Annotated in this window: 111 protein-coding genes and 5 tRNA genes (2 of these 116 cut by a window edge); 68 read left to right on the top strand and 48 right to left on the bottom strand. The window is 68.1% G+C overall.

What is annotated here, in order from left to right:
• Both tal and tkt read right to left on the bottom strand, forming a co-directional pair.
• Positions 1-328, bottom strand: the 5' portion of a protein-coding gene (gene tal / locus VV02_RS14510; protein WP_052592546.1) for a transaldolase. 818 nt of this gene lie to the left of the window's left edge; the window shows 328 of its 1146 coding nt (coding positions 1-328); the start codon lies at positions 326-328; its stop codon lies beyond the left edge, outside the window.
• A gap of 1 nt (position 329) precedes the next feature.
• Positions 330-2489, bottom strand: coding sequence for a transketolase (tkt, locus tag VV02_RS14515; RefSeq protein WP_052592547.1), 2160 nt, complete (start codon positions 2487-2489; stop codon positions 330-332).
• A gap of 175 nt (positions 2490-2664) precedes the next feature.
• On the opposite strand from tkt, the gene VV02_RS14520 reads away from it, so the two are divergent.
• Entirely contained in the window at positions 2665-3636 is a 972-nt protein-coding gene (locus VV02_RS14520) for a heme o synthase (protein ID WP_083450178.1), read from the top strand.
• Between the two features lie 83 nt (positions 3637-3719).
• Here VV02_RS14520 and VV02_RS14525 read toward each other — a convergent pair whose 3' ends face one another.
• The 4 genes from VV02_RS14525 to VV02_RS14540 are packed head-to-tail and all read right to left on the bottom strand — an operon-like array spanning position 3720 to position 6958.
• The gene (locus VV02_RS14525; RefSeq protein ID WP_052592548.1) at positions 3720-4544 is read right to left on the bottom strand and encodes a phosphotransferase family protein; all 825 of its coding nucleotides are present in this window, start codon (positions 4542-4544) and stop codon (positions 3720-3722) included.
• Positions 4545-4547: 3 nt separating this feature from the next.
• Complete coding sequence (locus VV02_RS14530) at positions 4548-5462, bottom strand: COX15/CtaA family protein (RefSeq protein WP_052592549.1); 915 nt, start codon at positions 5460-5462, stop codon at positions 4548-4550.
• Between the two features lie 33 nt (positions 5463-5495).
• Positions 5496-6254, bottom strand: a complete 759-nt coding sequence (locus VV02_RS14535) for an ABC transporter permease (protein ID WP_425412275.1) — start codon at positions 6252-6254, stop codon at positions 5496-5498.
• A complete protein-coding gene (locus tag VV02_RS14540) occupies positions 6251-6958 on the bottom strand; it encodes an ABC transporter ATP-binding protein (RefSeq protein ID WP_052597042.1) in 708 nt (235 codons plus the stop codon). Before VV02_RS14540 ends, VV02_RS14535 begins: the two co-directional genes overlap by 4 nt.
• A gap of 163 nt (positions 6959-7121) precedes the next feature.
• Between VV02_RS14540 and VV02_RS14545 the strand changes: the two genes are divergently transcribed.
• The 10 genes from VV02_RS14545 (at position 7122) to VV02_RS14590 (ending at position 17356) form a co-directional block, all read left to right on the top strand.
• The gene (locus tag VV02_RS14545) at positions 7122-8303 is read left to right on the top strand and encodes a glycoside hydrolase family 3 N-terminal domain-containing protein (RefSeq protein WP_169787693.1); all 1182 of its coding nucleotides are present in this window, start codon (positions 7122-7124) and stop codon (positions 8301-8303) included.
• Positions 8304-8436: 133 nt separating this feature from the next.
• Positions 8437-9210: a helix-turn-helix transcriptional regulator gene (locus tag VV02_RS14550; RefSeq protein ID WP_342667831.1), complete on the top strand. Its 774-nt coding sequence runs from the start codon at positions 8437-8439 to the stop codon at positions 9208-9210.
• Positions 9207-10625: a Fe-S cluster assembly protein SufB gene (gene sufB / locus VV02_RS14555; protein WP_052592552.1), complete on the top strand. Its 1419-nt coding sequence runs from the start codon at positions 9207-9209 to the stop codon at positions 10623-10625. Before VV02_RS14550 ends, sufB begins: the two co-directional genes overlap by 4 nt.
• Complete coding sequence (gene sufD / locus VV02_RS14560) at positions 10625-11824, top strand: Fe-S cluster assembly protein SufD (RefSeq protein ID WP_052592556.1); 1200 nt, start codon at positions 10625-10627, stop codon at positions 11822-11824. Before sufB ends, sufD begins: the two co-directional genes overlap by 1 nt.
• Position 11825: 1 nt before the next feature.
• Complete coding sequence (locus tag VV02_RS14565) at positions 11826-12173, top strand: non-heme iron oxygenase ferredoxin subunit (protein ID WP_052592558.1); 348 nt, start codon at positions 11826-11828, stop codon at positions 12171-12173.
• A 14-nt stretch (positions 12174-12187) separates the two neighbouring features.
• The gene (gene sufC, locus VV02_RS14570; protein WP_052592561.1) at positions 12188-12949 is read left to right on the top strand and encodes a Fe-S cluster assembly ATPase SufC; all 762 of its coding nucleotides are present in this window, start codon (positions 12188-12190) and stop codon (positions 12947-12949) included.
• Positions 12950-12954: 5 nt separating this feature from the next.
• Complete coding sequence (locus VV02_RS14575) at positions 12955-14307, top strand: aminotransferase class V-fold PLP-dependent enzyme (protein ID WP_052592564.1); 1353 nt, start codon at positions 12955-12957, stop codon at positions 14305-14307.
• A 1-nt stretch (position 14308) separates the two neighbouring features.
• Complete coding sequence (gene sufU, locus VV02_RS14580) at positions 14309-14776, top strand: Fe-S cluster assembly sulfur transfer protein SufU (protein WP_052592566.1); 468 nt, start codon at positions 14309-14311, stop codon at positions 14774-14776.
• Positions 14773-15099 carry a metal-sulfur cluster assembly factor gene (locus VV02_RS14585; RefSeq protein ID WP_052592568.1) on the top strand — a complete coding sequence of 109 codons (327 nt, stop codon included), beginning with the start codon at positions 14773-14775 and terminating at the stop codon, positions 15097-15099. The genes sufU and VV02_RS14585 overlap by 4 nt, the downstream gene beginning before the upstream one ends.
• Positions 15100-15292: 193 nt before the next feature.
• Positions 15293-17356, top strand: a complete 2064-nt coding sequence (locus tag VV02_RS14590) for an MMPL family transporter (protein WP_245633085.1) — start codon at positions 15293-15295, stop codon at positions 17354-17356.
• A gap of 73 nt (positions 17357-17429) precedes the next feature.
• On the opposite strand, the gene VV02_RS14595 is transcribed toward VV02_RS14590, so the two are convergent.
• Positions 17430-17822: a hypothetical protein gene (locus VV02_RS14595; RefSeq protein ID WP_052592571.1), complete on the bottom strand. Its 393-nt coding sequence runs from the start codon at positions 17820-17822 to the stop codon at positions 17430-17432.
• A gap of 156 nt (positions 17823-17978) precedes the next feature.
• Positions 17979-18944: a KPN_02809 family neutral zinc metallopeptidase gene (gene ypfJ, locus VV02_RS14600; protein ID WP_052592572.1), complete on the bottom strand. Its 966-nt coding sequence runs from the start codon at positions 18942-18944 to the stop codon at positions 17979-17981.
• A gap of 160 nt (positions 18945-19104) precedes the next feature.
• On the opposite strand from ypfJ, the gene VV02_RS14605 reads away from it, so the two are divergent.
• Positions 19105-20703 carry an ABC-F family ATP-binding cassette domain-containing protein gene (locus VV02_RS14605; protein WP_052592574.1) on the top strand — a complete coding sequence of 533 codons (1599 nt, stop codon included), beginning with the start codon at positions 19105-19107 and terminating at the stop codon, positions 20701-20703.
• 3 nt (positions 20704-20706) lie between these two features.
• Here VV02_RS14605 and VV02_RS14610 read toward each other — a convergent pair whose 3' ends face one another.
• Positions 20707-22206: a hypothetical protein gene (locus VV02_RS14610; RefSeq protein ID WP_052592576.1), complete on the bottom strand. Its 1500-nt coding sequence runs from the start codon at positions 22204-22206 to the stop codon at positions 20707-20709.
• Positions 22207-22357: 151 nt separating this feature from the next.
• Here VV02_RS14610 and VV02_RS14615 point away from each other — a divergent pair, with 151 nt between their 5' ends.
• Positions 22358-23167 carry an enoyl-CoA hydratase/isomerase family protein gene (locus tag VV02_RS14615; RefSeq protein WP_052597047.1) on the top strand — a complete coding sequence of 270 codons (810 nt, stop codon included), beginning with the start codon at positions 22358-22360 and terminating at the stop codon, positions 23165-23167.
• Between the two features lie 121 nt (positions 23168-23288).
• The gene (locus VV02_RS14620) at positions 23289-25172 is read left to right on the top strand and encodes an ABC transporter ATP-binding protein (protein ID WP_052592579.1); all 1884 of its coding nucleotides are present in this window, start codon (positions 23289-23291) and stop codon (positions 25170-25172) included.
• Between the two features lie 6 nt (positions 25173-25178).
• On the opposite strand, the gene VV02_RS14625 is transcribed toward VV02_RS14620, so the two are convergent.
• Together VV02_RS14625 and VV02_RS14630 are read right to left on the bottom strand one after the other, a co-directional pair.
• Positions 25179-26549, bottom strand: a complete 1371-nt coding sequence (locus VV02_RS14625; RefSeq protein WP_052592580.1) for a YibE/F family protein — start codon at positions 26547-26549, stop codon at positions 25179-25181.
• 15 nt (positions 26550-26564) lie between these two features.
• On the bottom strand, positions 26565-27362 hold the full coding sequence (locus VV02_RS14630; protein WP_169787694.1) for an SURF1 family cytochrome oxidase biogenesis protein: 798 nt from the start codon (positions 27360-27362) through the stop codon (positions 26565-26567).
• A gap of 31 nt (positions 27363-27393) precedes the next feature.
• Here VV02_RS14630 and moaA point away from each other — a divergent pair, with 31 nt between their 5' ends.
• On the top strand, positions 27394-28407 hold the full coding sequence (moaA, locus tag VV02_RS14635) for a GTP 3',8-cyclase MoaA (RefSeq protein ID WP_052592584.1): 1014 nt from the start codon (positions 27394-27396) through the stop codon (positions 28405-28407).
• A gap of 9 nt (positions 28408-28416) precedes the next feature.
• Here moaA and VV02_RS14640 read toward each other — a convergent pair whose 3' ends face one another.
• A complete protein-coding gene (locus tag VV02_RS14640; protein ID WP_052592586.1) occupies positions 28417-29109 on the bottom strand; it encodes an alpha/beta fold hydrolase in 693 nt (230 codons plus the stop codon).
• Positions 29110-29227: 118 nt separating this feature from the next.
• On the opposite strand from VV02_RS14640, the gene VV02_RS14645 reads away from it, so the two are divergent.
• The gene (locus tag VV02_RS14645; RefSeq protein WP_052592588.1) at positions 29228-30403 is read left to right on the top strand and encodes a winged helix-turn-helix domain-containing protein; all 1176 of its coding nucleotides are present in this window, start codon (positions 29228-29230) and stop codon (positions 30401-30403) included.
• 18 nt (positions 30404-30421) lie between these two features.
• Here VV02_RS14645 and VV02_RS14650 read toward each other — a convergent pair whose 3' ends face one another.
• The 3 genes from VV02_RS14650 to VV02_RS14660 form a co-directional block, all read right to left on the bottom strand.
• Complete coding sequence (locus VV02_RS14650; RefSeq protein WP_052592590.1) at positions 30422-31141, bottom strand: MBL fold metallo-hydrolase; 720 nt, start codon at positions 31139-31141, stop codon at positions 30422-30424.
• A 117-nt stretch (positions 31142-31258) separates the two neighbouring features.
• Complete coding sequence (locus VV02_RS14655) at positions 31259-31477, bottom strand: hypothetical protein (protein WP_052592592.1); 219 nt, start codon at positions 31475-31477, stop codon at positions 31259-31261.
• Positions 31474-31809 (bottom strand): DUF3099 domain-containing protein, encoded by a 336-nt coding sequence (locus VV02_RS14660; RefSeq protein ID WP_052592594.1) that lies wholly within the window; start codon positions 31807-31809, stop codon positions 31474-31476. The genes VV02_RS14655 and VV02_RS14660 overlap by 4 nt, the downstream gene beginning before the upstream one ends.
• Positions 31810-31923: 114 nt before the next feature.
• Between VV02_RS14660 and VV02_RS14665 the strand changes: the two genes are divergently transcribed.
• From VV02_RS14665 to VV02_RS14675, 3 genes are read left to right on the top strand one after another with little or no spacing between them, the layout of a single operon-like run.
• Entirely contained in the window at positions 31924-32646 is a 723-nt protein-coding gene (locus VV02_RS14665; RefSeq protein ID WP_218917416.1) for a beta-ketoacyl-ACP reductase, read from the top strand.
• A gap of 43 nt (positions 32647-32689) precedes the next feature.
• Positions 32690-33451 (top strand): enoyl-ACP reductase FabI, encoded by a 762-nt coding sequence (fabI, locus tag VV02_RS14670; RefSeq protein ID WP_052592599.1) that lies wholly within the window; start codon positions 32690-32692, stop codon positions 33449-33451.
• Positions 33452-33492: 41 nt separating this feature from the next.
• Positions 33493-35715: a tetratricopeptide repeat protein gene (locus tag VV02_RS14675; RefSeq protein WP_052592600.1), complete on the top strand. Its 2223-nt coding sequence runs from the start codon at positions 33493-33495 to the stop codon at positions 35713-35715.
• 4 nt (positions 35716-35719) lie between these two features.
• On the opposite strand, the gene VV02_RS14680 is transcribed toward VV02_RS14675, so the two are convergent.
• From VV02_RS14680 to glgC, 5 genes are all read right to left on the bottom strand, one after another.
• Positions 35720-36070, bottom strand: a complete 351-nt coding sequence (locus VV02_RS14680) for a proprotein convertase P-domain-containing protein (RefSeq protein ID WP_169787695.1) — start codon at positions 36068-36070, stop codon at positions 35720-35722.
• A gap of 102 nt (positions 36071-36172) precedes the next feature.
• Positions 36173-39049, bottom strand: coding sequence for a cyanophycin synthetase (cphA, locus tag VV02_RS14685; RefSeq protein ID WP_052592604.1), 2877 nt, complete (start codon positions 39047-39049; stop codon positions 36173-36175).
• 55 nt (positions 39050-39104) lie between these two features.
• Complete coding sequence (locus VV02_RS14690; RefSeq protein WP_052592606.1) at positions 39105-39995, bottom strand: cyanophycinase; 891 nt, start codon at positions 39993-39995, stop codon at positions 39105-39107.
• A 9-nt stretch (positions 39996-40004) separates the two neighbouring features.
• Entirely contained in the window at positions 40005-41309 is a 1305-nt protein-coding gene (gene serB / locus VV02_RS14695; protein WP_083450180.1) for a phosphoserine phosphatase SerB, read from the bottom strand.
• 78 nt (positions 41310-41387) lie between these two features.
• On the bottom strand, positions 41388-42659 hold the full coding sequence (glgC, locus tag VV02_RS14700; protein WP_245633086.1) for a glucose-1-phosphate adenylyltransferase: 1272 nt from the start codon (positions 42657-42659) through the stop codon (positions 41388-41390).
• Positions 42660-42698: 39 nt separating this feature from the next.
• Between glgC and glgA the strand changes: the two genes are divergently transcribed.
• From glgA to VV02_RS14715, 3 genes are all read left to right on the top strand, one after another.
• The gene (glgA, locus tag VV02_RS14705) at positions 42699-43922 is read left to right on the top strand and encodes a glycogen synthase (RefSeq protein ID WP_052592607.1); all 1224 of its coding nucleotides are present in this window, start codon (positions 42699-42701) and stop codon (positions 43920-43922) included.
• Between the two features lie 73 nt (positions 43923-43995).
• Positions 43996-44496, top strand: a complete 501-nt coding sequence (locus VV02_RS14710) for a SigE family RNA polymerase sigma factor (RefSeq protein ID WP_052592608.1) — start codon at positions 43996-43998, stop codon at positions 44494-44496.
• Complete coding sequence (locus tag VV02_RS14715; RefSeq protein WP_052592610.1) at positions 44496-45623, top strand: hypothetical protein; 1128 nt, start codon at positions 44496-44498, stop codon at positions 45621-45623. Before VV02_RS14710 ends, VV02_RS14715 begins: the two co-directional genes overlap by 1 nt.
• A gap of 6 nt (positions 45624-45629) precedes the next feature.
• On the opposite strand, the gene VV02_RS14720 is transcribed toward VV02_RS14715, so the two are convergent.
• Complete coding sequence (locus VV02_RS14720) at positions 45630-46391, bottom strand: hypothetical protein (protein ID WP_052592611.1); 762 nt, start codon at positions 46389-46391, stop codon at positions 45630-45632.
• A gap of 138 nt (positions 46392-46529) precedes the next feature.
• On the opposite strand from VV02_RS14720, the gene VV02_RS14725 reads away from it, so the two are divergent.
• From VV02_RS14725 to VV02_RS14740, 4 genes are all read left to right on the top strand, one after another.
• Positions 46530-47312: an ABC transporter ATP-binding protein gene (locus tag VV02_RS14725; RefSeq protein ID WP_052592613.1), complete on the top strand. Its 783-nt coding sequence runs from the start codon at positions 46530-46532 to the stop codon at positions 47310-47312.
• Between the two features lie 65 nt (positions 47313-47377).
• Positions 47378-48244, top strand: a complete 867-nt coding sequence (locus VV02_RS14730) for a GNAT family N-acetyltransferase (protein WP_052592615.1) — start codon at positions 47378-47380, stop codon at positions 48242-48244.
• A 62-nt stretch (positions 48245-48306) separates the two neighbouring features.
• The gene (locus tag VV02_RS14735; RefSeq protein WP_052592617.1) at positions 48307-49080 is read left to right on the top strand and encodes a sulfite exporter TauE/SafE family protein; all 774 of its coding nucleotides are present in this window, start codon (positions 48307-48309) and stop codon (positions 49078-49080) included.
• Entirely contained in the window at positions 49077-49808 is a 732-nt protein-coding gene (locus VV02_RS14740) for a sulfite exporter TauE/SafE family protein (RefSeq protein ID WP_052592619.1), read from the top strand. The genes VV02_RS14735 and VV02_RS14740 overlap by 4 nt, the downstream gene beginning before the upstream one ends.
• A gap of 12 nt (positions 49809-49820) precedes the next feature.
• Here VV02_RS14740 and VV02_RS14745 read toward each other — a convergent pair whose 3' ends face one another.
• Positions 49821-51293, bottom strand: a complete 1473-nt coding sequence (locus VV02_RS14745) for a serine/threonine-protein kinase (RefSeq protein WP_052592622.1) — start codon at positions 51291-51293, stop codon at positions 49821-49823.
• A gap of 42 nt (positions 51294-51335) precedes the next feature.
• On the opposite strand from VV02_RS14745, the gene VV02_RS14750 reads away from it, so the two are divergent.
• The 5 genes from VV02_RS14750 (at position 51336) to VV02_RS14770 (ending at position 57343) form a co-directional block, all read left to right on the top strand.
• Positions 51336-52163 carry a TrmH family RNA methyltransferase gene (locus VV02_RS14750; RefSeq protein ID WP_052592624.1) on the top strand — a complete coding sequence of 276 codons (828 nt, stop codon included), beginning with the start codon at positions 51336-51338 and terminating at the stop codon, positions 52161-52163.
• 98 nt (positions 52164-52261) lie between these two features.
• Complete coding sequence (locus tag VV02_RS14755) at positions 52262-53704, top strand: pyridoxal phosphate-dependent decarboxylase family protein (RefSeq protein WP_245633087.1); 1443 nt, start codon at positions 52262-52264, stop codon at positions 53702-53704.
• Positions 53704-54993: a lysine N(6)-hydroxylase/L-ornithine N(5)-oxygenase family protein gene (locus VV02_RS14760; RefSeq protein WP_052592626.1), complete on the top strand. Its 1290-nt coding sequence runs from the start codon at positions 53704-53706 to the stop codon at positions 54991-54993. Before VV02_RS14755 ends, VV02_RS14760 begins: the two co-directional genes overlap by 1 nt.
• Positions 54990-55544: a GNAT family N-acetyltransferase gene (locus VV02_RS14765; protein ID WP_083450182.1), complete on the top strand. Its 555-nt coding sequence runs from the start codon at positions 54990-54992 to the stop codon at positions 55542-55544. The genes VV02_RS14760 and VV02_RS14765 overlap by 4 nt, the downstream gene beginning before the upstream one ends.
• Complete coding sequence (locus tag VV02_RS14770) at positions 55541-57343, top strand: IucA/IucC family protein (protein WP_052592628.1); 1803 nt, start codon at positions 55541-55543, stop codon at positions 57341-57343. Before VV02_RS14765 ends, VV02_RS14770 begins: the two co-directional genes overlap by 4 nt.
• A gap of 45 nt (positions 57344-57388) precedes the next feature.
• Here the strand turns inward: VV02_RS14770 and VV02_RS14775 are convergent, their stop codons facing one another.
• From VV02_RS14775 to VV02_RS14785, 3 genes are read right to left on the bottom strand one after another with little or no spacing between them, the layout of a single operon-like run.
• Positions 57389-57925, bottom strand: a complete 537-nt coding sequence (locus tag VV02_RS14775; protein ID WP_052592630.1) for a YbhB/YbcL family Raf kinase inhibitor-like protein — start codon at positions 57923-57925, stop codon at positions 57389-57391.
• On the bottom strand, positions 57922-58944 hold the full coding sequence (locus VV02_RS14780; RefSeq protein WP_052592633.1) for an LLM class flavin-dependent oxidoreductase: 1023 nt from the start codon (positions 58942-58944) through the stop codon (positions 57922-57924). The genes VV02_RS14775 and VV02_RS14780 overlap by 4 nt, the downstream gene beginning before the upstream one ends.
• 37 nt (positions 58945-58981) lie before the next feature.
• Positions 58982-59716 carry a dihydrofolate reductase family protein gene (locus tag VV02_RS14785; RefSeq protein ID WP_169787696.1) on the bottom strand — a complete coding sequence of 245 codons (735 nt, stop codon included), beginning with the start codon at positions 59714-59716 and terminating at the stop codon, positions 58982-58984.
• A 45-nt stretch (positions 59717-59761) separates the two neighbouring features.
• Between VV02_RS14785 and VV02_RS14790 the strand changes: the two genes are divergently transcribed.
• The gene (locus tag VV02_RS14790; RefSeq protein WP_083450184.1) at positions 59762-60715 is read left to right on the top strand and encodes a polyphosphate kinase 2 family protein; all 954 of its coding nucleotides are present in this window, start codon (positions 59762-59764) and stop codon (positions 60713-60715) included.
• Positions 60716-60726: 11 nt separating this feature from the next.
• Here the strand turns inward: VV02_RS14790 and glgX are convergent, their stop codons facing one another.
• On the bottom strand, positions 60727-62844 hold the full coding sequence (gene glgX / locus VV02_RS14795; protein ID WP_052592637.1) for a glycogen debranching protein GlgX: 2118 nt from the start codon (positions 62842-62844) through the stop codon (positions 60727-60729).
• A gap of 108 nt (positions 62845-62952) precedes the next feature.
• On the opposite strand from glgX, the gene VV02_RS14800 reads away from it, so the two are divergent.
• The 6 genes from VV02_RS14800 to xdhC all read left to right on the top strand — a co-directional run bounded on the left by VV02_RS14800 (position 62953) and on the right by xdhC (position 68857).
• Positions 62953-63999, top strand: a complete 1047-nt coding sequence (locus VV02_RS14800) for a YihY/virulence factor BrkB family protein (RefSeq protein ID WP_052592639.1) — start codon at positions 62953-62955, stop codon at positions 63997-63999.
• A 44-nt stretch (positions 64000-64043) separates the two neighbouring features.
• Positions 64044-64116 (top strand) — tRNA-Gly (locus VV02_RS14805).
• Between the two features lie 39 nt (positions 64117-64155).
• Positions 64156-64229: transfer RNA gene (locus VV02_RS14810), tRNA-Cys, on the top strand.
• Positions 64230-64252: 23 nt separating this feature from the next.
• Positions 64253-65674 carry a xanthine dehydrogenase small subunit gene (locus VV02_RS14815; RefSeq protein ID WP_052592641.1) on the top strand — a complete coding sequence of 474 codons (1422 nt, stop codon included), beginning with the start codon at positions 64253-64255 and terminating at the stop codon, positions 65672-65674.
• A complete protein-coding gene (gene xdhB, locus VV02_RS14820) occupies positions 65671-68055 on the top strand; it encodes a xanthine dehydrogenase molybdopterin binding subunit (RefSeq protein ID WP_052592643.1) in 2385 nt (794 codons plus the stop codon). Before VV02_RS14815 ends, xdhB begins: the two co-directional genes overlap by 4 nt.
• 1 nt (position 68056) lies before the next feature.
• Positions 68057-68857 carry a xanthine dehydrogenase accessory protein XdhC gene (gene xdhC / locus VV02_RS14825; RefSeq protein WP_052592648.1) on the top strand — a complete coding sequence of 267 codons (801 nt, stop codon included), beginning with the start codon at positions 68057-68059 and terminating at the stop codon, positions 68855-68857.
• Here xdhC and VV02_RS14830 read toward each other — a convergent pair.
• Positions 68851-69363, bottom strand: a complete 513-nt coding sequence (locus VV02_RS14830; protein ID WP_052592649.1) for a nucleoside deaminase — start codon at positions 69361-69363, stop codon at positions 68851-68853. The two genes, xdhC and VV02_RS14830, sit on opposite strands and share 7 nt — an antisense overlap.
• A 102-nt stretch (positions 69364-69465) precedes the next feature.
• On the opposite strand from VV02_RS14830, the gene VV02_RS14835 reads away from it, so the two are divergent.
• Together VV02_RS14835 and VV02_RS14840 are read left to right on the top strand one after the other, a co-directional pair.
• Positions 69466-69538: transfer RNA gene (locus VV02_RS14835), tRNA-Gly, on the top strand.
• A 30-nt stretch (positions 69539-69568) separates the two neighbouring features.
• Positions 69569-69643 (top strand) — tRNA-Val (locus VV02_RS14840).
• Between the two features lie 148 nt (positions 69644-69791).
• Here VV02_RS14840 and VV02_RS14845 read toward each other — a convergent pair.
• From VV02_RS14845 to VV02_RS14855, 3 genes are read right to left on the bottom strand one after another with little or no spacing between them, the layout of a single operon-like run.
• On the bottom strand, positions 69792-70634 hold the full coding sequence (locus VV02_RS14845) for an alpha/beta fold hydrolase (protein ID WP_052592650.1): 843 nt from the start codon (positions 70632-70634) through the stop codon (positions 69792-69794).
• Between the two features lie 58 nt (positions 70635-70692).
• Complete coding sequence (locus VV02_RS14850) at positions 70693-71685, bottom strand: NADP-dependent oxidoreductase (protein ID WP_052592651.1); 993 nt, start codon at positions 71683-71685, stop codon at positions 70693-70695.
• Positions 71682-72296, bottom strand: a complete 615-nt coding sequence (locus VV02_RS14855) for a TetR/AcrR family transcriptional regulator (protein WP_052592652.1) — start codon at positions 72294-72296, stop codon at positions 71682-71684. Before VV02_RS14855 ends, VV02_RS14850 begins: the two co-directional genes overlap by 4 nt.
• Positions 72297-72489: 193 nt before the next feature.
• On the opposite strand from VV02_RS14855, the gene VV02_RS14860 reads away from it, so the two are divergent.
• Positions 72490-73092: a GNAT family N-acetyltransferase gene (locus VV02_RS14860; RefSeq protein ID WP_052592653.1), complete on the top strand. Its 603-nt coding sequence runs from the start codon at positions 72490-72492 to the stop codon at positions 73090-73092.
• On the opposite strand, the gene VV02_RS14865 is transcribed toward VV02_RS14860, so the two are convergent.
• Positions 73065-73922 (bottom strand): glycoside hydrolase family 16 protein, encoded by an 858-nt coding sequence (locus VV02_RS14865; protein ID WP_052592655.1) that lies wholly within the window; start codon positions 73920-73922, stop codon positions 73065-73067. The genes VV02_RS14860 and VV02_RS14865 overlap by 28 nt on opposite strands.
• 219 nt (positions 73923-74141) lie before the next feature.
• Here VV02_RS14865 and VV02_RS26435 point away from each other — a divergent pair, with 219 nt between their 5' ends.
• Positions 74142-74396 carry a hypothetical protein gene (locus tag VV02_RS26435; RefSeq protein WP_157063412.1) on the top strand — a complete coding sequence of 85 codons (255 nt, stop codon included), beginning with the start codon at positions 74142-74144 and terminating at the stop codon, positions 74394-74396.
• Positions 74397-74403: 7 nt separating this feature from the next.
• On the opposite strand, the gene VV02_RS14875 is transcribed toward VV02_RS26435, so the two are convergent.
• From VV02_RS14875 to VV02_RS14890, 4 genes are read right to left on the bottom strand one after another with little or no spacing between them, the layout of a single operon-like run.
• Positions 74404-74622: a hypothetical protein gene (locus VV02_RS14875; RefSeq protein WP_342667863.1), complete on the bottom strand. Its 219-nt coding sequence runs from the start codon at positions 74620-74622 to the stop codon at positions 74404-74406.
• A gap of 15 nt (positions 74623-74637) precedes the next feature.
• The gene (locus VV02_RS14880) at positions 74638-74874 is read right to left on the bottom strand and encodes a hypothetical protein (protein WP_052592660.1); all 237 of its coding nucleotides are present in this window, start codon (positions 74872-74874) and stop codon (positions 74638-74640) included.
• On the bottom strand, positions 74871-76523 hold the full coding sequence (locus tag VV02_RS14885; RefSeq protein ID WP_052592663.1) for an FAD-binding oxidoreductase: 1653 nt from the start codon (positions 76521-76523) through the stop codon (positions 74871-74873). The genes VV02_RS14880 and VV02_RS14885 overlap by 4 nt, the downstream gene beginning before the upstream one ends.
• 3 nt (positions 76524-76526) lie before the next feature.
• The gene (locus VV02_RS14890; protein ID WP_052592665.1) at positions 76527-78083 is read right to left on the bottom strand and encodes a glycerol-3-phosphate dehydrogenase/oxidase; all 1557 of its coding nucleotides are present in this window, start codon (positions 78081-78083) and stop codon (positions 76527-76529) included.
• 66 nt (positions 78084-78149) lie between these two features.
• Here VV02_RS14890 and VV02_RS14895 point away from each other — a divergent pair, with 66 nt between their 5' ends.
• Complete coding sequence (locus tag VV02_RS14895) at positions 78150-78761, top strand: TetR/AcrR family transcriptional regulator (RefSeq protein WP_052592667.1); 612 nt, start codon at positions 78150-78152, stop codon at positions 78759-78761.
• A 6-nt stretch (positions 78762-78767) separates the two neighbouring features.
• On the opposite strand, the gene VV02_RS14900 is transcribed toward VV02_RS14895, so the two are convergent.
• Entirely contained in the window at positions 78768-79088 is a 321-nt protein-coding gene (locus VV02_RS14900) for a putative quinol monooxygenase (RefSeq protein WP_052592669.1), read from the bottom strand.
• Positions 79089-79198: 110 nt separating this feature from the next.
• Between VV02_RS14900 and VV02_RS14905 the strand changes: the two genes are divergently transcribed.
• From VV02_RS14905 to VV02_RS14920, 4 genes are all read left to right on the top strand, one after another.
• Positions 79199-80263 (top strand): chorismate-binding protein, encoded by a 1065-nt coding sequence (locus tag VV02_RS14905; RefSeq protein WP_052592671.1) that lies wholly within the window; start codon positions 79199-79201, stop codon positions 80261-80263.
• Positions 80260-81099: an aminotransferase class IV gene (locus VV02_RS14910; protein ID WP_052592673.1), complete on the top strand. Its 840-nt coding sequence runs from the start codon at positions 80260-80262 to the stop codon at positions 81097-81099. The genes VV02_RS14905 and VV02_RS14910 overlap by 4 nt, the downstream gene beginning before the upstream one ends.
• Positions 81096-81545: a TIGR02611 family protein gene (locus VV02_RS14915; RefSeq protein WP_052592674.1), complete on the top strand. Its 450-nt coding sequence runs from the start codon at positions 81096-81098 to the stop codon at positions 81543-81545. Before VV02_RS14910 ends, VV02_RS14915 begins: the two co-directional genes overlap by 4 nt.
• Before the next feature lie 94 nt (positions 81546-81639).
• Positions 81640-81713, top strand: a tRNA-Val gene (locus VV02_RS14920).
• 64 nt (positions 81714-81777) lie between these two features.
• Here the strand turns inward: VV02_RS14920 and VV02_RS14925 are convergent.
• The gene (locus tag VV02_RS14925; RefSeq protein WP_052592676.1) at positions 81778-82296 is read right to left on the bottom strand and encodes an Lrp/AsnC family transcriptional regulator; all 519 of its coding nucleotides are present in this window, start codon (positions 82294-82296) and stop codon (positions 81778-81780) included.
• An 88-nt stretch (positions 82297-82384) separates the two neighbouring features.
• Here VV02_RS14925 and VV02_RS14930 point away from each other — a divergent pair, with 88 nt between their 5' ends.
• On the top strand, positions 82385-83632 hold the full coding sequence (locus VV02_RS14930; protein ID WP_052592678.1) for a trans-sulfuration enzyme family protein: 1248 nt from the start codon (positions 82385-82387) through the stop codon (positions 83630-83632).
• Between the two features lie 10 nt (positions 83633-83642).
• On the opposite strand, the gene VV02_RS14935 is transcribed toward VV02_RS14930, so the two are convergent.
• Entirely contained in the window at positions 83643-84212 is a 570-nt protein-coding gene (locus VV02_RS14935) for a nucleotidyltransferase family protein (protein ID WP_245633089.1), read from the bottom strand.
• A 49-nt stretch (positions 84213-84261) separates the two neighbouring features.
• Here VV02_RS14935 and VV02_RS14940 point away from each other — a divergent pair, with 49 nt between their 5' ends.
• Positions 84262-84624: an MOSC domain-containing protein gene (locus tag VV02_RS14940; protein WP_052592682.1), complete on the top strand. Its 363-nt coding sequence runs from the start codon at positions 84262-84264 to the stop codon at positions 84622-84624.
• On the opposite strand, the gene VV02_RS14945 is transcribed toward VV02_RS14940, so the two are convergent.
• On the bottom strand, positions 84621-85169 hold the full coding sequence (locus VV02_RS14945) for a hypothetical protein (RefSeq protein WP_052592684.1): 549 nt from the start codon (positions 85167-85169) through the stop codon (positions 84621-84623). The genes VV02_RS14940 and VV02_RS14945 overlap by 4 nt on opposite strands.
• A 110-nt stretch (positions 85170-85279) precedes the next feature.
• On the opposite strand from VV02_RS14945, the gene VV02_RS14950 reads away from it, so the two are divergent.
• On the top strand, positions 85280-86356 hold the full coding sequence (locus VV02_RS14950; RefSeq protein ID WP_157063414.1) for an ArsR/SmtB family transcription factor: 1077 nt from the start codon (positions 85280-85282) through the stop codon (positions 86354-86356).
• Positions 86357-86409: 53 nt separating this feature from the next.
• The gene (thrS, locus tag VV02_RS14955; RefSeq protein WP_157063415.1) at positions 86410-88425 is read left to right on the top strand and encodes a threonine--tRNA ligase; all 2016 of its coding nucleotides are present in this window, start codon (positions 86410-86412) and stop codon (positions 88423-88425) included.
• An 85-nt stretch (positions 88426-88510) separates the two neighbouring features.
• Here thrS and VV02_RS14960 read toward each other — a convergent pair whose 3' ends face one another.
• Positions 88511-88822, bottom strand: coding sequence for a putative quinol monooxygenase (locus VV02_RS14960; protein WP_052592690.1), 312 nt, complete (start codon positions 88820-88822; stop codon positions 88511-88513).
• Positions 88823-88981: 159 nt separating this feature from the next.
• Here VV02_RS14960 and VV02_RS14965 point away from each other — a divergent pair, with 159 nt between their 5' ends.
• Complete coding sequence (locus VV02_RS14965) at positions 88982-90238, top strand: helix-turn-helix domain-containing protein (protein ID WP_052592692.1); 1257 nt, start codon at positions 88982-88984, stop codon at positions 90236-90238.
• On the opposite strand, the gene VV02_RS14970 is transcribed toward VV02_RS14965, so the two are convergent.
• On the bottom strand, positions 90194-91264 hold the full coding sequence (locus VV02_RS14970) for an NUDIX domain-containing protein (protein ID WP_052592694.1): 1071 nt from the start codon (positions 91262-91264) through the stop codon (positions 90194-90196). The two genes, VV02_RS14965 and VV02_RS14970, sit on opposite strands and share 45 nt — an antisense overlap.
• Positions 91261-92094 carry a ceramidase domain-containing protein gene (locus VV02_RS14975; RefSeq protein WP_245633090.1) on the bottom strand — a complete coding sequence of 278 codons (834 nt, stop codon included), beginning with the start codon at positions 92092-92094 and terminating at the stop codon, positions 91261-91263. Before VV02_RS14975 ends, VV02_RS14970 begins: the two co-directional genes overlap by 4 nt.
• 42 nt (positions 92095-92136) lie before the next feature.
• On the opposite strand from VV02_RS14975, the gene VV02_RS26685 reads away from it, so the two are divergent.
• Positions 92137-92598: a GNAT family N-acetyltransferase gene (locus VV02_RS26685; RefSeq protein ID WP_169787697.1), complete on the top strand. Its 462-nt coding sequence runs from the start codon at positions 92137-92139 to the stop codon at positions 92596-92598.
• Here VV02_RS26685 and VV02_RS14985 read toward each other — a convergent pair.
• The gene (locus tag VV02_RS14985; RefSeq protein ID WP_052592702.1) at positions 92595-93032 is read right to left on the bottom strand and encodes a nitroreductase family deazaflavin-dependent oxidoreductase; all 438 of its coding nucleotides are present in this window, start codon (positions 93030-93032) and stop codon (positions 92595-92597) included. The two genes, VV02_RS26685 and VV02_RS14985, sit on opposite strands and share 4 nt — an antisense overlap.
• 52 nt (positions 93033-93084) lie before the next feature.
• Here VV02_RS14985 and VV02_RS14990 point away from each other — a divergent pair, with 52 nt between their 5' ends.
• From VV02_RS14990 to pdxS, 6 genes are all read left to right on the top strand, one after another.
• Positions 93085-93663: an HIT family protein gene (locus VV02_RS14990; RefSeq protein ID WP_052592704.1), complete on the top strand. Its 579-nt coding sequence runs from the start codon at positions 93085-93087 to the stop codon at positions 93661-93663.
• 82 nt (positions 93664-93745) lie between these two features.
• Positions 93746-94363, top strand: coding sequence for a phosphatidylinositol phosphate synthase (pgsA, locus tag VV02_RS14995; protein WP_052592706.1), 618 nt, complete (start codon positions 93746-93748; stop codon positions 94361-94363).
• Positions 94363-95280 carry a phosphatidylinositol mannoside acyltransferase gene (locus VV02_RS15000; protein WP_052592708.1) on the top strand — a complete coding sequence of 306 codons (918 nt, stop codon included), beginning with the start codon at positions 94363-94365 and terminating at the stop codon, positions 95278-95280. The genes pgsA and VV02_RS15000 overlap by 1 nt, the downstream gene beginning before the upstream one ends.
• Positions 95280-96437, top strand: a complete 1158-nt coding sequence (locus tag VV02_RS15005) for a glycosyltransferase family 4 protein (RefSeq protein ID WP_052597057.1) — start codon at positions 95280-95282, stop codon at positions 96435-96437. Before VV02_RS15000 ends, VV02_RS15005 begins: the two co-directional genes overlap by 1 nt.
• Positions 96437-97018: a LemA family protein gene (locus tag VV02_RS15010; protein WP_052592711.1), complete on the top strand. Its 582-nt coding sequence runs from the start codon at positions 96437-96439 to the stop codon at positions 97016-97018. Before VV02_RS15005 ends, VV02_RS15010 begins: the two co-directional genes overlap by 1 nt.
• A 122-nt stretch (positions 97019-97140) precedes the next feature.
• A complete protein-coding gene (gene pdxS, locus VV02_RS15015; protein WP_052592712.1) occupies positions 97141-98058 on the top strand; it encodes a pyridoxal 5'-phosphate synthase lyase subunit PdxS in 918 nt (305 codons plus the stop codon).
• Positions 98059-98081: 23 nt separating this feature from the next.
• Here the strand turns inward: pdxS and VV02_RS15020 are convergent, their stop codons facing one another.
• The 3 genes from VV02_RS15020 to VV02_RS15030 all read right to left on the bottom strand — a co-directional run bounded on the left by VV02_RS15020 (position 98082) and on the right by VV02_RS15030 (position 100707).
• Complete coding sequence (locus tag VV02_RS15020; RefSeq protein WP_157063417.1) at positions 98082-99335, bottom strand: MFS transporter; 1254 nt, start codon at positions 99333-99335, stop codon at positions 98082-98084.
• 62 nt (positions 99336-99397) lie between these two features.
• Entirely contained in the window at positions 99398-99916 is a 519-nt protein-coding gene (locus VV02_RS15025; RefSeq protein ID WP_052592717.1) for a GNAT family N-acetyltransferase, read from the bottom strand.
• Positions 99913-100707 carry a deoxyribonuclease IV gene (locus VV02_RS15030; RefSeq protein WP_052592719.1) on the bottom strand — a complete coding sequence of 265 codons (795 nt, stop codon included), beginning with the start codon at positions 100705-100707 and terminating at the stop codon, positions 99913-99915. The genes VV02_RS15025 and VV02_RS15030 overlap by 4 nt, the downstream gene beginning before the upstream one ends.
• Positions 100708-100843: 136 nt before the next feature.
• Between VV02_RS15030 and VV02_RS15035 the strand changes: the two genes are divergently transcribed.
• Positions 100844-102247, top strand: coding sequence for a sigma 54-interacting transcriptional regulator (locus tag VV02_RS15035; protein WP_052592722.1), 1404 nt, complete (start codon positions 100844-100846; stop codon positions 102245-102247).
• Between the two features lie 13 nt (positions 102248-102260).
• Entirely contained in the window at positions 102261-104252 is a 1992-nt protein-coding gene (locus tag VV02_RS15040; RefSeq protein ID WP_052592724.1) for a vWA domain-containing protein, read from the top strand.
• Between the two features lie 6 nt (positions 104253-104258).
• Here the strand turns inward: VV02_RS15040 and VV02_RS15045 are convergent, their stop codons facing one another.
• On the bottom strand, positions 104259-105359 hold the full coding sequence (locus VV02_RS15045; RefSeq protein ID WP_218917417.1) for an Abi-alpha family protein: 1101 nt from the start codon (positions 105357-105359) through the stop codon (positions 104259-104261).
• A 1-nt stretch (position 105360) separates the two neighbouring features.
• Positions 105361-106665, bottom strand: coding sequence for a DUF445 domain-containing protein (locus VV02_RS15050; RefSeq protein WP_157063418.1), 1305 nt, complete (start codon positions 106663-106665; stop codon positions 105361-105363).
• Between the two features lie 193 nt (positions 106666-106858).
• Here VV02_RS15050 and pdxT point away from each other — a divergent pair, with 193 nt between their 5' ends.
• The 7 genes from pdxT to VV02_RS15085 all read left to right on the top strand — a co-directional run.
• A complete protein-coding gene (gene pdxT / locus VV02_RS15055) occupies positions 106859-107461 on the top strand; it encodes a pyridoxal 5'-phosphate synthase glutaminase subunit PdxT (RefSeq protein ID WP_052592727.1) in 603 nt (200 codons plus the stop codon).
• Between the two features lie 66 nt (positions 107462-107527).
• The gene (locus tag VV02_RS15060; protein WP_245633091.1) at positions 107528-109114 is read left to right on the top strand and encodes an alkaline phosphatase D family protein; all 1587 of its coding nucleotides are present in this window, start codon (positions 107528-107530) and stop codon (positions 109112-109114) included.
• Between the two features lie 97 nt (positions 109115-109211).
• Positions 109212-109985 (top strand): YebC/PmpR family DNA-binding transcriptional regulator, encoded by a 774-nt coding sequence (locus VV02_RS15065; RefSeq protein ID WP_052592732.1) that lies wholly within the window; start codon positions 109212-109214, stop codon positions 109983-109985.
• 107 nt (positions 109986-110092) lie between these two features.
• Positions 110093-110626, top strand: a complete 534-nt coding sequence (gene ruvC, locus VV02_RS15070; RefSeq protein ID WP_052592734.1) for a crossover junction endodeoxyribonuclease RuvC — start codon at positions 110093-110095, stop codon at positions 110624-110626.
• A complete protein-coding gene (gene ruvA / locus VV02_RS15075) occupies positions 110623-111219 on the top strand; it encodes a Holliday junction branch migration protein RuvA (RefSeq protein ID WP_052592736.1) in 597 nt (198 codons plus the stop codon). The genes ruvC and ruvA overlap by 4 nt, the downstream gene beginning before the upstream one ends.
• The gene (gene ruvB, locus VV02_RS15080) at positions 111216-112334 is read left to right on the top strand and encodes a Holliday junction branch migration DNA helicase RuvB (protein ID WP_052592738.1); all 1119 of its coding nucleotides are present in this window, start codon (positions 111216-111218) and stop codon (positions 112332-112334) included. The genes ruvA and ruvB overlap by 4 nt, the downstream gene beginning before the upstream one ends.
• Before the next feature lie 154 nt (positions 112335-112488).
• Positions 112489-112866: the 5' portion of a preprotein translocase subunit YajC gene (locus VV02_RS15085; RefSeq protein WP_083450186.1), read on the top strand. Its footprint extends 33 nt past the window's final position; 378 of the gene's 411 nt are visible here — the first part of the coding sequence; the start codon lies at positions 112489-112491; its stop codon lies beyond the right edge, outside the window.

Raw genomic sequence — 112866 nt, forward strand, 5'->3', positions numbered from 1 at the left:
TGACCCGGCCGTCCTGGCCCTCGGTCGCGTCGTAGACCGGTCGCATGACGTCGCAGGCGTTGCGGACGTCGTCGGTCGTGATCGCGAAGACGGCGTCGTCGACATTGGCGCCACCGTCGGCGAGCTCCTTGACCTGGCCGTTGTAAGCGGTCCCGTCCTTGAGGGCGGTCGCGAAGATCGTCGGGTTGGTCGTGACACCGACGACGTCCTGCTCGTCGATGAGCTTCTGGAGCTCACCCGAGCTGATCATCGGGCGGTTGAGGTCATCCAGCCAGATCGAGACGCCGGTGTCCGAGAGCGCCTTGAGGCGGGGGTTGGTAGTAGCCATGTCAGTTGCCTCCTGCAGCCGTGATGGAGTCCTGCGCGGCCTGGACCACGGCGTCCGTGGTGAAGCCGAACTGGGTGAACAGGGTCTTCGCGTCGGCGCTGGCCCCGAAGTGGTCGATGCCGATGATGCGGCCGGCGTCGCCGACCACCTCGCGCCAGCCGAACGGCGTCGCCGCCTCGACACTGACGCGTGCGCGAACGGTCGGCGGCAGCACCTCGTCCCGGTAGGACTGGTCCTGCTGGTCGAACCACTCGCGACAAGGCATCGACACCACACGAGCGTCAACGCCCTTGTCCTTCAAGGCCTTCCGCGCCTCGACGGCCAGGCTGAGCTCCGAGCCCGTCGCGACCAGGATGACGTCCGGCGTGTCCTTGTCGGAGTCGGCGAGGACGTACGCGCCCTTGGCCACACCGTCGGCCGGCGCGTACTCGGTGCGGTCCAGAGTCGGCAGCGCTTGGCGAGTGAGCGCCAGGGCTGACGGGTGGTCGGTGGTGCCCAAGATCGTGCGCCAGGCGACGGCCGTCTCGTTGGCGTCACCCGGACGTACGACAGCAAGTCCGGGGATCGCCCGCAGCGCTGCCAGGTGCTCGATCGGCTGATGGGTCGGGCCGTCCTCGCCGAGACCGATCGAGTCGTGTGTCCAGACGTAGGTGACCGGCAGCTGCTGGATCGACGCGAGCCGGACTGCGGGACGCATGTAGTCGGAGAACACCAGGAACGTGCCGCCGTAGGGCTTGGTGAGTCCCTCGAGGGCGATGCCGTTGAGGATCATGCCCATGGCGTTCTCGCGGATACCGAAGTGCAGGGTGCGGCCGTAGGGTCCGCCCTCCCACGCCTTGGTCTGCTTGGACGCCGGGATGAAGCTCGGCTCGCCCTCCATGGTCGTGTTGTTGGACTCGGCCAGGTCGGCCGAGCCGCCCCACAGCTCGGGCAGCACCGGCGCCAGCGCGGTGAGGACCTTGCCGGACGCGGCGCGAGTCGCGATGCCCTTGGGGTCGGCCTCGAACACGGGGAACGCATCGGCGAAGCCTTCGGGCAGCTTGTGGGCCAGCACCCGGTCGAGGAGCTCAACGCGCTCCGGGTTGGCAGCCCGCCAGGCGTCGTACGTCTTCTGCCAGTCCGCGTGCGCGGCCTTGCCCCGCTCGGCGGCCTTGCGGGTGTGGTTGATCACGTCGTCGCTGACCTCGAAGGTCTGCTCGGGGTCGAAGCCGAGGAGCTTCTTGGTGCCGGCAACCTCCTCGTCACCGAGGGCTGAGCCGTGGGCCTTGCCCGTGTCGCGCTTGGTCGGCGCCGGCCAGCCGATGATCGTGCGCAGCACGACGATGCTGGGCTTGTCGGCGACCTGCTTGCCCGCCTCGATCGCTTCGTGCAGCGCGTCGACGTCCTCGGTGTAGCCGCCCTTGCCCTCTGTCGAGGCGCGCCAGTCGACGACGCGGACGTCCCAGCCGTAGGACTCGTAGCGCTTGGCCACGTCCTCGGAGAAGGAGATGTCGGTGTTGTCCTCGATCGAGATCGAGTTCTCGTCATAGACCAGGGTCAGGTTGCCCAGCTCCTGGTGGCCCGCGAGCGAAGAGGCCTCGGACGCAACACCTTCCATGATGTCGCCGTCGGAGGCGATGACGTAGATGTGGTGGTCGAACGGGCTCGTGCCCGGTGCGGCGTCCGGGTCGAACAGACCCCGCTGACGGCGCTGCGCCATCGCCATGCCGACGGCCGATGCGAGACCGGAGCCGAGCGGACCGGTCGTGATGTCGACGCCCTTGGTGTGGTGCACCTCGGGGTGACCGGGCGTCAGCGAGCCCCAGGTCCGCAGTGACTTCAGGTCATCGAGCTCGAGGCCGGAGCCGGACAGGTAGAGCTGGATGTACTGGGTCAGGCTGGAGTGGCCGCACGACAGCACGAAGCGGTCGCGACCGAACCACTCGGTGTCAGTGGGGTCGTAGCGCATGACGTTCTGGTAGAGCAGGTAGGCCAACGGAGCCAGGCTCATGGCCGTGCCCGGGTGACCGTTGCCGACCTTCTGGACGGCGTCGGCGGCGAGAACTCGGACGGTGTCGACAGCTCGCACGTCGAGCTCGCTCCAGCCGGTCTTCTCGACGATCGGCGCGGCGAGGCTGGGATCACGCTGACCCACGGTGCTCTGCTGCTGGTCCTGACTCACGGATGCTGGCTCCTCTGCACTGGGGCAACGACGTTCGGGTTTGAGCCTAGACCCGACGGTGGGTCGCGAGAACGCCCCGGGCCGCGTGGCTAGACTGTGCTTCAACGACAGCGTGTCGTAGCCACTTCAGCGGCGACCCGCCTGCGCTCCCAGCCCCCAGCTTCCGAAGGACACCGTGACCGCCATCGAGCCGCGCTCCGCTGCCGACCGCGGGACCTCGCGTACGCCGACTGGCGGGCTCACGCCGACGCGGTCACGACGCGACGTCGTCGCCGACTACGTCTCGCTGACCAAGCCGCGCATCATCGAGCTCCTGCTGGTCACGACGTTCCCGGTGATGTTCCTGGCCGAGCAGGGTGTGCCGGGTCTTTGGCTCATCGTCGCCACGCTTGTGGGTGGCTCGTTGTCAGCCGGCTCGGCCAACACGCTGAACTGCTACCTCGACCGCGACATCGACGCCAAGATGCACCGCACCGAGGGCCGGCCGCTGGCGACCGGCGTCATCGCGCCGCGCAACGCGCTGATCTTCGGCGTCGTGCTCGGCATCATCTCGGTGCTCTGGCTCGGGCTGCTCGTGAACTGGCTGTCGGCAGCGCTCTCGCTTGCGGCCAACGTGCTCTACGTCGGCTTCTACACACTGCTGCTGAAGCGCCGGACGTCCCAGAACATCGTGTGGGGCGGCGTCGCCGGCTGCATGCCGGTCCTGATCGGCTGGTCGGCAGTCACCAACTCCCTCTCGTGGGAAGCCCTGGTGCTCTTCCTGGTCGTGTTCTTCTGGACGCCGCCGCACTACTGGCCGCTGTCCATGCGGTTCCGTGACGACTACGCCGCAGCAGGCGTGCCCATGCTCCCGGTCATCGCCAAGGACGTCGCGGTCGCGCGACAGGTCGTTCTCTACAGCTGGGCGACCGTGCTGACCTCGATCGCTCTGGTGCCGGTCGGCGACATGGGCTGGATCTATCTGCTGACGGCAGTGGCCAGCGGCACGATCTTCCTGCTCGAGGCACACAAGCTGTTGCTGCGCGCGCGCTCGGACGCCCCGTCCTCGAGCCTGCGGCCGATGCGGCTGTTCCACTACTCGATCAGCTACCTGACGCTGCTGTTCATCGGCGTCGCCATCGACCCCCTGCTCCACTTCGCGCTCTGAGCTCTTGATCGCGGCTCCTCCTCCGGCCGCGCTCGCAGGCTCCCGCGGGCCGGCATCGTCGCCGCGATAGACGTCCGATCAGGTCAGGACAGCAGGTGCTCGATCCACGCGGTGAGCCGCTGCCTCAGCACCGTCGCCGTGAGATCGGTTCGGCCGATGCCGTGATAGTTCGGTGCCCAGGTCTCGACCGCGTCTTCGGCGTGAGCGGCAGCGTGGACGTCCCAGTCGTGCATGTCAGGGAGCGATGTCCCAGCCCGTCGCTCGTACTCCTCCAAGAAGACCTGCGCGGCTGCCGGTGACCCGAGCAGGACGAGGTCCTGTCGTGCCCAGGCCACATCGGCCCCGCGCGGTGCCTGACGCGCACCCGACCAGTCGACGAGACCGGTGAGCACGGGCCCCTCCCACAGTGCGTTGCCGCACCAGAAGTCGTGATGGGTCAGCACGGTCTCGTCGCGACTCAGCCGCGGCCAAAAGCCTTGCGCCGCAAGGGCGGCCGGTCCTGACCCGGTCGGGGGCGCGGCGGGAGCGGCGCGCAGGCCGTCACCGCTCAGCTGATGAACGCGCGCGAGTGCGGCCGCCATCTGGGTGGCCAACGTCTCGGCAGGCAGCACGGGCGACGGGTGAGATCCCGCTACCCGGCTGGTGACGATGACCGGCCGGTCTCCGTCGAGTGCGTACGAGACGAGGTGCGGCACAAGATCACCCAAGGGCCCCAGGCGGCCGAGCACCTCGACCTCGCGGGCGACAGCCTGGTCGCCGCGGGGGAACGCCCGGATCACGTAGTGCTCATCCCCGTCGTGAGCAGCCACCGTCATCGCGTGCTCGCCACCGTGCAGGACGGTCGCCCCATGCAGCGGTCGGCCGAGCAGGCCGGCCGCTTCGGCCACCAGGTCCTGTGCTGCCGTCATCGCTCAGCCGCTCTGTGCGGCTGGGCGGTGGCGGAGGCTGAGGATGCCCCAGGTCGTGGCGATCACCAGCAGTGAGGCGCCGAGCATGTGCACCAGCACGATCACCCACGGCAGACCGGTGAAGTACTGCGTGTAGCCGACCAGACCCTGCGCAAGCGTGACGCCGAGCACCACTGCCCAAGCGCGCCGGGCAACCTGATCCTCGCTGGTCAGGCGTACGGCGATGAGCACCGCGACAACGAGGCCGACGAAGAGCATCACCGTGTCGGCGTGCAGCCAGGAGATCGTCCGTGAGTCGATGTCGAGGCGAGCCGGTTGGTCGGCGTCGCCGGAGTGTGGCCCGGACCCGGTGACGAGTGTCCCCAGCACGAGGATGACCGCGGCGAGCGCACCGACGACGTACGACACGAGGCGGACCTCGCGGCGTACGACGGGGACGGCCTGGCCATCGCCCTCTCGTTCGCGCCAGACGAGCCAGGCCGAGGCCATCACCAGCAGCATCGAGGCCAGCAGGTGGGCGGCGACGATGGCCGGGTTGAGATCCATGTGGACCGTGATCCCGCCGACGATCGCTTGAATGCCAACGCCCAGCAGTACCAAGGCGATCGGCAGTCGAAGACCCTTGCGATGAGGAGCCCAGCGCCAGGTGGCGACGAGTAGCGCGATAGCGACACCGCCGACCAGGGACGTCAGAGTCCGGTTGCCGAACTCGATGTAGGTGTGGATGCCCAAGGCGTCGTGCCGGTCCGGCGTCAACGATGCATCGGTGCAGCGCGGCCAGGTCGGGCATCCGAGCCCGCTGCCCGTCAGCCGGACCAGCCCTCCCGTGACGACGATCAGGACCTCGACCGCGAGGTTCAACCAGAACAGCCGCCGCAGCCAGGGGTTCGTCGCACGGTCAGTGGGGGAGGGGAGCACCCCAAGAGGGTAGGTGCGCGGTGTGGCAGCGGGTCAGTCGGCCCAGCGGAATGTCCGGGCGAGCAGAGTCGACCCGGCGAGCGCCCAGACCAGCAGGACCATGAGCGGCAGCCATGCCGATCCGGAGCCGGCGAGTGCGGCACGCAGACCGTCGCCGAGCGCACCGGACGGCAGCAGGCGTACGACCCCGCCGACGCTCGCGGGCAGCTCACCGGTGGGGACGATGAGTCCACCACCGACCAGCAGCAGGACCCAGATCAGGTTGGCGAGAGCGAGGACGCCTTCGGACCGGAGTGCGCCGGCCAGCAGCAGGGCAAGAGCAACGAACGCCCAGGCCGCCAGGGCGATGACGACCAGTGCCAGCAGAACGCCGCCCCAGTGCGGGTGCCAGCCGAGGATCAGCCCCAGCGCACCGAGCAGCACCACCTGGACGGCGATGACGGACAGCACCGCGATGGCCTTGCCTGCCAGCAGACCCTTGGGACCAAGTGGCGTCACGCCGAGAAGTCGGAGCAGGCCGTAGCGGCGGTCGAAGCCGGTGGCGATGGCCTGCCCGGTGAAAGCCGTGGAGACGACAGCCAAGGCGAGGACGCCCGGGACAGCGAGGTCGATGCGGCGCCCAGCGCCCAGGTCGGGGACGTCCGTGGCGGACAGCCCGATGAGGGCGAGCGCCGGGAGCAGGACCGATACGAGCAGCTGCTCACCGTTGGTGAGGACGGTGCGGGTCTCGAACGCCGCCTGCGCGCGCACGCGAGCACTCTGGGGTGCGGCGGTCATGGACTGAGAGCTCACCGGACGTCCTCCGTCAGGGAGAAGTAGCTCTCCTCGAGTCCGCGGCCGCCGGCCACGTCATCGACCGTGCCATCGGCGACGACCCGGCCACGTGCCACGACCACGACACGGTCGGCCACTCGTTCGGCCTCCTCGAACGAGTGGGTCGTGACGACGACAGTGGTGCCGGTCTCACGGGTCTCGCGGATCAGTGACCACACGTCGCGACGCGCGTGGGGATCCAGGCCCGCTGTCGGTTCGTCGAGGAACAGCACCTGCGGCCGACCGACGAGCGCAGCAGCGAGGGCGACCCGCTGGCGCTGGCCGCCGGAGAGCCGGCGCATCGTCGTACGGTCGAAGTCGCCGATACCGAGTCGCTGCACGAGTGTTGGGACGTCTGCCGGGTGGGCGTACATCCGGGAGAGGTGGGTGAGCAGCCGACTCGGTCGGGTGCCGCCGGGCAGCCCGCCGTCCTGCAGCATGACGCCCACGCGGGCGCGATGCTCGGCGCAGGCGTGCCACGGATCCTCGCCGAGCACCCGGACGGTGCCCTCGGCCGGGCGACGCAGACCTTCGGCCATCTCGACCATGGTCGTCTTGCCGGCACCGTTGGGGCCGAGGATCGCGGTGACCTCGCCAGCGCGCGCCGACCACGTCATCCCGGCCAGTGCCTGCGTGCTGCCATACCGGTGGCGCAGGTCGCGCACAACAACGGTCTCAGTCACGACTGGCGATTCTACGTTGCCGTGCACCGGCTGCCGACCGGGCTCGCGGGTCGGTCTCTCATGCGTCTGTTCGGCGACACACCTAGCGTTGTCCTGCCGGTCGTCGCAGAATGGCAGAGGCGGGGTCTCCCGTCCGTGGGGGACGTCAAAGGGGATGGACCAGATGAGCAGCAGGTCGGTCAGTGCTGTCCGTGTCGTACGCCGTTCAGCGGTCGTCGTCGGAACCGCTGGGATGGTGGTCGTTCTGGCTGCGCAGCCTGCGCTCGCCCGTCCGCCGGCCGCCCTGCCGGCCACGACACCGGGGTGCCGAGCCAACGCCGTGCTGCACACCCTGTCCTTGGAGAAGCAGCTCGGCCAGCTCTTCATGGTGGGCACTCCGGCCACCTCAGCGAGCTCGACCCTGCTCGGCCAGATCTCGACCTATCACGTCGGCAACGTGATGCTGACCGGACGGAGCACTGCCGGCGTCACCGCGACCAAGAGCGTCACGTCCGCGTTGCAGACGCGCGCGAGCAGCGCCGGCCTCCCCAAGCTGCTCGTCGCAACAGATCAGGAGGGTGGCAACGTCCAGGTGCTGCGCGGCTCGGGCTTCAGCACCATGCCGACCGCCGTCACTCAAGGGACCTGGTCCACGACGACACTGCGCAGCAATGCGACGACCTGGGCCAACCAGCTGAAGTCCGCGGGGATCAACATGAACCTCGCTCCGGTCATGGACACGGTGCCGAGCAGCTCCTACGACAACCCGCCGATCGGCAACTACGACCGCAACTACGGCTACTCCTCGTCGGTCGTCTCGGCCAAGGGCGGCGCGTTCCTGGCAGGTATGCGCTCGGTCGGAGTCCAGACCGCGGCCAAGCACTTCCCGGGGCTCGGGATGGTGCACCAGAACACCGACACCACGAGCGTCGTACGGGACACCTCCATCGGCAAGGGCAACGCCTACATCAACCCGTTCTCCAGCGCGATCGCCGGCCACACCGATCACGTGATGATGTCGTCGGCGTACTACAACCTGATCGACCGCAACAACCCGGCCGTGTTCTCCAACATCGTGATGACCTACCTGCGCTCCGGGCTGGGCTTCCCGGGCGTGATCATGACCGACGACATCGGCAACGCCAAGGCGGTGCAGGCCTGGTCGCCGGGCACGCGCGCCTACCGATTCATCGGCAACGGCGGTGACCTGATCCTGACGGTCAACCCGTCGGTGCTGCCCGCGATGTACAACGCGATGCTGAGCCAGGCGCACAGCAACACGTTCATCAAGAACCGCATCTGGAGCTCGGCGTACCGGGTCCTGCTGGCCAAGGAAAGGATCGGTCTGCTCGGCCCTGCATGCTGAGCGACGCGGCGACGATGCCGGACCGGGGGAGCCTGCGACCACGGCCGGAGGAGAAGCCTCGTCCAGAAGGTTCAGGGACCGGTTAGGTGAGCCTTCGTAGAGGCCTCCCAGGCAATTAGGTCACACTGATGTTGTGATTTTCGCGCGTGACACCTCGCCGTCGATGGGCCCCCGGCCTACCGGCGATGGGTCGGCGCAACCTCAGGCCCTGGAGACCGGCACCCGCGAGCGCGTCAAGCAGACGGTCTCGGAGCACGGACCCATCACTGCGGCCGAGCTCGCCCAGCGCCTCGGACTGACTCCGGCCGCCGTCCGCCGCCACCTGGACTGCCTGGCTGACGCCGGTCTGCTGGAGGAGCACGAGAAGGCCCCGACCGAGGCTCGCCGCCGCGGTCGTCCGGCCCGGGCGTACGTCCTGACGGAGGCCGGTCACGCCGACCTGCGTGAGGACTACGACACGTTGGCTGCCGACGTGCTGCGCTTCCTGGCCGAGCACGCCGGGCCAGGTGCCGTGACGGCCTACGCGCAGCAGCGGGCCCGCGAGGTCGCCGAGCGCCTCGCCCGCGACATGGCCGACGCCGGTGATGACCTGCAGAGCCGCACCGAGGCGCTGGCCGCCGGGCTGCGTCGCGAGGGCTACGCCGCGTCGATGCGTCCGGTCGCGGCAGGCACACCTCTCGCGGGGCTGCAGCTGTGCCAGGGTCACTGCCCGGTCCGCGACGTGGCGGCGCAGTTCCCGCAGCTGTGCGAGGCCGAGGCGGAAATGTTCTCCGACCTCCTCGGCGTTCACGTCCAGAGACTCGCCTCGCTCGCGCACGGCGACCACGTCTGTACGACTTTCGTGCCCCTCCCTGAGGTGCGCACGACAAAGACCTCTCCCGACACCTCAGAAAGGGATCCCCGATGAGCACCATCGAAGAGCTCAACCCAGGGCTGAAGGACATCGGCACCTACGAGTTCGGCTGGGCCGACAGCGACACTGCTGGAGCCACCGCACAGCGCGGTCTGTCGGACGCGGTCGTCAACAACATCTCCGGTCTCAAGAGCGAGCCCGAGTGGATGTCGAAGATGCGCCTGAAGGCCCTGCGGCTGTTCGACAAGAAGCCCATGCCCAACTGGGGCAGCGACCTCACCGGGATCGACTTCCAGAACATCAAGTACTTCGTGCGCTCGAGCGAGAAGCAGGCCACGAGCTGGGAAGAGCTGCCCGAGGACATCAAGAACACCTACGACAAGCTCGGCATCCCCGAGGCGGAGAAGCAGCGCCTGGTCGCCGGTGTCGCAGCGCAGTACGAGTCCGAGGTCGTCTACCACTCGATCCGCGAGGACCTCGAGCAGAAGGGCGTCATCTTCGTCGACACCGACACGGGTCTGCGCGAGCACGAGGAGCTCTTCAAGGAGTACTTCGGCTCGGTCATCCCGCCCGGTGACAACAAGTTCGCCGCGCTCAACACCGCTGTGTGGTCGGGCGGCTCGTTCATCTACGTCCCGCCGGGTGTCCACGTCGACATCCCGCTGCAGGCCTACTTCCGGATCAACACCGAGAACATGGGCCAGTTCGAGCGGACGCTGATCATCGCCGACGAGGGCTCCTACGTGCACTACGTCGAGGGCTGCACCGCTCCGATCTACAAGTCGGACTCGCTGCACTCGGCCGTCGTCGAGATCATCGTCAAGAAGAACGCCCGCGTCCGCTACACGACCATCCAGAACTGGTCCAACAACGTCTACAACCTGGTGACCAAGCGCGCCACGTGCGACGAGGGCGCGACCATGGAGTGGATCGACGGCAACATCGGGTCCAAGGTCACCATGAAGTACCCCGCCGTCTTCCTGCTGGGCGAGCACGCCCGCGGTGAGACGTTGTCGATCGCCTTCGCGGGCGAGGGTCAGCACCAGGACGCCGGCTCCAAGATGGTGCACGCCGCGCCCAACACCAGCTCGACCATCGTGAGCAAGTCGGTGGCGCGTGGTGGCGGCCGTACGTCCTACCGCGGCCTGGTCCAGATCCTCGAGGGAGCCCACGGCTCCAAGTCCAGCGTCGTGTGCGACGCGCTGCTGGTCGACCAGATCAGCCGCTCGGACACCTATCCCTACGTCGATGTCCGCGAGGACGACGTGCAGATGGGCCACGAAGCAACCGTGTCCAAGGTCAGCGAGGACCAGCTGTTCTACCTGCGCTCCCGCGGGCTGTCGGAGGAGGAGGCCATGGCGATGATCGTGCGCGGCTTCGTCGAGCCGATCGCCCGTGAGCTGCCCATGGAGTACGCCCTCGAGCTGAACCGCCTCATCGAGCTGCAGATGGAAGGAGCCGTCGGCTGATGACCCTGCTGACGCCCGAAGCCAAGACCCACATCGACCCAGCCGCAGCTGCATCCGGGGCTTTCATCCCGGATCAGTCGCGCGCCGAGCGCCCCACGTCATTCGACGTGGGTGCGTTCCCGGTGCCCAGCGGCCGCGAGGAGGAGTGGCGCTTCACCCCGGTGGACCGACTGAGTGGTCTGTTCTCCGACGAACCCACGGACGACCGTGGTGACGATGTTGCTGCTGCGTTCGACGTGTCCGGGGTCGAGGCCCTGATGGGCCCGTCGCTCGCACCCGGTCAGGCACCGCGTGGCACCGTGCTGACGCCCGGTGACCGTGGTGCGGCTGTCGCCTCCGCCAACACCAAGGAGGCGCTGTACGTCCGCCTCGCCGCCGAGCAGGAGTACGCCCAGCCGTTGCGCGTCAACGTGCACGGCAACGGTGCCGGACGGCGCAGCAACGCCCACTACGTGCTCGAGGCCGGCCACCACAGCAAGGGCCTGGTGATCCTGGACCACACGGGTTCGGCCGACCACACCGGCAACCTCGAGGTCATCGTCGGCGATGGCGCCAACCTGACCGTGGTCTCGCTCCAGCGCTGGGACGACGACGCCAACCACCTCGGGCAGCACGACGCTGTCGTGGGCCGCGATGCGGCGTACCGGCACATCGTGGTCACCCTCGGTGGCGGCATCGTGCGCATCAACACCAACGTCAAGTACGCCGGCCCGGGCGGCGAGGCCACCCTGCTCGGCGTCTACTTCGCCGACGCCGGCCAGCACCTCGAGCACCGCTCGTTCGTCGACCACAACGCGCCGCACTGCACCTCGCTGGTGACCTACAAGGGCGCGCTGCAGGGCGAGTCGGCTCACACGGTCTGGGTGGGCGACGTGCTGATCCGCGCCGAGGCCGAGGGGATCGAGACCTACGAGCTCAACCGCAACCTGGTGCTCACCGATGGCGCGCGCGCCGACTCGGTGCCCAACCTGGAGATCGAGACCGGCGAGATCGCCGGTGCTGGCCACGCGTCCTCGACCGGACGGTTCGACGACGAGCAGCTGTTCTACCTGATGGCTCGCGGTATCCCCGAGGAGGATGCGCGCCGCCTCGTCGTGCGCGGGTTCTTCGCCGATGTCGTCAGCAAGATCGGCGTGCCGGAGATCGTGGACACCGTCATGGAGGCGATCGAGCTCGAACTGGCCCAGGCCGGTGAGTGAGATGACCGTCGACACCCAGGGTTTCGTCCGGGTCTGTGCCCGCGCAGAGCTGCCCGCCAAGGAAGGCGCAGCCCTCGCCGACATCGAGGGTCAGCGGGTCGCGATCGTCGTCGACTCCGACGGTGCGGTCCACGCCGTCGACGACACCTGCAGCCACGCCAACGTCTCCCTGTCCGAGGGCGAGATCGACGGCTGCACCATCGAGTGCTGGCTGCACGGCTCGCGCTTCGACCTCCGGACCGGTGAGCCCACCGGTCTCCCCGCGACCCAGCCGGTCGCGGTCTACCCCGTTCGGGTCGAGGGAGACGACGTCTTCGTCTCCACGACCCCTCAGACCCCAACGAACTGAAGGACCGAAAACACATGGCAACTCTGGAGATTCGCGACCTGCACGTCTCTGTCGACGTCGAGGACGGCACCAAGGAGATCCTCAAGGGCGTCAACCTGACCGTGAAGTCGGGTGAGACCCACGCGATCATGGGCCCCAACGGCTCCGGTAAGTCGACCCTGGCGTACTCCATCGCCGGTCACCCCAAGTACACCGTGACCAGCGGCACCGTCACCCTCGATGGTGAGGACGTGCTGGCGATGGCAATCGACGAGCGCGCCCGCGCCGGCCTCTTCCTCGCGATGCAGTACCCCGTCGAGGTCCCCGGCGTCACGGTGTCCAACTTCCTGCGCACCGCCAAGACGGCCGTCGACGGCGAGGCCCCCAAGCTGCGCACCTGGGTCAAGGACGTCAAGGGCGCCATGGAGAACCTCCGCATGGACCCCGCCTTCGCCGAGCGCAACGTCAACGAGGGCTTCTCCGGTGGCGAGAAGAAGCGCCACGAGATCCTGCAGATGGAGCTCCTCAAGCCGCAGATCGCGATCCTCGATGAGACCGACTCCGGCCTCGACGTCGATGCGCTGCGCGTGGTGTCCGAGGGCGTCAACCGCGCCAAGGAGACCAGCGAGGTGGGCGTCCTGCTGATCACCCACTACACGCGGATCCTGCGCTACATCAAGCCCGACTTCGTGCACGTCTTCATCGACGGCAAGGTCGCCGAGGAGGGCGGTTCCGAGCTGGCCGACCGTCTCGAGGCCGAGGGCTACGACCGCTATGTGAGCGCTGCGAAGGCCTGATCTCGATGACGACCACGTACGACACCGCCCAGGTCGCGGGGGAGACCCCGGCCTCGGGGCCACTCACCCCGGCCGAGGTGGCCCGCATCCGGGAGGACTTCCCGGTGCTGCGTCGTACCGTCCGCGAGGACCGGCCGCTCATCTACCTCGACTCCGGCGCTACCTCGCAGAAGCCGACGGTCGTGCTGGACGCCGAGCGGCGGTTCTATGAGCAGCACAACGCGGCTGTGCACCGCGGTGCGCACCAGCTCGCGGAGGAAGCGACCGATGAGTTCGAGCACGCCCGCGAGCGGGTGGCGCGGTTCGTCGGCGCACAGCCGAGCGAGATCGTCTTCACCAAGAACGCCACCGAGGCCATCAACCTGGTCGCATACGCGTTCAGCAACTCCGCGTTCGACGGCGCCCTAGAGGGTGCTGACCCGGCGGTTGCGGCTCGTCTGCGTCTCGGGCCGGGCGATGAGATCGTCGTCACCGAGATGGAGCATCACGCCAATCTCGTTCCGTGGCAGGAGCTTTCGCGCCGCACAGGTGCGACGTTGCGCTGGCTCGGTCTGACCGACGACGGTCAGCTGGACCTCAGCAACCTCGACGAGATCGTCAACGAGCGCACCAAGGTGCTGGCCTTCGCGCACGTGTCCAATGTGCTCGGCACGATCAATCCCGTTGCGACACTTGTGGATCGGGCCAAAGCGGTCGGCGCACTCACCGTGCTCGACGCCTGCCAGTCGGTGCCGCACCTCCCCGTCGACGTGCGTGAGCTCGACGTGGACTTCCTGGCCTTCAGCGGCCACAAGATGTTCGGCCCACTGGGCATCGGTGTGCTGTGGGGCCGGTCCGAGCTGCTCGCCGCGATGCCGCCGTTCATCACGGGCGGGTCGATGATCGAGACCGTGCGGATGGAGAAGACTACCTACGCGCCGCCACCACAACGCTTCGAGGCCGGCACTCCGGTCGTCGCCCAGGCGGTCGCGCTGGGTGTGGCCTGTGACTACCTCGACGCGATCGGCATGGATCGCGTTCGTGCCCACGACGTCGAGCTGCTCGAGGCTCTGCTCACAGGTCTTGCGCAACGGCCCTGGGTCCGGGTGCTCGGTCCTTTGGACGTCGCTCTGCGTTCGGGCGCCGTGGCGTTCGAGGTCGATGGGGTACACCCGCACGACGTCGGCCAGATCCTCGACGACCAGGGCGTCGCCGTCCGCACCGGCCACCACTGCGCCTGGCCACTGCACCGACGCATGAAGGTGACGGCGTCCAGCCGAGCCAGCGTGGCGGCGTACAACACCCCGGACGAAATCCAGACGTTCCTCCGGGCGTTGGACCAGGTGCCAGAGGTCTTCGGCATCGCGAAGGGAGCGTGACATGGACCTGTACCAGGAGCTCATCCTCGAGCACTCGAAGCGGCCCCAGCACGCGGGCCTGCGCGAGCCGTTCGACGCGGAGACCCACCACGTCAACACCACCTGCGGCGACGAGGTGACCCTGCGCGTCCACCTCGACGGGGACAGGGTGACCGACGTGTCGTACGACGCGCTCGGCTGCTCCATCTCCGTCGCCTCGACGTCCGTCCTGGCCGAGGAGGTCATCGGGCACACGGTGGCCGAGGCGCTCGAGACCTACGGCGCGATGCGCACGATGCTGACCAGCAAGGGCCAGGACCGGGGCGACGAGGAGCAGATCGGCGACGGCGTCGCCTTCGCGGGAGTCGCCAAGTATCCCGCCCGCGTGAAGTGTGCTCTGCTGTCATGGAGCGCCTTCACCGACGCGCTGGTGCGAGCCGGCGCCACCATTTCTACGGACCACACTCAACCTGTCGGGAGCACGCGATGAGCACCACCACCACGCCGCCCAATGTCGCGGACGTCGAGGAAGCGCTGCGCGACGTCGTCGACCCCGAGCTCGGCATCAACGTCGTCGACCTTGGCCTGATCTACGGCATCACGGTCGACGCCGAGGCGCACGCCGTCATCGACATGACGCTGACCAGTGCGGCCTGTCCGCTGACCGACGTCATCGAGGACCAGACAGCTGCCGCGCTCGAGGGCTTGATCGCCTCGCACCGCATCAACTGGGTCTGGATGCCGCCGTGGGGCCCGGACAAGATCACCGACGACGGCCGCGAGCAGCTGCGCGCCCTCGGCTTTAACGTCTGAGTTCGACGCCGAGGACAGGATCCGTCCTCCGACAGAGAGATCAGTTCAGCAGAATTGGAGTAGTGCGGCACCACCCGCCGCTGACAGACTCGTTCGCCTGAGCGCAGGGGCCACGCCTGCCACAAAGGGGAGCTTGAGGTCGATGAGTCGTCCATATGCACATTTCGTCTGCGGTAGACGCACCAAATGGATCGTGCTGGCCATCTGGATCGTTGCGCTAGCCGTACTCGGTCCGCTCGCAGGCAAGCTGGCCGATGCCCAGGACAACCAGGCCTCGTCCTGGTTGCCCGCGAGCGCGGAGTCCACCAAGGCCTTCAACCAGCTCGGCGGGTTCATCGACCGCGACAGCTTCCAGGGCATCGTGGTGTACGAGCGCCCGGGCGGCATCACCGCAGCGGACACTGCCAAGGCGCAGGCCGACGCAGCCGCGTTCGCGAAGGTCAAGAACGTCAGTGGCAAGGTGCTCGGGCCGGTGCCGTCACCGGACAAGAAGGCTCTGCAGACACTGGTCCCGGTCCACATCGATCCCAAGACCGGGTGGAACGACCTCCCGGACGTGGCTGATGACATCAGAGGTCAAGCCACCAAGGGCGCCGGGGGACTCAACGTCCATCTGGGCGGGCCAGTCGGACTGGGCGCTGACCAGGCCGAGGCGTTCTCCGGACTCGACACCAACCTGCTATTCGCCACCCTGCTCGTGGTCATCGTCATCCTGCTGCTGACCTATCGCAGCCCGACGTTGTGGATCCTGCCGATCCTGTGTGCCGCGTTCGCGCTGACGACCGCTCAGGCGTTCATCTATCTGCTCGCCGAGCACGCCGGGCTGACGGTCAACGGGCAGTCGTACGGCATCCTGACGGTCCTGGTCATCGGAGCGGGCACCGACTACGCCCTGCTCCTGGTCGCTCGATATCGAGAAGAGCTGCGCAAGCACGAAGACCGGCACGAAGCCATGGAGCTGGCGATGCACCGGTCCGGGCCGGCGATCTTTGCCAGTGGCTCGACCGTCGTGCTCGGCATGCTCTGCCTGATGGCCGCGGAGATGAACTCCACCAAGAGCCTGGGACCGGTGCTGGCCATCGGCGTGGTGTTCTCCCTGCTGGCCATGCTGACGCTGCTGCCTGCGCTGCTGGTCATCGTCGGTCGGTGGATCTTCTGGCCCCGTCGGCCCAGCTTCGGCAGCGTCGAGCCGACCGAGTCGGGCTTCTGGGCCAAGGTCGGTCACTGGATCAAGCCGAACCCCCGGCGGGTCTGGGTCGGCACCGCGGTCATCCTGGGCATCTGCGCGATCGGCCTGGTCAAGCTGGATGCCAACGGTCTGACCACCGAGGAGACGTTCATCAAGCAGCAGGACTCGGTCTCGGCAGCCAAGGTGCTGGACGCTCACTACGCCACGAATGCCGGCGACCCGGTCTACGTCGTGGTCAACAGCGACAAGGCTGCAGAGGTCACCAACGCGCTGAAGTCCAAGGCCAGTCTCGACCCGGCGGGACCTCCGGTCGTCAAGGGCGCACGCACGCTCCTTCAGACAGCAGTCCCCGGCGACCCGTACAGCCCGCAGGCCTTCGACAAGGTCGAACAGATCAGGCAGGTGGTCCATGGCGTCAGCGGCGCCGACGCGCTCGTCGGAGGGAGCTCAGCGACCACGCTCGACATCCACCACGCCAACAGCCGGGACAACAAGGTGATCATCCCGCTGACGCTGATCGTCGTGATGATCATCCTGGGGCTGCTGCTGCGGGCGATCGTCGCACCGGTCCTTCTGATTGCGACCGTGGTGCTGTCGTTCGCAGCGGCGATGGGTCTGTCCGCCCTGGTCTTCCACTACATCTTCGGATTCGGTGGCACGGATCAGTCGCTGCCACTGTTCGTGTTCGTGTTCCTGGTGGCGTTGGGCATCGACTACAACATCTTCTTGATGAGTCGTGTCCGAGAAGAGTCCAGGCAGCACGGCACCAGACGTGGATCGATCATCGGTCTGTCTGCGACGGGCGCCGTCATCACCTCGGCGGGTCTGGTGCTGGCTGCCACGTTCGCCGTGCTGGGCACGCTGCCAATGGTGGCGTTCGCCGAGATCGGCTTCGCGGTCGCGCTGGGCGTGCTGCTCGACACGATCGTCGTGCGGGCGATTCTGGTCACTGCTCTCAACCTCGACATCGGCAACCGGATCTGGTGGCCCGGCTCACTGAGCAAGGTCCCGGACGAGGCGCCGGTTGCCGAGCACCTTGACGTGGAGCCGGCCCCGGCCGCCGGCTGATAACCGCCCGTACGACGAAGGCTCACCTCCTGCGCGGAGGTGAGCCTTCGTCGTACGACTGGGAGAGCCTTGGTCATCCCGCCAGACGGGCGCGCAGCCTGGTGCCGAGGACGCCGAACAGCGCACCGACGCCGCAGTTGAGCACGTAGAGCAGGATCCGCGGGGACGGTAGCTGGTCCTCATGGGCGCCGTTGATCAGCAGGTGGGTCACGAGGATGCCGGTAGTGAACAAGGCGCCTCCGACGAGACCGCGGCGCAGTCCGCCCATGGTGCTGTCGTGCTCGATGCCAGCGCCGACTCCGCCAACCCCTGCGACGGCGAGGAGCACGAGGTAGACCACCGGTGATCGATCGAGCGCGAGTCCGGTGACCGCACCGAAGGTGACGGGAACAACGCCGGCGAGGACTGCCGCGACGGGCGTCGAGCGATCACGGAGGAGCGGCGGGAGAAGACGGTCAGCAGACATGAGATCGGAAGCGTATGTCGTGCACGGGTCCTCGATGGCAGTCTTCGCACCTACCGGTGCCGACCAGCCGTTCGATGACCTGTGGTGCCGGGTACGGCGAAGGCTCACCTCCTGCGCGGAGGTGAGCCTTCGTCGTACGACCGGGAGGGCTGTTGGTCAGCCGAGGTCCTGGGTGTTGAACGTGTCACAGGCGTTGATGTCGCCCTTGCTGTTGTAACCGGCCATGAACCACTTCTGCCGCTGAGCGGACGAGCCGTGGGTCCAGGACTCGGGAGTGACGCGGCCCTGTGACTTCTCCTGGATCCGGTCGTCACCGACGGCCGAGGCGGCCGACAGCGCGGACTTGATGTCCTGCTCGGTGATCTCTTTCAGGAGGGGCTTGCCGCCTGAATCGGTGGTCTGAGAGGCGAAGGCAACCCAGATGCCGGCGTAGCAGTCGGCCTGCAGCTCGGTGCGGACGGAGGCACTCTCCGCGCCCTGCGGGTCCTGCTGAGCCTTGCCGAGAACTCCGAAGATGTCCTGGATGTGGTGGCCGTACTCGTGCGCCACGACGTACTCCTGCGCGAGGGCGCCGTCGTCGGCGCCGTACTTGGAGGAGAGCTCCTGGAAGAACGACGCGTCGATGTAGACCTTCTTGTCGAGCGGGCAGTAGAACGGGCCCATCGCGGCGCTACCGGTGCCGCAGGCGGTCGGGGTCGAGCCGCTGTAGATCACGGTCTTGGCCGGTGTGTACGTCTGTCCGTACTTCGGCATCGCGCCGTTCCAGAAGTTCTGCACGCTGTTGACCGTGCCGATGACGCGGCAGGTGTCGTTAGCGTTGGCATCCGCGCCGGTCTTGCACTGGGCAATCGCGTCGTCGACCGAGGTGTTGGAGCCGGCAACCTGTGAGGTGTCCTGGCCGATGCTGCCCGGGTCGATACCGGTACCGGTGCCGTTGGCGCCGCCGCCAGTGAGGCCGCCGCCGAAGAGCACCATCAAGACCATCAGGATCAGTCCGCCGATACCGCCGACGGCGATGCCGCCGGGAGCCATGCCGCCGCCCCCACCGCCGAAGCCACCTCCGCCGCTGCCTCCGGACTCGACCTGTGAGGTGTCGAGGCTTGCATCGTCGTTGAACGTCACGTTCGACCTCCGGGTCGGCGTGGGCCGCGAAACTCGTTCGGGCCCCTTGGGTACCGATGCGTAGACTAGCGCGACACACCCCGGACGCCCGGGTCCGCAGCGCGCGGGTCTGGCGTCCGTTTTGCTGCCAGATCTTCCCGTCCTCAGAAGGAGCACTCCCGTGATCACCGCCACCGGCATCGAGCTGCGCGCCGGGTCGAGGATCCTGCTCGACGACGCGACATTTCGCGTCGCTCCGGGCGATCGGGTCGGCCTGGTCGGCCGCAACGGAGCCGGCAAGACGACGCTGACGAAGGTGCTGGCCGGCGAGGGCGTACCGGCCGCGGGCCAGGTCACTCGCAGCGGTGACGTCGGCTACCTCCCGCAGGACCCCCGCACTGGCGATCTGGAGATCTTGGCCCGCGACCGGATCCTGTCGGCGCGTGGACTCGACGTCATCGTGCGTGATCTTCGTCTCGCCGAGGAGGGTATGGCGGCCGAGGACGAGGAGCGTCGCGAGAAGGCCATGCGGCGCTACACCCGCCTCGATGCCGAATTCACGACTCAGGGTGGCTACGCCGCGGAGTCGGAGGCCGCCTCGATCGCCTCGAGCCTCGGTCTGGACGAGCGCATCCTCAGCCAGCCGCTGCGCACCCTGTCCGGTGGACAGCGTCGACGTGTCGAGCTGACCCGGATCCTCTTCTCGGGCGCCGAGACGCTGCTGCTCGACGAGCCGACCAACCACCTCGACGCCGACTCCATCGTCTGGCTGCGCGACTACCTCAGGGCCTACCGCGGCGGCCTGATCATCATCAGTCACGACGTGCAGATGCTGGACACCGTCGTCACCCGGGTCTTCCACCTGGACGCCAACCGCGGCGAGCTCGACCAGTACAACGTCGGCTGGAAGACCTACCTGCAGACCCGTGAGCAGGACGAGCGTCGACGCAAGCGGGAGCGAGCCAACACCGAGAAGAAGGCCTCGACGCTGTTGGCGCAGGCCGACAAGATGCGGGCCAAGGCCACCAAGGCCGTGGCCGCGCAGAACATGGCTCGCCGCGCAGAGAAGATGCTCTCGGGGCTGGAGGGCGAGCGGCAGCAGGACAAGGTCGCCAAGCTGCGCTTCCCCAAGCCCTCGCCGTGCGGCAAGACGCCGCTCACTGCTGAGGGGCTGTCGCGGTCGTACGGCTCCCTCGAGATCTTCACCGACGTCGACCTGGCGATCGATCGCGGATCACGCGTGGTCGTGCTGGGACTCAACGGCGCCGGCAAGACCACACTGCTGCGGATCCTGTCCGGGGTCGACGCCCCGGACACCGGCGAGGTGCAGGCCGGACACGGCCTCAAGCTCGGCTACTACGCCCAGGAGCACGAGAACCTCGACACCGATCGCTCAGTGCTGGCCAATATGAAGTCGGCCGCACCCGATCTCGGCGAGACCGAGGTCCGCAAGGTGCTGGGCTCGTTCCTGTTCAGCGGAGACGACGTCAACAAGCCGGCCGGCGTGCTCTCCGGTGGCGAGAAGACCCGCCTGTCGTTGGCGCTCCTGGTCGTGTCGTCGGCTAACGTGCTGCTGCTCGACGAGCCGACCAACAACCTCGACCCGGCCTCACGCGAGGAGATCCTCGGCGCCCTGCAGACCTACGAGGGCGCCGTTGTCCTGGTGACGCACGATGAGGGCGCGGTCGAGGCGCTGCAGCCTGAGCGTGTCCTGCTGCTGCCGGACGGTGTCGAGGACCACTGGAACAAGGGTTACGCGGACCTCATCACCCTGGCCTGACCGCTACCCGGCCGGGATGCTGATCGGGATCTGCTGGCTGGTCTTGGCCTTGAACGGCTTCGTCGGTCCGCCGTAGCTCGCCGTGCCGTGCGCTTGATAGACGAGCGTCCCGGTCGTGAAGGTGTCGGGAACGAGGTAGGCGTACGTGCCGACCTGCTCGGCGTCAGCATCGGGGGCCACGGTGCCCGTTGCGGTCTTCAAGGTGATGACGTCGGGGTCGAGCTTCCACAGCCCACTGTCCGGATGCAGCCCGCCCTCGTTGAGCGGAACCTCGAGCCAGGCCTTGCCCGACGGAGCCCAGCCCTTTGCGGAGTCGAAGGCGGTGAGGAACACCGTCGAGATCGTGGCTGGATCGACCTTGGTGTCGATCACACCGTAGGACGATCCGAAGTCGACAGGCACCGGCTGCGTGGCCAGTGAGGCCCTGACCTGCTGCTGCATGTTCTTGCGGGCGCTGCCCACCGTCGAGACTGCCGAGCTGACGGCTCCGCCGGCGAGCGGCATGGACAGCGACTGCCCGTCGACCGTGGCGGTGAGGCTCGGTGCCTTTCCTTTGGCGATCGATGTCACCAGGACGTAGGTCCGGCGGTCAGCCTTGTCTGAGCACGGCAGCGACGCACAGGTCACCGTGAAGGTCTTCGCCTCAAAGGATCCCGAGGTGTGGCTGTCGTCGGGTGAGCCGTGCACGACCAGCCGCTGCCCGCCGACCGAGACCGACAACGTGGTCGACGCATCCTTCGCCGAGCCGGCGGCCGCGCTCCTGCCCGACCCGTTCGGGTCCGGGTAGGGGCTGCCGGGCTCGATGGTCACGCGGTACGCGCGGATCTCCTGACCATCGGCCGGCCGGTACGCCGCGGCACCCGTGCCACCTTCCACCCAGCCCGGCAGCACGTCGGAGGTCGCCTGAGCCAGCACCGAGATCGTCGCGGACGGCGTGACGAGCCGCGCCGGTATCGCCAGGTTGGTGAGCTCGAAGCCGCTCTGCTGCTCGCTCTCGGGGCGCATGACGGCGTAGTCCTTGAGTGTGCTCTGCGGCACCAGGGGAGCGGCCACCGTGCTCGCGTCCGCCGGGCTCTTGCCGTCCGGCCGCACGAGCAACGAGATGTCGACCGCAGAGGCGGGCTGCTCCAGGCTGCCGAGCGTGACCTCTGAGCTCGAGTCGGTGCCGTACGCGTCCCAGCTGTGGTCCTCGTCTGCACCTGGACGTCGGATGGGTCCGCAGAACACCTTGGGCACGACCGCGGTGCTTCGTGCGCTCTCACGGCGGAAGAAGCATGACGTGTCCGAGGCGACAGTCGCCGACCGGGCGTCGATGGCGCCTTGATTGGCGGAGATGAACTGGGTGTGAGCCTCGTTCAGCAGGGCCACAGGGTCGGTGACCTGCGAGCCGCCGATGATCACACTCTCCACCTGATGCTTGCCGTCCTCACCGCCGCAACCGGCGATCAGCCCGGCCATCACAACGGCGAGCAGGGCAGACGTACGGACACGATCGACAGACATCAAAGACACTCCCCAAGGAACGCGAACGACCAACGCCGGTCATCAAACCTGGCGCCAGAGGGCCAGGACGTTGTCCACAGGCACTTGACTCGTGGTTGGCGTCTCCTTGACCAACGGCAGACCGTCGTACGCCGCCGCTAGAGTCCCGTGGGTGACCTCACCTGCCCTGACCCAGCGTCCTCACCCGCGCCTCGACGTGGTGCAGGACGGCCCGATCCTGACCATCACGCTGGACGACGAACCGACTCGCAACGCTCAGGTCCCGAGCCAGTGGCTGGCCCTCGCTCACCTGGGGCGCACGCTCTCGCCGGAGGTGCGCGTGGTGATCGTGCGGGGTGCCGGACCAACATTCTCCTCCGGCCTCGACCGTCGGTTGCTGACCCCTGATGGACTGCCGGGGGAGCGGAGCCTGCTGGAGCAGGCGAGTGCTGGAGCGGAGTCGCTTGCTGACGAGATTGCTTCGTACCAAAAGGGATTCGCGATCTGGTCCGAAATTCCTGTCGTCACGATCGCGGCCGTCAAGGGCCACGCAGTTGGCGCGGGCTTCCAGCTGGCGCTGGCCTGCGACCTGCGGATCGTCGCAGACGACGCGCAGCTGATCATGCGGGAGACGGCCCTCGGCCTCGTGCCCGACCTGACCGGCACCCACCAGCTCGTGCGACACGTCGGCTACAGCCGAGCGCTCGAGGTGTGCGCCACCGGACGTCCGATCGGAGCGGATGAGGCTGTCGACTGGGGACTGGCTTCCCTCAAGGTGCCGACCGCCGACCTCGACGAGGCGGCTCGTGACCTCGCGGATGCGGTCATCGCCAGCCCGCCTGATGCGATCCGCGAGCTCAAAGGACTGCTGCGCTTCGCCGTCACCTCGACGCCGGAGCAGCAGCACTACGCCGAGCGGTCGGCGCAGGTTCGACTGCTCAGGGCACTCGTGGATCAGCCGTCCAGGAATGCCTCGTCTTGACCTCAAGTTGACTTCAACGAGCACAGTGATCACGACGATGCCGGACGGGCGCTGAGCAAGGCGCCGCCCGGGGAGCGCGCCGCGTGGCTACAGCAACCGGCGTACGACGAGAGGAGGGCACATGTCGATGGGTGCCTGGCAGGCGATGAACTCGATGACGCGAGACGCGTCCGTGAAGGACGCGCGCCTGCGTCCCGGGACGGCGCGTCGGGTGATGACCTACGCCACTCCGTACAAGCGGACGATCATCGCGTTCCTTGCCCTGACGATCCTCGAGTCGCTGCTCGTGGTCGCCACACCGTTGCTGCTGAAGCAGATCGTCGACGAGGGTGTCGGCGGCAAAGACTCGGGCCTGGTGGTCCGTCTGTCCCTGCTGGTCGGTGTCGTGGCTGTCATCGGTGCGCTGCTGTCGGTGGTGGAGCGGCTGATGTCCTCACGGATCGGTGAGGGACTGATCTTCGACCTGCGACGCCAGGTGTTCAGTCACGTGCTGCGCCAGCCGATCGCGTTCTTCACCCGCACCCAGACCGGTGCCCTAGTGACTCGCCTCAACTCAGACGTCATCGGCGCTCAGCAGGCCTTCACATCCACGCTGTCCAACGTCGTCAGCAACGTGGTGATGCTCGTCGTCATCGTGGTCGCCATGGGCACGCTGTCCTGGCAGCTGACGCTGCTGTCGCTGGTCCTCGTGCCGATGTTCCTCATCCCGACCCGGCTCATGGGCCGCCGCCTGGCCGGGCTCACCCGGGAGCAGATGCAGGAGAACGCCGGTCTCGGCGCTCGGATGTCCGAGCGGTTCAACGTGGCGGGTGCCTTGCTCGTCAAGCTCTACGGACGCCCTGACCAGGAGGACACCGAGTACTCCGACCGCGCGGGTCGAGTGCGCGATATCGGCGTGATCATCGCGCTCAACCGCTCGGTCTTCATGGTCGGCCTCACCCTGATGGCGTCGATCGCGACCGCACTGGTCTACGGGTTCGGCGGTGTGATGGCCGTCAACGGCACGTTGACCGTCGGCACCCTGCTGGCCCTGGCCACGCTGCTCGGCCGCCTCTACACACCGCTGACCACGCTGTCCAACGTGCGGGTCGACGTCATGACCGCCCTGGTGTCGTTCGAGCGCGTCTTCGAGATCCTCGACCTGCAGCCACTGGTCAAGGAGCCCGACCAGGCGAAGCCGCTGCCGACCGGACCGCTCGCGGTCGAGTTCGATGACGTCTCGTTCGCCTACCCGTCCGCGGACGAGGTCTCCCTCGAGTCACTCGAGACCGTGGGCGGTGGCGACCGTGGTGCCGGCTCGACCGTGCTCCACGACGTGAGCCTGCGAGCGGAGCCGGGTCAGCTGGTCGCGCTGGTCGGGCCGAGCGGTGCTGGCAAGACGACGATCACGAGCCTGGTCGCTCGGCTGTACGACCCGACCGAGGGCAGTGTCCGCATCGGCGACGTCGATCTGCGTGATGTCGCCTCCACCGACCTGCGCAGCCGTCTGGGCGTCGTCTCCCAGGACGCGCACCTGTTCCACGACACCATCCGCGCCAACCTGCTCTACGCCCGGCCGGAGGCTTCCGACGCAGAGCTCGAGGACGCGCTGCGAGCCGCCCAGGTGTGGGACCTCATCCACGCGTTGCCGGAGGGACTCGACACCGTGGTCGGTGACCGCGGCCACCGCCTGTCCGGCGGAGAGAAGCAGCGGCTGGCCATCGCCCGGCTGCTGCTCAAGGGGCCGTCGGTCGTCGTGCTGGACGAGGCCACGGCGCACCTGGACAGCGAGTCCGAGGTCGCCGTGCAGCGTGCGCTCGACAGCGCCCTCGCCGGTCGCACCTCACTGGTCATCGCACACCGTCTCTCGACCGTGCGCGACGCCGACCAGATCCTGGTCATCGACGGCGGCACGGTTGTCGAACGCGGCGATCACCTGAGCCTGCTGTCCCACGGCGGCCTGTACGCCGACCTCTACCGGACGCAGTTCAGAGACGCCGGCGACGAGCAGCCGGTCGGCGCCTGACCCAGGTCAGTCCGTGGTCGGCGCGGAGGGCGTACGACGTCCGCGCCGACTGGTCTTGGCCTGGGCCTGCCCGACGAGCGCGACGGCGACACCGGTGGTGACCGGCACGCTCAGCACGAGCGCGACGGAGCCCACGAGCGTGCTCAGCACCTCGGCCGCGATGAGCTCGGACTGCAGGATGTCGAGCAGCGGGCGGTCGTAGACCGAGATGAGCAGCAGGGTGCCGAGGGAGGCGCCAGCCCAGGCGAACGCGATGGTGTAGACGGTGGAGGCGATGTGGTCGCGTCCGATCCGCATGGCCCGACGGAACAACGACCGCCGGTCGGTCTCACCCGCCTCGGCGAGCTCCCACACGGCCGACGCCTGGGTGATGGTGACGTCGTTCAGGACGCCCATTCCGGCAATGATCATGCCGCACACGACGACAGCGGTCAGGCGCATGTCGGGAGCAGCCTGACCGAGCAGGTAGTCGTCGTCGGTCGCGGCGCCGGTCAGATGGGTCCAGCTCGTCGCACCCCAGCCGAGGAGGGCCGACAGACCGAGTCCGAAGACCGTCCCGAGCAAGGCTGTCGTGGTCCGCACGCTGAAGCCGTGCGTGCAGTAGAGGACGACGAACATGATGGCCAGACAGCCGACCAGGCCCACCAGCACAGGGTTTTCGCCACCCACCAGACCGGGAAAGACGAACCACGTCAGGATCGCCGCTCCGAAGCCCAGCCCGACCAGAGCGAGCAGCCCACGCCACCGGGCGACACCGATCACTACGACCGCAAACAACGCGGCAATGAGCGCGAGGGGCAGGCCGCGCTCGAAGTCGGCGAACTCGTACGTCACGGGCTGGCCGGGAATCACCGACCGCGCCAGCCGGACCTTCTGGCCCGCCTTGGGTGAGGTGCTGAGGACCACGTTGTCGACGGTCACCTGCTCGGCCTTGCCCTTCTCGGGGCCGCCGCGGATGTCGACGCTCAGCACGGCGCAGCGGTTCTCCGGCGAGGTGTCGCCGGACGCGCCGCTCGATGGCGAGCTGGCATCAGAAGGGGCGGGCGCGCCCTCCGAGTCACCGGCGCCCCCGCCGTCGCCTGCGCCGCCAGGACCGCCGCCGGCTTCCGAGCACGACATCGGCTTGACGAAGGTGATCGTCCCGGCAACCGTGGTGGTGCCGGCCGAGCTGACCTGAGTCACCGACTTCCGGACGTGGGAGGACAAGCTGTCCGGCCACAGCAGCACCAGACCGGCGATCGTGAGCAGCGCGACGGGCACCAGGATCGCGGCGAGCAGCCGCAGCGCCGTACGACGGGTGTCGCGCGCCTCCTGCAGATAGGCGCGGTTCCGGCGCAACGGCGGCTCGATGTCGCCGTGACTGTGGCCGTGCGTCATCGCGGATCCTTCGGGTCAGGCATCTTCCTCGTCCCAGATGCGGATCTTCTTCGGGCGAGCGGGTCGCGCCTCAGGATCCTGCTCTCGCGCCTCACGACGCGCCGAGAACAGCACAAAGATCGGTATGGCCAGCATGCCCACCCACCACTGGATGGCGTAGCTCAGATTGATACCGGCCGCCGATCCCTGGTCGGGCTTCTCCAGCGCCTGCGGGCGGGTCGGGCTGGCGCCGGTCGGCAGCCGTTCGGACCGCATGCGGATGTACGCGTCGTAGAGCTGGGTGCCGGTCTGCCGCTCCACGTCGGCGACATTGATCGAGGACACCTGGCCCGGGATCGGCGCGCGACCGAGCTCGGCCTCACCGGGACGCAGCCAGCCGACGACCGTGACCTGGCCGGCCGGCGTGGCCGGGAGCGGCGGTGGAGTGGCCGCGTTGGGACCGTTGGGTACCCAGCCGCGGTCGATCAGGACGCTGCCGCCGTCGAGGAGTCGAAGCGGCACCAGGACCTCGTAGCCGAAGGTGCCGTTGCTCGGACGGTTGCGCACGAGGAGGCGGTGGGCGGCGTCGTACGTCCCCTCGAGCCGGACCTGCGTCCACTGCCGAGCGGGCGGGAACGGGGAGTGTGTCGTGGGCAGGATCCCGGACAGGGCGACCGGTGGCGCGTCGTAGTTGTCGCCGATCTGCGTCTGCATCGCATGCTTGGACTCCCACCGGTGCCACTGCCACCGACCGAGCAGCAGGCAGGCGAGCGCGGCGATCATCGCGACCGCCAGCCAGGCCAGCCAGCGCCTGGTCAGCAAGACACGAAGCACCCCGTGACCGTACCCGCCGTAGATTGGAGCCATGCAGGACCTTCCGCTGCAACCAGGAGCGCTCCGCGACGGCTACGGCCGGGTGGCGCGAGACCTTCGTGTCTCGGTCACCGATCGCTGCAACCTGCGCTGCACCTACTGCATGCCTGCGGAGGGGCTGCCGTGGATGGCCAAGCCGGAGATGCTGACCGACGACGAGATGGTGCGCCTGATCGGCATCTTCGTGGGGCTTGGCGTCAGTCAAATCCGGTTCACCGGCGGCGAGCCGTTGCTGCGCCGGTCGCTCGTCGATGTCGTACGCCGGGTGGCGGCCCTCGAGCCGCGGCCCAGTCTCGCCATCACCACCAACGGTATCGGGCTTGATCGGTTGGCCGCGCCGCTGGCGCAGGCCGGCCTGGACCGGGTCAATGTCTCGCTCGACACGGTCGATCCGCAGACGTTCAAGCGGCTGACGCTGCGGGACCGGTTCGCCGATGTGGAGGCGGGGCTGAAGGCTGCGGCGGACGCCGGCCTGACACCCGTCAAGGTCAACGCGGTGGCGATGCGAGACGTCAACGACACCGCGGTCGCCGACCTGCTGCAGTGGTGCCTCGACCGGGGCTACGAGCTGAGGTTCATCGAGCAGATGCCGCTGGACGCGCAGCACGCCTGGGAGCGCGAGCAGATGGTCACCGCTGCGGAGATCCGGGAGCGGCTGGGGGAGCGCTTCACTCTCACACCGCTGCCCGATAACGACCGGGGCAGTGCGCCGGCCGAGCGATTCCTGATCGACGGCGGGCCGGCCACAGTGGGCGTGATCGCGAGCGTGTCTGCGCCGTTCTGCGGTGCGTGCGACCGAACGCGGCTGACGGCCGACGGCCAGGTGCGCAACTGCCTGTTCGCACGGGGCGAGTCGGATCTGCGGGGGCTCCTGCGAGGTGGCGCGACAGACGAGCAGATCGCCGCGGCCATCACCGGTGAGATGGCGGCCAAGCTTGCGGGGCACGGCATCGACGACCCGTCGTTCGTGCAGCCGGACCGACCGATGTCGAGCATCGGCGGCTGAGCCCTCCAGCTAGGTCGTGGCGTCCAACAGGATCTTGGCTAGTTCGAGAGGTTCGGAGAGCATCGGCCAGTGGCCGGCATTCAGGTTGACGATCTGCCAGGTATCGCTGGTCGCGAGCCTGGCCACGTCATCTGTCGGCTTCGGCCCATCGATCAGACACTTGACGTATGTCACTGGCAGGTCACTCAGCGGCCCAGACAGCGTCGCCGGCTCGGTCAGTGTGGCGCCAGGGTGTGGGGTGGAGCCGGTGACGATCCGATCGATCTGTGGGGCAGTGAGTCCCTGGCCGGCGTAGTCACCAGCCTTGAGCGGCGGCCACAAGCCGTCGTTGTCGGCAAGCGCGGCCTGGAGCATTTCCTGCCCTCGTGGTGACCAACCTGACGCGAACGACTGTCCGTCAGTCGGAACGTTGGCATCCACGAGTATCACGCGGCGCAACCGGTCGCCGAGACGCCCGGCGGCTTGGCAAACTGGGATACCCGCGTAGCTGTGACCGACCAGGACCACGTCCCGGAGCGGCAGTGCCACGTCAAGGACGTCTTGGACGTGCGCCGGTTGACCAGCCTGCTCACCGCTCCGTTCGGCCAGACCTGACAGAGTCACCGGATGCGCCCCGTGACCGGCAGCTCGCAGCTCGGGAACCACGTCTACCCACGCCCATCCTCCAAGCCATGCTCCGGGCACCAGTACAAACTCAGCCATGCCGGGAGGCTAGCGTCGCGGTCCGACAGACTCCTCGGGCGAGTGCGTACGACGTAGTTCCGTGCGCCACCGAGCCAGGCCCCGGTCGCGCACTGAACCCATCAGAGAAGAGTGACGGTTGCTGACGCAGGATGAGGCGCGCGCCCTGGCCGTGCGGGCCCAGGGATTCGGGCTGGTCTACCACGAGCCAGTCGACGTACTGCGCCGACTGGGCGCGATCCAGCTCGACTCGGTCAATGCCGTGGCGCGCAGCCACGAGCTCACGATCTTCTCCAGGTTCGGCCAGTACGACGTCACGGCACTTCTCGACCGGATCTATGCCGACCGGTGTGGCTTCGAGTACTGGGGGCATTCAGCGAGCTGGATCGACATCGCTGACATCGCCCTGTTCCAGCACCGGATGGCCCGGATGAGGGCCCTGGGCCGTGGGGCGACCACCGTCAACAAGCAGGTACGTGACGAGCATGCCGACCTCTATGCCGAGGTGCTCGACCGGATCGACGCGGAGGGCCCGCTGACCGCGTCCGACTTTGCCGGGGTCCGCCCCGACGGCGGCTGGTTCAACCACAAGCCGGTCAAGCGAGTGCTCGAAGACCTGTACGACCAGGGTGTCCTGATGTGTGCGGGCCGTGGCAAGGGCTTCACCCGACGGTATGACCGCGCCTCTCAGGTGCTCGGCACGGCAGCGCCGGATGACCCTGGCAGCGACGAGGCGGCATACCGGCTCGTGGTGCGGGCAACGGCCCGGCTCGGAGTAGCCACGGCGAAGGAGGTTGCGGACTACTACCGGTTGCAGCGCTGGAAAGCGCCGTGGCGAGACGCGCTCACCGCAGCTGTCACAGACGGTCAGGTCGCAGAGACCCAGGTGGCAGGCTGGTGCGGCACTGCGTACGCGGACCCGGCGGCGCTGGACGGTCCGCTCACTCCACCGGAGCACCGTCCTGCCTTCCTGTCGCCGTTGGACAACCTGCTCTGGGATCGGCCCAGAGTAAAACGAGTGTTCGGTTTCGAACATACTTTTGAGATCTACAAGAAGCCGGAACGGCGACGGTACGGCTACTACGTCCTACCGCTGCTAGCCGCTGGAGAACTGGGCGGCCGGGCCGACCTCAGGTACGACCGGCATGCCAGCGTCCTCCTGGTGCAGGGACTGTGGTTGGAAGGTGCGACCGCCGATGCCGTCGGTAGTGCGCTCCGCTGCATCGCCGACCATCTCGGCGCTGACGACATCTCCCTCACAGCTCCCGCAGGATCTGTCGAAGCCGACGTGATCAGGCGCGCTCGTAGCAACTAGTCGGATGGTCGGCAACGTTCACAGCTCCATGAGGTCGCGACCGACCACGACGTCGCCCGCGAACGTCGCACCGGAGCGGACCTGCTCCAGCCAGTAGCCGTCAGGGAGGTCGGGCTGGCTGGGGACCAGATGGGACAGCACGAGCGTACGGACCCCGGCGGCCGAGGCGATCGCCGCGACGTCGGTGGCGCTGGTGTGTGACGCGATCAGGTGCTCACGCAGCCGGTGTCCGTTGGTGTGCTGCTCCAGCGTGGCGATGGAGGGCACGTCGAGAACCTCGTGAACCAGGATGTCGGCGCCGCGTGCAAGAGCGACGAGGCTGTCGCACGGCGCGGTGTCGCCGGAGATCACGTACGACCGGTCGTCCGCGTCGATGCGGTAGGCATACGCGTCCATCGGCGGATGGTCGACGCGAGCGCAGGTAATGCGAACCCGGTCGTCCTCGAAAACCGTTCCAGCGGAGGCGATCTCGCGTACGTCGAGGAGGTCCTCGAAGGGGGGACGGCCCTCATCGACAACGCGCGTCTCGACGTCGACGCGGGCGACCTCGACGTATGCGTCCATCATCCGACGCAGCGGCGGCGGTCCGATCACTGCAACCGGGGTGCTCAGGTCGGCGCACCACGCGAGGTGCACGACGGCGCCGACATCAATGTTGTGATCGCTGTGGTGGTGCGTCACGCAGACCGCCGTCAGGGATCGTGGCGGCAGACCGGCTCGGGCCAGCTGACGGGCCACGCCGCTTCCCGCATCGATGAGGTACGTCCGGTCGCACCACGACGGCCTGCGCCGGGGCCGCTCGGCCGGCCTTCGGGGTAGGCCCGCCGGCCGTACCCAGCAGAACCAAGCGGCTTCTCATGTCGTGTCGGCGTCGAGCTCGGTCACGGGGACGACGTCGCGCAGGAAGCCACGGATCGACAAGAACTCGCTCAGCGAGTCTCGGTGCTCCTCACACGCGAGCCAGACCTTGCGACGCTCAGGGGTGTGCAGCTTGGGGTTGTTCCAGCGGATGCCGTAGGCGGCCGTGGCCCGGCAGCCCTTGGCACTGCAGACCAGAGATGCGGGTGTGCTCACGACGGAGCGTGCCCGGCCTGCCCGGTCGGTCCGGTCGGTCCGCGGTCGATCTGGTGCGGCGGGTCGTCCGGTGTGACCGAGCCCAGCACATCGATCCGGCGATGCTGGGTGGCGTTGGCGGCGACGACCGCCACGTAAGGGAGCACGACGGCGAGCGCGACACAGATCCAGCGCAGCGGGCCGGTGAAGACGACGGCCAGGATGAAGCACAGCGTGCGGATGCCCATCGAGATCAGGTAGTTGCGCACCCGCTTGCGATGGTCCTCCTGCGGGTTGACCGGCAGCATCGTCGCCGAGGGGACGACGTCCGGCTGCTGGCCACGCTTGCTCATACGTCCCACCGTACGCCGCGGGCCTGGGAGGCCCGGCAGGCTACCCCGGGGTAGTCCTATACCGTCGCTGCGAGCGATCCGCGTCGATGCGGACGACGACCTGGAAGGACCGTCTTGAGCAGTGCAGGCGAAGCCCGGAACGTGCTCGTCACCGGGGGCAACAGGGGGATAGGCCTGGCGGTCGCGCGCGCGTTCGCCGCGGATGGCGATCACGTGATCGTCACGTCGCGCTCGGGCGAGGCACCGGAGGGCCTGGACGCCGTCGCGTGCGACGTCACCGACACGGCTTCGGTCGACGCGGCCTTCACCGAGGCCGAGAAGCGGTTCGGTGGCCCGGTCGAGGTGCTGGTCGCCAACGCGGGCATCACCCAGGACACCTTGCTGATGCGGATGTCGGACGACGACTTCGCCTCCGTGCTGGACACCAACCTCACCGGTGCGTTCCGGTGTGCCCGGCGCGTCAGCAAGGGCATGCTCAAGCTCAAGCGGGGCCGCATGGTGTTCATCTCCAGCGTTGTCGGGCTGTACGGCTCACCCGGCCAGGCCAACTACGCGGCCAGCAAGGCCGGACTCGTCGGGCTGGCTCGTTCCATCACCCGAGAGCTCGGTGGCCGCGCCATCACGGCCAACGTCGTGGCACCGGGCTTCATCGACACGGACATGACGCGAGCCCTGCCGGAGAAGCAGCAGCAGGCGTACATCGGGCAGATCCCCGCCGGCCGCTTTGCCGAGCCGGACGAGGTCGCCCGCGTGGTGCGGTTCATCGCCAGCCCGGATGCCGGGTACATCAGCGGTGCGGTGATCCCGGTCGACGGCGGCCTGGGCATGGGCCACTGACCTCCTGAACCACAGCGACTTCGACGGACAAGGACAGACACACATGGGACTGCTGGACGGCAAGAAGATTCTGGTGACCGGAGTCCTGATGGACTCCTCGATCGCCTTCCACGTGGCGCGGCTGGCGCAGCAGGAGGGCGCCGAGATCGTGCTGACGTCGTTCGGGCGCACCATGAAGATCACCCAGACGATCGCCAAGCGGCTGCCTCAGACGCCGCCCGTGCTTGAGCTCGACGTCACCGACAAGGAGCACCTGGACTCCCTCAGCGAGCGGCTGGGGGAGCACGTCGATCGCCTTGATGGAGTGCTGCACTCGATCGGCAACGCTCCGCAGGGCGCGTTCAACTTCATGGAGGCGAGCTGGGAGGAGGTCGCGCCGGCGATCCACACCTCGGCGTACTCCCTCAAGGCGTTGTCCGTCGCGGCGCTGCCGCTCATGCACAGCGGATCATCGGTCGTGGGCCTGACCTTCGACGCCAAGTTCGCCTGGCCGGTCTACGACTGGATGGGTGTCGCCAAGGCGGCCTTCGAGTCGACCAGCCGCTACCTTGCCCGTGACTTGGGACCGAAGGGCATCCGATGCAACCTGGTCTCGGCCGGCCCCGTTCGGACCACCGCGGCCAAGTCGATCCCGGGCTTCGAGGCCTTCGAGACCATCTGGGGTGAGCGTGCGCCGCTGGGCTGGGACATCCGCGACCCCGAGCCGGCAGCACGGGCCTGCGTGGCGCTCCTGTCCGACTGGTTCCCTGCCACGACCGGCGAGGTCGTGCACGTCGACGGAGGCGTCCACGCCATCGGCCAGTAAGCAGCGGTGATGGGCCGGTTGACCTCGTTAGGCTCCCGTCCATGAACGACGAGCAGGTGGGCGCCGGTGAGCACGGCGTCGAGGCCACGGAGGTTCGCCTCCTCGAGGGCCCGAACCTCTACTTCACCCGGCCGGCCGTCAAGATCACCCTGTCTTTGCCCGGCCTTCTGGAGCTCGCGCCGGAGGAGATCGCGGCGCGTGCGGCCGGTCTCCACCTGCGCCGCGGCATTCCCGGCGAGCCGGGCGGCGAGACGCGCCAGCGTTACGTCATCCGCCTGGTCGAGAAGGTGCTGCGTGGCCTGGCGCGGCACACCGGCACCACTCGGCTCGGTGTCCGTGTCCGTCCGGGTTCGCAGCCCGACGAGATCGTGGTCGCCTTCCCCTGGAACACCCGCGAGCGGGCGACGACGATCGCTGCCCAGCTCGAGACGTTGTTGCGCGCCTGCCTGACTCACGCCATCGGCGACGAAGAGCTCACCAAGGCGGCCGAGGTCGTACGCGCGGTGCCGCCAGGTGAGCGAGTTCGGCTGCCGCGTCCCAAGATTCCCGTCATCGCGATCACCGGCACCAACGGCAAGACGACGACGACGCGGATGATCGCGCACATCGGTATGACCGCTGGGCTGCGCACGGGATGGAGCTCCACCGACGGCGTTCTCGTGCAGGGCGAGACGGTCGAGCCTGGCGACTACTCCGGTCCTGGTGGCGCTCGTACGGTGCTGGCTGCCCCTGGTGTGGAGCTGGCCGTGCTCGAGACCGCCCGTGGCGGGATGTTGTTCAAGGGACTTGGCGTCGCGCAGAACGACGTCAGCGTCGTGACCAACGTCAGCGCCGACCACCTCGGTGTGCAAGGTATCGAGACGGTCGACCAGCTCGCCGAGGTCAAGGCGATCATCACCAAGGTCACCAAGCCGGGCGGCTGGGTCGTGCTCAATGGCGACGACCCACGCGTCTGGGCGATGCGCGCGGGCGCGAGCGGACAGCCGTGGTGCTTCTCGCTGAGCCCGGACTCACCTGCCCTGCGGGAGGCGTTGCAGGAGCACGGTCGGGGCATCACGGTCCTCGACGGCGACATCGTCGTGCTGCGGCCGGGACACGATGCCGAGCACCTCATCAGCGTGCTGGACGTCCCGGTGACACTCTGCGGTCTGTCCGAGCACAACACGGCGAACGCTCTCGCGGCGGCGGCCGGTGCGCTCGGTCTCGGACTCAGCAAGGACGCGGTGGCGCAGGGGCTGCGCACGTTCGCGCCCGACCCGCTCCTCAACCCAGGACGGATGAACGTCTACTCCTCGCCGTTGCCGGGCGGCGGCGCGGCCACCGTGATCCTCGACATGGCGCACAACGAGGGCGGGCTCGACGCCCTGCTGCGGGTCGCCACCGGTCTGCGCCCTCCGGGGTCGCTGGTGCTGCTCGGTCTGGGCACCGGGGGTGACCGGACCGACGAGATCCTGGTCAATCTCGGCGAGATGGCCGGCCTGCGCGCCGACCGGGTGCACGTGGTGCACAAGGAGCACTATCTGCGCGGCCGGTCGATGGCCGAGCTCGAGGCCTTCCTGCGCGAGGGGCTGACCCGCGCGGGCGTGATGCCGGTGACGTCCTGGGAGACCGAGCTCGAGGGCCTGCAGGGCATCTTGGCAACAGCCCGAGATGGTGACGTGGTCACGATCATGTGCCACTCCCACCGGGCGCAGCTGCACGACTGGCTGGTCAGTCACGGCGGGACGGTCGACGATGTCGCCGCCATCCGCCGCAAGGTGGTGGCGGCCCGCGGCGAGCACGAGCTCGAGGCGCAGATCGCCGACCTTTGGCTGGACAGCGACCCCGCCCGCCGTATCGCGGCAGCCGCCACCCTGCTGGAGTCGCAGCCGCAGGACGCGCGGCTGATGTTCGAGTACGCCGGCACCTTCGACAACGCGGGCGAGGAGACCACGGCGATCGACTGGTACGACCGCGCGGTTGCCGCCGGCCTGCGCGAGCCGCACCGTCACCAGGCGCTGCTCCAGAAGGCCTCCAGCCTGCGTCACCTGGGCCGCCACGACGAGGCGCTCCACGTGCTCGAGGAGGTCGCCAAGGACCGGCCGGACAGCCCGGCACTGGCGTCCTTCCGGGCGCTCGTGCTGCATGACCTGGGCCGCGACCCGGAAGCCTTGCGTGATGTCCTGCTCGCGCTGCTCACCCACGCCGGGGATCCCGACATCGAGATCTACCGCGGGGCACTCACCAGGTTCGTCGAGCAGGACTGGCCGACCTCGACCCGTTGAGGGCTCAGAACTTCGCCGACCACCGCTCGAGGCGACCTGACTCGGGGCTGTAGGCGTCGTACACCCACAGCTGCCAGGCGCCGTCGACCTCCTCGTTGGAGATGTCCAAGGTGTAGTTCGCCGGCAGCGGCTGGTCGAGGTCTCGGCCGTCAGAGGTGTGCAGCCGGTAGTAGCTGCCGCCCGGAGCCTGCAGCCACAACGCGAGCCCACCGGCGTGCGGATGCGTCAGCTCGACCGCGACCTCCAGCTCGACCGGGTCGAGCCGGGCTACATCAATAGCCTCCAAGGACGTGGAGACCCACTCCTGGGGCTTGATGAGACCTGTTTGGCTGCAAGCGAACTCAAGCGCCGGCACGTGGTCATGCATGGGCGAGCCCAGCACAGACTGGACGTACGACGGTCCGCTCGCGTCCGTCGTACGAGCGACCCCTCCGACGCTGCACCACGACGGGTGAGCCTAGTGGTTCGACGACGCTGGTTCGGTGCTGTGGGGCTCGATCGCTGCACGGACCTCTGGGTCGTCGGCCGACGCGGCCGCGGTGGCCTGGTCCTTGAGCTCCTGTGCGTCCAGATCCGGATCGCCCGGCTGCTCCTCGTCGGTGCGCGATCCGGCCGTCGCCCGATGGGTGAAGTCCTCGAGCTCGGCGAGCACCCGGGCGTGCTTGTCGACACACAGCACGACCACGTCGCCGGGATTGGCGAGCAGCACGGCGTGGCGTACGGCACTGATCTCGTCCAGCACGATCTCCACGTGGCGGCAGCGGACGCCGTCGGCCATGGCAGCACGGGCACCCTCAGCCACGAGCCGCGCGGCCTCGCCCTCGGGCCGACGTCGCAGGTTGTCGTCCTCGCGCACGACGAGCACGTCGAAGTGCTCGGCAGCGATCGCACCGAGCTCACGGATGTCCTCGTCGCGGCGGTCGCCGGCCGCGCCGATCATGCCGATGCGCGAGATGCGGTGGTCCGCCGAGCCCTGCCGCTGCTCGACGTAGGACTCCACGAAGTCGCCGAGCATCCGCATGCCGGGTGGGTTGTGGCAGTAGTCGACGAAGACCTCGATGTGGTTGACCTCGAGGCGGTTGAGGCGTCCCGGAGACTGGTAGTAGCTCGTGTTGAACGTCCGCAGCCCTTGCCGGATGTCGTGCAGCGGAGCGCCGAGGGCGAACGCCGCGCCTGTTGCGGCCATGGCGTTGGCGATGTTCATACGGGCGGCGCCGCCGAAGGTCGACGGCAGGAGGTGGGTCCAGGCCAGCGGCATCGACCGTCGGCCCTGCCGCAGCACGATCATCTCGCCGCGGTCGGTGGGCTCGAGCACGACAGCGCGACCGCCGCGCCGACACTGCTCGTCGATGAACTGGCGCACGTCCGAGTCGGGTGGCTGCAGGCTGAACCACACGACTGTGCCGCTGCAGCGACGCCGCATCGCGCGGACGAGGTCGTCGTCGGCGTTGAGGATCGCGTAGCCGTCCCGGGGCACCGCCTCGACGACGACGGCCTTGACCTTGGCCAGCTGCTCGAGGGTGTTGATGCCGCGCATGCCCAGGTGGTCGGGCTGCACGTTGGTGACGATGGCAACATCGTTGCGGTCGTAACCCAGCCCCTCACGCAAGATGCCTCCGCGGGCGACCTCCATCACCGCGAGGTCGACGCGCGGGTTCTGCAGCACCATCCGGGCCGAGCGTGGACCCGAGGCGTCGGCCTTGATGACCAGCCGCTCGTCGATCACGATGCCGTCGGTGGAAGTCATCCCGACCTTGCGGCCGAGGCCCTTCATGATGTGCGCCAGCATGCGTGAGGTCGTGGTCTTGCCGTTGGTGCCGGTGACAGCGACGATCGGCACCCGCGAGGGAGCGCCCGGCGGGAACAGCAGATCGACGACCGGCTTGGCGATGAACTGCGGCTCACCCACGGTCGGGTGGGTGTGCATCCGGAAGCCCGGTGCGGCGTTCACCTCACAGATCGCGCCGCCGGTCTCACGCACCGGTGCGGTGATGTCCGGACAGATGAAGTCGATACCGGCGACGTCCAGCCCGATCAAGCGGGCGGCCTCCTCGGCGATCTCGATGTTGTCGGGGTGCGCGTCGAACGTGCGGTCGACGGAGATGCCACCGGTCGACATGTTGCCCGTGCGGACCAGACGCACCATCTGGTCGGGCTTGGGCACGTCGTCCAGCTCGAGGCCCTGCTCGCGCACGAGCCCGACTGCCGTGTCATCCACCTTGATCCGGGTGAGGACCTTCTCGTGCCCCACGCCGCGGCGCGGGTCGGCGTTGGTCATCTCGACCAGCTCGGCCACCGTGTGCGTGCCGTCGCCGATCACGTGCGCCGGGACCCGCTCGGCGATGGCCGCCATCCGGCCGCCGATGATGAGGCAGCGGTAGTCACGTCCGGTGATGAACGACTCGACCTGGACGACTCCGCGCTTCGACTGGCCTTCAGCGACAGGGAACGCGGCGCGTACGTCGTTCTCGTCGTGCAGGTTGAGGCAGACGCCTCGCCCGTGGTTGCCGTCGAGCGGCTTGACCACGACGGGGTATCCGATCCGTCGCGCCGCGGAGACCGCTGCATCCGCCGTACGCACCGACTCGGCCTTCGGGACCGGCAGGCCGGCCGAGCCGAGGAGGCGCGTCGTGAGGTTCTTGTCGCCGGCGATGTCAACGGCCAGGGCGGACGTACGGGACGTCATGGTGGCGCGGATCCGTTGTGCGTGGACGCCCTGGCCGAGCTGGACGAGGGAGTGCTCGTTGAGCCGGGTCCAGGGGATGTCGCGGCTCGCGGCCTCCTCGATGATCGCCGCGGTCGAGGGGCCGAAGGAGAGCCGCTGCGCGCGGAGCTGGAAGTGCTCCATCGCCTCGACGAAGTCGAACTCCTCCTCCGCGCGCACGAGGTGGTTGACCAGGCGTACGGCCAGCTCGCCGGCGGCCAGTCCGACCCGCTCATCGGTGAAGGAGTAGACGACGTTGTAGACGCCGGTCTCTCCCTTGACCATGCGGGTCTTGCCACGACGCATGTCGTGACCGACCTCCTGCTGCAGCTGCAGGGCAACATGCTCGGTGACGTGCCCGAGCCAGGTGCCTTCGCGCAGCCGCTCGATGAAGCCGCCGCGATGGCCGCGCGAGCAGGTGTGCCCGTCAAGACCGGGCAGCCACTCGATGAGCTGGTCGGTGAAGCCGGGCAGCGTGTCGCTCGGATACCCCTCCAGCACACCGAGGTCGACGACGAGGTGGATCGCCGGCTCGTAGGACCAGATGTTGGGGCCGCGGTAGACCCGCTGCTCCAGCAGTCGTAGCTCGGGGGCGGCAGGTCCGGTGGGCACCGGTCGGTCGGTCGTCATGAGGTGCCTCCGGCAGTGCTCAACTCAGGGTCTCCTCATGCGAGGTGGTGACGGGTCAGTGGTGCAGGGCGGCCGCGGCGGTGGCCGTGTCGTGCCGGTCCTTCGACGAGGTGACCGCCGAATCGGCATAGCGCTCAACGAAATCCGTGAGCTGCGCGGTGTCGAGGTCGAACACTGCGCCGTAGGGGAGCGTGTGGACAATGGCACCGCTCACGAGGAGCGGAGCATCGCGCTTGGCGAGGTGCGCATCAGTCGTGGCTGCCCGTGCGTCGACGACGAACACGGCACCCGAACCGACGACCGACAGCTCGCGCTCGTCGGTGACCTCGGCCGCGGTGTCCTCGTCGATGCCCATGCCGAGCAGGTTGGGCGAGCCGGCAACGAGGGACAGCAGGCGGCCGTAGCGGGCACGCTGGTCGAAGTGCTGGTCCACGATGACGCCGGGCAGCAGCCCGAGTCCGGCTGTGAGCTGACTGGAGCGCTGGCGGGGAGTGACGCCCTCGTCGCCCATCGAGATCATGAACTGGCTCATCATCGAGGCGCCCGCGGAGGTGCCGGCGATCACCGACCCACGCTGGTACGCCGTCTCCAGCGCCTCCCCGAGCGGTGTGCCGACGATCAGCTGGGAGAGCTTCAGCTGGTTGCCACCTGAGATGAAGACACCGGTCGCGGAGTCGATGGCCTCGGCGAGGGCCGGGTCGGAGCTGGCCAGCCGGTTGGACGGATTGATCGAGGTGACTTCGGGCGCGCCGAGCCGGGTGAAGATCGTGCGGTAGACATCGATGACCTCGTCGGGCACAGAGGACGCCGTCGGGATGATCACGATGCGCGACTTGCGACCGCCCGCCAGCCGGACGAAGCGCCGCAGCACGGTGACCCGACCGACCTTGTCCTCGGCGCCACCAATGATCAGTAGCGAGCGTCGGGGCCCTGAGATGTCAGCCATGACGTGAGTTTAGGGGGCGGCGTCCCCGGCTGCCGGAGGGTGCGCGTCTGTGGACTCATCACCTGAACCTTCTGGACGAGCCTCCTCCTCCGGCCGAGGTCGCAGGCTCCCTCGGTCCGGCATCGTCGTCTCGTCGAGCAGGTCGGCTTCCTCGACCTCCTCGCGCGAGATCCCGAGCATGAACAGCACCGCGTCCAGGTGCGGGACGTTGACCGTCGTGTCGGCCTGCTGCTGCACGACAGGCTTGGCATTGAAGGCGACTCCGAGTCCGGCGATCGCCAGCATGTCGAGGTCGTTGGCGCCGTCTCCGACCGCCACCGTGCGCGACAACGGCAACCCCGCATCTGCGGCGAAGCGCTGCAGGGCGGTGGCTTTCGCTGCCCGATCCACCACCTCGCCCTCGACCCGGCCGGTCAGCCGACCGTCCTGCACCTCGAGCCGGTTGGCGTGTGCGTGGTCGATCCCGAGCTCCTGTGCGAGGGGGCCGACGATCTCGATGAATCCACCCGACACCACCGCCACGGTGAAGCCGAGCCGCTTGAGGGTGCGGACCAGGGTCCGGGCACCGGGCGTCAGGCGTACGGCTGCGCGCACCTCGTCGAACACCGTCACTGGCAGCCCCTCCAGGGCCGCGACCCGCTGGTGCAGGCTCTCGGTGAAGTCGATCTCGCCGCGCATCGCGGACTCGGTGACCGCCGCGACCTGAGCACCGCGTCCGGCGTGGTCGGCCAGCAGCTCGATCACCTCGTCCTGGATGAGGGTGCTGTCGACATCCATCACGACCAGTCGCCGTCCGCGCCGCGCCAGGCCTCCGGGGGCGACGGCGATATCGACACCGTGCGCCGTGGCGACCAGCGCCAGCTCGCGGCGCAGGCGCGGGACGTCAGCACCGGAGATGTCCAGCTCAAGGGTCGTGACCGGATCGCGCGACAGGCGCCGCACTCGGTCGATGTTGGCGCCGTGCTCGCTGATGCTGTGGGTCACGGCGGCCACCGCACCTGCTCGTACGGGCCTGCCGAGCACGACCACTGACACCCGACCGCTGCGGCGCGCGCGGTTGTCGCCCTGCCCGTGCTCGATGGCCGCGGCGAGACCGAGCTCGTCAGCCTTCGTCCGCAGCGTGGCTTCCACCTCAGCAGTGCTCGAGGACGGGTCCAGCAGCAGGCCCAGGGTGAGCTGGCCGCGTACGAGGTTCTGCTCGACGTCGAGAACCTCGACGTCGTGCGGTGCGAGCGCGGCGAACACCGTGCTCGTCACGCCGGGGCGGTCGGGTCCGGTCAGCGTGACGAGGAGAGTGGCCCGGGTGGAGGACATGCACCAGATCATCGCGTGCCGCCGACCTGATGCGGCTGGACGCCCGGCATACGGGCGACCACCGACGGTTGCCGGGTCCTACTCCGGGACGGTGATGCCTTTGCCGACGACCGTGATGCCCGACTCGGTGACGGTGAAACCACGCTCCCGGTCGTGCTCCGGATCCACGCCGATGCTGACGCCCTCCGGCACGTGCACGTCCTTGTCGAGGATGGCGCGGTGGATCACTGCACTGCGGCCGATCTCGACACCGCTCATGAGCACCGATCCGCTCACCGTCGAGAAGCTGTGTGCTTTGACGGTGGGGGACAGGACCGAGTCCGTGACGACTGAGCCACTCACGATGCACCCCGGCGAGACGATCGAGTTGATGGCGATGCCTCGACGGTTCGACGCGCCGGTGATGAACTTCGCCGGGGGATAGGGCCCGTAGCTGGTCATGATCGGCCAGTCGTAGTTGTAGAGGTTGAAGATCGGGTGGATCGAGACGAGGTCCATGTGGGCGTCGTAGAACGAGTCGATCGTCCCGACGTCACGCCAGTAGCCCCGGTCGCGGTCCTCGGCGCCGGGGATCGTGTTGTCGCGGAAGTCATAGGCGTACGCCTGCTGCTGGCCCACGAACCACGGCACGATGTCGCCGCCCATGTCGTGCGAGGAGTTCTCGTCGTCGGCGTCCCTGGTGACGGCGTCAATGAGGGCGTCAGCGCTGAAGACATAGTTGCCCATCGAGGCGAGGACCTCGTTGGGGTTGTCGGCGAGTCCGACCGGGTCCGAAGGCTTTTCGCGAAATGCGCCGATCAGTCGGTCCTGGCCCTCGGCGACCTCGATCACGCCGAACTGGTCGGCCAGCCCGATCGGCTGGCGGATCGCGGCGACCGTGGCTGCGGCACCCGACTCGATGTGCTGCTGGACCATGTCGCTGAAGTCCATGCGGTAGACGTGGTCGGCGCCCACCACGACGACGATGTCCGGCTTGTCGTCATGAATCAGGTTGAGGCTCTGGAAGATCGCGTCGGCCGATCCGGCGTACCACTGCTTGCTCACGCGTTGCTGCGCGGGCACCGGCGTGACGTAGTTGCCGAGCATCGTCGACATCCGCCAGGTGGTGGTGATGTGCCGGTCGAGGCTGTGCGACTTGTACTGCGTCAGCACCACCATCTTGAGATAGCCACTGTTGGCCAGGTTGGACAGCGCGAAGTCGATCAGTCGGTAGATCCCGCCGAACGGCACCGCAGGTTTGGCCCGGTCAGCGGTGAGCGGCATCAGACGTTTGCCCTCACCTCCGGCCAGGACGATTGCCAGGACTCGTGGACCTCCGGATGCGGCCATGGACAGACGATATGCGCTCATGCCCCGCTCATTGGAGCGGTTGGGCGTAGCGTCATCGGCGTGAGGGTCGACCTGCTGACGAAGGAGTACCCGCCGAACATCTACGGCGGTGCCGGAGTGCACGTGGCCGAGCTGGTCACGGCCCTACGGAGCGATGGTCTCGACGTCCAGGTCAGGGCGTTCGGAGAGCCGGTGACCGAGGCCGGCACGCACGGGTACGCCGACCTGCCGGAGCTCGCGGAGGCCAATCCGGCGCTGCGGACTCTCGGCGTCGACCTGCTGATGGCGCAGGACTGCGCCGGCACCGATCTGGTGCACTCACACACCTGGTACGCCAACATGGCCGGTCATCTCGCATCGCTGCTCCACAGCGTGCCGCACGTCATCACCGCCCACAGCCTCGAGCCGATGCGGCCGTGGAAGGCCGAGCAGCTCGGCGGCGGCTACCGCGTGTCGTCCTTCGTCGAGCGGTCGGCGTACGAGTCCGCGGCCGCGGTCATCGCCGTCTCCGACGGCATGAGGCGGGACGTCCTCGCGAGCTATCCGAACCTCGATCCGGCGCGAGTTCATGTGGTACGCAACGGGATTGACGCCGAGGGCTGGCAACGTGACGAGAGCGCCGGGGCGCGCGAGATCGTACGTCGGCATGGAGTTGACCCTGATCGCCCCAGTGTCGTGTTCGTCGGGCGGATCACCCGGCAGAAGGGCTTGCCCTACCTGCTGCGGGCGGCCCGCGCGCTGCCTCCCGAGGTCCAGCTGGTGCTGTGCGCCGGTGCGCCGGACACCCCGGAGATCAAGGCAGAGGTCGAGTCGCTGATCGCAGACCTCCGGCAAGAGCGGGATGGAGTCGTGTGGATCGCGGACATGCTGCCGCGTGCCGAGGTGATCGCGTTGCTGTCGGTCGCGACGGTGTTCGTGTGTCCCTCGGTCTATGAGCCGCTGGGCATCGTCAACCTTGAGGCCATGGCGTGCGAGGCGGCAGTGGTGGCGACCGCAACCGGCGGAATCCCTGAGGTCGTGGTCGACCCGTCGACGGGCTCAGAGCAGCCGGCGACCGGCTGGCTCGTCCCGATCGAGCAGGTCGAGGACGGCACTGGCACGCCGGTCGATCCGGACACGTTCGTGGCCGATCTCGGCGAGACGTTGGCGCGCGCGGTGAGCGATCCCGACGAGGCGCGTCGTCGTGGCCGAGCTGGTCGAGAGCGCGCCGTACAGGACTTCTCGTGGTCCTCGATCGGCGCTCAGACTCGCGCGGTCTATGACCAGGTCCTGACCACGCGCTGAGCGCGCGCTCAGGGCTCTCAACCTTGCAAGGCCTCTCCCCGTTGTAAGAGTGTGACAACGACAGGGGAGACCGATGACGAGCGAGTCTGACGAAGCGTTCAGCGCCTTTGTCGCGAGCAGCTCGCCACAGCTGCTGCGGACCGGATGGCTGCTGTGCGGGGACGAGCATCTCGCCGAGGAGCTGGTGCAAGAGGCGCTGGCACGGGTGTACCCCCGCTGGGGGCGGCTGGCCGATGGCCAGCCACTGGCGTACGCCCGCCGCATCCTGGTCAACCTGAACACCGACCGATGGCGGCGAGGGCGCCGCGAGACTGTGGCGGCCGACGGTGACATGCCGGAGCGACCCGTGGACGACGGTTCGTCCGCCGCCGTAGATCGCGACCTGCTCATCCGCCTGCTCGGAGCCCTTCCACGGCGCGAGCGACAAGTCGTTGTCCTGAGGCACTACGCAGACCTGTCCGAGCAACAGGTCGCTGACCTGCTCGACGTGAGCGTCGGCACGGTCAAGAGCTCGGCATCGCGCGGCCTGGCCGTCATGCGATCACACCTGACATCGATCGAGGAGGCAGTCTGATGACTCGCGACCCCCTGACCCTGCTTCAGAACACCGAGCCCGACGCGATGGAGGTCGACTCGACCGTCGTGATGCGCCGCGGTCGTCAGCTGCGCCGGCGTCGCCGGGCTGGTGCTGCGACGGTCGGCGCCGGCGCTGCGGCCGTGGTCGGCGCCGTGGCTCTGAGCCTGACCTGGAACGGATCAACGACGAGACCTGGCTTGTCGGGTGCATCGTCTCCGACGTCCTCGAGCGACTGGAGTGGCTCGTGGTCGTTCTTCGAGGACGACCCGACCACGCCTGCAGGCGACGTGGCCATGGACTTGGCCGGGCGACGGACCGTCTACCGAATCGGGCATTCGGACGCCGGTTATACCGCCGCCCGGATGACCGACGTCGGCGCGACCCCGTTACCCCTTTCCGTGCGCGGGCCAGGCGGAACCATGGTCTTCAAGGACGGCAGCCTCACGGTGCTCGTCGCACCGATTCCGGGCGACACCTCCAACGCGCTCGACTTCTTCACGCCGGAGCCGAAGGACATGCCCACGACTGGGGAATCTCGTGGAGTGAAGCTCGGCGACGGAAGCGCGGCGTACGTGTCGGCGACCTCCCACCCGATCGACCAGGTGCGCGCGGTCACATGGCAGACGCGCGCCGGCACGTTGGGCTCCCTGCTGTCCTCCGAGCGAGCCGTGAGCGCGACCGGCGTGCTCGCCTTCGCCAGTTCCAGCGGCTCGACATGGGGTCTCTTCGCGCCGTCCTATGCCGGTGCTGCTGGGGCCATCGCCCCGATGAACGAGTGCCGTTCGGAGAATGTCGAACCACTGAATGGCGGAATGATCATCGAGCCAACCGGAGCGCCGAGCGCACGAGCGACCTACGCCGGGGGCACGCGTGTCTTCCGGGTCGCTTGTGTGGTCCCCCATGGCGCCAGCGGGCTGCGTGTCACGGCCAGTGATGCCGCACGGCCGTATGCCCATCACGAGGTGAAACCCATCGCGGGCACCTCATGGGACCTGGTGATGGTGTCTGGCGAGATTCCGCTGAAGGGTACGGAGCGGAGGTTTGGCCCGGACAAGGACGTCACTGAGGTGTCCTATCTGGACTCCAACGATCAGCGGGTCTATCGCTCGCTCGCCAACGCGTAGTCCCGGTCAGGGCCTCGCCGGTCTCAGGCCGGCGAGGCTCTGTGCTGCCGCGGTGGTCGCCCCTGCGAGGGCCGTCTCGGCGCCCCCGAGCAGATCCAGCAGCAGGCGGTGCCGACGCGTCTCGCTGCTGATGTCGGTGGCGTGCGAGTGCTCCATGCCCAGCTCGCAGGCCGCCGCGACCGTGCCCGCCAGCTGGATGATCCGCAGCGCACGACCCGGAAGTCCTTGAGGCAGACCCCACTCGCGCATCGCCGTACGATCGTCGGCCATCGCGCGCAGCGGCGAGCCGGCCCACGGCTTGGCGTCCAGCGCGTCCAGCTCCTGCGTCGCGTCGATGAGGTGCTCACGCAACGTGCGCTCGATGTCCGACTCGTCCATCGAGGCGAGCAGGTGCGTCGGGACGGGATCGGCGTCGTACGCCGTCAACGTCACCTGAGTGCCTGTGTCGCCCTCGGGACCGAACTCCTCGATAGTCGGAACGAGCGCGCCACCGATGGCTGGCACGAACACGCACTCGCCGGAAGTCGTTGCGGCGCCGACGAGCTCAGGGTTGCCGCGCGGGAGCGTGGCGATCTGACCGGGCCGGGGGAGCGCGACGCACAGCACGCGCTCGCCGAGGTCCTGCCACAGCCGGAGCCGATCGAGGGCGCCGGTGACGTGGTCGACGTCGGGCAGCGCGTGGCTCACGGCATCGTCCAGATCGAGGTGACCGGCGTACGCCGAGGTCACCCAGAGCGACAGTCGTACCGACGCAGGCAGCGTCGACATCGCCGGCTCCTCTCTGCTCGGTCCCTCGTCGTCAAAGAGCAATGCTAGGTGTCCTAGGGTCTGGTCATGCGCAGCGACGATGCCGGCTCGATGGAGCCTGCGACAACGACCGGAGGAGAAGCGGCGTGAGGTGGCGCAGTGAGTGACGTCCTCGCCCTCGCAGGAGTCAGTGTGGTGCGCGGCGCCCAGCGGTTGCTGGATGACGTCACGTGGGAGGTCGAGGAAGGCGAACGCTGGGTCGTCCTGGGGCCGAACGGCGCCGGCAAGACAACCCTCCTGCAGCTCGCAGCGGGCAGGATTCACCCGACGACGGGAGTGGCCGGAGTCCTGTCCGAGGTCCTCGGCGCCGTCGACGTGTTCGAGCTGCGACCGCGAATCGGACTGGCATCAGCCAGCATCGCCGAGCGCATCCCTGGCAGCGAGCGAGTGAGCGATGTCGTCGTCACCGCCTCGTACGGCATGGTCGGCCGCTGGCGCGAGAAGTACGACGACCTGGACCACGCCCGCGCGCGGGAGCTGCTCGGAGCGCTGGGTGCCCTGCACCTGGCCGACCGCACCTTCGGGACGCTGAGCGAGGGGGAGCGCAAGCGCGTCCAGATCGCGCGGGCTCTGATGACCGACCCTGAGCTGATGCTGCTCGATGAGCCGGCGGCCGGGCTCGATCTCGGTGGCCGCGAAGACCTCGTCGCACGCCTCGGCCGCCTTGCGCAGGATGTCACCGCGCCGGCCATGGTGCTGGTCACCCACCACGTCGAGGAGATCCCGCCCGGCTTCACCGACGTACTCATGCTGCGCGCCGGCCGGGTCGTTGCCGCGGGTCCGCTCGAGCTGACCCTCACCGCGGACAACCTCTCCGCGACCTTCGACACACCACTCGTGCTCGACCGCCACGGCGACCGCTGGAGCGCACGCGCCCGCTGAGGGCTCCATGACCCAGCCAAAAACTCGGATGCGAGAGGTCGGCCCCATGAGGTGGGATCGGACCCATGGCGATCGTGTTGAGTAAGCCGACAGTCGACGAGCTGAATGAGGCGGTACTGGCTCTCCGGGAGTGGCAGCACGACGGGGCCCCTGTACAGCTGCATCCGGGAGACCTTGGCTGGTACTGGCGGTTCGGGGCGGAGACGACAGCTGCGGCGGTCCGGATCTGGAGCCGCGACCAACGGATCCTCGCGGTCGGCCTCCTGGATGGTCCTGGGCTGGTTCGACTGGCGATCGCGCCCGAGGCCGAGCACGACGAGGACCTGGCGACTCAGATGGCCGCCGACGTGAGCCGGCCAGAGCGTGGGGTCCTTCCTGAAGGAAGCATCTGTGTCGAGGCACGATTCGGCGCAGCGTTCCAGGCACGACTGGTCGGCGACGGATGGGCGCGGGACGAGCCGTGGACGCCGCTTCGGCGCGACCTCACCGCACCGGTGGAGGACTGCGGTTTGCGGATCGAGGTGGTCGAGCCGGAGCAGGCGCACCTGCAGACCGCCGTCCACCAAGCGTCGTTCGGCAGCCCGACATTCACCGACGAGCGTTGGCACGCGATGGCGTCCGGTGTGCCCTACGCCGACGCGTTGAGTCTGCTCGCGTACGACGGCCACGACACTCCCGTGGCGACTGCGACCGTGTGGTCGGCCGGTCCGGACAAGCCCGGGCTGCTCGAACCTGTAGGTGTGCATCCGGACTATCGAGGCCACGGATACGGCAAGGCGATGAGCATCGCAGCGGCGTCTGCGCTGCGTGACATGAGCTCATCGAGCGCGCTCGTCTGTACCCCGAGCAGCAACGTCGGCGCCGTCGCGACCTATGCGTCGGCCGGGTTCGAACAGCTTCCTGATGTCCGCGACCTGTGCCGGAGCGCCTGAGCGCAAGGAACGCTGCCGAGACGCCACGGCTGGCTCCGGTCAGCCATATGTAGGGTGGCGCAGTGTCCTGGGCTGAAGCGCTGCTGATCCTGATGGCCGGTATGGCCGCGGGGACCATCAACACCATCGTCGGCTCCGGGACGCTGGTCACGTTCCCGACGCTGCTGGCCTTTGGCTACCCGGCGGTGGTCGCCAATGTGTCCAACACCCTGGGCCTCGTCGGGGGCGGCATCACCGGCACGTGGGGCTACCGCAAGGAGCTGCGCGGCTCTGCTGATCTGCTCCGCAGGCTGGCACCGATGTCGTTCGCCGGTGCCGTCGTCGGCGCGCTCCTCCTGATCGTGCTGCCTGCGTCGGCGTTCGACGCGATCGTGCCGGTGCTGATCGGTCTCGGCGTGCTGCTCGTCATCTGTGGGCCCTGGCTGCAGAAGCGGGCCGCTGCCGCCCACCACGACGCTCAGGGCGCCACGCCGACCTGGCAACGAGTCCTGCTGCCTGCTGGCATCTTCGGAGCCGGTGTCTACGGGGGCTACTTCGGTGCCGCTCAGGGCGTGCTGCTGATGGGTCTGATGAGTGTGCTTCTGAGTGATCCGCTGCAGCGGATCAACGGCATCAAGAACGTCCTCGGCACCGTGGTCAACGCCGTGGCGGCAGTGACATTCATGGTGGTCGCGACGGACAAGATCGACTGGGCGGTGGCGGGGCTGATTGCCGTAGGCGCCCTCATCGGGGGTGTCATCGGTGCTCGCATCGGGCGCCGGCTGCCGCCGTGGGCGTTGCGCGGGTTCATCGTCGTGATCGGCATCGTGGCGATCATCAATCTGTTGCGCGGATGATCGGCGAGGTCGCCTGGCCGGTGGTCGTGCTGCTCGGTCTGGTGTGCGCAGGCGGTGCGCTGACCCAGTCGGTGGCCGGGTTCGGCCTCGCCGTCGTGACAGCGCCCGTTGTGGTGATGCTCGCGCCTGACCTGATGCCGGGCGCGCTGCTCGTCCCGAGTCTGGCGCTCCCGTTCGTGGAGCTGACCCGCGGCCAGCGCGACATCGATGGCCGCTCGCTGGGCTGGGCCATGCTCGGAAGACTTCTGCTGCTGCCGGTCGGGATCGCGTTGGTCGCTCTCACCTCTCCGACCGTGATCGCGGTCCTGGTCGGTGTGATGGTGCTCGTCGCCGTGGGCGCCTCTGTCTGGATGGTCGACCTTCGGCCGCGGCCGGCATCAGCGTTCGGCGCCGGCATGCTCACGGGCGTGACCGGCACAGCGGCCGCCATCGGAGGTCCCTTCCTCGGCCTCGTCCTCCAGCACGAGCGACCCAGCCGCGTGCGATCGACGCTCGCCGCCTTCTTCGTCCTCGGAGCATCCGTGTCGCTGATCGGCCTCGCCGCGGTCGGGGAGCTGACGCAGGACCAGGTCCGGGTGGGGCTCGTGTGGGTGCCCTTCGTTGCCGCTGGAGCCGTGCTGTCGATTCCTGTACGCCGTCGTCTGGCCCCCGAGCGGATGCGCAAGTGCGTGCTGGTTGTTGCTGCCGTCGCGGGCGTCAGCGTGCTCGTCCGGGCAGCCCTCGGCTGACCGTGCGTCCGGTCAGGAGCGCGTGCAGCGGCTCTTGGCAGACGCCCGTGGGTAGCAGATGTAGACGCGGTCGGCCGCCTTGTCGCTGAGGTAGCGCCCCACGCACTGGCTCGCCGTCACTCGGCCATGCCCTGCGCAGAACTTCAGGGCGGCGCGACCGGTCGCAAACGGCCCCGGCGCGTAGACGACCCAGTAGCCGGACCGGAGCGCGGCGTACTGATCGCTGCGCAGGACACGTGCGCCGGGCACGGTGCGGCGTACGTCGCGCAGCCTGCGGTCGCGCGCTGCCGTGCCGGCGGAGACCGGCTCAGAGGCGAGCTGAGCGATCCATACGCCTGATGTCTTCGCCGGAGGAGCAGACGACGGCGGAGACGCCGGCGGGGCTACCACCGCGCTTGGCGGAGCACTGCTCTCAGTACGCGGGGCACGCGAGCTGCTAGCAGTCGCAACGGAACTCGTCGATCCAGCTCCGTCGGCCCGGTCGTCCGTGCTCCCAAGATGCAGGCCGGCGTACATGCCGCCCGCCAGGACCAGCGCGCCCGCAAGAGCTCCCGCTACGGCTGCACCTCGCCTGCGCAGAGGCGAGGACCTGAGCCGCCGCGGCACGGTCATCGGCACAGGTGGAGTGTGTGCTGCAGGGGGTACGCCGGCGCCCGCCTCAGTGGTCGCCGTCGCGGAGTCGATAGGCACGCTCAGGAGATGTGCCGCCTCGCTCGCATCGGCTCGCGAGGTCGGCTCCTTGATCAGGAGGGCTTCGAGAGCAGGGCGGAGAGCGACAGCACGTTCGGGTGGCGGAATGCGTTCTGAGAGAACGGCGCTCATCGTCGCGGCAGTGGTCTTGCGACGCATGGGGCTGTGGCCCTCGACAGCGACGAAGAGGGTCATGCCCAGCGACCAGAGGTCGGCGGCCGGACCCTCCGGCAGGCCGCTGAGACGCTCAGGTGCCATGAACTCCGGCGAGCCGACCACCTGACCGATCTGAGTGATGCTGGTCGTGCCCTCGACGGACGCAATCCCGAAGTCCGCCAGCACAGCTCGGCCATCCGCTCGCAGCAGCACGTTGGCCGGCTTGATGTCTCGGTGCAGAATGCCGACCGCGTGAATGGCCTGGAGTCCGGCCACGACCTGACGGCCGATGCGCGCGACCTCCTGCTCGGGGAGCGGGCCGGTACGCAGCCGGTCCTGGAGGTTCGAACCTTCGACCAGCTCCATCACGAGCCAGGGGTGCGGTCGCTCGTCGACGATGTGGTGGACGGTGACGACGTTGGGGTGGCTCACCCGGGCGAGCGCTCGAGCCTCGCGCAGCACCCGCTCCCTGGTCTCGTCAGGGTCGGCGCCGTCGACCGGCCGCACCTCCTTGACGGCGACGTCGCGATGGAGGACGAGGTCTCGGGCGCGCCAGACCGTGCCCATCCCGCCGACACCGAGCTGATCGAGGAGCTCGAACCGTTCCTCGAGCACTCGGCCGACTGATCCCCCGGACATGTGCCTCACTCTAGGGAGCAGGGGCGTCTCTAGGCTGGACCGGTGCCAGTCCGCATCGACGATCCGTCCGACGAGCGAGTACGCGACTACTTCGCGCTGACCGATGTCGCCCTCCGTCGGGTGCTGGAACCCTGCGAGGGCCTCTATCTCGCCGAGAGCGAGAAGGTCATCCGGCGTGCGATCGGCGCCGGCCACCGACCGCGCTCGTTCCTGATGGGGGAGCGCTGGCTGGACGATCTGTCCGATCTCGTCGAGCAGGCTGAGGCCGACGACGTACCCGTCTTCGTGGCGGAGCCCGAGGTCATCGAGGAGATGACCGGATTTCACCTCCATCGCGGAGCCCTTGCTGCGATGCACCGCCCCGTCATGGCAGAGCCGTGCGACCTGCTGGCCGGAGCCCACCGGGTCGTCATCCTGGAGGACCTCGTCGACCACACCAACGTCGGAGCCGTCTTCCGCTCCGCGGCTGCCCTCGAGGTAGACGCCGTTCTCGTCACACCCCGGTGCGCGGACCCGCTCTATCGTCGTTCGGTGCGGGTGTCGATGGGCACGGTGCTGCAGGTGCCGTGGACCCGGATCGACCCGTGGCCGCAGGGCATCGAGCAGCTCCGTGACGATGGTTGGGTCGTCGCTGCTCTAGCACTCGACGATCGCTCAATCTCGTTGGCAGAGCTAGAGACTCAGCCACCAGACCGTCTCGCTCTGGTGCTCGGTGCGGAGGGCGATGGCCTGCGCCCGCGCACGGTCGCGGCCTGTGACCTCGTGGTCCGGATTCCCATGGCCGGCGGGGTCGACTCCCTCAACGTCGCCGCAGCCAGTGCGGTGGCGATGTGGGCCACTCGTCCGAAGGCCCGAGACCACCAGGTGTGACCTGACTCACGTGGATTTCGCGGTCCTCCACTTGACCGATGACCCCCTCGGTGCGATTAAGTAGGCAAGCCTTACCTAACCAGCGAGGAAGGATCGCGGTGCCTACCCGACCCCTGCGTCACCTGTTCCATCCGGCCAACGCCGACGACTACGCGGACATCCTGCACCGCGGTATCGATCATCTCGGAGATCACCTGCGCGAGGTCACCGGCCCCGCCCGTGGCGCCAGCCCCGAGCAGGCGGCCAAGCTGATCGATGACATCGATCTCGACGAGCCGGCGGGTGAGGTCGAGGACGTGCTGAGCGAGTTGTCGCGCGTGTATCTCGACGACACCGTGTGGTTCCACGAGCCGATGTACGCCGCCCACCTCAACTGTCCCGTCGTCATCCCGGCCCTCCTCGGTGAGCTGTTCGTCTCGTCGGTGAACTCCTCTCTCGACACCTTCGATCAGAGCGTCGGCGCCACCTACATCGAGCGCCACCTCATCGACTGGACGGCAGGACGAATCGGTTTCGGGGCGGGCTCGGACGGGGTCTTCACCAGTGGTGGGAGTCAGTCCAACCTGCAGGCCCTGCTGCTGGCCCGCGGCCGCCGACGTGGCGTACCCGCGGACCGTCTGCGCGTCCTGACCTCGCAGGACAGCCACTTCTCCGTGCAGAAGTCGGCGCGGCTGATGGGACTGTCGGACGACGCCGTGGTGACCGTGCCGACGGACGCGGCCCGACGGATGGACGTCGCCGCCCTGAAGCGGGCTCTCGAGACGTGCGACGCAGACGGACTGACCGTCATGGCCGTCGTCGCCACGGCCGGCACGACGGACTTCGGAGCGATCGACCCGATGCGCGCGATCGCCCAGGCCGCGGGGGCGTACGGCGCCTGGATGCATGTCGACGCGGCGTACGGCGGTGGCCTGCTCACCTCGCCGAGACGACGTCACCTGCTCGACGGCATCGAGCTGGCGGACTCGGTCACGATCGACTATCACAAGACGTTCTTCCAGCCGGTGTCCTCGAGCGCCATCGTCGTGCGCGATGGCAGCACGCTGCAGGAGGTGACGCACCACGCTGACTACCTCAACCCACGGTCCGCACAGCAGCCAAACCAGGTCGACAAGAGCCTGCAGACCACCCGCCGGTTCGATGCCCTCAAGCTGTGGATCACGTTGCGGCTCATGGGTGCTGACCAGATCGGTGACTACTTCGACACGGTCATCGACCTCGCGCAGGACGTCGCCGAGGTCGTCCGTGCCGATCGGGGCTTCGAGCTCGCGGCGGATCCGTCGCTCAGCACCGTGGTGTTCCGCTACCGCCCGCTCGGGATGAGTGAGAGCGACGCCGACGACCTCAACCCGCGGCTGCGGCAAGAGCTGTACGCCGGCGGTCGCGCGATGGTGGCCGGCACCAAGGTGGATGGCCGGTCCTGGCTCAAGCTGACGCTGCTCAACCCGATGGCGACGACCGAGCACATGGTCGAGATCCTCGACACGCTCCGGACCCTCGCGCGCGAGATCGATGCGCCGGCTCTCCTGGAGGTCAGCTGATGCACGAGTACGACTTCATCGGTGTCGGCCTGGGGCCGTTCAACCTTGGCCTCGCCGCGCTGACCGAGCCGCTCGACGAGCTGGACGGCCTGTTCCTCGAGGCTCGCGACCGGTTCGACTGGCACCCGGGGATGATGCTGCCGGACGCCACTCTCCAGGTGCCGTTCCTGGCCGACCTGGTCACCATGGCCGACCCGACCTCGCCGTTCTCCTTCCTGGCGTTCCTGAAGGACACCGGGCGGCTCTACTCCTTCTACATCCGCGAGAGCTTCTACCCGCTCCGTGCGGAGTACAACCAGTACTGCCAGTGGGTCAGCGACCGCCTGACATCGGTGCGCTTCGGCGAGGCCGTCGAGCGGGTCGAGCACGACGGCTCGGCGTACGTCGTCCGCACCAACCAGGGCGAGTCGTACCGCACGAAGCGGCTGGTGCTCGGCACGGGCACCCAGCCGAAGGTGCCGGACGCCTGCGCCGGCCTGGGCGGTCCCGCCATCCACACGTCCGACTACCTGACCCGCAAGGCCGACCTTCAGGACACCGGGTCGATCACGGTGGTGGGCAGCGGTCAGAGTGCCGCCGAGGTGTACGCCGACCTGCTGGCCGACATCGAGTCGCACGGCTACACGCTCAGCTGGGTGACGCGGTCACCGCGGTTCTTCCCGATGGAGTACACCAAGCTGACGTTGGAGATGACGTCGCCGGAGTACACCGCCTACTTCCAGGCACTGCCTGGTGAGAAGCGGGATGAGCTGCTCCGCGAGCAGCGCGGCCTCTACAAGGGGATCAGCTCGGACACGATCAACGACATCTTCGACACGCTCTACGCCAAGCAGGTGCACGGCGGTGTGGACACCAATCTGCTCACCTGTGCGGCCCTCACCGGCGCCGAGTGGGACGGCACGGCGTACACCCTCGACCTGCACCACACCGAGCAGCACGAGGACCTGCGCCTGAGGACTGAATCTCTTGTGCTGGCAACCGGATACGCGTCCAGCGTGCCTGCCTTCCTGGACCCGGTGCGCGACCGGATCCGCTGGGACGAGCGGGGAAGGTACGACGCGTCCTCGACCTACGCGGTCGACCGGGCAGGCGAGGAGATCTTCGTCCAGAACGGCGAGGAGCACACGCACGGCTTCGTGGCGCCCGACCTCGGGATGGGCGCCTATCGCAGCTCGGTGATCATCGCGGCGATGGTCGGCCGAGAGGTCTACCCAATCGAGAAGCGGATCGCGTTCCAGCAGTTCGGCGTGCCCGACCACCTCCGCCTGATGGCAGGTGCGGCCCGATGAGCACGCTGATGACGAGCAGCATCACCCTCGCACCATTCGACGGGGATCGCGACAGTGAGGTCCTGCACCAGTGGGTCACGCATCCTCGCTCGGTCTATTGGGGCATGCAGCACTCCTCGGTCAGTGATGTCGAGACGGCCTATCGCGGACTCGCACTGGACCCGTACCACCACGCGTTCGTCGGATTCGTGGACGCCCAGGCGCAGTTCCTCATGGAGGTCTACGACCCGCGACACCGCGAGCTGGCCGACGTGCCCGAGATCGAGCACGGCGACGTCGGGATGCACCTCTTGGTCGCACCTGCCGAACAACCCGTCCATGGCTTCACCAGGTCGGTCATGAGGGCCGTCCTGCAGTACTGCTTCCAACCTGAGGAGGTCCGACGCGTGGTCGTCGAGCCAGACGTACGCAACACCAAGATCGCTGCACTGAACGCGGCGGCAGGATTCCGCGTGGTGCGTGAGGTCCCGTTGCACGACAAGGTCGCTGCGCTGTCGTTCTGCACCCGCGCCCAGTTCGAGGCTTCGGAGCTCGGCGGTGACCTCGCGTGACGGCGACGATCCTGACCACGGCCGATCCCCGTCAGTACGCGACTCATCTCACTCCGACGTCGATGGATCGCGCCCAAAGAGCGTTGGTAGCCAAGGCGATTGGCGAGTTCACCCACGAACGCCTACTGGCGCCTCAGTCGGACCAGGACGGCTACCGGCTGGTGACGGGCGAGGGGCGGAGCACGTACTGGTTCCGCGCCCGGGTGCACGAGCTGGATCACTGGGTGGTCGAGCCCGAGTCGCTCGAGCGAGAGGTGGACGGCGTTCCGACGCGGCTCGATGCGCAGGACCTCATTGCGGAGCTCGCACCGGCACTCGGCATCCCGTCCTCGTTGCTGCCGACCTACCTCGAGGAGATTGCCAGCACGCTGTCCTCCTCCGCGTGGAAGCTGCAACGACCACAGGTCTCGTCAAGCGACCTGGTCGACGCGAGCTATCAAGAGATCGAGTCGGCGATGTCCGAGGGCCACCCGGCATTTGTCGCGAACAACGGCCGAATCGGTTACGGCGCAGACGATTACGCGGCGTACGCACCCGAGACCGGCAGCGCACTGAGGCTCGTGTGGCTGGCCGCCCGTCGCGAGATGTCCCACCTGTCCTGCGGCACGGGTCTGACCGAGCCGGATCTCTATCGCAGCGAGCTGGGGCAAGAGACCGTTGGTCGGTTCGACACCCGGCTGACCGAGCTCGGACTGGACCCGGCGGACTACCTCTATCTGCCAGTTCACCCCTGGCAGTGGGTCAACAAGCTCTCGATCACCTTCGCGCCGGACCTCGGCCGGCAGGACCTGGTGTGTCTTGGCGAGGGCGAGGACGACTACCAGGCGCAGCAGTCGATCCGGACGTTCTTCAACGCTTCTCGGTCGGAGCGCCACTACGTCAAGACCGCGCTGTCCATCCAGAACATGGGCTTCATGCGCGGTCTCTCACCGCGCTACATGGAGGCGACGCCGGCCATCAACGACTGGGTCGCCGACCTCGTCGCCAAGGATCCGACGCTGCAGGACTGTCGTTTCGGGGTGCTGCGCGAACGCGCGTCGATCGGTTACACCGGTGACGCGTTCCACCGGCTCGCGGATGTCTCGCCCTACCAGAAGATGATCGCGGCACTGTGGCGTGAGAGCCCGATGCCGGGCCTCGACGACAACGAGCGTCTCGCGACGATGGCGTCGCTCCTGCACCGTGACACCACGGGAACTGCGTTGGTATCAAAGATGATCGAGGCTTCACCGGTCGAGCCGGTCGAGTGGGTGCGGACCTACCTCCGCGCCCACCTGCGGCCACTGGTGCACTGCCTCTACCGTTATGAGCTGGCGTTCATGCCCCACGGTGAGAACCTCATCATGGTGCTGCGCGACAACGTCCCGGTGCGGATGCTGATGAAGGACATCGGCGAGGAGGTCGCCGTGATGGGCGACCTCGAGCTCCCGGCGGAGGTGGAGCGCATCAAGGCGGATGTCCCGCAGGCCGTACGCGCATTGGCGATCCACACCGACGTGTTCGACGGGTTCTTCCGCTACCTCGCGGCCATCCTCGACGACGACGGCGTGCTTCCGGCGTCGGAGTTCTGGGCCGAGGTGGCGCGCTGCATCGAGGAGCACCGCATCGATCACCCGGAGCTCGCGGAGGTCGCCGCGCGGTACGACCTGTTCCGCCCGACGTTCAAGCACAGCTGCCTCAACCGGCTCCAGCTGCGCAACACCCTGCAGATGGTCGACCTGGCGGACCAGGCCGAGTCGCTGATGTTCGCCGGCGAGCTCACCAACCCGATCGGGCGTCCGTCCACGGACCAGATCTGACCCGTACGCCGTCCGCTCACCTCGGGGGAGCGGACGGCGTGCAGCTCAGCTGCCCGGGACCGCGAAAGTTGCGGTGATGACGCCGCGCCCCAGGAGCTGGCCGCCGACGTTGAAGAGCGCCACGGCCGGGCTGACGTCCTCGTTGATGGGCAGCGGGTCGCCGCCTATGGCCTGCACCGCGAACATGTAGCGGTGCGGCCGGTCTCCGGCGGGTGGCGCCGCGCCGTCGTACTGCTTGTTGCCGAAGTCGTTGCGCACGTGGAACGCGCCCTCCGGCAGGTCCGCACCTGCAGCCAACGACGTGACGTCCGCAGGGATGCCGACTGCGATCCAGTGCCAGAAACCGGACGGCGTGGGCGCATCCGGGTCGAAGCAGGTCACGGCAAAGGACGTGGTGCCGTCCGGTGCGCCGGACCAGGAGAGCTGGGGTGAGGTGTTGCCACCGGTCATGCCCCAGTCGTTGAAGACCTGCGTGTCCGGCAGCGTGTCGCCGTCCGTGAAGGACTCGCTGGTCACCGTTAGGGACGGGACCTCGGGCAAGAGGGAGTAGGGATCAGGGTGCTCAGGTCGCTCGAGCTTCATGAGCCCGACACTAATCCCCACTCTTTCGCGAGGAGTGAGTACGACTCACGGCGCTCGGCCGCGTCGTGCACGTTGGTCGTGATCATGAGCTCGTCGGCGCCGCAGGCCTCGGCCCGCCGACGAATGCCGGCCGCGACCTCCTCCGGAGTGCCCACGGTGGCGAACTGGCCGAACGCCTGACCGATCGACTCATCCAGGTCGGTCCACGAGTACGCGTGGGCTTCCTCAGGACTCGGCAGCGGACCCGGACGGTTCTGCCGCAGGCGCACCATCGACAGGGCAGCCGCGCGGCCGAGCTGTCGAGCCCTCTCCGAGTCGGCTGACGTGATGGCCGCGACGGCGAGCAGAGAGTGCGGCTCCTGCATCGCGCCCTCGCGCTGCTGAGGCCGGAAGGAGGATCGGTAGGCGTCCATCGCCTCGACCGGGTCAGCTGTGCCGAAGTGGCCCGCGAACGCGAACGGGGTCCCGAAGGCTCCCGCTGCCTGTGCGCCGTAGAGGCTCGAACCGAGGATCCAGACGGGCGGGAGCGGGACATCGGTCGGCTGAGCGGAGATCGGACGGAACGGGTGCTCCTCAGGGAATCCGTCGACGTAGGCGATCAGCTCGGCGTACTGCTGTGGGAAGTCGTCAGCGCCGAGCGCCTCCCGGCTGCGACGCAGTGCGAGTGCCGTCAGCTGGTCTGTGCCAGGGGCCCGACCCAGCCCCAGATCGATCCGACCTGGATGGAGCGCCTCGAGCACCCGGAACGTCTCGGCGACCTGCAGGGGAGCGTGGTTCGGCAGCATGATGCCGCCGGCGCCAACCCGGATCGTGGCCGTGGCCGCGGCCACGGACGCGATCATCACCGGTGGCGCAGTGCTCGCGACGCTGGCGATGTTGTGGTGTTCGGCGACCCAGAAGCGTTGGTATTCATCGCGTTCCGTCGACTGGGCGAGCTCGATCGTCTCGCGTACGGCGTCCCCCGAAGTGCGACCGGACGAGACAGGGGACAGGTCCAGGACCGAAAGGGGAAGTGTCACCTCATGGGCAACAGCGCCGGCCAGTGACACATTCCGCTCAGACGATCCGCCACCGCCCGATGAGCGTGTCGTCCTCATGGAGCAGGGACGCGAGGGCGCCCTTGGACTCCAGCTCCTCGCTGTCGAGAATGCGGGGCCCGTGGCCCGCGCGTAGGAGAGGAGACCAGGTCAGGCAGAGCTCATCGACCAGTCCCAGAGTGACGAGCTCGCCAGCCAGTGTCGGGCCCCCTTCGCAGAGCACCCGAGTCAGACCGCGCTCGGCGAGGGCGCCAAGGGAGGCAGCCAGGTCGACACTCGAGTCTCCTTGCTGCACAACATGATCCGTGCCGATGGCTCGGCCCGACTCGGCCACCGCATCCGGGTCCGCATCAGTCGTGGTCAGCAAGATCACGGGGCCGCCTTCGCCTTCCGTCCGGAGCCGGCTCGGCACGATGCCGCTACGGGTGACGACCGCGATCGTGGGGTGGGCCTCTCGATCCTCGCGCAGCGACCGCCACCGCTCATCCACGACGGCCGGCGCATAGCTCTCGGCGCGCACCGTCCCGGCTCCGACCAGGATCACATCGGCCCACGCACGCAGGAGGGCGAACACGGCAGAGTCCGACGGGGTGTTGATGGTCCCGGACAGGCCGTCCTGGCCGGTGGCCGCACCGTCGAGTGTGCTGACCATGTTGAGTCGCACCAGGCGTCCGCCGGGTGGCGGCGCGATGTCGTACAGGTCGATGAGTGCGGCGTCTGAGACGTCGCCGGATCGCTTTGGAACTGGAAGCAACTGGCGCATTCCTCTATCAAACCGGTCTGCGTGCGAGGATGGCCCATGGCCAAGAAAAAGAAGAAGGACGACAAGAAGTCAAAGAAGAACGACGACCTGAAGAAGTCGTCCAAGAAGCACAAGGCCAGCAAGAAGGACGAGAAGCCCAAGGGCGGCGCCACCCTCGCAAAGTCATTGCGGGACGAGCTGGCCGTGTCCGCGGGATTCGTGCTGGCCGACCTCGACCCCGGTTCGACGCCTGGGTTCGACGGCGACAAGGACGATGCCGCTGAGGCCATGGCGTCCGTCGCTGACGAGCTCGCCGAGCTGCAGGAGCGCCTCTATGCCGACGGCCGCGACCGCGAGGGCCGGTCGGTGCTGCTGGTCATCCAGGGCATGGACACCTCTGGCAAGGGCGGCATCCTGCGCCACGTCGTGGGTGCGGTTGATCCTCAGGGCATCCAGCTCACGTCGTTCAAGGCGCCTTCGAAGGAAGAGCAGGCGCACCCCTTCCTCTGGCGCATCCGCAATGCGCTGCCGAAGCCTGGCTACATCGGTGTCTTCGACCGCTCGCAGTACGAAGACGTCCTCATCGTGCGCGTGCACGACCTGGTTCCGCGGTCCACGTGGGTGCGTCGCTATGGCCAGATCAACTCCTTCGAGGCTGGCGTCATCGAAAAGGGCACGGCCATCATCAAGGTGATGCTGCACATCTCCGAGGACGAGCAGAAGGCTCGGCTGCAGGAGCGTCTGGACCGGCCGGACAAGAACTGGAAGTTCAACCCTGCCGACGTCGACGAGCGAGAGTTCTGGGACGCCTATCAGGAGTCGTACCAGGCACTGCTCGACAAGACGTCGACCGACGAGGCGCCGTGGTATGTCGTGCCTGCGGACCACAAGTGGTACGCGCGGCTCGCCGTGCAGCAGCTGCTCCTGGAGCAGCTGCGCGAGATCGACCCGCAGTGGCCCGCGGCAACCTACGACGTCGAGGCTGAGAAGGCGCGCCTCGCCGACACCTGATCAGACCGTTGTCAGTGGCCGGTCGCCCGCAGCACGACGAGTGAGCGGCCGGTCACCGGCACCTCCGCGCCCGGTCCGAGGGCGACCACTTCAGCATCCGGGTCGTACGCCGCGTCGGTGGCCAGCGCGATCGTCCAGGTGCCGTCGTGCACATCCGGGACGGTGAAGTCGACCGAGTCACTGTGGGCGTTGAACATCAGCAGCATGTGGTCGTCGGTCACCGGCCGGCCGACGTCGTCCGGTGTGGTGATGGTCTCGCCGTTGAGAAAGACCATCAGCGTGCGGGCGTAGCCGTTGCGCCAGTCCAGCTCGTTCATCGGGAGTCCTGACGACGCGAACCAGGCGATGTCGCCCACCTCGCTCGCACCGCCGTGTGCCGCGTCGCCGGCGAAGAACCGTCGCCGACGGAACGTCGGATGCTGCTGACGAAGGGCGATGGCCGCCCGGGTGAAGTCGAGCAGGTCACGACGGTCGTCGTCCAGATCCCAGTCGACCCAGGCGATCTCGTTGTCCTGGCAGTAGACGTTGTTGTTGCCGCTCTGGGTGCGGCCGAGCTCGTCGCCGTGCGACAGCATGGGTACGCCCTGGCTCAGCAGGAGCGTGGCGAGGAAGTTGCGCTGCTGCTGAGCTCGCAGGCGGTTGACGTCCGCGTCGTCGGTCGGACCTTCGACCCCGCAGTTCCAGGAGCGGTTGTGGCTCTCGCCGTCCTGGTTGTCCTCACCGTTGGCCTCGTTGTGCTTCTCGTTGTACGAGACCAGGTCCCGCATCGTGAATCCGTCGTGCGCTGTGACGAAGTTGATGGACGCGATCGGGCGGCGCCCGGAGTGGGCGTACAGATCGCTGGAACCCGTGAGACGAGAAGCGAATTCGCCGAGTGCGGCAGCCTCGCCTCGCCAGTAGTCGCGGACCGTGTCGCGGTAGCGGCCGTTCCACTCGGTCCACAAGGGCGGGAAGTTGCCGACCTGGTAGCCGCCGTCGCCGAGGTCCCACGGCTCGGCGATCAGCTTGACTTGGGAGACGACCGGGTCCTGCTGGATGATGTCGAAGAACGCCGACAGGCGGTCGACCTCGTGGAACTGGCGCGCGAGCGTCGCCGCGAGGTCGAAGCGGAAGCCGTCGACGTGCATGTCGAGCACCCAGTAGCGCAGCGAGTCCATGATCAGCTGCAGTACGTGCGGGTTGCGCATCAGCAGGCTGTTGCCGGTGCCCGTCGTGTCGTAGTAATGCTTCTTGTCCTCGTCCACGAGCCGGTAGTACGCCGCGTTGTCGATGCCACGGAACGCCAGCGTCGGGCCGAGCTGGTTGCCCTCGGCCGTGTGGTTGTAGACCACGTCGAGGATCACCTCGATGTCCGCCTCGTGCAGCGCCTTGACCATCGCCTTGAACTCCGTGACCTGCTGGCCGCGTGATCCGGTGGCGCTGTAGGCGTTGTGCGGTGCGAGGAACCCGATGGTGTTGTAGCCCCAGTAGTTGGACAGCCCTTTCTCCTTGAGGGTGGTGTCCTGGACGTACTGGTGGACGGGCTGCAGCTCGATCGCGGTCACGCCGAGCTGCTGGAGGTGCTCGATGACCGCGGGATGGGCGATGCCGGCGTACGTGCCTCTGATCTCCTCGGGTACGTCCGGGTGGGTCATCGTGAGGCCGCGTACGTGGGCCTCGTAGATCACCGTGTCGTGGTACTCGTGGCCAGGCGGCCGGTCGCGGCCCCAGTCGAAGAACGGGTTGATGACGACCGAGAGCATGGTGTGCCCGAGCGAGTTGTCCTTGTTGCGCTTGCGCCGGTTGGCGAACCGGTAGGAGAACAGCGACTCATCGCCATCGATCTGACCGTCGATCGCCTTCGCGTAGGGATCGAGGAGCAGCTTGCTCGGGTCGCATCGGTGGCCCGCTGAGGGGTCGTACGGCCCGTGCACCCGATAGCCATAGCGCTGTCCGGGCTGGATTCCTGGCACGAATCCGTGCCAGACGTGCCCGTCGACCTCAGTCAGCTCGACCCGCTGCTCGGCCCCGTCGTCGTCGATCAGGCAGAGCTCGACGCGCGCGGCAACTTCGGTGAAGATCGCGAAATTGACCCCGCTGCCGTCGTACGTTGCACCCAACGGATAGGCCTTGCCGGGCCAGATGTCCACCAGTTTCCTCTCCTGTCTCGCCGACTCTCGGCCATTGTGGTGCACAACGCACGGGGCTTGCGCGGCTACCGTGGTCTGCGTGAACCGACGCACAGCAGAGGCGCCCGGGTGGTAACGGGCCTGAAGCCGCAGCTCAAGCGCCTGCTGTCTCACGTACCCGGACTGCTCAACCTGGCCCGGCTGACGGCTGAGACCGTACGCGTCTGCATGCGCTGGCGCGTGACGGGACTTGCCGCCGAGGCAGGCTTCTTCGCCCTGCTCTCCCTGCCGCCACTGATCTTCGGGCTGCTGGGCGCCGTGGGTTATCTGGCCAAGCCGTTCGGCGCCAACGTCCGCGAGCAGGTCACGAAAAGCATCATCGACTACGCCGACCAGTTCCTCACGCCGGACGTCATCAACAACGTGATCCAGCCCACGCTGAACCAGGCGCTGAGTGGCGGTCGTGCTGACGTCATCTCGATCGGATTCCTGCTGAGTCTGTGGTCCGGCTCGCGGTGCCTCAATGTGCTGCTCGACACCATCTCGATCATGTACGGCCAGGGCGGGATGCGGGGGATCATCCGGACTCGTGTCATGAGCCTGTCGCTGTACTTCGTCTCGTTGCTGTTCGCCGCGGTACTGATCCCGCTGATGCTGATCGGGCCGGACCTGCTGAGCAGGATCGTGCCCAAGAGCCTGCAGTTCCTGATGATTCTGTATTGGCCGTTGGTCGGCGGTCTGACCATCCTCGGTTTCGCGACGCTGTTCTACATCGCCACGCCCAAGCGCGCGCCGTGGGTACGTGACCTGCCGGGCGCGACGCTGACACTCGTGATCTGGGTGCTGTCGTCGTACGGCTTGCGCTACTTCCTCGGCAACTCGGTCGACGGGTTCAGCGTCTACGGTCCGTTGTCGGCCACGATCGTTGTGCTGATCTGGCTGTACTTCCTGGGCATCGGCGTGCTGATCGGTGCGGCCCTCAACGCCGCGGCTTCGCGGCTGTGGCCGCCGCCTGAGGTCGCCCCGATCTCGGAGAAGGCCAGGGAGTGGCTCGGGGAGGGTGTCGCACGGCTTCGCCCCGACGAACCGCGTGAACCGCGCAACGGATCGAGCAAGGCCGCGTCGACGGAAGACGAAGACTCGACCGGCTTGGACTCGTCCCGCGCCATCGGCTAGTGTCGGCGGGCAGCGAGACGGCGTAGCCGCCCCGCTGCGACCACGCGGACATAGCTCAGTTGGTAGAGCGCAACCTTGCCAAGGTTGAGGTCGCCGGTTCGAGCCCGGTTGTCCGCTCTGATCTCCTTGCGAGATCCTGTCTGGGAGACCAGACGTGGTGGAGTGGCCGAGAGGCGAGGCAACGGCCTGCAAAGCCGTCTACACGGGTTCAAATCCCGTCTCCACCTCCAGATCCGACGACTAGCATCACGACATGTCGTCACCGGCCGAGATCACGGTCAACGGTGTACGCCGCTCGTTGAGTGATGCGACACCCCACACCTCCTTGCTCACCTGGCTTCGCGGCCAGGGCCTCACAGGCGCCAAGGAAGGCTGCGCCGAAGGTGAGTGTGGTGCCTGCTCGGTGCTGGTCGCCCGCGCTGACCAGGAGCACGGTGCCCGTTGGACAGCTCTGAACGCGTGCCTTCCTCCCGCCTTGGGCCTGGACGGCCAGGAGATCGTCACCGCGGAGGGGCTCGGGTCTCCTGTGTCGCTGCACCCGGTACAGCGTGAGATGGCCCTGCGCGGCGGCTCGCAGTGCGGCTACTGCACTCCTGGGTTCGTCTGCAGCATGGCCGCCGAGTTCTACCGACCGGATCGTGCTGCGGACGGCGACGACAACGGGTTCGATCCGCACGCCCTGTCGGGCAACCTCTGCCGCTGCACCGGCTATCGACCGATCCTGGAAGCCGCCGCCGCACTGGACGCGCCGGCTCAGGACGACACCCTGACCACCCGACTCGCCGCCTCGGCACCCACAGCGGCCGCGACCCACCTCGAGGCCGACGGTGCGGCGTACGACCGTCCCGCCGACCTCGCGACAGTGCTGGGTCTCCTGGCCGAGGACGGTGAGGTCCGTGTGGTCGCCGGGGCCACGGACTGGGGCGTCGACGTCAACCTCAAGCACGTACGCGACCCACGCCTCGTCGCCATCGATCACCTGGCCGAGCTGCGTGAGCTCGAGGTCAGCGACGACCAGATCACGATCGGCGCGGCACTGACGCTCAGCGAGATCGAGCGCTCCCTCGATGCGCGAGTCCCGTTGCTGGACAAGCTGTTTCCGCTCTTCGCATCACGCCTGATCCGCAACGCTGCGACCATCGGCGGCAACCTCGGCACCGGATCACCGATCGGTGACTGCGCTCCCGTGCTCCTCGCTCTTGATGCCTCAGTGCGACTCGTCAGCGCGGCCGGCGAACGCGTGGTGCCGCTCGCGGACTACTTCACCGGATACCGCACGTCTGTACGCCGTCCGGACGAGCTGATCGCCGCGGTGGTGGTGCCACTGCCGCTCGCTGAGCACACGACCTTCGTGAAGGCGGCCAAGCGGCGCTATGACGACATCTCGAGCGTGGCGGTGGCCATCGCGATCCGTCTCGACGGGGGAGCCGTGACCGGGGCGCGCATCGGGCTCGGCGGAGTCGCCGCGACGCCGGTTCGAGCGAAGGCTGCCGAGGACGCCTTGACGGGTCAGCCTTGGGACGAGGCTCATGTCGCCGCAGTGGCCGACCTGCTCGCCGCCGAGGGCACGCCGATCGATGACCACCGGGCCAGCTGTGCGTACCGGCAGGCGATGCTGCGGCAGGCGCTGCTGCGCGCTCACCTCGAGAGCACGGAGCAGGAGGTGCCGGCATGAGCGAGCTCAGCAGCCGTCCGCCGAGCGGAACCATCGGAGCCGCGCAGCCGCACGAGAGCGCAGCCGGCCACGTCACGGGGCACGCCCGCTACACCGAGGACCTTGCGGCGCTGTCTCCGAACGCCCTGCATGCGTGGCCCTGCCAAGCTCCGCACGCGCACGCCCGGGTGACGCGTCTCGACGTGACTGCGGCCCGCGAGGTGCGTGGCGTCGTACTCGTCCTGACTGCTGAGGACGTACCCGGCGTCAACGACTCGGGCACATCCCACGACGAGCCGCTGTTCCCGGACGAAGTGATGTTCCACGGACAGGCCGTCTGCTGGGTCGTGGGCGAGACGCTGGAGTCGGCGCGCAGGGGAGCGGCCGCGGTCCAGGTCGAGTACGAGCCTCTCCCAGCAGTTCTCACGCTACGCGAGGCGATCGATGCGAGCAGCTTCCAGGGGGCGTCCCCGACGGTGCAGCGCGGTGATGCGGCTAGTGCGTTGTCCGGCGCGGCTCGCACGTTCAGCGGCGAGGTTGACATCCCCGGCCAGGAGCACTTCTACCTCGAGACGCACGCGTCCCTCGCCCGCGTGGACGAGGCGGGTCAGGTGTTCATCCAGAGCAGCACTCAGCACCCCACGGAGACCCAGGAGATCGTCGCCCACGTGCTCGGGCTGCGCAGTCACGAGGTCACGGTCCAATGCCTGCGGATGGGCGGCGGGTTCGGCGGCAAGGAGATGCAGCCACACGGCTACGCAGCGGTCGCCGCTCTTGCTGCGGCGCGCACCGGACGTGAGGTGTCGGTCCGGCTCAACCGCACCCAGGACATGACCATGACGGGCAAGCGGCACCCGTTCCACGCGTCCTACTCTGTGGGCTTCGACCAGGACGGCCATCTCGTCGCGCTGGACGCCACCCTGACAGCTGACGGCGGATGGTCCCTCGATCTGTCCCAGCCCGTGCTCGCTCGTGCCCTGTGCCACGTCGAGAACTCCTACTGGATCCCTCACGTGCTGGTTCATGGGCGAATTGCCTTGACCCACAAGACTTCTCAGACCGCGTTCCGTGGCTTCGGAGGTCCCCAGGGGATGCACGTGATCGAGGAGATTCTCGGTCGCTGCGCACCACAGCTCGGGATCCCGGCCGACGAGCTGCGGCGGCGCAATCTCTACCAGCCAGGCCAAACCACGCCGTACGGCCAGGACGTGCGCCATGCGGAGCGTCTCGAGCGGATCTGGGACGAGGTGTCGGAGGACGCCGACCTGGCGACTCGGCGGGCCGCGATCGGCGACTTCAACGCGCGACATCAGCACGTCAAGCGCGGAATCGCCACGACACCAGTGAAGTTCGGCATCTCCTTCAACCTGACGGCCTTCAACCAGGCGGGTGCCCTGGTGCTGGTCTATAAAGACGGATCGGTCCTCATCAACCACGGTGGTACCGAGATGGGACAAGGCCTGCACACCAAGATGATTCAGGTGGCGGCCACGGCCCTGGGAGTGCCGCAGAGCATCGTTCGACTGGCACCCACTCGCACCGACAAGGTGCCGAATACATCTGCTACTGCTGCGAGCTCGGGATCAGACCTCAACGGCGGTGCCGTCAAGAACGCCTGCGAGCAGATTCGCGCACGGCTGGCTGCCGTCGCCGCCGGACAGCTCGGGGTGCCACCGGGAGACGTTCGATTCGCCGACGGTGTGATCACGGGTCTGGGTGCTCCCGGCAAGGAGATCGCCTTCGCTGACCTGGTGCGGTCGGCGTACCTCCAACGCGTGCAGCTGTCGGCCGCTGGGTTCTACCGGACCGAGGGCCTGCACTGGGACGCGACGACCATGGCGGGCTCGCCGTTCAAGTACTTCGCCTACGGCGCCGCGGTCGCCGAGGTCGAGGTCGATGGCTTCACCGGCGCCTATCGGACGCGACGCGTCGACATCGTGCACGACGTCGGGGACAGCCTCTCGCCGCTGGTCGATCTCGGACAGATCGAGGGCGGATTCGTCCAGGGCGCAGGGTGGTTGACGCTCGAAGACCTCCGCTGGGACACCAGTGACGGTGACAACCGAGGGCGTCTCGCGACGCAGAGCGCGAGCACCTACAAGCTGCCGAGCCTGTCCGAGATGCCGGAGGACTTCCGCGTACGCCTCCTGGAGCACGCAGCCGAGGACGGCGCGGTCTACGGCTCCAAGGCTGTCGGAGAGCCGCCGCTGATGCTCGCCTTCTCGGTGCGCGAGGCGCTTCGTCAGGCTGCCGCTGCCTTCGGACCCGACGGCTGCGTCGTCGACCTCGCGAGCCCCGCCACACCTGAGGCGGTCTACTGGGCGCTCGACGGTGCTCGTACGTCTGCCTCGCCGGCTCCCTCGACCTCACCGGCGCAGGTGCCTGCGGCCACGGGCGGCTGAGATGGATTGGCTCGACGGGGTCACCGAGCTGCACGCGTCTGGTCAGGCCGGTGTCCTGGTCACGGTGGCGATCGCGCGCGGGCACACGCCGCGGGAGGCGGGCGCCAAGATGGTCGTGTCGCTCGACCGCACGTGGGGGAGCGTGGGCGGCGGCAACCTCGAGGCAGAGGCGATCGAACGTGGCAGAAGCATGCTGCAGGAGGCGCTCGGGCCGCCCTCACTGCTCGACGTTGCCCTCAACGACAGAGCGCCGCACAAGCACGGACGGCAGTGCTGTGGTGGCCAGGTGACCCTGCTGTTCGAGCCGCTCACGGTGGCGCCGACGGTGGCGATCTTCGGCGTCGGCCATGTCGGTCTGGAACTCGCACGCATCCTGGGCCGCCTCGACGTGCGGCTCGTGCTGATCGACTCTCGTCCAGAGCAGCTGGCGGACGAGCGTCTGCGACCCGCCTTGGACGGCCCGGCGACGGTCGACGTACGTCATCTCCCGGTTCCCGAGGCGGCGCTGGCGGACCTTCCCCCGGGCAGTCATGTCCTGGTGATGACGCACGACCACGCCGAGGACGCCGCCCTCTGCGACTCGGCGCTGCGGCGTACGGACCTGGGCAGCATCGGCCTGATCGGGTCGAGCGCGAAGTGGCAGCGCTTCCGCAAGACCCTGGGAGAGCAGGGCCACACGGAGGCCGACCTCGCCCGCATCACGACACCGATCGGCGTACCGGGAGTTGGCGGCAAGGAGCCTGCGACGATCGCGCTCAGCGTGGCCGCCGCGCTCCTGCCGCTCCTGACGACGCGTCAGTAGGTGACGCGGTCCCCCTTGTCCAGCCACCGCTCGAACGGCGCGAAGGCGGCCGGCACGGTCACGTGGGCGACCGACGTCGGCCACTGCGACCGCTCCGTCGCGAACAGGTCGTAGAACGCGCGGTCGTCGAACCCGCCGCGCGCTGCATCGTCGCGATCGGCGGCGTACACAACTCGGTCCAGGCGTGCCCACAGCGCGGCCGACATGCAGAGGGGACATGGCTCGCACGACGTGTAGAGCACGGCGCCCTTGAGCGAGAAGTCGCCGATGGCCTGCGCCGCTGCACGGATGGCGACGACCTCGGCGTGCGCGGTCGGATCCAGGTCTCGCGTCACGCGATTGACGCCTTCGGCGAGAACTTTGCCGCCTGCGACCACGACTGCGCCGAACGGGCCGCCACCAGCACCGACGTTGTCGCGGGCGAGCGTGATCACGTGCTGAAGCCAACGGTCGTCCGAGTCGGGTGTGGTGTCCTGGGACTGACTCGTGCCTGGCTCGCCGCTCATGGCGTCATCAGACCACACACACCGCGCGCCCGTTTTGGGCGAGCGGGGATTCGTCGGCTACAGTTCTCTCCGTTGCCCAGACCATTCGGTCGGTGGCAGCAGGCGGACATAGCTCAGTTGGTAGAGCGCAACCTTGCCAAGGTTGAGGTCGCCGGTTCGAGCCCGGTTGTCCGCTCTCTCGACCTCCTTCGTGGGGGTCGAGCCAGGGCGATTGGCGCAGTGGTAGCGCGCTTCCTTGACACGGAAGAGGTCACTGGTTCAAACCCAGTATCGCCCACCAGTACGGAACGGCCCCTGACCTGCGAAGACGCAAGGTCAGGGGCCGTTGTCGCGCCACACACTGGCCAAAACGAGGCGTCGCCTTCGACGAGGTCAGTGTCGCGGCGACCCGCGGGCGCCAGTTCCTTAGGTGCAGTGGTTGGTCGGACTCATGCTGAGTCCCCGAGGAAGTCGACCGCGACCGACGCGAACCTGTCGTGGAACTGGAATATCCCGCCATGGCCAGAGTCGGGGTAGATGATCAGCTCGCTGCCCTTGATACGGCGCTGGAGGTCTTCGGAGAGGACTGACGGCACCATGCGATCGTGATCGCCGTTGGCGATCAGGGTCGGCTGGGTGAGCGTGGACAGGTCAGAGGGGTCGGACCGCCCGAACTTCTTGATGGCCCTCAGCTGGGTCCGCAGCGCCTTGAGGCTGATCGGGGCGTCTCGATCGACGGTGCGCTCCTCCAGTCGCTTGATGAAAGCCTTCGCGGCGGACTTGCCGGTCTGGTCGCGTTTGAAGAACAGGAACTCCTTCGGGTCCGACCGGGTGAGAGTCGCCCGCAGGATGTCCCGATAGGTGGTGCCGACAACCTTGTCGATGCCCGCGCCGCCGCGCGGCCCGGTCCCGGTCAGTACGAGCTTGCGGACCAGTTCGGGGTGCTTGAGGACCAGCTCCTGGGCGATGAACCCGCCCATCGAGAAGGAGAAGATATCGATCCTCTCGAAGCCGAGCGCAGCGATGAGCTCGTAGGCGTGATCGGCGGCCGCTTCGATCGTGTCGGGCACCTTTCCGGTCGAGGCACCCACGCCGCGCTGGTCGAAGGTGATGACGTGTCGCTTCTTCGCGATGGGATCGACGATGCGCGGGTCCCAGTTGTCCATGGTCGCGGCGAGGTGCACGAAGAAGACGACGGGGATACCGCCCTTCGGACCCAGTTCCCGGTACGCGTACGTCGTGCCTCCGACACGGATGGTGCGCGCTGGGGCGTCGCCATACGCCGTGATGATGGGCTCATTGCTCCCGTTGGCGCCGTGACGAGCACGAGCCCACCAGCCACCCGGCTGGTCATCGGGTGATCACGATCTTGCCGTTGGCCTTGCCCTGCTCGACGTAGGCCATCGCGTCGATGGTCGCCGCGAACGGGAAGGTGCGGTCGAGCACCGGGCGGAGGGTGCCGGTGTCGTACAGCGCGGCGAGCGTCTTCAGCTGTGCGCCACTCGCCTTCATGAAGAGGAACGAGTAACGCACGTCGAGCTTCCGGGCGCGAGAGCGGATCTTGCGACTCATCACCGCCATGACCGGTTTGAGAACTGGCCGGCCCAGCTGGGTTGCGAAGTGCGGATCGGGCGGGCCGACCACGCTGATCGCCAGGCCGCCCGGCTTGAGGACGGTCAGTGACTTCTCGAGACTCGCCAGGCCGAGTGAGTCCAGCACGACGTCGTACCCGGCCAGGACGTCGGCGAAGTCGGTGCTCGTGTAGTCGACGACCTCGTCAGCGCCGAGGGCGCGAACCTTGTCGACGTCCTTGGTGCTGGCAGTCGTCGCGACGTATGCACCCAGGTGCTTGGCGACCTGGATGACCGTGGAGCCGAGGCCGCCGGCGCCGGCGTGGACGAGGACTTTCTGCCCGGGTCGGACGTCGGCGAGGTCGACCAGTGCCTGCCAGCCAGCGAGTGCGACCAGCGGCACGGCGGCGGCTTCCTCGAAGGAGAGAGAGGTCGGCTTCAGCGCAACGTCAGAAGCGTCGATGGCGATCTGCTCGGCGAAGGTCCCGATCCGCAGGTCGCGGGGACGGGAGTAGACCTCGTCGCCGACCTTGAATTCCGTGACGTCGGCGCCAACGTGGGTGACAGCACCGGCGACGTCGTGGCCGAGAGCGAAGGGCCGCTTGTACTTGATCAGCTGCTTGAACTCGCCGTTGCGGACCATCTTGTCGAGCGGGTTGATGCTCGCCGCGCGCACCTCGACCAGGACGTCGCGGGGGCTGACCGTCGGCGCCGGGACCTCGGCTGCCTTGAGTCCGTCGGGGCCGTAGTGGGTGACGACGAAGGCCTTCATTCTGTGTCCTGTCTGGACGCGCGTGCGGGAGGGTGCGGGGTGGTGGCAAGGGCCATCGCGCTGGAGTACCCCGCCGCGAGAATGCGATCCGACAGCTCGGGGTCGGTGACTGCGCGGGCGGCCTGGAGTGAGCCAACTAGCAGGGAGAACAGACCGATCGCACGCTCACTGGTCCGCTGCGGATCACCGTCGTCGAGGTGGTGGGCGATCGCCTCGATCATCGCGCTGGCGCCGCGGGTATAGGCCTCCCGGACCGCGACATCGCACCGACCGATCTCATCCAGCAGCGCTGCGGATGGGCAGCCGCCAGGGAGATCGTCGCGATGGGCGGGGGAGAGGTACTCGCGGACAAACGCCTCAACCGAGGCAAGCCCGACCGGCAGGGAGCTGACGACCGCGACCTGGTCCGCGAGCTGCTGCGCGACGACTGAGGCGACCAGATCGTCTTTCGAGGCGAAGTGGCCATAGAAGGCGCCGTTGGTGAGTCCGGCGTCGGCGACCAGGGCGGCGATGCCGGACCGGTCGATGCCGTCGCTCTTGAACCGCCGTCCGGCAGTCTCGATCATCCGGCGCCGGGTCGCTTCCTTGTGCTCGGGGCTGTACCTCGCCATGACCTGGATCTCCTTCGGGTAACATTACGATCATACTATTACGAACGTACTGCAATGTCAGCCGACAAGTGGTGAGCCACCGTCTCGGAGGCGGTCAGGGAGTGGCCGTAGGACTTCCTCGCCGCGGCCAATCACCCTTCGCCACGGCGCGAAGAGATGGCCGGGCGTCGTCGTACGCGACAGAGTGCTTCCCATGACGACGGACACAGCCACCACAGAGATATCTGCCATCGACAACGACGACGAGTGGGTGGTCCTCAGCTGGTTGTGGCAGTCCTACCGCCATGACCTGGCCCCGGTCGTGTCTGGACTTCCATATGCCGATGGTCGCTACCAGACGCGCGGCCTACCGGTCGGTGCCACGGATGACGTGGCTGCGTATCTGACCTGGCGGCCGCATCCCAACACGGGCGAGCGGGCACCGATCGCTTTTGCGGTCGTCGACGGACTCACTGGTGCGCGGCGGTCGATCGCGGGAATGTGGGTTGCACCCGCCGTTCGGCAGGACGGCACCGGGATGAAGCTGGCGACGACGGTGATCGCACGACACCCTGGCCCGTGGGCGATCGCGTTCCAGCACGACAATCACGCAGCTGGAGCCTTTTGGCGACGGGTCGCGGACGCCGCCTTCGGAGCAGGAGCCTGGCGCGAGGAGGCTCGCGCCGTTCCAGGTCATCCGGACGTGCCGCCGGACCACTGGATCGAGACGCTCGACACGGAGAGCTACGTCCCCTTCAGTGATCGCGGCGGCCGCGCCGCGTGCCTTGCTCAGCTGCCGCCGGTCACGTGGACGTAGTCCACGACGAGCTGCTGGGGGAACTGCGTGCCGCCGTCCGGGTCACCGGGCCAGTAGCCGCCCACCGCGAGATTCAAGATCAGGTCGAAGGGGTGCTCGAAGACCCACTGGTTGCCGCCGACATCGCCCGGGCCTCGGGTTTGGTAGACGTTGCCGTCCACGGACCACTTGATCTCGTTGGGTGCCCAGTCGACGGCGAAGGTGTGGAAGTCGTCCGGGAACGCACCACCCTGCAACGTGTAGCCAGCGCCGATACCGCCGGCGCCCGAGTAGCCGGGGCCGTGGATCGTGCCGTGCACGGTGTTGGGCTCGAAGCCGACGTTCTCCATGATGTCGATCTCGCCGCACTGCGGCCATCCGACGCTGCCGATGTCGTTCCCCAGCATCCAGAACGCCGGCCACATGCCCTGGCCGCGCGGGACCTTCATGCGGGCCTCGATGTGGCCGTGAGTCGTCGTGAAGGTCTGAGCGGTGTTCAGACGCGCGGACGTGTACTCGCAGGGGCCGTACCAGCAGTTGTAGCCCGCCGGGTTCTCCTTCTTCGCGGTGATGACCAGGTTGCCGTTGCCGTCGAGCGCGGCGTTGTTCGTGCCGTTCGTGTAGTACTGCCGCTCGTGGTTGTTGACGTTGTCGCCGGTCTCCAGCGTCCACTTGGAGCCGTCGACGCCGCTGCCGGCCGGGCCGTCGAAGTCGTCCGTGAACGTGGGCGCCAGATGAGGGCTGCCGCTGTCGGCCATGGGGGTGGCGGCGGTCGCGGGGAGCCATGATGCGGTGGCCAGAGCCGCTGCTGCTGTAACGCCGATCAGGGTCTTGCGCTGAGTTCTTCGCATGAGCTGATTGCCTTCCTGTGGGGAGGTTCAATCTCGGCTGATGCTTGCCACCTTCCCAACGGGCTCTCGCTCCGTGTTCCCTGCGAATCGACCAGTCCGGCCGTATTTGTCATAAGACCGTCCAAACGCCTCATCAGAAGACGATCGGCGGGAACCGCGACAGAGCGGGGCGAGTCCACCGTCTTACAGGTAGGCAACACCGAGGCTGAGGTGGACGCGATGATGCAACAGGTGGATCGGCTCGAGGTCAGATGGCACGCGCTGCCGACGGCTCGCGGTCGGGTTGAGGACGTCTGGATCGATCAGCTGCGTCGGACCAGGAAGCGGTCGGGCCCGGCAGGGGAGCGGGGAGCGGAGCAGTTCCACGGGGTCGCGTGCCGCCGCTGCAGCTCGTTGTTCATTCGCTACCCATCGCTCGAGGCCGCCGAGACGGCACGAGCAGAGCACGCGGCGACCTGCACCACTCATTGGTGACAGTCAGTCAGCGAGCGGCGGGGACCCGCACCTTCAAGGCGCCTGGCCGGACATCGATCAGCCCGTCGTCGACGCTCGCCGATGGCGACAGCTTGAGGCCACCCCCGTAGCGCCCAGAGTTGGCGAATCCCGCTGAGTATCCACGGAACTCACGCTTCTCACCATCGATCGTGAGCACGAGGTCGATCCGCCGTGGGCGCATGATCGCGCGAGCCACGCCATAGATGTAGACCCAGTGGCCCTAGATCCGGCGAGCGGAGTCCGCGTACTCCTGGACAACCGAGTCCAGACCGAGGCTGACGTTGCCCGCGCAGATCCGGCCGGCATGGGTCTCGCTCGTGCTCTCGACCACCTCTGCCTGCAGCCCCTTGGCATGAAGGGCGGATCGCAGTGGGTCGACCCGCTCGAGAACGGTGCCGTTGCGGGCTGACGGGTTCAGGATGATCGGGACCTCGTGCGTACGCGAGGCCGGGCTCACAGCGCGTCTGGGCCGTTCATCACCTTGCCGGGGTTCATGATTCCCGCGGGGTCGATCTCGGCCTTGGCAGCGCGCAGCATGCGCGGCCACAACTCACCGGTCTCCTTCGGCAGCCAGGGAGCGTGGTCGGCGCCGCAGCCGTGGTGATGAGTGATGGTGCCGCCGCCGGCGATCATGGCGTCGCCGGCCGCCGTCTTGAGCGCCTTCCACTGCTCCATCTCCTCGCCGATCTGCTGTTCGGAGAACACCGTGTAGTAGAGCGAGCAGCCGGCCGTGTAGAGGTGCGAGATGTGGCAGAGCACGAAGCCGGGTGTGCCGCGGTCGGTCAGTGCCTGCTCGATCTCGAAGCGGATCGAGTCGTGCAACGCCTCGACGTTGCTCCACGGCGTCGACGTCTCCATCGTGTCGACGAGCATGCCGTCGGTGAGTAGCTGGTCACGAAGGTACGGCGTCGAGAAGCGGTGCTTCTCCCACATGGTCGCGGGGGTGCTGCCGATGCTGATTCCCTTGTGCTTCTTGGCAATCCAGCGACCGGCGGACTTGCGAGCCTTGGTCTCGGAGGCAGTGCCGTCGTACCTCAGCACCATCAGGCACGGCGTCTTGATACCGCGCACCTTGAGGTACGCCATCAGCCCCTTGCGCTGCGTCTCACTGCCCAGCTGGGCCAGGCCGAAGGCGGTCTCGTTGACGTCAGACAGACGGGCGATGTCCGGGTGCAGGCCGGTCTGCTCCATCAGGCGCAGCGCGGCCGCTCCGGAGGCGAAGTCCGGGAAGAACCAGGCGTCCCAGAGCGTCGACGCCGGTTGACGCTTGATGCGCAGCGTCGCCTCCGTGATGATGCCGAGCGTGCCCTCGCTGCCGACGAACACCTGACGCGGGTTCGGGCCGGCTGCGGAGGCAGGAGTGGAGCGCAGCTCGACAACGCCGGCCGGCGTCGAGCAGCGCAGACCGAAGACGTTCTCGTCGATGCGGCCGTAACCCGTCGACTGCTGGCCGGCCGAGCGCGTGGCGACCCAGCCGCCGACGGTGCTGAACTCAAAGGACTGCGGGAAGTGGCCGAGCGTGAATCCCTTTGCCTGCAGCCGCTTCTCGAGGTCGGGACCGAAGACGCCGGCCTGGACGGTCGCCGTCAGCGACTCCTCATCGATCGAGACGATCTGGTCCAGCCGCGCGAGGCTGATGCACGCGCAGCTGCGGAAACCGGGCCGCAACGCGTCGATGCCACCGACCACACTGGTGCCACCGCCGAACGGCACGACCGCGATGCGCTCCTCGTGACAGATCGCGAGCAGCTGGTCGACGTCCTCGGACGTAGCGGGATAGAGGACGACGTCCGGTGCGTACGGCACGTCACCACTGCGCAGCCGGAGGAGGTCGGGATAGCTGCGGCCGGCGGCGTGCGATACGCGCGTCGTGTGGTCGCCACGGACGTACTCCTCGCCGAGCAGCTCCACGAATCGAGCCCGTGCGGCGTCGGGCAGGTCAGCCTCGGGAAGGTGGACGTCCTCGAGCGCGACTGGCGGGTTGTCCACGCCTTCCGGCCAGCCGCAGACGTCGGTGAGCATGGCTCGAGCGCCAGGCTTGACGGGTCCGTCGTGGCCGTCCTCGCCCCAACCCCACCAACGCATCCGCGGTTGCGTGTTGTCCATCCGTCAGCCTTCTTCCTGATCTGTGTCCATCAGCTCTGGAGCATGCTTGCGTACCGCCGCGACGAGGTCGGCGCGGTCGGCGTCGACCAGGCCCCAGCGCGTACGGCGATCGACGACGTCTGCCACCGTGACCGCGAGCTCGTGCTCAACCGCGAAACGAATCTCCGCACCACTCAACGGGATTCCCGCTCTCACGGGCTTCTCGAGGTAAGGGTTGTCGATGCTGTACGCCGCCACGGTCGCCGCGTCCGTGCCGTAGCGGCGTACGAGTCGGTCGGACAGCCCGGCGGCTGGTGTGCCAGCACCGACGAGTGGGAGGTTCTTGGTCCGGCAGGGCCTGGCGGTGAGGTCTGCGGCCTCGACGGCGGCATCGACGGCGTCCTCCGCCATACGCCGGTATGCCGTCAGCTTGCCGCCGACGATCGTCAGGGCGCCGGTGCGCGAGTCGCGAAGGAGCGCGTGCTTGCGCGAGAGGTCGGCACTGGAGTCACCACGGCCCTTGAGCAGCGGGCGGAATCCGGCGTAGCTGCCCACGATGTCGTCCGGGGTGAGGTCCTCCTCCAGGACAGTGTTGATGGTGTCGAGCAGGAACGTGCGCTCGTCGTCGTCGGGCCTCGCACGGTCGGGGATCGCTCCGGCGTGCGGGTCGTCCGTGAGACCGATCATGACCAGGTCGTCGTGCCACGGAACCGCGAAGACGAACCGGCCGAAATGACCCGGCACCGGCGCGGTGATCGCGGCAGTCGGTTGGCCCAGGCGTTCGGCGCGCACCAGCAGGTGCGATCCCTTGCTCGGGGCGAGCTCGACCTCCTCGGAGAGCGTGTCGGCCCACACACCTGCTGCGTTGATGACCTGCTTCGCATGGATGGTGTGCCGCTGGCCGGTGAGCTCGTCGGTGACCTGCACCTGGCCGGGCTCGATGGCGGTCACGCTCGCGTAGGTGATGATCCGTGCCCCGTACGCCGCTGCGGTCCGGGCGATCGTCACGACGACGCGGGCGTCGTCGATCAGCTGGCCGTCCCAGCTGAGCAGTCCACCTCGCAACCGGTCATCGGTGGTCGCCGGCGCCATCTGGCGGACCTGGTCTGCGGACACGCGGCTCGGATGGGGGAGGAGGGACACCGACGTACGGGCCGACATCCGGAGCACGTCACCGGCCACGAACGCCGCACCGACAAAGGCGGCGTCCATGCGGCTGATGCCGCGGTGCAGTGGCAGCAGCATCGGCATCGGCCGGACCAGGTGTGGTGCGATGTCGGTCATCAGGTGGCCGCGCTCGACCGCTGACTCCCAGGCGATGGGGACGTCCAACTTGCTCAGGTAGCGCAGGCCGCCGTGGGCGAGCTTGGAGCTCCAGCTGCTCGTGCCGGACGCGAGGTCCCGCCGCTCCACCAGAGCGACGGTCAGCCCGCGGGAGGCGGCGTCCAACGCGACACCGACTCCGGTGAAACCACCACCGATCACCAGGACGTCGAGCGCCTCCGCTGTGGAGAGCTCGGCGAGGTCTCGTGCTCGACGAGCGGCGGTGAGCGCGGCGTCGTCTGCGTTGAGATGAGGCATGACCACCTTTCTGGTACGGAGCCGTGCCAGTTTGCGATGTGCGCCAGGTGTTGTCAAGATCACCCCGTGACCGAGACGAGGAGGCCGTACGCCGGCGAGAGCCGCGAGGACCGCGAGGCGGCCCGGCGCGCGAAGCTCGTCGCAGCCGGGATCTCAACCTTCGGGGCGGTCGGCTACCGAGAGGCAACGGTCGGCGGTATCTGCGCGAGTGCGGGCCTCAACAAGCGTTACTTCTACGAGTCCTTCGGCTCCCTCGAGGACCTGCTGTGTGCGGTGTACGCCGATGTTGTCGCCGACCTTCGGCGCGCAGTGCTCGCCGGTGGCGGTGTGGATCCCGTGGCCGTGCTGCGCGGGTTCGTCGACGGCTTCCTCGGCTGGGCGCAGGCCAACCCACTGCAGGCGCGGGTCCACCTCTTCGAGGTGCTGGGAGTCAGTGCGCGCGTCGATGAGCTGTACCGCTCACACGCACGGTCCGTGGGAGATGAGCTGTGCGACCGGCTTGCCGCGACGATCCCGGAGCTCGAGCTGGCGCCTGGTCAGCGACGTTTCATCGGCGACGCCATGGTGGGAGCCGGTCTGCAGATCGCGGTCGACTGGGTGCTCAGCGACTACCAACCACCGCGCGAGGAGCTGCTCGACCAGCTCGAGGGCGTCGTCGGCTCGCTGCTGCCGACCTGATAGCCGTCAGTCGACGGTCATCTCGCCCAGCTCGGACCAGTCCTCGCCTGGCACGGCGAAGTTCACGATCTGCGGGGTCTCGACCAGGTGCTTCGGCAGCGTCTGCTGCGCCTTCTTGAAGTGGTCGGACTGCACGTGAGCCGCGGCAGCGTCGTCCTGGAACGCCTCGACCAGGACATAGGTGTGCGGGTCGTCGACGCTGCGCGACCAGTCGAACCAGAGGTTGCCAGGCTCTGCGCGGGTCGCCTCGGTGAAGTCGCGCGTGATGTCAGGCCACTGGTCGGCGTACTCCGGGCGGATACGGAATTTTGCGGTGATGAAGATCAACGGTCCTCCTGAGGATCACGCGCGGGAGCGCAGGCTGTGCGGGTCCGTTCCGATGCTAGGCCGGAGCGTGGTTGGCTCGTGCTGCACAGAGCACGTGGAGGTGGCGGGGTATGCGCGAACAGGAGTCAGTGGCGGTCTTCGGCGACCGGCGCGCGTCCGGCGTGCTCGAGATCAGTCACGACGTCCGCAGCCTCGACCGCGGCGGCTTCTGGGTGGTCGTCCAGACCTTCGAAGGGCAGCTGACGGCGGTGCGCATGGCGTCCGTCGACATGGTCAGGCCGCCCACGACTGAGTCGATCGAGACCCCCACCATCGACGACGCCGACCTGGACACGTGGGAGACCTCACTGGACCGGTCGGCGTACGAGCAGGGCGTCCGCGACATCCGCGAACGGATCGCCAGGGGAGAGGTCTACCAAGTCAACCTCTGCCGAGTGCTCTCCCGACGCATCGCGTCCGACACGGACCTCGAACGACTGGCTTCCGTTCTGCGCCAAGGCAATCCGGCGCCGTACGCCGCTCACATCGCTCTCCCCGAAGCCGGCCTTGACGTGGTGTGCGCGTCGCCCGAGCTCTACCTGCGCCGAAGGGGCGGGCGGCTGACGTCGGCGCCGATCAAGGGCACGGCACCGACCGTCGAGGAGATGCTCGAGAAGGACTACGCCGAGAACGTCATGATCACCGACCTGATCCGCAACGACTTGTCGCCGGTATCCGTCCCGGGCACGGTCGCGGTCGACGGGCTCTGTGTTCCCGAGGCGCATCCCGGGCTCACGCATCTGGTGTCGACGGTCTCCGGTCGGCTTCGCGACGACGTCACGTGGTCCGAGATCTTCGCCGCGACGTTCCCGCCCGGTTCGGTGTCTGGTGCGCCGAAGTCCTCTGCTCTCAACGCTATTCGCGACCTTGAGCACGTCCGACGCGGGCCGTACTGCGGAGCCATCGGCTGGGTCGACGCCGATCGCGACGAGGCCGAGCTGGCTGTCGGCATCCGCACCTTCTGGGCCGAGGAGGACGACAGCGGGCGATGGCTGCGCTTCGGCACAGGCGCCGGGATCACCTGGGGTTCGGACCCATCGGGGGAGTGGTGGGAGACTGTCCTGAAGGCTCGCCGGCTCGTCTCGCTGGCTGCCGTCGTGACGGATACGAGTGCAGAAGCAGGGGTGGAGCAGTGACGATCAGGGTGTGGGTCGACGGTGAGCGCGTCGACGACAAGCCCGCTCTCAGCGCCCTCGACCACGGAGTGACCGTGGGCGACGGCGTGTTCGAGACCTGCAAGGTGCAGGACCGACGGGTGTTCGCCCGGACGATGCACCACGACCGGCTCGACCGGTCACTTGCCGGCCTGGGGCTCCCACCGGCGGATCGTGAATACCTCGACGAAGGCATCGAAGCCGTCCTCGTCGAGACCACCGGACTCGTCCGCCTCCGCTACACCGTAACCAGCGGCGTCGGCCCGCTCGGCTCCGAGCGCGGCGACCTGGGTATGACGCACATCGTGATGGCGTCCGAGATCGAGCACCCGGCGCCCACGACCAAGGTCGTCACCGTGCCGTGGCCACGCAACGAGCGCGGCGCCATCGTCGGACTCAAGACCACGTCGTACGCCGAGAACGCCGTCTCCCTCTCCGCCGCCCGCCGTGCCGGCGCGACCGAGGCACTGATGCCCAACACCCGCGACGAGCTGTGTGAGGGCACTGGCAGCAACGTGTTCGTCGTGGTTGACGGTGAGGTGCTGACGCCGCCACTGAGCTCGGGTGCGCTGGCAGGCGTCACCCGTCACCTGGTTCTCGACTGGGGGAGCGCGGCCGGTCTGCCGGTGCGCGAGGCGACGCTGCCGATGTCGGTGCTGGAGACGTGCGACGAGCTGTTCATCACCTCCTCCACCCGCGATGTACAGCCCGTCTCAGCCGTCGACGGCCGAGACCTGTCCGCACCCGGACCACTGACCCGAGCCGTCGCGGAGGCCTTCGCGACGGCGGCCGCCGACCACGAGGACCCTGCGCCGTGAGCGACCACAAGACCTACCACGAGCCCGAGGCGCTGATCAGCGCCAAGGAGGACCGCTTCGCCTGGCGACGCAAGATCAAGTCGAACCCGACGACGCGTGTCATCTACCGCGTGGTGGTCGCTCTGGTCGGCCTGGCCATCGTTGCCGTGGGTATCGCGGCCATCCCGCTGCCCGGTCCCGGTTGGCTGATCGTGTTCCTCGGTCTCGGCGTCTGGGCGTCGGAGTTCGACTGGGCCGCAAGGCTGCTCGAGTGGGTCAAGGGCAAGGTCTCGGCCTGGACCAAGTGGCTCGGTCATCAGGCCTGGTGGGTCAAGGGGCTGGTCGGGATCGGCACGCTGCTGCTGCTCCTCGCCATCGTCTGGGCCATGTTCGCGTTGAGCGGCGTGCCCGGATTCTTCCCCGACTCCATCGAGGACCGACTGAAGGACGTGCCCGGCATCGGCTGAGTGAGGCCTCGGGCCGATTGGCGAAGCGGTCCTGCGGCGGGCTATTCTCTCCGTCGCGTCACCAACGCGGACAATCGTCGTACGGTGGCCGCCTGGACGTGTAGCTCAGTTGGTTAGAGCGTTCGCTTCACACGCGAGAGGTCATGGGTTCGAGTCCCTTCACGTCCACTCTCCAGATCGGCCCCTGAGCTGCCTCCGTGCAGATCGGGGGCCTTTGTCGTACGTTCCAACCTCAGCCCACGGGTCGCGCGCCAGGAATGCGTTCGAAGACGATGCTCGTCTGTGCGTGACCGACACCCTCGACTGACGTCAAGTGGTCCAGGACCAGGTCGCGCAGTCCGTCACTCGACGGCGCCGTGACATGAACCAGGAAGTCGTCCGCGCCGGCGACGTGATAAGCCGCGATGACGCCGGGGATGGCCGCGATCCGCTCACGGAATGAGTCCATGGACCCGCGGGTGTGCCCGGCGAAACGCAGCGCCACCATCGCCTCGATCGGCCTCCCCAGCGCAACGTGATCGACGTCGGCGTGGATTCCGGCGATGACATCACTCTCGCGGAGGGCGCGGATCCGGCCGGCACACGTCGACTCGGGCAGTCCAACTCTGCGGGCGACCTCAGCATTGGACAGGCGTCCGTCCGCGATCAGGAGCTCGACGATGGCGCGGTCGAGGTCATCGATCTGACGGGGTCGGACGAAGGACTCGCGCGGCCGTGGATTCTGCCGCGGAGGACCTGACTGAAGAGACATACTTGCAGGATCCCGCTGATCGAACACTCATGTCGAGGTTTCCACGGATCAATTGCACCCGCGCCGCCTGATCCACGACGATCTCGCCATGGACTTTGCCGACTACGTCTCCTCGCCGACGCACTCCCTGGACACCCTCGCCGTCCACGCCGGGCGTGAGGACCTCGTTGCCCTGGGCGTCCATGTGCCTCCGCTCGACCAGTCGAGCACCTATCCGCTGCCGTCCATCGCAGCCGGAGGTGCGGCGTACGAGCGGATGGCGACCGGCGCGCGTCCCGGCGACGACGACTCGCTGGTCTACCAGCGGCTCTGGAACCCGAACGTCGACCGGTTCGAGCGCGGCGTGGCCCGCCTCGAGAAGGCGGACGCGGGCGTGGCCTTCGCCTCCGGCATGGCGGCCATCACCGCCTGCCTGCTCGCCGCGGTGTCCGCCGGGCGACCGCACATCGTCGCCGTCCGACCTCTGTACGGCGGCACCGACCACCTGCTGGCCACCGGGCTCCTGGGGACCCGCGTGACGTGGGCGACTGCAGAGGAGGTGGGCGCCAAGGTCCGTGACGACACCGGCCTGGTGATCGTGGAGACGCCGGCCAATCCCAGCCTTGAGCTCGTCGACATCAGGGCCATCGTCCGGGCCGCGGGCGACGTACCCGTGCTCGTTGACAACACCTTCGCCACCCCCGTCCTTCAGCAGCCGATCGCCCTTGGCGCGGCGTTGGCCGTGCACTCGGCAACCAAGTTCCTCGGCGGTCACGGAGACCTGCTCGGCGGCGTCGTTGCGACGAGCCACGACTGGGCGTTGCGTCTGCGTCAGGTACGCGCATTGACCGGCGGCCTGCTGGCGCCCACCGCTGCATACCAGCTGCACCGGGGCCTCCAGACCCTCCCGATGCGCGTCCACGGACAGCAGTCCAGAGCCAAGATCGTCGCGAACTGGCTCGCCGAGCAGCCAGAGGTCGAAGGCGTGTCCTACCCGGGGCTCAACGAGTGCGATCCGACCGGGCTCGTCGGCACCCAGATGTCCGGACCGGGATCCGTGCTGTCGTTCACGATGGCCGGCGGTTACGCCGCCGCCACCGTGGTCGCAGAGTCCTGCCGACTCATCACCCATGCAGTCTCACTCGGCGGGGTGGACAGTCTCATCCAGCACGCCGCCGCCCTGACCCACAGGCCCGTCGCAGCCTACGCCAAGCCAGACGCCGCGCTCCTTCGCCTCTCCGTCGGCCTCGAGGACCCTGCCGATCTCATCGCCGATCTGGCGCAGGCACTTCGAGCCTCCCGAAGCGGTCCGGACAATGCATCGTCGATCGAGACGCCGAGTCTCGTCGGGGTTTAGCGCCCATCGGTCATCGCTCCAGATCTGCGGGGGTGTCAACGTCCTGGCCGCGAGCGATGTCACCGCACTCGACCAGCAGGACGTCCGACCGACCGGCCAGCCACGACCGCGCACCTTTGTCGCCGGTCGCACCGGCGGCGACGGCAGCCCAGTGCTCGCGACCGATGACGACCGGATGACCCGGCACACCGTCGTACGCCGCTCGTGCGATGACCTCAGGTCCCGCAACGGCGGACAGTCGTCGTACGGCCTCGGCACCTACCCAGGGCAGGTCGACCAGGTGCAGCAGCACCGCGTCCGGTCGCGGGTCGAGCCGCTCGACAGCGTTCAGGCCGGCGCGCAACGAGCTCGACATGCCCTCGTCCCAGTCCGGGTTGATGACTACGGCTGTCGCACCGGCCAGGAGAGCGCTCACCTCCGCAGCGTGCGCTCCGACCACCACCAGAACCGGGTCGACCGTGCCCTCCCGCAGGGCGCGCAACGCCCGCAGGACCATGGGTTCGCCGTCGATCTCGACCAGGGCCTTTGGGCCTCCGAAGCGGCGACCTGCGCCTGCTGCCAACAGGATTCCGGCTGTCATCGCCGTCATCGTACGGACGTAGCCTGCCGGGCTGTGCGAAGGTCGACGTATGACCATGCGTGTGGTTCACCTGGCGATCTATCCGGAGAAGGGCGCGCCTGGGGTGGACCTCTCGACGGTCGCCGTGGAGCAGGAGGGCCTCGCCGGTGATCGCCGTAAGAAGGCCGCGATCCATCTGGTCACGATGCCGGACATGGACCAGGACGACCCGCCGCGCGCCAACATCGTGGTCGACACCGCAGGCACGGACCTCGAGTCCCTGGTCGGGCAACAGCTCCAGCTCGGCACCGTCACGCTCGGCGTCACCCAGCGGCCCAGCAACTGCCCAGGCATCTACGCCGATGTCATCCGTCCGGGGCAGGTCTCGGTCGGAGACGACATCGACGTCACCGCTCCCGACCAGACGGACTAGACCTGCCAGACCTCGGCATCGGTGACGATGGCCGATGAGCTCGGCCGCTCCGGCGTGCCAGCAACTCTGACCTCGCCGTGCAGCACCTGGCCACCGACGCGGATCTGTCCGGTGCGGCACGGCGCAAGCACCAGGCTGAGGCCGTGCCGCACTGCGCCGAGCGGAAAGTCGTCGGTGCTGAAGGTCCGGTGTCCCAGCACGTCACCGATCTCGACGTCCACCGCACCAGCACGTGCACGCAACCCGCGCTCCAGGCTCAGGTCCATGTGCACCGGAGTCTGATGTACCGCCGGCTCGTGCCAAGTGCGACCTTCCAGCTCAGGGAAGTGGCGGACGAACGACCCGGCCAGCCAGTCCGCCAGCTTGGGGTCCTCACCCATCACCAGCACCCTGGTCGGCTGCCACAGCACCAGGGCGTTGCCCGTGCCGTGCGTGGACCAGCGGACCTGCCAGACCGAGACGTACGCCGTGCAGGTGCCGGCTGCGTCGAACAGCTGCACCGCCGGGTTCGCTCCGACCAGCACCGGTTGTCGCCCAGCGGACATCTGTGCTCCTCAACGTGATGGAGCCTCACCATCGCGGTCCGAGGTCGGTGGGTGCCAACGATTCGAGCACGTTCGAAACGCCGATCGTGCCCAGGTGCGACACTCCAGGCGTGGTGGTCCGGATCGAGATGTCGCAGGAGCGGCTTCGGCGTTCGCGGTTCGCGCTGTCGCCTGCCTTCGAGATGGTCGGGACCCTCCGCGCGCATGGGATGTCGGCCCCGCCGCCGCACCTTGCCGAGCGGCTGGACCGCGCGAGACAGCTGATGCCAGAGCACCTCAACCTGCTCACCGATCTCGTCCCGGCTCTTGCCGGTTATGCCGCGGACTTCCTCACGCCCTTGCCCGACCGTTTCGAGGCCACCGCCGACCAGGTCTGTGAAGCCATTGCGATGACGCCGGTCGAGACGATCAGCTACCAGCTCGACATCGGCTTCCGTGGTCGGCAGGTCCATCCGCACGTCCGGGCGGTCTTTGCCTCCGCATCGGCGTACGACGCCTGGCGCCACCCGCTGCCCGAGTCCGTACGACGACTGCTCGCCTCAGGCGGACCGCGAGCCGTCGCGCACGCCGCTGCCGAAGCCGCAGCCGCCTATCTCGACGTCGTCATCGGGCCGGACTGGCCGCAGGTGCGCAGCCTGCTCCAGGACGACATCACCTACCGCGTCGACCGGATGGCCGCGCACGGACCGCAGGCGCTGCTGGAGGACCTGGGCGATGAGGTGCACCTCGATCCGGACGCCCTGGTGCTCGATCGGCCCTATGACTTGCTGGTCTGCTGGGCCGGCGACGGTCTGCTGATGGTGCCGAGCGCCTCTCACCAAGGACCCGTGCAGTTCATCGCCGAGGAGCCGGACACGCCGGTCGTGATCTATGGCGCCCGCGGCACCGGCGCCCTGTGGGAGGCGCCGCCCGCGCATGACGACGCCCTGGCCGATCTGGTCGGACAGACTCGCGCGGTGCTGCTCGAGCGTCTCATCGAACCGACTTCCACGGCTCGGCTGAGCCGTGAGTGCGGCTGGTCGGAGGCAAACGTGTCCTACCACCTCGGCATCCTGCTGCGCGCGGGCCTGGTCGAGAAGCGGCGGCGTGGACGGCTCGTCCACTACCGGCGTACGGCACTGGGCACCGGGCTGGCGGCTGCGAGAAGCGGCCGATCTGATGTCGGTCGAACGGCCACCGGCGGGTAGCCTGAGCGGCGCTGCGCCGGGACGGCGTGGCGCGCTGCCGAGCCCGGCGACGCATGGATCCACCAAGGGAGTACCGCGTGTCTGCCCAGTCGCCTTCATCCGTCGCCGGGAGCGAGCGAACGGTGCCGGAGGGGACTACGGGCACGGACCGCTTCGGGGATGACAAGAAGGTCGTCGCCATGCGCGTCGACGGCGTCCTCCAGGACCTCTTCCGCGAGATTCCCGAGGGCTCCGAGGTCGAGGCTGTGACCGTCGACTCCGAGGACGGCCTCAACATCCTGCGCCACTCGGCCGCGCACGTCCTCGCGCAGGCAGTGCAGCAGGTCAACCCGGACGCCAAGCTGGGGATCGGCCCACCCGTCAAGGACGGGTTCTACTACGACTTCGACGTCGACCAGCCCTTCCACCCCGACGACCTGAAGGCCCTCGAGAAGGCCATGCAGAAGATCGTCAACGAGGGGCAGACCTTCGCCCGACGCGTGGTCACCGACGATGACGCGCGCGCGGAGCTGGCGGGGGAGCCGTACAAGATCGAGCTCATCGGCCTGAAATCAGCGGCCGCAGACGCTGTGTCATCGGTGGAGGGTGCGACGTCCGAAGTGGGCGGCGGCGAGCTGACGATCTACGACAACGTGCGTCGCGACGGCTCACGCGCCTGGGGCGATCTGTGCCGCGGCCCGCACGTGCCGACCACGAAGGTCCTCGGCAACGCGTTCAAGCTGCTGCGGTCGGGTGGTGCCTACTGGCGCGGCTCGGAGAAGAACCCGCAGCTGCAGCGCATCTACGGCACCGCCTGGCCGACGAAGGATGAGCTGAAGGCGTACACCGATCGGCTGGCCGAGGCGGAGAAGCGTGACCACCGCAAGCTCGGCGCCGAGCTGGACCTGTACTCCTTCCCGGACGAGCTCGGTTCCGGCCTGCCGGTGTTCCACCCCAAGGGCGGGATCATCAAGCGGGTCATGGAGGACTACGCGCGGCAGCGGCACATCGAGGAGGGCTTCGAGTACGTCGGCACGCCGCACATCTCCAAGGAGCACCTGTTCCACACCTCGGGCCACCTGCCGTACTACGAGGACACGATGTTCCCGGCGATGGAGCTGGAGGGCACCCGCTACTTCCTCAAGGCCATGAACTGCCCGATGCACAACCTGATCTTCTCCTCGCGCGGGCGCTCCTACCGCGAGCTGCCGTTGCGGCTGTTCGAGTTCGGCTCGGTGTACCGCTATGAGAAGTCCGGTGTCGTGCACGGCCTCACGCGCGTGCGCGGCCTCGAGATGGACGACTCCCACTCCTACGTCACCGCCGAACAGGCGCCCGACGAGATCAAGCACCTGCTCAAGTTCGTCCTGTCACTGCTCAAGGACTTCGGCCTGGACGACTTCTACCTCGAGCTGTCCACCCGCGACGAGGACGGCGACAAGAAGGACAAGTTCATCGGCTCGGACGAGCAGTGGGCGATCGCCACCTCGATCCTGGAGCAGGCCGCGACCGAGACGGGTCTTGAGCTGGTGCCAGACCCGGGTGGTGCCGCGTTCTACGGCCCCAAGATCTCGGTCCAGGCCAAGGACGCCATCGGTCGTACCTGGCAGATGTCGACCATCCAGTACGACTTCAACCAGCCTGAGCGGTTCGGCCTGGAGTTCCAGGCTGCCGACGGCACGAGGCAGCAGCCGGTGATGATCCACTCGGCGAAGTTCGGATCGGTCGAGCGGTTCCTCGGCGTGCTCGTCGAGCACTACGCCGGCGCGTTCCCTCCGTGGCTCTCACCCGTCCAGGTGCTCGGCGTCCCGGTTGCCGAGGACTTCGCCGACTACTTGCAGGACGTGCTGAACCAGTTGAAGCGCAAGGGAATTCGCGTCGAGATCGATCACAGCGATGACCGCTTCCCCAAGAAGATCCGCAACGCCTCGAAGTCCAAGGTGCCCTTCGTGCTCATCGCGGGGGAGGAGGACCGGGCGGCCGGCGCGGTGTCCTTCCGCTACCGCGACGGGTCCCAGAAGAACGGCGTCCCGGTGGCCGATGCGATCGCCGAGATCGTCGAGGCGGTCGAGTCCCGCAAGCAGGTCTGAGGTCCCGGGAACTCTCACACGTTCCGCTCCGTTCGACGCAGTGCAGCCCACGGGTTCCAACCCGGGGGCTGCACCACGTTCGGGGTCAGGACACCGCCACCGACGCCTCGCTCACGAGCTCGTGGTCGATCTCGACGAAGTCGGCCACCAGATCGGCAAAGCGACCCGCCACCAGATCCTGGTACGCCGCCGAGCCGGTGTGCGCGTCATACGCCGCCTGGTCGGCGAAGTGCTCGACGAACAGCAGGTAGTCGCTCCGAGCCGGGTCGCGATAGACCCGGAAGGACAGCGTCCCCGGCTCCTGCTCCGGACCCTTGGGTGTGAACTCCTCGACCACCGCTTCGGCGTCGGCCTGCATGCCGGGCTTCAACGGGATCGGGAACACCTTGTACAACATCGTGGCCTCCTCAGCCGAGCGCACCGTGCGCCCTCACATCGATCAGACTGGGCGAGCCGGCAGCGCTGGTCTGGCCACATCTGGACACGCTGGCAGCAAGCCACCACGGTTGTCCGGATACGGCTGGTCGGCGGACCGTGAAGCGACTAGACCTGAGTCATGACGACGTACTCAGCGGTGGTGACGACGGGGATCTACTGCCGTCCAGGCTGTGGCGCCAAGCCCCTCGCCGAGAACGTCCGTACGTTCGAGCTCGCTGCCGCAGCCGAGGCCGCCGGCTTTCGTGCCTGCCTGCGCTGCCGGCCGTACCGAGTGGCGGGGCCGGTGGGCGCGGATCCTCCGGCGTTGGTCTGTCAGGCCGTCCAGCTGATCATCGAAGGCGTGCTTGACGACGGCGGCACGGAGGCGATGCTGTCCCAGCGGTTGGCCGTGTCGTCCCGGCACCTGCGCCGGATGTTCCACGAGCACCTCGGCGTGACACCGGACCAGCTCGCCCGCTCCCGTCGCGCGCACTTCGCGCGGCGGCTGCTGGACGACTCGGACCTGACGGTGGCGGACGTCGCCTTCGCGGCGGGCTTCGGCAGCCTGCGCCAGTTCAACCGCGAGATGCGCCAGGTCTTCCGCGCGTCGCCGACCGAGATGCGCCGGCGGCGGCGACGTACGGACCGCCTTGCCACGGACGGAGGACTGGCGATGCGCCTGCCGTTCCAGCGGCCGCTGGACTGGGACGGAGTGCTCGCGCTGCTGGACACGTGGTCGGTCCCAGGCGTGGAGTCGGTCGACCACCGGACCTATCGCCGCACCATCAGCCTCGACGGCGCACCCGGAGTCCTGGAGGTCTCCGAGGGCGGTGAGGACTACCTGCTGCTGCGCGCGCACCTGCCGTTCTGGGAGGGCCTCATCCATGTCGTCGAACGAGCGGCGCGGATCGTCGGCGCTGACGTGGATCCATCGGTGGTTGTCTCGCCGGTGCCCGGCGTCATCAGCGGACCCGGACTGCGGATCCCGGGCGTGTGGGGCGGGTTCGAAGTCGCGGTCGGGAGCGTGCTCCGCGACCACCTACCGACCTCCGAGGCACGAGACCTTGCCGGCGCTATCGTAGGAGCCCATGGTCAACCTGTGTCAGGACTGGAGCACGGGCTCACTCATCTGTTCCCCTCGGCCGAGATCTTGGCGCGCGCTGATCTCGGCGCTGTCGGCCTCCCAGCTCTCGCGGCCGAGGCGGTCCACGGTGTGGCCGAGGCCGTCGCCTCAGGCGAGGTCACGCTCGACCCGGGTACGTCGTACGACGCCTTGCGCGCCCTGGCCAGCCTCCCCGGAGTTGGGTCCGGCGCCATCGAGCTGATCGCGTTGCGTCTCGGGCACCGAGTCTCAAGCCCGGGCACTCAGGCCCAGCCAGTGTCCGCCGCGGGGTGACGCGGTCCGCGCGATCTGTACGTCGAGCCAGCCGGCCGCCTCCGCGACCGAACGTAGAGCCGGCTCACGCCAGTAGGTGAAGAACCGCGGTCCGTGGACGTTGCCGCTCGTGCTCACCTCCTCGCCGTCACCTTCCTTGACCGAGACGAACAGACGCCCGTCCGTCAGGGTCGCAGCGTGCAGCCGCTTGAGGACCATCGGCATCTCGTCCCTGCTCAGGTGCAGCAGCACGGCACTCGCCCAGACGCCGTCGTACGGCCCACCAAGCGGGTCCGTCCGCGGATCCAGCGCGTCGGCGTCGTGGCCATCGGCCCGCATCATCTCCACGAAGGCCGGCGTGATGTCCGTGCGGCGTACGCGCAGGCCGAGACTCTCCAGCTCGAGCGCGTCCCGACCCGGACCACTCCCGATCTCGAGCACGGTGGCCGACGCTGGCAGCGCCGCTGCGAACTCGCCCAGCGCCGCGTTCAGGGGGTTCGTGCCGGACGGATGGGCCGTCGCGTCGGCGTACTCCTGCGCGTCCGCGCCGTACGTCGCGATGGTCGCGGCCCGCTGCTGATCGCGCGTCGTCATGGCGTCGACGACACGGCGGGCCAGGTGACCAGATCCCTTGGGATACAACGGAATTGGTGCATCGACGTCCTGGACAGGACGCCACTCAACTGGCATCGGCTCACCGTTGTCGGCGAACATGCCGCCTTCCGGCGGAATCGTGTCGGCGGGCTCGATCGCGCCTCCATAGACGAAGACGATCTCGTGCCCGAGCTCACCGTCGTACTCGAAGATGTTCTCGAGCACGCCGAGGAGGACAGGGGCAACGAGGTCTGCACCAAGCTCCTCAGCGACCTCGCGGACCACGGCGATCTCGGAGGACTCGCCGAGCTCGACGCTTCCTCCGATCAGCCGGTGAAAGCCGTCGGGGTTCTCCTCCGACGGCCCCAGCCTCGACACTGCGTGCTGGGTGCGGTCCGTGCTGAGCAGAATGGCCATGGCCTTGACCCGGATGAATGACCTGTCGACCGTCATCCCTGCATTCTGATGGGCGTCCTGACGACGGCTTCGCGCACCTCCGTGGCGTAGTACCGGTACAGCCAGTAGGCCGCCGCCGCGCAGAGCAGGTGCCACGCCGCATGTCCTTGCCACAACGAGCTCGGGTGACACCAGGACATCCCGGTCTGGCTGACGTTCCAGATCGCGAAGGCGACGGCCATGCAGCCCAGCGCAAGCCCGGCGTACCGGACGTCAGGTGGCGTGGTGGGCCCGCGGCGCAGCACCACCTCGAGCGCGACAGCGACGACGAGCAGGATCCCGAAGATCAGGTTGCCCGGGTGATCCACCATCGGCACTGAGGCATCGACCGATCCGACGGCCTCGCACAACGCCACAGCGCCCAGGAACAGCAAGCCGAACACGACCGTGCCGAGCTGAAGCACCCGAGTCACGGCGTACGCCGCCGCGAAGCTCGCGACCAGGTACATGCTCGTCAGGTCGAGCAGACCGCCAAGACTCGACTGCGCGGCATGCATGGCCATGCTGCCCGGACCGAGCAGGACGACCAGTCCGGCGTACGCCGTCATCAGCACCGGGTGTGCCAGAGAGGCCCAGTGCCGCTCGACATGCCAGGCGATGAGCAGGCCGGCCGTCACGAACCCGAGATTGCTGAACGTGTTCGCGGGCTGCCGGACCATGGCGTCACGCGCTGCCTCACAGAACCCGCTCCCGTTGCCGACATCGTCGCCGAGCCACCCACGGTCCAGCGCGAGGAAGAACAGCCCGAGAGAAGCGACGGCGACAGCACCGACCAGAGCCATCGGTCGGCGTACGCCCTGCCACCGCAACCCTGCTCGCTCGCTCACGAGCGCCAGCCTGCCGGACGGCGGTGTGCTTCACTGCCGAACGTGAGCACTCCGCGGATCGCCTTGGCCCAAGCCGATGACGCCCTCGTGCTGGCAGCGCTGGTGCTGCGCGCCGATCGTGAGGACGGCACGCCGGGGCGTGCGGGATTCCTGGACGAGTACGCCGACGCCTGGCTCGCGGTCCGCGATCGACGGCCGACGTGGCTGGCGACTCAACCGGACGGCGCACCCGTCGGCCTGGTGTCGACCGCCGTGGTCCAGAAGCTGCCCGGTCTGCGCCGGCCGGTCTCGTCCTGGATGCACGTCAGCCTGGTCTACGTCGTGCCGGAGCACCGGGGCCGCGGCCTCGCGGAGCGGATGCTTCGCGAGGTGCTCACCTGGTGCACCGAGCACGACGTCAAGCGACTACAGCTCAATGCCGTCGACGAGGCGCGCACGTTGTACGAGCGGGTCGGGTTCACGGCCCCCAAGGACAGCCTGATGGAGCTGCGGCGCGAGGACTAGTTCTTCGGCTCGACCAGCAGCAGTGGGATCTGTCGCGATGTCTTGGTCTGGTACTCCGCGTAGGGCGGAAAGGTCTCGACCGCGAGTGCCCACCACTCATCTCGCTCCGCACCGTCGAGCTCACGCGCGACGCCGTCGTGGCTGGCGCTCCCGTCCAGGACCTCCACCTCGGGGTTGGCCGTGATGTTGTGGTACCAAGCGGGGTTCTCGGGCGCACCGCCCTTGGACGCGACCACGGCGTAGACGCCGTCCTTCTCGACACGCATCAGCGGGACGCGGCGCAGCTTGCCGGACTTCGCTCCGCGCATCGTGAAGACGGCGACCTTCATGCCGTTGATGCCCACGGACTCGGTGGTCCCGGTCTCGTCGATCTTCGCGAGCTGGTCGGCAACCCAGCCGGTCTTTTCCTCGGCGTACTCTCCGTCAAGTGGCATGGCGCCTACTCTGCCACCGGTCCGCCCGAGGCAGACATCTAGGATCGCCTGCATGGGTGATGAGCGCGGCCGTACGCAGTCCGCGACCACCCAGCCGGAGTCACCAGAGGCGTTCGCCCGGGTCGAGGACGGCTTCCAGCGGTTGTGGACCCCGCACCGGCTGGCCTACATCCAGGGGGAGCGACCGACCCGCGAGTCCGGCGACGGATGCCCCTTCTGCGCGGCGCCCTCTCGCGACGATGCCGACGGCCTCATCGTGCACCGCGGATCCAGCTGCTACGTCGTGATGAACCTCTTCCCGTACAACCCCGGCCACCTCCTCATCTGTCCTTACCGACACGTGCCGCTGTACGTCGACCTCACCGACGAGGAGACGGCCGAGTTCACCGCCCTCACCAAGGCCGCGATCCGCGCTCTCGAGGCGGCGTCTGCGCCGATGGGCTTCAACCTCGGGATCAACCAGGGGGACGTCGCGGGTGCCGGGGTGGCCGCCCACCTCCACCAGCACGTGGTCCCGCGGTGGGGCGGCGACGCCAACTTCCTGCCCATCGTCGGTCAGACCAAGGCGTTGCCGGCGCTGCTGGAGGACACTCGCCAGCAGCTGGTCGCGCACTGGCCCGGCACCGCGTGAGACCGGCCCGCGATAGCCGTCGTACGGTGTTGCGCCGGTCTCGGGACTGGTCGACCAGCCGCACCAGTACGCTGGCCGCACCATGCTGAACCGATTCGCCAGGGCGCTCTTCACACGACTGTTCACCCCGATCGCCACCTTCTTCGTCCGGCTCGGCATCAGCCCCGACGTCGTCACGCTGGTCGGCACCCTTGGCGTCAGCCTCGGGGCTCTCGCGTTCTATCCGCGCGGTGAGTTCTTCTGGGGCACGGTCGTCATCACCGCCTTCGTCTTCTCCGACACCATCGACGGCGTGATGGCGCGCATGATGAACCGGTCGAGCAACTGGGGCGCCTATCTCGACTCGACCCTCGACCGGGTCGGCGACAGCGCGATCTTCGGCGGCCTGGTGCTCTACTACGCCGGCAAGGGCGAGGACAACCTGCTGGCCGCGCTGGCCCTGGCCTGCCTCATCCTCGGCAGCGTCGTGAGCTACTCCAAGGCGCGGGCCGAGGGCCTCGGCATGACGGCCAACGTCGGTATCGCCGAGCGCGCCGACCGACTGGTCGCGGTGCTCGTGACCACGGGCCTGGTCGGCCTCGGCCTCCCGGAGGTCGTTCTGACGGTCGTGCTGGCACTGCTCGCCGTGGCCAGCCTGATCACGGTGTTCCAGCGCATCCTGACCGTCCGCCGACAGGCGCTGACCGCGGCCGCCGAGTAATGCTCGACGTCACAGGCAACCTGACGCTCGCGGGCTATCGGACAGGGTGGGCGATCGTACGCCGGATGCCCGAGCGGGCGGCGTACCGCACCTTCGACGCGATCGCCGACGGCATCTACATGCGCGGCGGCAAGAACGTCAACCGCATGCGCAGCAACTACGCCAAGGTGCGACCCGAGCTCAGCGAGAACGATCTCGAGGACCTCGTGCGGGCGGGGATGCGCTCCTACCTGCGCTACTGGTGTGACGCCTTCCGGCTGAGCACGCTCTCGCAGGACCAGCTCAAGCCCAGAGTCCGACTGGTGGGCGATGCCGATGCGCGCCAGATCATGGCCGACGGCGGGTCGCTCGCGCTGTTCCTCGGGCACCTCGGCAACTGGGACGTGTGCGGCGCCTGGGCCACGACCTACTTCGCGCCGGTCACCACGGTCGCCGAGCGGCTCAAACCTGAAGAGCTGTTCGATGAGTTCCTGGAGTTCCGTGAGGGACTCGGGATGCGCATCCTGCCGCTGACGGGCGGAGGTGATGTGTTCCGCGAGCTGATCCGGGCTGCCAAGGACGGCGCGTTCATCCCGCTGCTGGCCGATCGCGACCTCACTCATCGCGGCGTGACCGTCAAGCTCTGTGGCCACGAGGCCAAGGTCGCGGCCGGCCCGGCGGCACTGGCGCTGACCACCGGCGCCGCGCTCTATGCACTGGGCGTGCACTACGAGAAGCGGCCGGGGAGCCCGATCTATGACGTGGTCGCCACGTTCAGCGACCGGATCATGCCGCCCGAGACCGGCTCCAACCCCGAGAAGATCAAGCAGATGACCCAGCAGTGCGTCGACGGGTTGAGCACCACCATCCGTGAGCACACCGAGGACTGGCACATGATGCAGCGAGTCTTCACCGACGACCTCGATCAAGGGCCATGATGCGGATCGGCATCGTCAGCCCGTACTCCTTCGACGTGCCCGGGGGTGTCAACCTGCACGTGAAGGACCTCGCCGAGCACCTCATCGATCTCGGCCATGAGGTCAGCGTGCTCGCGCCCGCCGACGACGACACGCCTCTTCCGCCCTACGTCGTCGCAGCAGGCAAGGCAGTGCCCGTGCCCTACAACGGGTCCGTGTCCCGGCTGACCTTCGGCCCGGTGACTGCCGCCCGGGTGAGCCGCTGGATCGAACGTGGCCAGTTCGACGTGGTGCACGTCCACGAACCCATCACCACGAGCGTCTCGATGCTCGCGCTGTTCGCCGTTGAGGGTCCGGTCGTCGCGACCTTCCACACCTCCAACATGCGCTCACGCCTGATGATCTCGCTCGGCTCCTTCTTGCAGCCCAGCCTCGAAAAGCTCACCGCTCGCATCGCCGTGTCCGAGGACGCGCGACGCACTGTGACCACCCACCTGGGTGGCGATGCGGTGATCATCCCCAACGGGGTCTTCGTCGACCGGTTCGCCGGCGCGCAGCCGCGCCCGGAGTGGCAGGGCACCGCGGACCGCCCGACCATCTGCTTCCTCGGCCGCATGCAGGAGGCGCGCAAGGGTCTGCCCGTGCTGCTGCGCGCGGTCCCCGCGATGCTGAAGGCCAAGCCCGGCCTGCGGGTCCTCATCGCAGGCCCGGGCGACGAGCGACAGGTGCTGTCCGGTCAACCGCCCGAGGTGGTCGCCGCCTGCGAGATGCTCGGCGCCATCAGCGACGAGGACAAGGCGCGGCTCTTCGCGTCCGCCGACATCTACATCGCCCCCAACACCGGCGGCGAGAGCTTCGGGATCATCCTCATCGAGGCCATGAGCGCCGGAGCGCCCGTGCTCGCGAGTGATCTCGGCGCGTTCGTGCGGGTCCTCGACGGAGGTCATGTCGGCCAGACCTTCCGCAACGAGGACCCTGCCGACCTGGCGACCGAGGTCGTACGCCTGCTCGATGACCCTGAGCGACGTACGACACTCGCCCGGCTCGGTGGGCAGCGCGCCCACACCTTCGACTGGTCCGTGGTCACCCAGGACATCCTGATGGTCTACGAAACGGCGATCGAGGCCTGGGCGCCACCGCACATCAGCTCCCGCTGGCGCCGAGGAGGCACTCGCTGATGGAGATCATCGGCTGGGTCGCCCTCGTCGTCGCACTCGTCTCGATGGCGGCCTGGCGGCTCACCTACACCGCGGCACGGCTGGACCGCCTGCACGGCCGGGTCGAGGGCACGATGTCTGCCCTTGACGCCCAGCTCGTCCGCCGGGCCGAGGCGAGCCTGGAGCTGGTCCGCAGTGATGCGCTCGACCCGACGAGCGCTCTCGTTCTCGGCGGCGCCGCGACGTCCTCACTCGAGCTGGCCGACGAGGAGGCGGTGACGTCAGAGGTCCGAGTTCATGGCATCAGTCCGGAGCGAGGCGAGGTGGAGAGCGCTCTGTCTGAAGCCCTTGAGCAGATCCTCACGCCCGAGACCATCGTCGACCTGCGTGACCGCCACGCCTTCGGACAGGAGGGCCTGGAGATCGTCTACCGCGCGGGTCAGCGGGTGCAGCTGTCGCGGCGGTTCTACAACGACGCCGTGCGCGACGTACGCCGCGTGCGCGCCAAGCGTTTCGTCCGCTGGTTCCGCCTCGCCGGGCACACGGCGATGCCCGAGTCAGTGGAGTTCAACGACTTCGTGCCCGAGATCCGCCAGGTCTGAGGCCTCGCGGACTGGACACAATCGGCCGTGGCCCCTTAGTGCCAGAGGACGAATCCTGGCTCTTTCCTGCCGGACGGTCGTCGTACGCTGAGGAGGTCCCCAGCGTACGAGAGTGAGATGTCATGTCTGAGAACTTGTCCCAGGAGTCCGTCACCACGCCCGCCACCGGTACCGCGCGGGTCAAGCGCGGCATGGCGGAGATGCTCAAGGGCGGCGTGATCATGGACGTCGTCACCGCCGAGCAGGCCAAGATCGCCGAGGACGCCGGCGCCGTCGCCGTCATGGCGCTGGAGCGCGTCCCGGCCGACATCCGCGCCCAGGGCGGGGTGTCGCGGATGAGCGACCCGGACATGATCGACAGCATCATCGAGGCGGTCTCGATCCCCGTGATGGCCAAGGCCCGGATCGGCCACTTTGTCGAGGCGCAGGTGCTGCAGAGCTTGGGTGTCGACTACATCGACGAGTCCGAGGTGCTGACGCCCGCGGACTACGCCAACCACATCGACAAGTGGGAGTTCACGGTTCCCTTCGTCTGTGGTGCGACCAACCTGGGCGAGGCGCTGCGCCGGATCACCGAGGGTGCGGCGATGATCCGTTCCAAGGGCGAGGCCGGCACCGGCGACGTGTCCAACGCGACGACCCACATGCGCCAGATCCGCCAGGAGCTGCGCCGCCTGCAGAACCTGCCGGAGGACGAGCTCTACGTGGCCGCCAAGGAGCTGCAGGCGCCGTACGAGCTGGTCAAGGATGTCGCGCTGGCCGGCAAGCTGCCTGTCGTGCTCTTCACCGCCGGCGGCATCGCGACGCCCGCCGACGCGGCGATGATGATGCGGCTCGGTGCCGAGGGCGTCTTCGTCGGCTCCGGCATCTTCAAGAGCGGCAACCCGGCCGAGCGTGCCCAGGCCATCGTCAAGGCCACGACGTTCTACGACGACCCCGACGTGATCGCCAAGGTGTCACGCGGCCTGGGAGAGGCGATGGTCGGCATCAACGTCGAGGAGATCCCCGAGCCGCACCGCCTGGCCGAGCGCGGCTGGTGATGCTGGTCGCCTGACCCTCTGGGTCAGGCGACCGTGCTCGCGTCGGCTGCGTCATCGGCGCGGTTCGTCACCCGCGCCGCCGCGACCGGCAGGACAGACGGCATCCGCATACAGATCAGCGCGCCGACCGCTGCGACCCCGATGAGGGCGAACCACACGGTCATCTCGCCATGGGCCAGCAGCCAGGTGAAGGCCGACGGCGCGATGATGCCGCAGACGAGCCACGAGAGCTGATAGAGCGCCATGTAGCGGCCGCGCAGGTGGGCCGGCCTGCTGTCGACGGCGATCGTCGTGAGGACGGGTCCGCCGAGCAGCTCGCCGAGGGTGTAGACGGCGACGGCGACCAGAATGGCCACGGCGGCGAGCGAGGTCGAAAGGGCGCTGACACCGGCCAGCAGAACGAACCCTGCTGCGAAGACGACATTCGCCAGCAGCGCGATGCGGTAGCGGGCGTGGCCAGTCATCCGCCGCACCACCAGACCCTGGCCGAACCCGACGAGCACCGTGTTGACGGTGAAGATCGCGCCCGTGACCCAGCCGGGCAGCTCCAGGATCTCCGAGGCGTACACAGGCATCGCGATGTTGAGCGCCATGGAGCAGAGGGCGTAAACCAGATTGCCGAGCACAAGGATCCGAAAAGGCTTGTCCCGCAACGCAACTGCCCAGTGCGCTCGGTCCTCTTCGGGCGGGCGCTGCTGCGCCGTGTCGCGCACCAGCAGGTAGAGGACGACGGCGACGACGTACGACGCGGCGTTCGCCAGGACGACCGCGCGGTACGCCGTGGTCGTGTCGATCGTGACGACGAGACCCGCTGCCAGGCCGCCTAGCGCAAAGCCGACGTTGCGCAGGGCGCCTAGGAACCCGAACCACAGCTCGCGCTCGCCGGGCTCGGACAGCGCTGCGACGAGCGGGGAGTACGACGCCCAGAATGCCGATTGGCCGAGCCCCACGAGGCTGGTGAGTAGGACGACCTCGGCGAACGATGAGGCCTGGGTGTAGCCGACGAAGCCGATCGCCTGCACGGCGTTGGCGACGATGAGCACTCGCTTGGCGCCGACCCGGTCGACCACCTGACCCACGAAGAGCACGAACGGCAGGCTCACAAGAGCCGCGATCGAGAGCGCGGCTCCTACCTGGGGGAGGGTCAGCGAGGTGGTTGCAAGGAAGTACAGGACCGAGACCGGCATGAAGACGCCACTGCCGACCGCGTCAACGGCGACGGCCGTGACGAAGGTCCGATGTCGGGCTATGTGGGGGATGCCCAGTCGTTCGCGCACTGACGGATCCTGACAGGTGCCGTCCACGTCAGGGCAACTGGTTAAAGCGCTGCCCGGTCAGCTCAGTCGGGCAGCACCATCAGCAGGATCGGTGGCTCGTGATCCGGCAGCCACTCCGGTCGCGCGGTGCCCACCTGGCGCCAACCCAGGTGCAGGTAGACCGAAGCGGCCGTCGAGTGGCGCTGGACGACATCGAGCACCGGCGTACGGCCGCTGCCCCTGATCCAGTCGACCGAGGTGCGGATGAGCGCGCCGCCGGCGCCGGTCCCTTTGGCGCGGTCATCGACGAACAGCACTGACATACAAGCCAGCTCGCGAATCGGACGCCCCGCTCCCGCCGACCAGATCTGCCCGAGCTCGTCATCGTCGACCGCGCTGACCGCGACGTGACCGATCACGGAGCCATCGAGCTCCGCGACCCAGGCCCGCTCCTCGTCCTTGCGGACAACGAACTCCTCGGGCGGAAAGGGCAGGGGCCAGCGCAGCGGGTAGTGCGAGGTGGGCTGCTGCGCGGCGAGCACCTCGACCAACGCAGGAATGTCGTCCGGCCGTCGCGGCCGGATCGTGGCAGTCGTGCTCACAGGCGTTCGCGCATCCACGCGAAGTCGGCCAGGTGCTCCTCGGCTCCGCCCGGTGTCTCACAGATGACCGGCGCACCGGCGTCGCGGACGACCGAGGCGAAGTCGTCCGGGTCGAGCTGGCCTGAGCCGAAGTTGGCGTGCCGGTCGGCGCCGGAGTCGAACGAGTCGCGACTGTCGTTGGCGTGCACCAAGTCGATCCGTCCGGTGATGCCGTGCACACGCTCGACGGCCTCGGTCAGCTTGATGCCTCCGGCCCAGGCGTGACAGGTGTCGAGGCAGAAGCCGACGTTCTCGACGCCATCGGCCGACTGGATCGCCTGCCAGACGCCGTCGATGCGATCGAGGTGACGCGCCATCGCGTTGTCACCGCCGGCGGTGTTCTCGATCAGAAGCGGGATCTTGAGATCGGTCGCCTCGATCGCCTTGCGCCAGTTGTCGAACCCCTTAGCGGGGTCGTCGTCCTTGTTGACGTGCCCACCGTGCACGATCAGGCCCTTGGCACCGATCTCGGCGGCCGCGTCCATGTGCTGCTGGAGCAGCTTGCGGCTCGGGATACGGATCCGGTTGTTGGTGGTGGCGACGTTGACGATGTAGGGAGCGTGGACGTACAGATCGACGCCCGCCTCCTGGGCTGCAGCACGCAGGCCGTCCGCGCCGCCGGAGAACCGGATTTCGGGACCCTTGTAACCCTGCGGGTCGCCCAGGAAGAACTGGACCAGCGTGGTCTCCCGAGCGAGTGCCTCAGCCACGGGGTCTGCCTGCTCGACGTGCGCGCCGATGGAGATCGTCATGGCACCAGGCTACGAAGCGGCGCCGACATCCGTACGCCGGTCTCGCCGACCGTCACGGAACCCGCGGTGGAGGCTGCCTCCGGTTCGTGACCTGGATCACAGGCGCAACCCCCGGGTGCAGGCGTAGCGTGATGGAGTGACGGAAAGCCGGACTGAATCACCTGCCATCAAAACCGTCGGCGAGCTACGCGCGAGTGGCCACGAGCAGCGCAGCCTGAAGGCCGAGATTCGAGGCAACCTCATCGCCGCTCTGGCCCAGGGGCGAGATCCGTGGCCAGGCATTCAGGGCTTCGGCGCAACGGTGATCCCGCAGCTGGAGCGGGCGCTCCTGGCCGGGCACGACATCGTGCTGCTCGGTGAGCGGGGCCAGGGAAAGACCCGTGTCCTGCGCACTCTTGCCGGCCTGCTCGATGAGTGGACGCCCGTCATCGACGGCTCTGAGCTGGGCGAGCACCCCTACGAGCCGATCACACCCGCGTCCGTACGTCGGGTTGCCGAGCTCGGCGACGACCTGCCGGTGTCGTGGCGGCACCGCGACGAGCGTTACACCGAAAAGCTCGCCACGCCCGACACCTCGGTCGCAGACCTCGTCGGCGATGTCGACCCGATGAAGGTCGCCGAGGGCCGCCACCTGGGCGACCCGGAGACGATCCACTTCGGGCTCATCCCTCGGTCGCACCGGGGGATCGTGGCCATCAACGAGCTGCCCGACCTGGCCGAACGCATCCAGGTCGCGATGCTCAACGTGATGGAGGAGCGGGACATCCAGGTGCGTGGCTACGTGCTGCGACTGCCGCTCGATGTGCTCGTCGTGGCCAGCGCAAACCCGGAGGACTACACCAACCGCGGGCGCATCATCACCCCGCTCAAGGACCGCTTCGGCGCCGAGATCCGTACCCACTACCCGCTCGAGGTCGAGGACGAGATCGCGGTCATCCAGCAGGAGGCACAGCTGGTCGCGACCGTGCCGGACTTCCTGGTCGAGGTCTTGGCACGGTTCACCCGAGCGTTGCGCGAGTCGACCTACGTCGACCAACGTTCAGGCGTATCAGCACGATTCGCGATTGCCGGGGCCGAGACGATTGCGGCGGCAGCGCTGCACCGCGCCACCGTTCGTGGCGAGGATGAGCCAGTCGCGCGAGTGGTCGACCTCGAGACGGCGGTCGATGTGCTGGGCGGCAAGATCGAGCTCGAGTCCGGCCATGAGGATCGGGGCCAGGAGGTGCTGGAGCTCCTCCTGCGGACCGCCACCGCCGATACCGTGCGGCAGCGGCTGCGAGGCATCGACCTCGCGCTCCTCGTCAGTGCCCTCGAGGGCGGCGCCCAGGTGACGACCGGTGATCACGTCACGGCGGCCGAGCTGATCGAGTCGCTCCCTGTGCTCGGCGAGTCCGACCTCTACGACAGCGTTGCCGAGCGTCTGGGTGCCTCGACCCAGGGCGAGCGTGCCAGCGCGATCGAGTTCGCTCTGGAGGGCCTCTACCTGGCTCGCAAGGTCAGCAAGGACTCCGACGAGACCGGCACCACGACGTACGGCTGAGGGATGAGCTGCGTTGCCACGTAAAGACTTTCAGCGGTCACGTTATGGCCGGTACGTCGACGGTCCCGACCCGTTGGCGCCGCCCGTCGATCTCGGAGAGGCGCTCGACGCCATCGGCGAGGACGTTATGGCCGGCTACTCGCCCGAGCACGCACTCCAGGAGTTCCTTCGCCGTGGTGGACGCTCGCAGCGCGGGCTGGACGACCTTGCGCGGCAGGTCGCCCAACGCCGTCGCGAGATCCTGCAGCGCCACAACCTCGACGGCACCTTCCAGGAGATCAAGGAGCTGCTCGACCGCGCGGTCCTCAACGAGCGCAAGCAGCTCGCCCGCGATCTCGACGACGACGCCAGGTTCTCCGAGATGCGGCTCGAGCAGCTGCCGGCCTCGCCGGCTGCCGCGGTCAACGAGCTGGGCGACTATCAGTGGCGCAGCAGCGAGGCGCGAGCCGACTTCGAGCGGATCAAGGACCTCCTGGGTCGCGAGGCGTTGGACCAGCGATTCGCGGGCATGAAGCAGGCGCTCGAGAACGCCACTGATGAGGACCGCGAACGCATCAGCCAGATGCTCGATGACCTCAACCACCTCCTGGCGGCGCATGCGCGCGGGGACAACACGGACGAGCAGTTCCAGCAGCTCATGGAGAAGCACGGGGAGTTCTTCCCGGAGCATCCCGAGACGGTCGAGGAGCTGCTGGACGCACTGGCTCAACGCGCCGCCGCTGCGCAGCGCATGCGCAACTCGCTCACCCAGGAGCAGCGTGACGAGCTGGATTCACTGGCACAGAACGCTTTTGGCTCACCACGCTTGATGGAGCAGCTGTCGCAGCTGGACAACAACCTGCGCGGACTGCGACCCGGCGAGGACTGGTCAGGTTCGGCGCCGATGGAGGGGGAGCAGGGTCTGGGGCTGGGTGACGGGACCGGCGCGCTCCAGGACCTCGCCGAGCTCGACGCGCTCAGCGAGCAGCTGTCCCAGCAGTACGCCGGAGCCCGCATGGAGGACGTCGACCTCGATGCTCTCGCCAAGCAGCTCGGCGACGAGGCGGCCGTTGACGCCCAGACGTTGACCGAGCTCGAACGCGCCCTGCGACAACGCGGATACCTGCATCGCGACGCCCAAGGACAGCTCCAGCTCTCACCTCAGGCGATGCGACAGATCGGCAAGTCGCTCATGCAGGATGTTGCGCAGCGGTTGTCCGGTCGGAGCGGCCAGCGCGACCTACGCCGGTCGGGTGCGGCGGGGGAGGCCAGCGGCGCCACGCGTCCGTGGGAGTTCGGTGACACCGAGCCGTGGGACGTGACCCGCTCCTTGACCAATGCCGCCGTACGCAGAGCCAGCGACCCGGACGGGCCGCTGCTGCACCTGGACGACGTCGAGATCCGCGAGACCGAGGCGCGTACCCAAGCGGCCGTGGCGCTGCTGGTCGACACGTCCTTCTCGATGGCGATGGACGGTCGCTGGGTCCCGATGAAGCGCACCGCCCTCGCCCTGCACCACCTGGTCAGCACCCGCTTCCGCGGTGACGACTTGCAGCTCATCGGCTTCGGGCGGCACGCCCAGACGATGCAGATCGAGGAGCTGACGGCGCTGGACGCCGAGTGGGACAAGGGCACCAACCTCCATCACGCGCTGCTGCTCGCCAACCGCCACTTCCGTCGGCACCCCAACGCTCAACCGGTGCTGCTGATCGTGACGGACGGCGAGCCCACCTCTCACCTCGAGCCGGACGGAGAGGTGTTCTTCTCCTATCCACCGCATCCGCTGACGATCGCTTACAGCGTTCGCGAGCTGGACGCGTCCACCCGTCTCGGTGCCACCACGACGATCTTCCGGCTCGGCGAGGACCCCGGTCTGGCGCGCTTTCTCGACCAGCTGGCCAAGCGCTGCGGCGGCCGCATCGTGGCACCCGAGCTCGACGGACTGGGTGCAGCCGTCGTCGACGGATACCTCAGCTCGCGGTCCTTCGCCTCGCGGCTGTATGGCGGCCCACACCTCGCCGGGTGAGTCCGCTCAGGTGGGGGAACCTGACTTGTCGCGCGCGTCGGGTGGAGGCACCTGTCGCCCGGTCTCTCCCAGCGATGCGCGTGCGTTGCTGTCGACGGGCGGCAGCAGACCGGTCATCGCGCACAGGTTGCGCCCAAACGCGGTCAGCTCGATGCTGCGCCGGACGGTGACCCCCTTGCCCGCCTCCTTCATGGCCTCCTCGACCTCTTCCTGAGCCTCGAGCACGTCATACACGCTCTGCTCAGGAAGCGGCTCCTGGGAGAACCAGACCAGGCCGAGACGGAACATGTTGTTCAGGTAGGCCGGCACACGCTCGATGTTCAGGCATCCTGCGTAGCGGCCGATCATCGTGATGCCCGGCGCGATCAGCACGCTGCCGACACCGAACGGCTTCTTGGTGCGCACGTCCACGGAGGGCTGCGGGCCGCTGCGCGCGAACAGACGCAGGATGCGGGCCTCGTCGGGAGCCAGCTCGGACAGCAGCCGGACGTACGCCGGGTGGCCGCCGTCCTTGTACGTCAGGTCGGCCGAGGCGTCCAGCAGCGCGTTGAGCCGGTCGGGCAACGTGATGCCGTTGTACTGATGCGCCGGGCCGCTTCCGACGATCCGGTTGCGGAACTCCTTCGGCATCGGGTCCGGCTCGTCGGCCACGCCGAGGATCTCGCGTACGGACTCCTTGGCCTCGCTCCCGATCTGGTGGAAGACCGCTTGTGCCGACTGCCCCGAGACGGCACCACGAACCACGACGTTGCCCAGGTGCAGGGAAGCGGTCAGGGTCCACTGGTTGGTGCGCAGGATCATGAGGCCGGCGACCTTGGCGACATCGGGGACGGCCCGCAGCAGTGCACCCGTCGGGATACCCGGGATGACTTGGCGGTCCAGGATCCCGTGCGGCTCATCCCACTGCTCGACGACGCCTGGAGACGCGTCAGTCGTCTGCTGCACAGGTGGAGGCGTCGCTCGCTCGACGGCTGCTGCCGGTGAGGCACCGTTCGTATAAGGGACCGCGGTGGACCCGTTGCCGTGTGACCCGTTCTGACCAAGGACCTCTGGAGCGGGCGCGTAGTCATCCACGGAAGTGGTGGGGACGGTGTAGTCAGTAGTCATCTCACACTCCGAAGATGATGAGGTGGGCCAGGCCGGCGACGATTCCGAGCACCGCGCCGTGCAGGATCAACAACCATTCGTCCTCTTTGATCGCCGAGCGCAGCATCTCGGCGAAGTCGTGCGAGCTCATCGCCCGAGTCTTCTCCGCGACGAGCTCACGAATCTTGCCGCTCTGCCGGTCGTTGAACTCTTCGTCCAGCAATGAGGTGCTCGCGAGGTCGGTGGCCTCGGCGACAGCGAAGCGGGACATCGTGTCGTACGCCTCGCGACCGATCGCGGCGCGGACCGGGACCTTCGCCACTCCGACAGCCGAGTCGACCACGGGTCGCATGAGGTTCTCGATCATCTTGTGGGTTCGGTCGCCACGAGGCCCGTTGAACAGCTCGTAGCCGATGTTGGTCAGCGTCACGATGCGCTCGGAGATGATGCGGGCCCAGACGTCGGCCACCTGGTCCTGGCGCCGGATGAACAACCCCTGGAACTTGAACGGGCCGATGCCACGTGGTTTGACCGGTTGGAAGATGACGGCGATGGCGAGCCAGTTGGTGACGTAGCCGATGACCGCGCCGCAGACGGGCAGCAGCCACCAGATCGGGAACGCGGCGACGAGGAACATCAGCGGGATACCGAGGATGAACCCGAAGACGAAGCCGAAGTGGACGATCAGCCGGAGGTCGCGCTTGCCCATCTCCTGGAAGATGATGTTGGCCAGCCGCGGGTCCTCCTCCATGTAGCCGATCACCATCAGCTTCACGTCCAGGAGCTGATCGATGTTGAGCCCGATCTCCTGGGTGAGGTCGTAGATCAGCTTGGGCAGCCGCTGCTCGATGCGGGCCTTGATCATCGCCCGCATGCTCGGCGGCACGTTGGCCCAGAGGGTCGGGTAGTAGGTCCGCATGATGCGGTCGACGATGCGATCGATCTCGGGCTTGGAGGTCCGCAGGATGTGGTCGGCGATCGCGTCCGGATCGAGCTGTTCGTAGAACTCGGTCGTCGTGCCGAGCTTGGTCAAGCCCTTGTCGACGGCGATGCTGCCCATCTTCGCGGCCCTCGACGGGATGATCCCTTGCCAGCCGAACTTGCCTTTGGTGAGCCCGACCGGGACCTCCAGCACCTTGCGCGGCAGGAACTGCGCAGCTGTCTTCATACCCGGGATGCGGATGCCCTTGAACTGGATCGGGTAGAAGAGCATGAGCACGCCGGTCCAGTTGGTGATCCAGCCGATGATCCCGGTGAAGAGGGGCACCGACAGGTGCATGACCAGGCCCTCCGCATGGACCAACGGGATGACCGATGCAGGTTCCACTCGTTGCCCTCCAGTCGCGTAGGCACAAGGCTTCCTTGCCTCGTGTACGTCGGCTCCTGCTTCGGGACCCTAGACCGACACGGGTGCTCAGAACAGAGATCGGCGTGATCTATTTCACAAAATGGGCACTTTTGTAAAGTCACGCGTCGGACCGACTCGCTCTCCTCGACGCGCCTGCCATTAGCCTCGCCCCATGATTTCGCCGCTGGTCGGGGTCCTTGCGGTGCAAGGAGACGTACGCGAGCACGTTCGTGCGCTCGAGGAAGCGGGAGCCCGCGCGATCGGCGTACGCCGGCCGGAGGAGATCTCCCAGCTCGACGGGTTGGTGCTGCCAGGCGGAGAGTCGACGACCATCGACAAGCTGCTGCGCACCTTCGACCTCCAGCAGCCGCTCCGGGAGCGGATCGCTGACGGTCTGCCGGTCTACGGATCCTGCGCGGGCATGATCCTGCTCGCCGACCAGGTGAAGGACGGCCGGCCTGATCAGCAGACCCTGGGTGGTCTCGATGTCACGGTGCGGCGCAACGCGTTCGGTCGCCAGGTCGACTCGTTCGAGACCGACCTGGAGATGACTGGTATCGAGGGCGGCCCGGTGCACGCGGTCTTCATCCGCGCACCGTGGGTCGAGGCGATCGGGCCGGATGTCCGGGTGCTGGCCACCGTGCCCGACGGACCGGCAGCAGGACGTGTCGTCGCCGTACAGCAGGGTGCGCTGCTCGCGACGTCCTTCCACCCCGAGGTGACGGGCGACCACCGAATCCATCGCTACTTCGTCACTCAGACTTTGCGCACCTGACGCGCCACGGACGTTCCGCAACGGATGACTGGGACCACCCCGTCCTTCATGCCCAAGGAGCGCCCCGTGTCTCTCCCACAGCTCAGTCGTCGCCAGCTGCTTGGTCTCACCGGTGCCACCGGACTGGCCGCAGCCACGACGCTCACCACCACCTCGAGCCCTGCCCGGGCTCTGGTCGGCTCGGACAACCCCTTCACTCTCGGTGTCGCGAGCGGCGACCCTGAGCCCGACGGTGTCGTCCTCTGGACCCGACTCGCGCCGCAGCCCTTGGCTCTCGACGGCCGCGGCGGCATGTCCGACCGCCCGGTCGTCGTGCAGTGGGAGATCGCGACCGACCCCTCGTTCGGCGCCCACAGCATCGCCCGCCGTGGTTCTGAGATCGCACGTCCATCGCTCGCACACTCGGTCCACGCCGAGGTCCACGGCCTGCGGCCGGATCGCGTGTACTGGTACCGGTTCCGCGCCGGCCACAGCATCAGCCCGGCCGGCCGCACCCGGACCGCGCCGGCGTACAACGCTCGACTGAACGAGCTGCGTTTCGCGTTCACCAGCTGCTCGAACCTGCCCGCGGGCTACTTCACGGCATATCGCCACATGGCACAGGACGACCTCGACCTGGTCATGCATCTCGGTGACTACGTCTATGAAGGTCCGGGCGTGAGCACGATTCCCGGACGGTCGCACACCTCCGGGGCCGAGATGTTCGACCTGCCGGGCTACCGCCTGCGCTACTCCCAGTACAAGAACGACCCAGACCTGCAGGCTGCGCACGCCGCCGCGCCGTGGATCGTCACGCCGGACGACCACGAGGTCGAGAACAACTACGCAGGCGCGATCTCCGAGCTCGACAAGGAGCCCGACCAGGACCCGGCGATCTTCCTGAAGCGGCGCGCGGCGGCGTACCAGGCGTACTACGAGCACCAACCCGTCCGGCGCCGGTCCATCCCCAAGGGTGCAGACATGCAGCTGTACCGCCGGCTGCGCTACGGCCGGCTCGCCGACTTCAACGTGCTGGACACCCGGCAGTACCGCGACGACCAGATCGAGGGCTGCGCCCAGCCCTGCACCGAGCGATACCAGCCCGGCCGCACCATGCTCGGTGCGCAGCAAGAGCGCTGGCTGCTCAGCGGACTCTCGGCGTCGCGGTCGACCTGGAAGGTCGTGGGCAACCAGGTCGTGACGTTCGACGCCGACGGCAAGAGCGGCGCGGGCGAGAGCTACGGGATGGACAACTGGATGGGCTACGCGAACGCACGCCAGCGCTGGTACGACAGCCTCCATCAGCACGGCGTGCAGAACACCGTCGTCGTCACCGGCGACGCCCACCGCAGCGCTGTCGCCGACCTCAAGCTGGACTTCCGTGACCAGGCATCGCCCACCGTCGGCGTCGAGCTGCTCGGCACGTCCATCACCTCGGGCGGTGACGGCAAGGACATGGACGGGACCGGTACGACCTGGCTCGCCGAGAACCCGCACCTGAAGTTCGCGAACTCGCAGCGCGGCTACCAGCGCTGCGTGCTGACGCCCACGGAGTGGCGTACGGACTACCGCGTGGTCGACAAGGTGACGACGCCCGGCGGGGTCATCAGCACCCGCGGCGAGATCTACATCGAGGCCGGTCGGCCAGGGGTCGCGGACGTCGTCCGCCACTGACCGCGAGGTCCATGGCACACCATCGCTAGGATCGTGCGGTGCCCGCAGGGTCGCGGGTACCGCACGCGATGGACCAAGGACAGGTGAAGAGGCACATATGAGCGGTCACTCCAAATGGGCGACGACAAAGCACAAGAAGGCTGCGATCGACGCCAAGCGGGGCAAGCTCTTCGCCAAGCTGATCAAGAACATCGAGGTCGCCGCACGACAGGGTGGCGGTGACGCGGTCGGCAACCCGACGCTGTTCGATGCGATTCAGAAGGCCAAGAAGTCTTCCGTCCCCAACGACAACATCGACCGCGCGGTCAAGCGTGGATCAGGCGCTGAGGCCGGCGGGGCCGAGTACCTCGCGCTGACCTACGAGGGCTACGCGCCCGGTGGTGTCGCGCTGCTCATCGAGTGCCTCACGGACAACAAGAACCGCGCCGTGGCCGAGGTCCGCACCGCCCTGCAGAAGAACGGCGGGTCGATGGCCGAGAGCGGCTCGGTCGCCTACCTCTTCGGTCGCAAGGGCGTCGTGATCGTGCCCAAGGCACAGAACGACTCCGAGGACGCCACCGAGGACTCCCTGCTCGAGGTCGTCCTCGACGCGGGCGCCGAGGACGTCAACGATCTGGGCGAATCGTTCGAGATCGTGTCCGAGGCAGGGGACTTCGTGACCGTACGCGAGTCTCTGCAAGGTGCCGGCATCGACTACGACTCGGCTGAGGCTTCCTGGTTGCCGAGCGTCGAGGTGCCCCTCGACAAGGACGGCGCCAAGAAGATGTTCCGCATCATCGAGGCGCTCGAGGACAGCGACGACGTCCAGAACGTCTACGCCAACGGCGACGTCTCCGACGACGTGCTGGCCGAGCTGGACGCCGAGGACTAGCCAGGCCCTGACACGCGCGGCTGTCCTGCACGGATCGTGCGGGTCGGCGCGATAGCGTCTGACACGAGCCGAACATCTGTTCGGTCATCCTGGTGTGAGGAGTCCCGGTGCGTGTCCTGGGTGTCGATCCTGGTCTGACCCGATGCGGCGTCGGTGTCGTCGAAGGCGGGATCGGCCAGCCGTTGCGGCTGATCGCCGTGGGCGTCATCCGTACGCCGGTGGATGACGAACCGGCTCAGCGCCTGTTCGCGCTGCAGACCGAGCTCGAGCAGTGGGTGGACGCCCACCAGCCCGACGCCGTGGCGGTCGAGCGGGTGTTCGCCAAGGCCAACATCAAGGGGATCATGGGCACTGCTCAGGCCTCCGCCGTGCCGATGCTTGCCGCTGCCCGTCGCGGGCTGCCGCTGGCGATGCACACACCGTCCGAGATCAAGGCCGCCGTCACCGGCAACGGGCGCGCGGACAAGGCCCAGGTCACCAGCATGGTCACGCGCATCCTGCGGCTCGAGGTTGCACCCCGGCCTGCGGACGCGGCCGACGCGCTGGCGTTGGCGATCTGTCACGTCTGGCGTGGGGGAGCGCAGGACCGCATCGCCCAGGCGGTGGCCCAGCAGAAGGCACGCGCTGGAGCGCGTCGATGATCGCGAGTCTGCGCGGAGCCGTCGCCTCGGTCGGGCTCGACCACGTCGTGCTCGAAGTGGGGGGAGTCGGGATGCTCGTCCACACGACACCAGCGACCGCCGCGTCACTGCGTCACGGGCAGGACGCGCAGCTGTCGACCTCGCTCGTCGTCCGCGAGGACTCCCTCACCTTGTTCGGGTTCGCGGACGTCGCCGAGCGGGATCTGTTCGAGCAGGTGCAGACCGTCAGCGGTGTCGGTCCACGGCTTGCGCTGGCGATGCTGGCGGTGCACCCGCCCGAGACGCTGCGCATCGCCATCTCCGGCGGAGACATCGTCGCGCTGACCAAGATCCCGGGCATCGGCAAGAAGGGCGCGGAGCGCATCGTCCTGGAGCTGCGGGACAAGGTCGGCGCGGTTGCGGGTGGGTCCGCGGCCGCCGTACCCGCTGTGCCGGGATCACCCGCGCGTGGCCAGGTTGCCGAGGCGCTCGTCGGGCTCGGCTGGTCGGCCAAGCAGGCTGACGACGCGGTCGAGAAGGTGCTGGCCGCCGAGCCCGAGTCGCGCGACGTCGCGAGCCTGCTGCGCCTCGCTCTGCGGGAACTCGGCCGATGACCGACCGAGCGGACGACGAGCCGGCGTACTCCGAGCACGACGACACGTCGTACGACGCGACGGCGAGGGTCGTCGATCCGGGCGGGGACGACGAGGAGCGCCGCATCGAGTCGGCTCTGCGCCCACGTCGGCTGATCGACTTCCCGGGCCAGCCGCGGGTGCGAGACCAGCTCGGTCTGGTGCTCGAGGCGGCGAAGCGACGAGGCACGCCTCCGGACCACGTGCTCCTGTCGGGACCTCCCGGGCTGGGCAAGACGACGCTCGCGATGATCGTCGCCACCGAGCTCGAGCAGCCGATCCGCATCACCAGCGGCCCGGCGATCCAGCATGCCGGCGACCTGGCTGCGGTGCTGTCCTCGCTGGCCGAGGGCGAGGTCTTGTTCCTGGACGAGATCCACCGGATGGCACGCCCGGCCGAGGAGATGCTCTACCTCGCAATGGAGGACTTCCGGGTCGACGTCATCGTGGGCAAAGGGCCGGGCGCCACTGCGATCCCCTTGGAGCTGCCGCCCTTCACGGTGGTCGGCGCCACCACTCGAGCTGGGCTGCTGCCGGCACCGCTGCGTGACCGCTTCGGGTTCACCGGACATCTCGACTACTACACGGCCGACGACCTGACCACGATCCTCACCCGCAACGCCACGCTGCTCGGCGTCGAGGCCACGCCGCAGGGCATCAGCGAGATCGCCGGGCGCTCCCGAGGCACGCCGCGCATCGCCAACCGGCTGCTGCGCCGCGTCCGCGACTTCGCCCAGGTCCACGGCAAGGGCGTGGTCGATCATCCGGCTGCGATGTCCGCGCTGTCGCTGTTCGATGTGGACGACCGCGGCCTGGACCGTCTCGACCGCGGGGTACTCGAGGCGTTGTGCCGCCGATTCGGCGGTGGTCCGGTCGGGCTGTCCACCCTGGCGGTGGCCGTGGGGGAGGAGGCGGACACCGTCGAGACCGTCGCGGAGCCCTACCTCGTGCGCGAGGGCTACATGCTCCGTACGCCGCGGGGCCGCGTGGCCGCGCCGCTCGCCTGGACGCACCTCGGGCTCACTCCGCCCGCCGGAGGCGGAACCTCTGCGCAACCCTTGCCGTTCGAGGAGGGTGAAGGCCGGTTCACGCCATGAGGCACCTCGCGCGATGAGGCGCGCCGCACGCGCACCCTGAGTTGGGTACGTGGTGTGGCTCACCTACACTCTGCCGTTGGCCCGGCATCCACGTTCGTGGATGCCCGCGTACGCCGGTCGTGCCCGACCAACCACGGTGAAGGAAAGACACTTGATGCCGTCCCTGGCAGCCGCCTCTCAGGGTGGAAGCTCTGCGAGCCTGCTGATCCTGCTCCTTCCGCTGCTCCTGATCGGGCTGATGTTCTGGACACAGCGCCGACGCAGCCGTCAGTTCCAGCAGGCGCAGTCCCAGCTCAACATCGGCGACGAGGTCAGCACCACGTCCGGTCTGCTCGGCACGCTGGTCGCGCTGGAGGATGAGATCGGCAGCCTCGAAGTCGCTCCAGGCGTCGTCCTGCGATTCGACCGCCGCGCGATCGTGCCCGCTACCGTGACGTCTGGTCCGACGGACGCGACGACCGCTCCTGAAGACGAGGCACCGGCTGAGGACAGCACTCCTGCTGACGACGCGGCCGCCGACACCGACACCACC

It is taken from the genome of Luteipulveratus mongoliensis (genome assembly GCF_001190945.1).
Lineage (GTDB): Bacteria > Actinomycetota > Actinomycetes > Actinomycetales > Dermatophilaceae > Luteipulveratus > Luteipulveratus mongoliensis.

What these genes read in the sequence shown, in the direction of transcription:
- VV02_RS14525 (WP_052592548.1), bottom strand. Translation starts at nt 4,544, where the DNA reads ATGACGGCAGCACAGGACCTGGTGGCCGAAGCGGCCGGCCTGCTCGGC.
- VV02_RS14545 (WP_169787693.1), top strand. Translation starts at nt 7,122, where the DNA reads ATGAGCAGCAGGTCGGTCAGTGCTGTCCGTGTCGTACGCCGTTCAGCG.
- sufB (WP_052592552.1), top strand. Translation starts at nt 9,207, where the DNA reads ATGAGCACCATCGAAGAGCTCAACCCAGGGCTGAAGGACATCGGCACC.
- sufD (WP_052592556.1), top strand. Translation starts at nt 10,625, where the DNA reads ATGACCCTGCTGACGCCCGAAGCCAAGACCCACATCGACCCAGCCGCA.
- VV02_RS14565 (WP_052592558.1), top strand. Translation starts at nt 11,826, where the DNA reads ATGACCGTCGACACCCAGGGTTTCGTCCGGGTCTGTGCCCGCGCAGAG.
- sufC (WP_052592561.1), top strand. Translation starts at nt 12,188, where the DNA reads ATGGCAACTCTGGAGATTCGCGACCTGCACGTCTCTGTCGACGTCGAG.
- VV02_RS14575 (WP_052592564.1), top strand. Translation starts at nt 12,955, where the DNA reads ATGACGACCACGTACGACACCGCCCAGGTCGCGGGGGAGACCCCGGCC.
- sufU (WP_052592566.1), top strand. Translation starts at nt 14,309, where the DNA reads ATGGACCTGTACCAGGAGCTCATCCTCGAGCACTCGAAGCGGCCCCAG.
- VV02_RS14585 (WP_052592568.1), top strand. Translation starts at nt 14,773, where the DNA reads ATGAGCACCACCACCACGCCGCCCAATGTCGCGGACGTCGAGGAAGCG.
- VV02_RS14595 (WP_052592571.1), bottom strand. Translation starts at nt 17,822, where the DNA reads ATGTCTGCTGACCGTCTTCTCCCGCCGCTCCTCCGTGATCGCTCGACG.
- VV02_RS14610 (WP_052592576.1), bottom strand. Translation starts at nt 22,206, where the DNA reads ATGTCTGTCGATCGTGTCCGTACGTCTGCCCTGCTCGCCGTTGTGATG.
- VV02_RS14620 (WP_052592579.1), top strand. Translation starts at nt 23,289, where the DNA reads ATGTCGATGGGTGCCTGGCAGGCGATGAACTCGATGACGCGAGACGCG.
- VV02_RS14625 (WP_052592580.1), bottom strand. Translation starts at nt 26,549, where the DNA reads ATGACGCACGGCCACAGTCACGGCGACATCGAGCCGCCGTTGCGCCGG.
- moaA (WP_052592584.1), top strand. Translation starts at nt 27,394, where the DNA reads ATGCAGGACCTTCCGCTGCAACCAGGAGCGCTCCGCGACGGCTACGGC.
- VV02_RS14640 (WP_052592586.1), bottom strand. Translation starts at nt 29,109, where the DNA reads ATGGCTGAGTTTGTACTGGTGCCCGGAGCATGGCTTGGAGGATGGGCG.
- VV02_RS14660 (WP_052592594.1), bottom strand. Translation starts at nt 31,809, where the DNA reads ATGAGCAAGCGTGGCCAGCAGCCGGACGTCGTCCCCTCGGCGACGATG.
- fabI (WP_052592599.1), top strand. Translation starts at nt 32,690, where the DNA reads ATGGGACTGCTGGACGGCAAGAAGATTCTGGTGACCGGAGTCCTGATG.
- VV02_RS14675 (WP_052592600.1), top strand. Translation starts at nt 33,493, where the DNA reads ATGAACGACGAGCAGGTGGGCGCCGGTGAGCACGGCGTCGAGGCCACG.
- cphA (WP_052592604.1), bottom strand. Translation starts at nt 39,049, where the DNA reads ATGACGACCGACCGACCGGTGCCCACCGGACCTGCCGCCCCCGAGCTA.
- VV02_RS14690 (WP_052592606.1), bottom strand. Translation starts at nt 39,995, where the DNA reads ATGGCTGACATCTCAGGGCCCCGACGCTCGCTACTGATCATTGGTGGC.
- serB (WP_083450180.1), bottom strand. Translation starts at nt 41,309, where the DNA reads ATGTCCTCCACCCGGGCCACTCTCCTCGTCACGCTGACCGGACCCGAC.
- glgC (WP_245633086.1), bottom strand. Translation starts at nt 42,659, where the DNA reads ATGAGCGCATATCGTCTGTCCATGGCCGCATCCGGAGGTCCACGAGTC.
- VV02_RS14710 (WP_052592608.1), top strand. Translation starts at nt 43,996, where the DNA reads ATGACGAGCGAGTCTGACGAAGCGTTCAGCGCCTTTGTCGCGAGCAGC.
- VV02_RS14715 (WP_052592610.1), top strand. Translation starts at nt 44,496, where the DNA reads ATGACTCGCGACCCCCTGACCCTGCTTCAGAACACCGAGCCCGACGCG.
- VV02_RS14720 (WP_052592611.1), bottom strand. Translation starts at nt 46,391, where the DNA reads ATGTCGACGCTGCCTGCGTCGGTACGACTGTCGCTCTGGGTGACCTCG.
- VV02_RS14730 (WP_052592615.1), top strand. Translation starts at nt 47,378, where the DNA reads ATGGCGATCGTGTTGAGTAAGCCGACAGTCGACGAGCTGAATGAGGCG.
- VV02_RS14740 (WP_052592619.1), top strand. Translation starts at nt 49,077, where the DNA reads ATGATCGGCGAGGTCGCCTGGCCGGTGGTCGTGCTGCTCGGTCTGGTG.
- VV02_RS14745 (WP_052592622.1), bottom strand. Translation starts at nt 51,293, where the DNA reads ATGTCCGGGGGATCAGTCGGCCGAGTGCTCGAGGAACGGTTCGAGCTC.
- VV02_RS14760 (WP_052592626.1), top strand. Translation starts at nt 53,704, where the DNA reads ATGCACGAGTACGACTTCATCGGTGTCGGCCTGGGGCCGTTCAACCTT.
- VV02_RS14765 (WP_083450182.1), top strand. Translation starts at nt 54,990, where the DNA reads ATGAGCACGCTGATGACGAGCAGCATCACCCTCGCACCATTCGACGGG.
- VV02_RS14775 (WP_052592630.1), bottom strand. Translation starts at nt 57,925, where the DNA reads ATGAAGCTCGAGCGACCTGAGCACCCTGATCCCTACTCCCTCTTGCCC.
- VV02_RS14790 (WP_083450184.1), top strand. Translation starts at nt 59,762, where the DNA reads ATGGCCAAGAAAAAGAAGAAGGACGACAAGAAGTCAAAGAAGAACGAC.
- VV02_RS14815 (WP_052592641.1), top strand. Translation starts at nt 64,253, where the DNA reads ATGTCGTCACCGGCCGAGATCACGGTCAACGGTGTACGCCGCTCGTTG.
- xdhB (WP_052592643.1), top strand. Translation starts at nt 65,671, where the DNA reads ATGAGCGAGCTCAGCAGCCGTCCGCCGAGCGGAACCATCGGAGCCGCG.
- xdhC (WP_052592648.1), top strand. Translation starts at nt 68,057, where the DNA reads ATGGATTGGCTCGACGGGGTCACCGAGCTGCACGCGTCTGGTCAGGCC.
- VV02_RS14830 (WP_052592649.1), bottom strand. Translation starts at nt 69,363, where the DNA reads ATGAGCGGCGAGCCAGGCACGAGTCAGTCCCAGGACACCACACCCGAC.
- VV02_RS14850 (WP_052592651.1), bottom strand. Translation starts at nt 71,685, where the DNA reads ATGAAGGCCTTCGTCGTCACCCACTACGGCCCCGACGGACTCAAGGCA.
- VV02_RS14855 (WP_052592652.1), bottom strand. Translation starts at nt 72,296, where the DNA reads ATGGCGAGGTACAGCCCCGAGCACAAGGAAGCGACCCGGCGCCGGATG.
- VV02_RS14860 (WP_052592653.1), top strand. Translation starts at nt 72,490, where the DNA reads ATGACGACGGACACAGCCACCACAGAGATATCTGCCATCGACAACGAC.
- VV02_RS14865 (WP_052592655.1), bottom strand. Translation starts at nt 73,922, where the DNA reads ATGCGAAGAACTCAGCGCAAGACCCTGATCGGCGTTACAGCAGCAGCG.
- VV02_RS26435 (WP_157063412.1), top strand. Translation starts at nt 74,142, where the DNA reads ATGATGCAACAGGTGGATCGGCTCGAGGTCAGATGGCACGCGCTGCCG.
- VV02_RS14885 (WP_052592663.1), bottom strand. Translation starts at nt 76,523, where the DNA reads ATGGACAACACGCAACCGCGGATGCGTTGGTGGGGTTGGGGCGAGGAC.
- VV02_RS14890 (WP_052592665.1), bottom strand. Translation starts at nt 78,083, where the DNA reads ATGCCTCATCTCAACGCAGACGACGCCGCGCTCACCGCCGCTCGTCGA.
- VV02_RS14905 (WP_052592671.1), top strand. Translation starts at nt 79,199, where the DNA reads ATGCGCGAACAGGAGTCAGTGGCGGTCTTCGGCGACCGGCGCGCGTCC.
- VV02_RS14925 (WP_052592676.1), bottom strand. Translation starts at nt 82,296, where the DNA reads ATGTCTCTTCAGTCAGGTCCTCCGCGGCAGAATCCACGGCCGCGCGAG.
- VV02_RS14930 (WP_052592678.1), top strand. Translation starts at nt 82,385, where the DNA reads ATGGACTTTGCCGACTACGTCTCCTCGCCGACGCACTCCCTGGACACC.
- VV02_RS14935 (WP_245633089.1), bottom strand. Translation starts at nt 84,212, where the DNA reads ATGACAGCCGGAATCCTGTTGGCAGCAGGCGCAGGTCGCCGCTTCGGA.
- VV02_RS14940 (WP_052592682.1), top strand. Translation starts at nt 84,262, where the DNA reads ATGACCATGCGTGTGGTTCACCTGGCGATCTATCCGGAGAAGGGCGCG.
- VV02_RS14945 (WP_052592684.1), bottom strand. Translation starts at nt 85,169, where the DNA reads ATGTCCGCTGGGCGACAACCGGTGCTGGTCGGAGCGAACCCGGCGGTG.
- thrS (WP_157063415.1), top strand. Translation starts at nt 86,410, where the DNA reads ATGGATCCACCAAGGGAGTACCGCGTGTCTGCCCAGTCGCCTTCATCC.
- VV02_RS14960 (WP_052592690.1), bottom strand. Translation starts at nt 88,822, where the DNA reads ATGTTGTACAAGGTGTTCCCGATCCCGTTGAAGCCCGGCATGCAGGCC.
- VV02_RS14965 (WP_052592692.1), top strand. Translation starts at nt 88,982, where the DNA reads ATGACGACGTACTCAGCGGTGGTGACGACGGGGATCTACTGCCGTCCA.
- VV02_RS14970 (WP_052592694.1), bottom strand. Translation starts at nt 91,264, where the DNA reads ATGACGGTCGACAGGTCATTCATCCGGGTCAAGGCCATGGCCATTCTG.
- VV02_RS14985 (WP_052592702.1), bottom strand. Translation starts at nt 93,032, where the DNA reads ATGCCACTTGACGGAGAGTACGCCGAGGAAAAGACCGGCTGGGTTGCC.
- VV02_RS14990 (WP_052592704.1), top strand. Translation starts at nt 93,085, where the DNA reads ATGGGTGATGAGCGCGGCCGTACGCAGTCCGCGACCACCCAGCCGGAG.
- pgsA (WP_052592706.1), top strand. Translation starts at nt 93,746, where the DNA reads ATGCTGAACCGATTCGCCAGGGCGCTCTTCACACGACTGTTCACCCCG.
- VV02_RS15000 (WP_052592708.1), top strand. Translation starts at nt 94,363, where the DNA reads ATGCTCGACGTCACAGGCAACCTGACGCTCGCGGGCTATCGGACAGGG.
- VV02_RS15005 (WP_052597057.1), top strand. Translation starts at nt 95,280, where the DNA reads ATGCGGATCGGCATCGTCAGCCCGTACTCCTTCGACGTGCCCGGGGGT.
- VV02_RS15010 (WP_052592711.1), top strand. Translation starts at nt 96,437, where the DNA reads ATGGAGATCATCGGCTGGGTCGCCCTCGTCGTCGCACTCGTCTCGATG.
- pdxS (WP_052592712.1), top strand. Translation starts at nt 97,141, where the DNA reads ATGTCTGAGAACTTGTCCCAGGAGTCCGTCACCACGCCCGCCACCGGT.
- VV02_RS15030 (WP_052592719.1), bottom strand. Translation starts at nt 100,707, where the DNA reads ATGACGATCTCCATCGGCGCGCACGTCGAGCAGGCAGACCCCGTGGCT.
- VV02_RS15045 (WP_218917417.1), bottom strand. Translation starts at nt 105,359, where the DNA reads ATGACTACTGACTACACCGTCCCCACCACTTCCGTGGATGACTACGCG.
- pdxT (WP_052592727.1), top strand. Translation starts at nt 106,859, where the DNA reads ATGATTTCGCCGCTGGTCGGGGTCCTTGCGGTGCAAGGAGACGTACGC.
- VV02_RS15065 (WP_052592732.1), top strand. Translation starts at nt 109,212, where the DNA reads ATGAGCGGTCACTCCAAATGGGCGACGACAAAGCACAAGAAGGCTGCG.
- ruvA (WP_052592736.1), top strand. Translation starts at nt 110,623, where the DNA reads ATGATCGCGAGTCTGCGCGGAGCCGTCGCCTCGGTCGGGCTCGACCAC.
- ruvB (WP_052592738.1), top strand. Translation starts at nt 111,216, where the DNA reads ATGACCGACCGAGCGGACGACGAGCCGGCGTACTCCGAGCACGACGAC.